The following is a 112,518-nucleotide window of genomic DNA, read 5'->3' as shown; positions in this document are numbered from 1 at the left end:
CTTCGACGGCCGATCCGTAGAATGCAAACGATTCCTATTTGCATTTTTCAGGATTGCCGTGAGCCCAATCGTGATCGTGTTCGCCCCCGTGCGCCGGCCGGCGCGCCGAGGTTTCGCATGAGACCGCTGCTGGTGCGCCTGCACCGCTGGTTCGGTCTTGGCACCGCAGCCTTCCTGTTCCTCGCCGGACTCACCGGCGCGGTGATCGCGTGGGACCACGAGCTCGACGCGCTGCTGAACCCATCGTTCTTCCGCAGCGCGACGCCGGGCACGCCGCTGCCCGCGCTCGAACTCGCGAAGCGTCTCGAGGCCGCGGAACCGCACGCCGTCGTGACCTTCATGCCGCTTGCCGTCGAGCCCGGCCATACCTGGATCGCGCAGGTGGCGCCGCGCCTGAACCCCGTGAGCCGGGCGCCCTATGCGCTCGGGTTCAATCAGGTCGCGCTCGATCCCGTAACGGGCGGGGAGCAAGGCCGCCGCATGTGGGGCAAGGCATCGCTGGCACGCCAGAACCTGATCCCCTTCCTCTACCAGCTCCACTACACGCTGTTCATGCCGACGAAGATGGGCATCGACTTCAGCGTCTGGACGATGGGCGTGGTAGGGATCGTGTGGCTGCTCGACGGCTTCATCGCGATCGTGCTCGCGTTTCCGAGCCTGAAAAGCTGGCGCAAGTCGCTCGCCTTTCGCGTGAAGCGCGGCGGCTATGCGCTCACGTTCGATCTGCACCGCTCGGGCGGCGTGTGGCTCTGGGGACTCCTGATCGTCGTGGCCGTGACGTCGATTTCGATGAACCTCGGCGCGCAGGTCGTGCGCCCCGTGGTGTCGGCGTTTTCGACGCTCGCGCCGGACCCGTTTCGCATCGTCGCGCCGGGCCCCGCGCTCACGCCTGCCGAAGCAACGGCTGCGCGCGTTCGCATCGTGGCCGAAGCCGCCGACATGGGCCGCCGCGAAGGCATCGCGGCGCCGCCCGGCGGACTCTTCGGGGTGCCCACCTCCGGCGTATACGGCGTGGGCTACTACGCGGCGGGCAACGATCACGGCGACGCGGGCCTCGGCAATGCCTGGCTCATCGTGAACGCACGCACGGGCCAGGTGCTCGGCAGGCAGATTCCGGGCCGCGGCAGTGCAGGCGATATCTTCATGCAGGCGCAGTTTCCGTTGCATTCAGGGCGCATCGCCGGGCTGCCGGGGCGCATCGCCATCAGCGTGACCGGCATTGCCGTCGCGATGCTCAGCGTGACCGGCGTGCTGATCTGGCTCAAGAAAGCGCGTGCGCGGCGCAAGCCCGCGAAGCAGGCGAAGGCGGCCAGCACGATCGGCACGCATGAGCGGGCCGCGAACTGATCCGCGGACGGACGCACGAAACAAAACAAAAGGCCTTGCAACGAGCATTCGCTGCAAGGCCTTTTTTCGTGGCCGGGCTCGAAACCGCAAGCCCGTCGTGCTTACGTTCAACGCGTCACTGCATCGAACGCCGCGAGCAAGCGCTCGACATCGGCGGCGTGAATGTCGCCCATCGTCGAAATGCGGAACAGTTCCGCCGACAAGCCGCCCTGCCCGGCGTAGATCACGAAGCCGCGCGCCTTGAGCGCGTCATGCAGCGCCGGATAATCGACGCCCGCGGGCAAGCGGAACGCGCGCAGCACCACCGACGATTCGTCCTTCGGCAGCACGCTCTTCATGCCACGCGCCGCGAGCCCCGCGCGCACCTGCTGGGAAAGCGCAGCATAGCGCGCGTGACGCGCCTGCCAGCCGCCTTCGTCCGCGAGTTCGCGCAGCGCCTCGACGAGCGCGTAATACGCGTGCACGGAAGGCGTGAACGGCGTATTGCGCTGATCCTGCAGCGTGGCGAGACGCTTGAGATCGAGATAGTACGTGCGGCTATGCGCCGGCGCGAGCGCGGCGCGGCGCACCACCACGAAGGCCGCGCCCGGCACGCCGTGCAGGCACTTGTTCGCCGTCGCCGCTACCGCCGCGATGCTCGCGTCGCCGAAATCGATCGCTTCGGCACCGAAGCTGCTCACGCCGTCCACGAGCATCTGCACGCCGCGCCCGCGGCACGCTTCGCCCAGTGCGCGCAGATCGTTCAGGCGGCCCGTGGTCGTTTCGTGATGAATGATCGCGACGTGCGTGACCGACTTGTCGGCGTCGAGCGCGGCCGCGATGCGCGCGAGGTCCGGCGCCTGCATCCAGTCGTGTCCGACGACCTCATGCGCGATGCCATACTGCTTCGCGATCGCGGTGATGCGCTCGCCATACACGCCGTTTTCGACGATCAGCAGCTTGCCGTTCGCGGGCACGAGCGTCGAGATCATGCTTTCGACCGCAGCCGTGCCGGAGCCCGTCATGAGCACGGCCTGCCAAAGCGCCGGGTCGAGATCGTAGACGCCCAAAAGACGCGTGCGCGCTTCTTCCTGCACGTCGAAGAACTCGCTTTCGCGATGGCACAGGTCTTCCTGGAGGAGGCTGCGGCGCACGCGTTCGGTGAGCGTGACCGGGCCGGGATTGAGCAGCAGCATCGGTAGGTCCTTATTCAGCTGACATGTCGACATTGGCGCCGATGTGGCGCATGAGGCGCGCCTTGACATCGGGCGGCGTGATGGTTGGGCGCGGCAGGCCGTCTGGCGTGCCGCGGCGAATCGTCAGGCGTACGAAGCGCGTGCCTTCGACACCCGAAGCGCCCTTCGCGCGTTCGCGCGCGGCGGCGAGCACGCTGTCGAGCACGGCGAGATCGTCGCCTTCCACGGCGTCGGCGTAACCGCACGCGGCCGCGACGTTCGCGAACGACACCTGCCCCGACACGGTGGCCTGGCCACCCGTCGAATCGTGCGCGCCGTTGTCGAGCAGCACGTGCGTGAGGTTCGCGGGGCCATAGGCGCCGAGCGTGGCGAACACGCCCATGCGCATGAGCGCCGCGCCGTCGCCGTCGAGCGCGACCACGTTCAGGTCGGGCCGCGCGAGCGCGAGGCCGAGCGCGAACGGCGTGACGCAGCCCATCGAGCCGACCATGTAAAGCTGGTTCGAGCGGTCGTCCAGCGCGTAGAGTTCGCGGCCGCAGAAGCCAGTCGAGGCGACGACCACCGTCGACTCGGCAGGCGTTGCGGCGATCACGCGCTCGAGCGCCTGCTGGCGCGTAGGCAGTCGATCAGGAGTCCGTCCGGTCCATCTGGCCTGCGCGACAGGCAGCGCGTGCTTCGCCGGCATCGCGCCGCCGTCCTTGAGTTCGTACGGCGCCACGCTGCCCTTCTGCATGACGAGCGCGTACGGGCGGCCCGTTTCGTCCATGTGTTCGATGGCGCGATCGAGCGCCGCCGCGATCTGCCCGGCTTCCGTGGGGAACGTCTCCCACGGAATTTCCATCGTTTCCAGCATCTGCGGCGTGACCGGGCCCATCAGCGCATGCTGCGGCTCGTCGGGCACACCCGGCTGGCCGCGCCACGTCACGATCAGCAGTTGCGGCAGGCGGAACGTCCACGTCAGCGACGTGAGCGGGCTCACGGCGTTGCCGAGGCCCGAATTCTGCATCATCGTGATGCCGCGCTTGCCCGCGAGCGCCACGCCCGCGATGAGCGCGACCGCGTCGCCTTCGTTGGCCGCGCTCACGTAGTGCAGCGAGTCGTCCTGCAGCACGTAGTTGATGAACGGCGTGAGATACGAGCACGGCACGCCTGCATACCACTCGAAACCGCGCGAGCGCGCCGCTTCGACAAACTGCGCGGCTTCGATCATGCCTGGCCCTCCGCGCCCACCGGCGTTTGCGCATGCGTATAGACGCCCTGAGCGAAATCTCCCGCGCGGCGGAAGTCTTCGAGGTCGTTCACGCCGCGCCAGTGGCCGTGCACGTATTGCACTTCGATTTTCTCGCCATCTGCGATCAGCGCGTTGAGCAGCGCCGGCATGTCGAGCGTGTCGAAGTCGGCGCGCGCCTGCAGTTGCGCGAGCTTCTTCGCAAGCTTCGCACGGCCTGCGCCGCGCACGTTCACGAGGCCGATCCAGCGGCCGTGCGGGGCCGCGCCGTTCGCGGCCGGTTCACTTGCCACCCGCGCGAGGAACACCTTGTTGCCGAACAGATCGCGCTCGTCGGCGGCCGAGCACCATGCGAAGTCGCGCGTGCTCTTGTTCTCCGACTCAGGCGACGAATCCACCACCACGCTGAAGTCCGCTTCGCTTTCCACGAGATCGCGCAGGATGTAGCTGCGGAACACCAGGTCGCCGTACGAGATCACCGTGTCGTTGTCGAGCGCGCCAACGGCGCACGCGAGCGATGCGAGTTCGTTCGTCTGCGCGAAGCGCTCGTTGCGCACGAGCTTGATGCCCGCCGTGTCGATGGCGTCGGCCTTGTAGCCGCCCACCACGGTGATGTCGTTGACCGACTGCTGCTTGAACGCATCGACGAGCCAGCGCAGGAGCGGCTTGCCCGCCACCGGCAGCATGACCTTGGGCTTGTCTTCCGTATAGGCGTCGAGGCCCGAGCCGCGGCTCGCGGCCAGCACGATCGCCGAGCCCGCGCCGCGCGACGTAGCGCCAAGGTAGCGGTCTTCGGCTTCCGAGTATTCGTCGGCGTCCTGCAGGCGGAAAATTTCGTTGACCGTAGCAATACGGTCTTCGACATCGACGAGCGTCTGCGTTTCGTAAATCGTCCTGGTCACGGCCTGCATGGCCGAGACGGCCGCGCGGATCTGGTGGTTCGCCCAGATCACCGTGCTGATGCCCGCCTTGCGGAACACCTCGGTCGGCGTGCTGTAGTACTTGGTCGGCACGATCACGAGCGGGCCGCGGCCCGCCCACTCGCGCGCGAACGTGAGGATCTCGTCAGGCTTCGAGAGCTTGCTGTGGATGAGGATCGCATCCGCGCCGGCCTGGCGATACGCCTCGGCGCGCTTGAGCGCTTCGTCCATGCCCCAGCCCGCGATCAGCGCCTCGACGCGCGCGACGATCGAGAAGTGCTCGTCGGTCTGCGAGTCCTTGCCGGCCTTGATCTTGCCGCAGAACTCGTCGATGTCGGCGAGCGGCTGCGCCTCGCCCTTGATGAAGCTGTTGGTCTTCGGGAACTGCTTGTCTTCGATGCACACGCCCGCAATGCCGCGCTGCTCCAGCTTGCGCACGAGACGGCGCACGTTGTTGAAGTTGCCGTAGCCGGTGTCGCCGTCGAGCAGGATGGGCAGGTCGCTCGCGTCGGCCATGAACTCGAGGTTGTCGACCACCTGGGTCCAGCTCGCCTCGTTGTTGTCGCGCACGCCGAACTGCGCGGAGATCGAGAGCCCCGAGCCCCAGATCGCCTTGAAGCCCGCCTCGCGCGCAATGCGTGCGGAAAGGCCGTTGTGCGCTTCCATCAGGAATTCGAGTTCGTTGCTGGTCAGCATCCGGCGCAGCCGCGCGCTGCGCGACGTGGCGACAGCGGCGGGGACCAGGGCGGGTTCGCGTGCGTTCATTCTTGTTGCTCCAGTGGACGTCATGAGGGCGGCGGCGGAAGCGCTCGCCGCGTGCGTCGCATCGTTGGGAAAGGTCCTTCATCCCGGCGTCGTCGCAGGCCTCGAAGTCAGGCCGGCCGGGGGGCAAAGTCGCGACTATATCGGAAATGATTCCTATCCGCAGTCGATCCCCGCAAAGAGTGGCAAATCATGGAGTTACTGTGAAATTTGTGGCTTTTGTCGGCCATTCGCGGGTGTTTCAGCGAAACGTCATATGAGCGAGGTCAAAGCTCCTTGTTTTGTATGAAGAAAAGCTGCCTAAGCAGGGTTCCCCCTGGGTCTCGCGCACGTTTGCGCGGGCCGTAAACACAGTCTGGCGGCAACGCATCGCCAGTCGTACCGCTCCTGCCCTGTGAAATACCCGACCGACCATGCAGACCATGACCCTCAACAAGAAGCTCCGCTCGATGATCGCGATCCTCTGGATCGGCCTGCTGTTGATCGTCGCCTTTGGCGCCTGGCAAAGCCGCGAGTCGATGATCCGCGAACGGCGCGCGCAGCTCACCGCGCTCGTCGACGAAGCGACGAGCATTGCCAGCTACTACTACGGCCTCTCGCAACGCAATGTCATGCCCGAAGCCGACGCGCAGAAGCAGGCGCTCGCCGTGATCGGCTCGATCCGCTACGGCGCCGACGGCTACCTGAGCGTCAACAACTCGCAGTCGGTCATGCTGATGCATCCGATCAAGCCCGAGCTCGACGGCAAGAACCTGAGCGACTTCACCGACCCCGCGGGCACCCATGTCTTCACCGGGCTCGTGAGCGCCGCGAGCGGCCCGAACGGCGGCTTCCTCGACTACCTGTGGGCCAAGCCCGGCCACAGCGAACCCGTACCCAAGCTGAGCTTCGGCCGCCGCTTCGTGGCGTGGGACTGGGTGATCGTGACGGGCATGTACATGGACGACGTGCGCGCCGAGTTCTACGACAGCCTGCTGCGCTGGCTCGGCGTGACGTTCCTGCTGGGCGGCGCCGCCACCGCGGTGATGGTGCTCGTGGTGCGCAGCGTGCGCCGCAGTATCGGCGGCGAGCTGGAAGGCGCGGTGGACGCCGCCAACCGCATCGCCGAGGGCGACCTCACCTTGCACCTGCAGGTGCAGGGCACGAACGAGACCAGCCTGATGCGCGCGCTCGCGACGATGCAGACGGCGCTCGTGCAAACCGTCTCGCGCGTGCGCAGCGGCGCCGAAAACATCAACGTGGGCGCGAACGAGATTGCGGCGGGCAACACGGATCTCTCGCAACGCACCGAGGAACAGGCGGCGGCGCTCGTGCAGACCGCGTCGAGCATGGATCAGATGACGGCGAACGTGCGCCAGAACGCGGATAGCGCCCAGCATGCGGCATCGCTCGCGAGTCAGGCCGCCGACGTCGCGACGCGCGGCAGCGCCGTAGTCGACGACGTGGTGCGCACGATGGGCGACATCACGACGAGCTCGCAGCAGATCGGCGACATCATCGGCGTGATCGACGGCATTGCGTTCCAGACCAACATCCTCGCACTGAACGCGGCCGTCGAAGCGGCGCGCGCGGGCGAACAGGGCCGCGGCTTCGCGGTGGTGGCCGCCGAAGTGCGCAGCCTCGCGCAACGCTCCGCCACCGCCGCCAAGGAAATCAAGGCGCTGATCGAAAAGTCGACCGGCACCGTGACCGAAGGCCAGCATCTCGTGACCAACGCGGGCTCGACGATGACCGAGATCGTGCAGTCGGTGCGGCGCGTCCACGAGATCCTCGAAGAGATCAGCAACGCTTCGCGCGAGCAGAGCGCCGGCATCGAGCAGGTCAACCGCGCCGTGGGCGAGATGGACCAGGTGACGCAGCAGAACGCGGCACTCGTGGAAGAGGCCGCCGCCGCCGCCCATTCGCTCAAGGACCAGGTGAGCGTGCTGCGCGAGGCGATCGCGAGCTTCCGCTTGCCCGCACACGCGTAACGCTGTTGCCACACCGGCTCGACGCCGGTTTGCGCGTCTTCCCGCCGGGCCGCATTCGCGGCCCGGCTCGCTTTGCGCTTCCTTCTCTCCCCTGCGCCGCCCGCGCCGCATGACGGCATGCAACGCGCGCCCAGTTGCGTCGCGGCCGTGCGCACCGATCATTTCAATTCAATTACATCATGTTTACAATGTGACTCTGCCCGCCACCCCGCCTTGCCGATGATCCGTTCCAGGAAACCGCCGCGCGATCCGCACGCAGCCGCGACCCGTCACCCGATGCTTGCGCCGCGCCTGCCCGCGTGGCGCTCGAAGTTCATCGTGTTCATCACCTTCGCGGCTTTTGCGGCGCTGGCCGGGCGCGCGTTCTGGATTCAGGTCGCCAATCACGGCTTTTACGTGAAGCAGGGCCAAAAGCGCTACCAGCGCACGCTGGAACTCGACGCCATGCGCGGGCGCATCGTCGACCGCAACGGCGCGCTGCTGGCCGTGAGCCTCGCGACTTTCGAAGTCTGGGCGAATCCGCGGCTCCTCGACACCGCCGCGCACGCGCCGCTCGCGCGACTGCTCGACATGCCGCTCGCGGAACTCGAACGGCGCGTTGCCGGCGAGCGCTCCTTCGTGCTGCTCAAGCGCCAGGTGGACGCCGAGACCGCCGCGCACATCGACGAGACGGGCATGGGCGGCATCACCCTGATCGCCGACTCGAAGCGCTATTACCCCGAAGGCGAATCGGCCGCGCACGTGGTGGGCTTCACCGACATCGAAGACGCCGGCCAGGAAGGCGTGGAGCTTGCCGCGAACGCGCGCCTGCGCGGCACGCCGGGCCAGCGCGAGGTGATCCGCGACCGGCTCGGGCGTGTCGTTTCCGAGCCGAGCGAGCGCGTGCAGCCGCGCAACGGCGACACCGTGCAGCTCACCATCGACCGCCGCGTGCAGCAGCTCGCGTACACCCAGCTCAAGGCCGCCGTCGCGAAGCATCACGCGCAAGCAGGCAGCGTCGTCGTGCTCGACGCGCAGAATGGCGACATCCTCGCGCTCGCGAACTGGCCGTCGTTCGACCCGAACGACCGCGCGCGGCTCACGGGCAAGCAGTTGCGCAACCGCGCCGTGGTCGACACGTTCGAGCCCGGCTCGACCATCAAGCCCGTGGTCGTTTCACTGGCAATGGACCTGCACAAGGTCAATGCGAACACCCTCATCGACACTGCGCCGGGCACGTACCGCATCGGCCCCGCGACGATCCACGACACCTCGAATCACGGCCGCATGACGGTGGCGGAGGCGATCCAGAAGTCGAGCAACATCGCGCTCGCCAAGCTCGCGCTGAATCTTCCCGCGCAAACGATCTGGGACAAGTATCAGGAGTACGGGCTCGGGCAGCGGCCCGGCGTCACGTTCCCGGGCGCGGCGCCTGGCCGCGTGCGGCCGTGGGCGCGCTGGCGCCCCATCGAGCAGGCGACGATGGCATATGGCTACGGCCTGTCCGCTTCGCTTTTGCAGATGGCGCAGATCTACACGGCCTACGCCGGCGACGGCACGCTGCACCCGGCCACCCTCCTGCGCGATGCGTCGGGCGGCGCGGGCGGTGCCGCCGCGCCGGCGGCGCGCGCGGTCACGACGCCGGCCACCGCCGCCGCCATGCGCAAGATGCTGGAAATGGCGACGAGCGACGGCGGCACGGGGCGCGCCGCCAATGTGGACGGCTATCGGGTGGGCGGCAAGACCGGCACCGCACGCAAGCAGATCGGCGCGGGCTACGCGAAGAACCGCTATCGGGCGCTGTTCGTCGGCATGGCGCCGATGAGCGCGCCGCGCGTGATCGTCGCGGTCATGATCGACGATCCGGCGGGCAAGGCGTTCTACGGCGGCACGGTCGCGGGGCCGGTGTTTTCGGGTGTGACGGCGGGCACGCTCCAGTTGCTCGGCGTGCCGCCCGATGTCGCGGCCGGGCCCGAAAGCGCCAGGGGTGCGAGCGGCACCCAAGCCGGCTCAGGGCGCGGTTAGCGCCGCAATCAATGCTGGCAATCAGCGTGGCGATCAGTGTGGCAATGACCGGGCGGCGGCTCGCTGCCGGACACGGCGGCTGGCGCGCTCGCTTCTGCATTGGGCGCAGGCGGTGCACCGTAGCCCGATTGCGCGATCTGCTCCTGTGCCAGACGCGCTTCGTTGGCGCGCTTTTCGGCAAGCCGGCGCATGGCGCTCTGCACATCTTCCGGATACGTGGCGTCGTTCGCCGAAGCCGGGCGGTAGCCCACCGACTCCAGATCGATCAATTCCTGAAGCACCTGGGCGCGCGTCACCGGGCCGTTATGCGTGCTGCTGGATTGGGCAAACGACAGCGCCGGAACGATCGCCATCATCGCAACCAGTGCTGCGCGCAGCATTGCGTTTTTCACCATGCTCTCCGTATGAATTCGACGAGCAGAGTCTACGCAGCGCGGCCACGCGTAAAAACCGGCTGGCGAGGGAGACAGTCTTCCATTCCTCGCAAGATTGATAACGAGTTCTGCGATCCTCAGATCTGGTCGCGGCCAAACGCGCGCAGCCCGTCGAGATCGACGACATCCACGCGGTTATACGAGAGCGCGACGAGCCCCTGGCTCTCGAGCGTCTGCAGGGCCTGGTTGATCCGTTGACGCGACGCGCCCGCCAGCATGCCGATCTCCTCCTGCGAGATGTCGAGCGCACGCCCCGTCTCGGGGTAAAGATCGGGGTTGAACATCTGCGCGAGCGACTGCGCGACGCGCGCATCGACGCCGAGCAAGCGGCTGTTCTGGATCAACGCGATGAATTCGCCCATGCGGTTGTTGAGCTGGTGGATCACGAAGCGGTTGAACGGCAGGCTGCAGTCCATGAGCCGGTGGAACGTCCCGGTGGCGACGGCCATGACGAGCGAGGGCTGCAGCGCGATCACGTCGTACTTGCGCGGCTCGCGCTTGATCACGCTCCCCTCGCCGAACCAGCCGCCATGCGGCACGCCCGAAAACGTGCAGCCGCGCCCCGAAGCATTGAAGATCGCCAGCTTCACGAGCCCGGAACTCACGCCGAGCCACCAGTCCGAGGGCGCTTCGCGCGCGGCGACGATCGCGCCCGCCGCATAGCCCTGCGCATGCGACGACGCCAGCACCCACTCGCGATGCTCGGGTGCAAGCGCGCGGAACCACGCGCAGCGCTCGAACAGCGCAGCCAGACGCGCGGCGCTCGCGGCGTCGATGCGCTCGCCTTCGCGCCATGAATCGCGGGCGGGCGGGGTTCCGTCCGGGGGCATAATGGATTGCGACATCGCGCTTTCCTGGGTTAGGTCAATCTTCGGGTCGATCTTGCCGGGCGGACCGTGCGGCGCGGCCCGCTCTGTCGCGCCGGCGACAGACTGGCGCGCGCGGCCCTGCTACGTTAGCGCGAATCATATCGACAAACCAATAACCGTTCGGAGACACCGCCATGCTGCACCCCTACGAAGAAGGGCTCGCGCAACGCGAAGCCAATTATGTGCCGCTCACGCCGGTCGATTTCATCGCCCGCGCCGCCGAAGTCTATGGCGACCGCCTGGCCGTCGTCCACGGCGAGGTCCGGCGCAACTGGCGCGAAACCTACGCGCGCACGCGGCGGCTTGCGAGCGCGCTCGCGCAGGCGGGCATCGGCCGCGGCGACACAGTGGCGGCGCTGCTGCCCAACATCCCCGCGATGGTCGAGGCGCACTTCGGCGTACCCATGCTCGGCGCGGTGCTCAACACGCTCAACACGCGACTCGATGTCGCAACCATGCTGTTCATGCTGCGCCACGGCGAAGCGAAGGCGTTGATCGTCGATACCGAATTCGCGGCGCTCGCGCAGCGCGCGGCGCTCGAATTTCCCAATCTCAAGATCATCAGCGTGGCCGACGTCGCGGCCGCCGACCCCGAGTCCTTCCCGCGCGCCACCGACTACGAGGCATTCCTCGAACAAGGCGATCCGGAGTTCACCTGGGAGCCGCCGCGCGACGAATGGGACGCCATCGCGCTGAACTACACCTCGGGCACGACGGGCGACCCCAAGGGCGTGGTCTATCACCATCGCGGCGCGTACCTCAACGCGGTGAGCAACATCCTCGAATGGGACATGCCCAAGCACGCCGTGTACCTCTGGACGCTGCCGCTCTTTCACTGCAACGGCTGGTGTTTTGCCTGGACGGTCGCCGCGCGCGCGGGCGTGAACGTGTGCCTGCGCAAGTTCGACGCGAAGCTCGTGTTCGACCTCATTCGCAGCGAGCGCGTCACGCACTATTGCGGCGCGCCCATCGTGCAGGGCGCGCTCGCCGACGCCCCCGCGGAGTATCGCGAAGGCATCGCTCACACGGTGCACACGATGGTGGCCGGTGCGCCGCCCGCGCCGGCCGTGATCGCGAAGATGAAGGCAATCGGCATCGAACTCACGCATGTCTATGGTCTGACCGAGGTGTACGGTCCCGCTGCCGTGTGTGCGGTGCAGGCGCGCTGGCAGACGCTCCCCGATGAGGAGCAGGCGCGCCTCGCCGCGCGCCAGGGCGTGCGCTACCACCTGCAGAGCGGCGTGAGCGTGCGCCATGCACAGACGATGGAACCCGTGCCTGCCGACGGCGAAACGCTCGGCGAGATCATGTTCCGCGGCAACATCTGCATGAAGGGCTATCTGAAGAACGAGCGTGCCACCGAAGAGGCGTTCCGCGGCGGCTGGTTCCACACGGGCGACCTCGGCGTGATGACGCCCGACGGCTACGTGCGCATTACCGACCGCAGCAAGGACATCATCATCTCGGGCGGCGAGAACATTTCGAGCATCGAGGTGGAAGACACGCTGTATCGCCATCCGGCCGTCGCGCTCGCCGCCGTCGTGGCGATGCCCGACCCGAAGTGGGGCGAAGTGCCTTGCGCGTTCGTCGAACTGCGGCCAGGCGCGAGCGCCACGGCCGAGGACATCATCGCGCACTGCCGCCTCTTTCTTGCGCACTTCAAGGTGCCGCGCGTCGTGCGATTCGGCGAACTGCCGCGCACGGCCACGGGCAAGATCCAGAAATATGAGTTGCGCGCGCAACTAGGTTCGCAAAGCGCGATCGACGTGGCGGGCGCACCGCCCGCACCGAAAACGCCGCGGTAAGAACGACATCGGGACCCGCTGGCCAGTACAAGTGACGCATTCGGGCGGCCCGCGCCGCCCGAGTGTAACGTCAGTTGACAACCCGCCCCCCTATGGCTTGCTGCCGATTGTCAGGTGCGGCACTCATTCCTTTCTGCATCAAGGGCCAACTGTCAGATCGGACGTCCTTGCATGAAGAATCGTATGAAACGAAAGCTTACAAGTGGTCACGTTTTCCTCCGCTTCGGGCCGATAAGCTTTGAACCGTGGTCGCAACACAAAGGCATTCCGATGCCGCGTGACTGACGACGCAACCAAAGAGGAGGTAACTCATGAATTCGAAGAGCTGGAAGACCCCCGCCCGCGCTATCGCCGCGGCACTGATCGCCGGCGGCGCATTGATGGGCGCATCGAGCGCCTTCGCCCAATCCGCACCGTATGGGCTGCGTGCCGAATCGGCGCCGCAATACGGGCAACCGCACATGATGCCGGTGGACGCGCACATCTCGATCGGCTGGCACGAGAACCGTTACTACGACGGCCACCGCTATTGGGACCACGACGAGTGGATGCACCGTCACCCGCACGATCCGGGTCCCCCGCGCTACCGCGACGACGACCGTCGTCCGCCGCCCCCCCGTTATTGATCGAGGCACCTGAAGCGGCACACCGAGGCCGGTCTTCCCCCAATGGAGACCGGCCTCGGCGCATTTCGGCTCCTTACTTCGGCGTGCGCGTGCGGGCGCGCAAATATCGTTCGACATGCGAATCGATTCGGCCGCAATGCCCGCCGCGCGGCGGATCCAGCCTGCCGCGCCACGCGCCGGGCGCGGCCGGAAAGGCAGACGTCAGTAATTGCAGGTAATGCGCAAGTGTTGCCGGCCGCCCGGCCCGCGGGTAACGTTAATGGGCGTTTCGTTCCCCGGAGCGCACGGTGTATTCTCATTGCCCGGCCAGAGATGGCCGGTTTTTTTTTGCGCGGATGGGAACGCGCCCTTCGGGCGGCAGGACGAGGCGCACCAGGTTTTTTTTCCGATTGCGAACGCAATTTTGCGGACGTAAGGTGCAATTGCCTCTTGAGAACAGGCGAGCCTTGTGACCCCCGGTCGTGACACAGTCCGGCCGGGGATTTTTTTGGCTTCTGCGCTTTGGAGAATCGCGTCTGCCGGAGCGGCGCCGCGAGAGAACGAGCTATGACGGATCACCGAATGAGGAGTTCGGCTTCGCTCCAGCCAGAGCTAGATCCGTCATGCCGTGCATTATCCGGGCTCAAGGCCGCAGCGTCACTAGCCGCTCGCGCAAAGATCCATTACATAAACTGGCAAGATTTGGGGACGGACGTCGAAAAGCCGGCCTGTGCGCATCGGTTAACATGGTGGTTTCGCCTGCAGGGCCCGCCCGCTTTTGCCAACCGCTTGTGCCAACTTTTACGCTTGCCCATCCCGTCGCCGCGGAACTCGAGATCCGCAAGAGCCGCTTCATCGCGCACGCCATTCCTGTTGCCGACCGCGAAGCGGCCATGGCCGAAATCCGCCGTCTGCGCGACGAACACCCCACCGCCACGCACGTTTGCTGGGCGCTGCTCGCGGGCGGCCAGTCCGGCATGTCCGATGACGGCGAACCCTCCGGCACCGCCGGGCGCCCGATCCTCGAGGTGCTGCGCCATCACGACCTGGACGGCGTGCTCGCCGCCGTGGTGCGCTACTACGGCGGCGTGAAGCTCGGCGCGGGCGGTCTCGTGCGCGCCTATACCGACGCCATTGCAAGCGCCTTGCAGGGGGCCGGGCGCGTCGAACGCATCGCGCAGGCACGACTCACCGTCGAACTCGGCTATCCCGACGAAACCCGCGTGCGTCACTGGATCGACCAGGCGCAGTTCACGCTCGTGGAGAGCCAGTACGCCATGACGGTCCGTCTCACGATCCAGTTGCCCGCCACCGCCGTGGACGCCGCGCGCAACGCGCTGACCGACCTCACGCAAGGCCGCTCGGGCTTCCCGGAGCACGGTTGAAGCGGGCCACCGGCTGCCGCCGCCCTGCAGGTCGCACACTTTCAAAATCTTTTCATTTCTTTCATAAAGTTTCATGAAAGCTTGCCGTAATGAAGGCACGACCGCGCATTCGCGCGTTCCGTCGGCTCGACGCACCAGAACGAACGGACTTCTTTCATGGCAAGCACGATCACGAACACCACGACCGCCAGCGCGAACAGCGCGCTGAGCGACGCCGCCCAGTCCATCATCAGCGGCGCAACGAACGCCACGCTCGACGTCAACCAGCTCGTCAAGGCGCTCGTCAACGCAAAGATCGCGGGGCCGAGCGCTATCCTCAGCGCGAAGCAGAGCGCCAGCAACACGACGCTCTCGGCCTTGGGCACGCTGAAGTCGGCGCTCGCTTCGCTCCAGAGTGCGCTCGAGCCGTTCAAGGACGGCGCCGCGCTGCAACGCTTCACCGCCACGGCGAGCGAGAAGGACAAGGGCTTGAGCGCAGTGCCCGGCAAGAACGCCGTGGCGGGCAGCTTCACGGTCGAGGTCGATCGCCTCGCGACGGCGCACAAGCTCGCCTCGGATGGCTTCGACACGGGCGAGACGTTCGGGGAAGGCAGCCTCGACCTCTCGATGGGCGGCAAGTCCATGCACCTGACGATCGCCGCGGGCAGCAACAAGCTCACCGACGTCGTCGCGGCGATCAACCGGGCGAAGGACAACCCCGGCGTCACGGCTTCGATCGTCAACGGCGCCGACGGTCAGCACCTCGTGCTGACCGCGAACAAGACCGGCGCGGCCAACGCGATCGACGTACAGGCGGGCCCGGGCGTCGATACCCGCCTCGCTTCCTCGCAGATGCGCGAAGTCGAGCCAGCCGGCGACGCCGAGCTGCGCATCGACGGCACGCGCGTCACGAGCGCGAGCAACACGCTCGAGGGCGTGGTGAGCGACATCACGATCAAGCTCGCAAGCGCTTCGGTGGGCACGCAGCAAACGCTCACCATCGCTCCCGACACCGCAGCGACGAGCACGTCCATCCGCGGCTTCGTGAAGGCGTACAACAGCTACGTGGATGCCCTGAACGGGCTGACCTCCTTCACGGCGGCGACCGGTTCGACGAGCGCGCAGGCTGGCGCGCTGCTCGGCGACTCGATCGCGCGCACCCTCGCGGCGAGTTTGCCGGCGGTCGTTTCGGCGGGCGTGAAGGGCGGCGACGGCGTGACCCATTCGCTGGGCGAGATCGGTATCAAGCTCGACAAGAGCGGCAAGCTGGAAATCGACGACGAGACGTTCAAGAAGGCGCTGCAACCGGGCAGCAGTGCGATTGCGGCGCTGTTCGGCAGCGGCGGCATGACCGCCGGACTCAACAGCGCCATCACACCCTACGTTCAGTCGAGCGGCATCATCGAGCGGCGCAGCACGGCCATCAACAAGGAGCTTGACGACATCAAAAAGCAGTCGTCGATGCTCGATGTGCGCGCAACCCAGCTCACTGCGAAATTCAACCGCCAGTTCACCGCGCTCAATAATCTCATGTCGATCATGAACAACAACCAGCAATATCTGACCCAGCTCTTTGGCGGCGCAAACAGCGCGGGCGCCCTCGCGACGAATCACAAATAAGGCCTGAATGCGCGCGGCTCGACGCCAGGGCAGAAAAAAAAGCCGCCGAGCGAATCGGCGGCCAACAGGGGACGTGAAGAACAACCGCGAATCGAACTATCGAATCGACCCGACCGCTCCATCATGGCGAGCCAAAATTAAGACAAACTTAAACGCCCGCAAAAAAGCGATCGCGAATTCCGGCGCACGAGGCGCGGGCAATTGAAAGAACGCGTAATAATGGGCTGGCTATACTTGATCTGGTCAGGGGCGCCCGCTCATGCGCGCCCGCATGACTGTCTTCTACCCAATCCGGAAGAGCCGCCATGTTTGATCGACTGCATCGGTTTATGGAAGGCGCAGGTCCAGAGCGGCGCCATCGCGTCTGGAGCAAGGTGCGCATTTTCGTGGCTGCAATGGGCACGCTCGGCTCTGCCGCCGGCATCGCCATCGCGGTGGTCGGCCTCATCAACTTCGACCACCAGAAAGTGATTGCCGGCGTGGCCGTCATCATCGTCTGCACGGCTGTCTACGTGTCGATCCTCGTGCGCGACCGCAATCGCGCCGACTAGCCGCGCCGCCCCGGCGTTGCCGCCTCACTGCAGGTTCTGGCCGTCGCGCGTGACGTGCACGGCTGTCGCGCCCACGTAGTCGGCGCGAATGCTGTCGCCCACCTTGATCGACTCGAGCGGCACGTCCGGCGGCGCCACTACCACGACCGTACGGTTCGGTCCGCGCAACGCGACCTTGCGGCTCTTGCGGTCGATCTTCTCCACCGTCGCGATCACCTGCACGCTGCGCGCCGTCGCCGTCATGCCGCCGGAAGCGGGCGTGGTGGCGACCGTATCGACGCGCGAGCGTATGCCCCTCGTGGCAACCTTTTCGGCACGCAGCAGCAGCGCCTCCTTGTAGAGGATGTTCACATGATCGCCAGGCTTGAGCTTGCTCACGTCGCCGACCGCGGGATCGACCGAGACCGTCACGAGGTTGCGGCGCGCGCCGCGCAGCGTGACGGAATTGGTGGCAGCGTCGATGCTCACGACCGTCGCCGTGGTCTGCACCTCGCCGATCTGCAGCGCGGCGTTGGGCGCACTCTCAGGCGCGGCATCGGACGCCGTCTGCGCATGGAGCGGCGGCGAAACACCGAGGGCAAGCACGAGCAAGGCGCCGAGCAGTGGCGCGGAAGAACGATGGCGCGTGGACATGAAGCCTCCTTGTGTGGATCGTGAATGGCAAGAGAGCGGCCTGGCGCCGCGCACGGCACGCATCAAGCGCTGTTCATGCAGGCTTCTTTGGCCGCACAGCGCAGGTAATGGGCATAGACACGCTCGCGTTCCTCCTTCGCGAACTGACGCTTTTCGGCAAGCCGCAGCATGCGATGCCGGTCCGCGCCGAGCGTTGCGTAGTAGCGCTCCGTATGCAAGCGCTTGAAGCGCGTGTAGAAGTCCGGGCCAGGCAGGCCGGAATCGGTCGAGAGCAGCGAAGCATAGTCGGCTTCGCGCGGCTCGCACAACGCGGCCGCGGCCGCCTCGAGCCTGGCGTACCGCACCCGCAACGGCACGTCGCCCGCGAACTGGGCATGAAACGCACTGTACGGCACAAGCGAGCGCCGGCTCGCAGCGCGGCGCAACAAACGAGCTAGCTTTTCATCGAGTTCCCGGTCCATCCGCAGCGGCCAGAAAGCGGGCCGCCGCCCATGCCGCGCATCGATTGACGAAACACGCGGACGCTTTTGGCGGCCCGGCAGGATTCAGGGACCCGTTTCGCCACGCGACACGCCGCGCGGCGAATCCGGCATTCTGCATTCGTTCATTCGAATCCAATCCGCATTGCAATCGGTTCGAAATATCTGCGAAAACATTCTGCACAAAAAAATCGAATCGCTCGCTGAAATTGCCCATAGCCGTCATCGTCCGCGCCGGGCCACGCCAATTTCCACCGCGCGGATCGAAAACGCTAACAAACATTCAGGGTGCGACCGCCGTCATTTAATTCATATTGGATAAGACCGATTCAACTCAATATATGCTGAATACTGAATTGGTCATACAAAACAAGGCGAAGTGTTGCTTTCCAACGTTTGAGCAATTAAGTCAGGTTAACTGGCTGCAATGGGCGCAAACTGCGCATTGCGGGATCGACGCGAAATGGCCGCGTCCATTGTTGACCGGCGCGAACCGGTTGTTTTTTCCCATTAGTTCAGGATTATCGACAAGTCAAGCAGACTATTTTTCCGCTAGCTATACACATTCCCTACAAAAACAATTATTAATATCCGCTGCGGAACACCGAGGCGTTTCGCAACAAGCGCCCTTCACCGGGCGTCGATTTCGCCGTCCGTCATGGCCCCCGCGTCGCCGCACCGGCGCCGGGTCCATGGCAAGCGACAAGACCCGCTTGCAGGAAGGGTTACAGGAGCGGCACATCCGCAATGCCGCGTGTCCGGAATCTTTCGTCGACGAGTGAACACATGCTTACCCGAACCGAGAACCTGCCGAGCGTCGCGAGAAGAATGGCCGCCGGCCAGATGTTGATGGAAGGCGCGACCGTGAATAGCGTCGCCGACTCACTCCACCTTTCCGCCCAGACGGTGAGGCGCTACAAGTCCATCGTCGAAGACGGCGGACTCGCCGCGCTCCAGCAGATGAGCGTGGGTGGCCGTCCTTCGGTGCTCGATCAGGCCGCGCTAGGCTGGATCGCGAGCGCCCTGCACGGCTCCGCTCGAGAGCACGGCTTTGCGAGCGATGCGTGGACCAACAGCCGCGTGCGCGAGCTGATCGGCCGCCAGTTCGGCGTGCACTATTCGCGCGTCTATACCTGGCAGATCGTCTCGAACCTCGGCCTCGGCCACCGGCTGTCGAAATCCGCGCGCTGAACGGCATGGAGGGCGTCGCGCGCGGCACGAAAGCCGGCGCGCCTCAGCCTCGCGTAGCGGGCGCATCGCGGCCTCGGCTTCCGGCTTCGGAATCCACCAGCGGCTGCGCCCCTTCGCCCGTCCATTGCTGCGACCGGACCTGATTTCGGCCCGCTTCCTTGGCTTCGTAGAGCAGGCGGTCGGCGGCGGCCAGCAGCTTCGCGCCGCTGCCGCCCTCCGGCGGATTGCAGCTCGCACACCCCGCGCTCACCGTCACGCACCCCTGGTGCGTACCACTCAGCGTGAGATTGTCCGACTCGATGCGTTTGCGGATCTTCTCCGCCATGCGCGCCGCGGCGTCGAGCCCCGTGCCCGGCAGCACCACCGCGAACTCTTCGCCGCCAAAGCGCGCGGCGAGATCGGTTGCGCGCCGCGATCCCGAAGCGATGCGCCCGGCGACGAACACCAGCACCTCGTCGCCGGCGGCGTGCCCGTAGGTGTCGTTGAAGAGCTTGAAGTGGTCGATGTCGAAAAACAGCACGGCAAGCGGCGTGCGTTCGCGCACCGCGTGATGCCATTCCTCCGCGAGACGGCTGTCGAGCGCGCGGCGGTTCGCGAGACCCGTGAGCGGGTCGGTGACGGCGAGGCGCACGAGCTTGCCCTCGGCCACGACCTTGTCGCGCAGCGCGAATGCGAGTATCCAAGACACCGCGACCCACGCGCCGCCGAACACCGTGGTCATCACGAGGGCGATATCGCTGCGCCGCCGCCAGCCGGCGAGCACGTCCTCCACGGCCGGCGCCACGACGACGATGAACGGCGAGTTGCCCACATGCGCAAAGGTATAGATGCGCTCGACCCCGTCGATGGCCGAGCGCGATGTCTGGGTGCCGGCGGCGCGACGCGACAGGAATGCGAAATTCGGCAGGTCCGCGTAGCTCGAGCCGGCACCGCGCGCCGAGGGCGGCCTGCTCGCGAGCAACGTGCCGTCGCACATCAGGACGAAGAGGCGGCCGCCCGGGCCGAGGTCGATGCGCTCGAGCAGTTGATCGAGATAGTCGAGACGCACCCCGAGCAGCGCGACGCCCGCGAACGAGCCGTCGGGCGCGTTGATGCGGCGCGTGAGGCCGATCGTGAGCGCGCCGCCGCGCAGGCGGGAGTGGAACGGCTTCGAAACGAACAGGCCCACATGCGGGTCGCGCTGCTGCGCGATGAAGTAATCGCGGTCTGCAAACGAAATGCCGGCGGGTGAAGTGTCGAAGGCGTTGCTGCGCGAGGCTTTCATATGGCCCGCGGCGTCGATCACGTAGGCTCCGCCGAGCCTCGACGCCGCCGTGGCCCGGTCGAACAGCACGCGCTGGCGCAGCGCCTCGGGCATGCTCCAGGTCTGCGGCTGCTGCGCCGCCTGGACCACGGCCTGCAGCGACAGGTCATAAATCTCGACGTTGCGGGCAATATCGCTGCTGATGAGCTGCACGAGGTTGCGCGAGTTCTCCTGCGCGTGGCGCAGCTCTTCGGCGCGGCCCTCGTAGAGCGCCGCGTAGGTCAGGATCGCCATGACCGTCGCCACGAGCGTGCCGCAGAGCCCCGCAAAAGACGGATAGCGGCCGATCACGCGCGTCGCCGCCCTTGCCCGCGCGACGGCCCAGCGGTGCACCAGAAGACGCAGTGAAAGAACCCGTTTTGGCATCTGCGCAATCCCCTTGCTGACGGCGCGATTCGCGCTTCGGTTCGCGCTTCGATAGAGCGCCGTTCTATCGGGCATACATCGGGCATGCATCGGGCATGACTGGCACGAATCCGTCATCAAACGGACACCTGGGCGGTTCACGATCGACGGCGAAACCTGTGCCCACTCCCTCCCCCAAGGAGCCCGCCTGCCATGCCAGAATATTCCCTGTCACCGCAACCTGGCACTGCCCCCGCGCGCGGGCGCAACGCCAGCCTGCTCGCGTTCCTCGTCGTCATCGCCGCAGGCGCCGTGTACGTGGGAATGCATCTCGCCGACGACCTCTCGCCGGTGCGCGAAAGCTCGGCGATGCCCTGGATCCTGCTCGGCATCGCGCTCTTGATCGCGCTCGGCTTCGAGTTCGTGAACGGCTTCCACGATACCGCGAATGCGGTCGCGACCGTGATCTATACGCACTCGCTTTCGCCCAATATCGCCGTGATATGGTCCGGCGCGTGGAATTTCCTCGGCGTGCTCACGTCCACCGGCGCGGTGGCCTTCGGCATCCTGCAGCTGCTGCCGGTGGAGCTGATCCTGCAGGTAGGCAGCAGCGCGGGCTTCGCCATGGTGTTCGCACTGCTCATCGCCGCGATCATCTGGAACCTCGGCACGTGGTACTTCGGCCTGCCTTCGTCGAGCTCGCATACGCTGATCGGCTCGATCATCGGCGTAGGCCTCATGAACCAGCTCATGCACGGCGCGAACGGCACGAGCGGCGTGGACTGGAGCCAGGCGCTCGGCGTGGGCAAGTCGCTGCTCTTTTCGCCGATCGTCGGCTTTTTGCTGGCAGGCCTCCTGCTGCTCATCCTGAAGGCCGTCGTGCGCGTGCCCGAACTCTACTCGGAGCCGAAGGGCAAGGAGCCGCCGCCGTTCTGGATCCGCGCGCTGCTCATCCTCACCTGCACGGGCGTGTCGTTCGCGCACGGCTCCAACGACGGCCAGAAGGGCATGGGCCTCATCATGCTGATCCTGATCGGCACGGTGCCCACGGCCTATGCGCTGAACCGCGCCGTCACGGCCGAGCAGACGCAGACCTTCGTCGCCGTCGCGCACGACGCCACGCGCGCACTCGAGCGCTACACGAACGGCGTGGCCGCGCCCGCCGATCCGCGCGCGGAAGTGGAACGCTTCATTGGCCGCCGCACGCTGTCGAGCACGACGGTGCCCGCGCTCGCCGCGCTGTCGAACCAGGTGGCCGAACAGGTGCGCGGCTACGGCTCGCTCGCGGCGGTGCCGCAGTCGGTCGTCGATAACGTGCGCAACAACATGTATGTGGTTTCCGAGGCGATCCGCCTGCTCGACAAGCAGAAGGCGGTGCCCTTCTCAGCCGACGACCTGAAGTCCATCAACAACTTCCGCAGCCAGATCGACCACGCGACGAAATTCATCCCGACGTGGGTGAAGGTGGCCGTGGCGATCGCACTGGGACTCGGCACGATGGTGGGCTGGAAGCGCATCGTGGTGACGGTGGGCGAGCGCATCGGCAAGCAGCACCTGAGCTACGGCCAGGGCGGCTGCGCGGAGGTCGTGGCGATGGTGACGATCGGCGCGGCGGACGTGTACGGTCTGCCGGTTTCGACCACGCACGTGCTCTCCTCGGGCGTGGCGGGCACGATGGCCGCGAACGGCTCGGGCCTGCAATGGAATACGGTGCGCAGCCTCGTGATGGCGTGGGTGCTCACGCTGCCCGCTTCGATCGTGCTGGCGGGCGCGCTCTACTGGGTGTTCAAGCACGTGTTCTGAATACGCACGGCCAGCAACAAGCCGCGCTCCCCAAGGGAGCGCGGCTTTTTAATTGAACGCTGCGAACGGGCCAGCCTCTCAATAAATCTCCGGAATGATCATGTTCTGCGGCACCGGCTGGCGAATGTAATCCGGATGATGCACGCGCGCCGGCAGCGTGACGTGCGGGTGCTCGATCTCGTGATACGGCACCTGGCTCAGCAAGTGGTGAATGCAGTTCAGCCGCGCGCGCTTCTTGTCCACGCCCTGCACGACCCACCACGGCGCCTCGGGTATGTGCGAGCGCTGCAGCATCACTTCCTTCACGTGCGTGTAGGCCTCCCAGCGGCGGCGGCTTTCGAGGTCCATCGGCGAGAGCTTCCACTGCTTGAGCGGATCGTCGATGCGGCTCTGGAAGCGCACTTCCTGCTCGTCGTCGGTGATCGAGAACCAGTATTTGACGATCTGGATGCCGCTCCTCACCAGCATCTTTTCGAACTCGGGCACCGAGCGGAAGAACTCTTCGTATTCGTCGTCGCTGCAGAAGTTCATCACGCGCTCCACGCCCGCGCGGTTGTACCAGCTGCGATCGAACAGCACCATCTCGCCGCCCGCCGGCAAATGCTGCACGTAGCGCTGGAAATACCATTGCGTGCGCTCGCGGTTGTTCGGTGCGGGCAGCGCGGCCACGCGGCACATGCGCGGGTTCAGGCGCTGTGTGATGCGCTTGATGACACCGCCCTTGCCCGCCGCATCGCGTCCTTCGAAGATCACGACGAGCCGGTGCCCCGTGCTCACGATCCAGTCCTGCAGCTTGACGAGTTCGCCCTGCAGGCGGATCAGCTCGCGGAAATAGACGCGGCGCAGCGCACGCGACTCGTCGCTGATCTGCAGGCCGCTTTCCTGCAGCCGGTCGTCGACCTCCATTTCGAGCTCTTCGTCATAGGCGTCGATGAGTTCTTCATCCAGACGGCGGCGGCGATGCAGATCGGCTTCCTGCTGCTGCGCTTCCGGTTGTTCGGCATCCATCGTGCGGTCCAGTTCATTCATGGCGACTCTCTCCTTGGTCGATGTGCTGGCAACTCGCGCCACTATCGGCGCAGCGAGTGTCACGAATATTTCAAATGCATGCCGATGGCTCACGTGAGAGGTTTGGCGAAGCTCAGTTCGTGGCCGTCCGGATCGACGAGATGGAAATAGCGCTCGCCCCACGGCGCGTCGCGCGGCGCGAATTCGGGCGTGGCGCCGGCCGCCAGTGCGTGGGCGTAGAAGGCGTCCACGTCGGCGACGTAGAGAATCACCCGGCCCCAGCCGTTCACCGGGCCGTGCGGCCCTTCCAGCAGGTTCAGATAGCAGACGCCGGCCGCGCCGCCCAGTTCGAACGACGCAAAGCCCGGCACCGCCGGCCCAGACCTCTGCGCGAAGCCGAGCGCTTCGTAAAAGGGCACCGACCGCGCGATGTCGCTGACGGTCAGCGTCACGGCGCTCAATGCTACGATTTGCGCGGCGCGTTCGTTCATCTGTTCCTCCTGCTCGCGGCACGCTGCGCATCGCCACTGGTTGGACCGCTTTCCGGCCAGCCGATCTCCTCTCCCACCCGCGTGCGCACGAAGTCGATGTGCGTCTGCATCGCCGTGCGCGCCTCCTCCGGGCGCCGCGCGACGATCGCTTCGCACAGCGTGCGGTGCTGCAGCAGCAACTGGTCGGGCGCATCTTCGTTCTGCACACGCAGCCCCGTGCCGTTGATCGTGATGTGCTCGCGCAGCACCCCGAGCACGCTCGTGTGCAGATGCAGGAACATCGCGTTATGCGAGGCCTGTGCGATTACTTCGTGCAGCTTCGCGTCGGTGTCGGCTTCGGCGGCCTTGTCGTCCACTTCGCGCGTGCGCTCCAGCTCCTGCATCAGCGCGCGAATGCGCGCGAGATCCTCGTCGCTCGCGCGCAGCGCCGCGAAATACGCCGTCGCGCCTTCCAGCACGCGGCGAAACTCGAGGATGTCTTCGCGCAAGGCGGGATGATCGGCCACGAGTTGCCCCCAGGGCGAAGCAAAGCCCGTGCGCAGCTGGTCGGTGACGAACACGCCCGCGCCCGGCCGGCTCTGCACGAGGCCGCGCGCAGCCAGGCGCTGAATCGCCTCGCGCACCGTGTTGCGCGCCACGTCGTATTCCAGTGCGAGCACGCGCTCGGAAGGCAGCTTCGCCCCCGCGCGCCAGGTGCCGTCGAGCAGCGACGTCTCCATCTGACGCATCACGGTTTCCACGCGCCCGCGCGGGCCTGCCCTGTCCCTCATTGTCATCCCCGCGCCATCCCGAGTCTCGTTGTCGCTTGCGGCGAGTGGTCCAACCAGTTTGAACCATTCGCCCGAAGCAGGAATTATGCGCCCAAACCAGCGCTTGTCCCCAACCTGCCCGGCCCCGGGCCCGCGGGGAAGGAGCAGGAAAGCGCACAAAGACACCGAGCGAGACATGAAGCCACGGCAATACCCCACCGAGCGCCCCACCGACGTCTATCTGTTCGCCACCTGCCTCGTCGACCTGTTCGTGCCGCAAGCCGGCCTCGACGCGGTGAAGCTGCTCGAACGCGAAGGCCTGACGGTCCACTTCCCGCGCGGCCAGAGCTGCTGCGGCCAGCCTGCGTACAGCAGCGGCAACCCGCGCCAGGCGCGCGAGGTCGCGCTCGCGCAACTCGAACTCTTCGACAAGCCATGGCCCGTGATCGTGCCTTCGGGTTCGTGCGCGGGCATGATGCGTCACCACTGGCCCGCGCTGTTCGACGGCGACGCCGCCAACGCCGCGCGCGCCGAGGGACTCTCGGCACGCGTGTACGAGCTCACCGAATTCCTCGTGCGCGTGCTGAACGTCGATTTCAACGCGTACGGCGCGAATGGTTCTGTCCGGCAGCCCGAAGAGCGTGTCGTGCTGCACACCTCCTGCGGCGCGCGGCGCGAGATGGGCACGCGCGTGCACGGCGTCGAAGTCGTCGATGCGCTGCCGGGCGTGACACGCATCGAGCACGAACGCGAACCGGAATGCTGCGGCTTCGGCGGCACCTTTTCGCTCAAGCATCCGGACATTTCCGGCGCGATGGTCGCCGACAAGATCGCTTCCGCCTGCGCCACGGGCTGCGAGCGGCTCGTTTCCGCCGACTGCGGGTGCCTGCTCAACATCGGCCACGCGGCGGCGCACAAGGGCGCGCCGCTCGCCGTGGAACACCTCGCCTCGTTCCTCTGGCGCCGCACCGGCGGGGAGGCCGCATGAACGTCGATACGATGGGCGCGCGTGCGCGCATGCTGCAACGCCTGCGCGGTCATGCACCCGCCGCGCCCTCCACGACGCTCGACGCGCTCGACGCGCGCATCGACGCGCATTTCACCGCGCGCCGGGCACTCGGCCCGCTTGCGCCGAACGAACGCATCGCGCAGTTCCAGCGCATGCTCGAAGCCGCGCACGCCGAAGTGATCTGCGCGAGCGCCGCAACGTGGGCCGCCGATCTCGCCGGACGCCTCGCCGCGGCGGGCGTGCGCAACCTGCTGCTCGACACCGCCTGCGCCGAAGGCCAGGCGCTCAAGGCAGCGCTCGAAGCCGCGCTCCCGGCCGCCGTGCAGGCGCGCGGTTACACGCGGCCGATCGAAGAGTGGAAGGCCGAACTCTTCGACACCATCGACGCGGGCTTCACCGTCGCGCGCTCGGGCCTCGCGGCGACGGGCACGCTCGTGGTCGTGCCCGACGCGAACGCGCCGCGCACGGTCTCGCTCGTGCCGCCGCTGCACGTCGCGCTGATCCACGCGAGCACGCTGCACGCCGACCTGCACGCCGCCGTGGCCGCGGAGCGCTGGCGTGACGGCATGCCCACCAATCTCGTGATGATCTCGGGTCCTTCGAAGACCTCGGATATCCAGCAAACCACCGCCTATGGCGCGCACGGTCCCCGTGCCCTGTGGGTCGTCGTCGTGACCGATGAGGATCGCGGGACGGATGGGCAGCAAGGAGCCGCCGCATGAGCACGACCACGCAGACCGCTCAGGAAAACACACTCCATTTCGTGCCGACCGCGGAATTTCGCCAGCGCGCACGCACGGCGCTCGACGACCCGCAGCTGCGCAAGAGCTTTCGCGGCGCGATGGACTTCCTGCAAGACAAGCGCGCCGCGCAGTTCCCCGCAGCGGACGAACTCGAAGCCCTGCGCGATCTCGGCGAAGCGGTGCGCCAGCACGCGCTCGCGCGCCTGCCCGAACTCCTCGAACAACTGGAAACGAAGCTGCGCGCGAACGGCATCCAGGTGCATTGGGCCGAGACCGCCGACGAGGCGAACCGCATCGTCCACGCCATCGCGCAACGTCACGCGGCCACCCGCGTCATCAAGGGCAAGTCGATGGCGAGCGAGGAAATCGAGCTCAACCATTACCTCGCGCAGCGCGGCGTCGACTGCATCGAATCGGACATGGGCGAGTACATCGTGCAGCTCGCGGGCGAAAAGCCCTCGCACATCGTGATGCCCGCGATCCACAAGACGAAGGGCGACATCGGGCACCTGTTCGAAGCGCACATTCCCGATACGCCCTTTACGGAGGACGTGGACACGCTCATTCAAACGGGCCGCCGCGCGCTGCGCCGCGCCTTCGTAGATGCGCAGATCGGCCTCTCCGGCGTGAACTTCGCCGCCGCCGATACGGGCACGCTCTGGCTCGTGGAAAACGAAGGCAACGGCCGCCTTTCCACCACGGTGCCCGACGTGCATATCGCGATCATGGGCATGGAAAAGGTCGTGGCAAAGCTCGAGCACATCGTGCCGCTTTCGAGCCTGCTCACGCGCTCCGCCACGGGCCAGCCCATCACGACGTATTTCAACCTGATCAGCAGCCCGCGCCGCGCAGGCGAGAAAGACGGCCCGCGCGAGGTCCATCTCGTCCTGCTCGACAATGGCCGCAGCCAGGCCTATGCCGACGAGCAATTGCGCGCCACCCTGCAATGCATCCGCTGCGGCGCGTGCATGAACCACTGCCCGGTGTACACGCGCATCGGCGGCCATGCGTACGGCACGACGTATCCAGGGCCGATCGGCAAGATCATTTCGCCGCATCTGCTCGGGCTCGACGCAACCGCCGAATTGCCCACCGCTTCGAGCCTGTGCGGCGCGTGCGGCGAAGTCTGCCCGGTGCGCATTCCGATTCCGCAGCTGCTCGTGCGCCTGCGCACCGAGGCGAACCGCGACCCCGAGGAAAACGTCGCGCATCCGCTGCGCGGCCAGGGCGCGAATCACAGCAGGAGCGAGCAATTCATCTGGCGCTTCTGGAGCGGCGCGTTCGCCCATCCGCGCGCCTACCGCGCGCTGCGCTGGGCCGTGACGCGCCTGCGCGGCCTCGCGCCTTCGCAGCAAATGGGCTGGACGCAGCATCGCACGCCGCTCAAGCCCGCGCCGCGCAGCCTGCACGACCTGCTGCGCGAACGCGGCCAGCCGCAATAGCGTTCATGTCGTCAGGCATGCGAAATAACTCGCCAATGCGTGCCTGACGACCTCACATCAATTGACTACCCGCATCATCGGAGGAGACCGTCATGCAACCCTGGTATCAGATCTACACACCGCTCGGCAGTTTGTGGCTATCCGCGCTCGTCGCCGCCATTCCCATTCTGTTCTTCTTCGTCGCGCTCGCCGGCCTGCGCATGAAGGGCCATGTCGCTGCCGCGATCACCTTGTTGCTCGCCCTCGCCGTGGCGATTTTCGAGTACGGCATGCCCGTGCGCCAGGCGCTCGTTTCCGCGGGCTTCGGCTTTGCCTACGGCATCTGGCCGATCGCGTGGATCATCGTGACCGCCGTGTTCCTCTACAAGATCGTCGTGAAGACGGGGCAGTTCGAAATCATCCGCGCCTCGGTGCTCTCGATCACCGACGACCAGCGCCTGCAACTGCTGCTGATCGGCTTCTCGTTCGGCGCGTTCCTCGAAGGCGCAGCGGGCTTCGGCGCGCCCGTGGCGATCACCTCGGCGCTGCTCGTCGGCCTCGGTTTCGAGCCGCTCTACGCCGCCGGCCTGTGCCTCATCGCCAATACCGCTCCGGTTGCGTTCGGCGCGATGGGTATTCCCATCATCGTCGCCGGCCAGGTGACGGGCATCGATCCGTTCCTGATCGGCGCGATGGCGGGCCGCCAGTTGCCGCTGCTCTCGCTGTTCGTGCCGTTCTGGCTCGTCTTCATCATGGACGGCAAGCGCGGCGTGAAGGAAACGTGGCCCGCCGCGCTCGTGGCCGGCGGCAGCTTCGCCGTGACGCAGTACTTCACGTCGAACCACATCGGGCCCGAGCTGCCGGACATCACCTCGGCGCTCGTGAGCCTCGTCGCGCTCGCCGCGTTCCTCAATGTGTGGCAGCCGCGCCGGGCCGCGCAAGGCGCGAGCGTGACGGTGAGCGGCGGTGCCGCCGCGCTGGGCGGCTTCGGCGGCGGCGGTTCGCGTGCGGCCGCTTCGAGCCGCAAGGCTTCGCCATACAGCGTCGCGCAAACGGTGCGCGCGTGGTCGCCGTTCATTCTGCTCACCGCCATCGTGACGGTGTGGAGCGTCAAGCCGTTCAAGGCGCTCTTCGCCGCGAAGGGGCCGCTCGCGGGCACGATTCTGAGCCTGCACGTGCCGGGGCTCGACCGGCTCGTGGTGCGCACGGCGCCGATCGTCGCGTCAGCCAAGCCCTATGAGGCCGTGTTCAAGCTCGACTGGCTCTCGGCCGTGGGCACCGCGATCATGATCACCGCGATCCTCTCCGCGCTCCTGCTGCGCATGAAGCCGCGCGCCGCCGTGGCCGCGTTCTTCGAGACGCTCGGCGAACTGCGCCGCCCCGTGCTTTCCATCGGTCTCGTGCTCGCCTTCGCGTTCGTCGCGAACTACTCGGGCATGTCGTCCACGCTCGCGCTCGCGCTTGCGGGCACCGGCGCCGCCTTCCCGTTCTTCTCGCCGTTCCTCGGCTGGCTCGGCGTGTTCCTCACGGGCTCCGATACGTCGTCGAACGCGCTGTTCTGCTCGCTGCAGCACACCACGGCGCACCAGATCAACGTCTCGGACACGCTGCTCGTCGCAGCCAACACCTCGGGCGGCGTGAGCGGCAAGATGATTTCGCCGCAGTCGATCGCGGTGGCCTGCGCGGCAACCGGCCTCGTCGGCAAGGAGTCGTCGCTGTTCCGCTTCACCGTGCGTCACAGCCTGTTCTTCGCGGCTGTCGTGGGCGTGGTGACGCTGGTTCAGGCTTATGTGCTGACCGGCATGATTGCGCAGTGACGGCGTCGCAAGGCCCGTTCATGCTCGTTTCGATTCCGGACGGCCGCTATGTGGTCACCGCGAGCCATGGCGGCAATACGGAGCGGCGCACGGTGGACATCGGCAAAACGACGCGCGCTCACGAAACCTTCGTCTGGCCGATGTGAAGATCGTCGACGAGCCCCCAGGGCCGGAGGACCTGACACACGTTTCTTTCGCATGACACCCCGTGGCCGCCTCGATGCCACATGAATGAACTCCGTCCCCGTTTGCGGCTATGATCGTGAACTGCGGCGCGGCGGCTCGGCGCCCTGCCGGATTCACGGGGAGTGTCGAATGGCAATGGGCTGGCTCGTCGTATTACCGTTCGTCGCCGCGGCGCTCGTCGCGTTCGCGGGGCCGCTCCCTGGCCGCTCCGCCTTCGGCACATGGGTCGCATTCGCGGCCGCGCTCTTCGGCCTGGGACTGCTGGGCAGCGAACGCGTGGGCATGGCCACTCATGGCGTGCTGCACTGGCAAGCCGACTGGATCCCGCAGTTCGGCCTCTCGTTCGCGCTGCGTCTGGACGGTCTTTCGTTCATGTTCGCACTGCTCGTGCTCGCGATCGGCCTGCTGGTTTTTATCTACGCGCGCTACTACCTCGCGGGCAGCGAGTCGCTGCCGCGCCTTTACGCGCTGCTGCTGCTCTTCATGGGCGCGATGCTCGGCGTGGTGCTGTCGGACAACCTGCTGCTGCTCGTGATCTTCTGGGAACTCACGAGCATCGTGTCGTTCCTGCTGATCGGCTTCTGGCCTTCGCGCCCCGAAGCGCGGCGCGGCGCGCGCATGGCGCTCGCCATCACGGGCGCGGGCGGTCTCGCGCTGCTGGCCGCCGTGCTGCTGCTCGGCCATGTCTGCGGCAGCTACGACCTCGATGTCGTGCTCGCGCATGCGGGCCTCGTGCAGCGCGATCCGCTGTATCCCGCGATTCTGCTGCTCGTTCTTTTCGCGGCCTGCACGAAGTCGGCGCAGTTTCCGTTCCACTTCTGGCTGCCGCATGCGATGTCGGCGCCGACGCCCGTTTCCGCGTACCTGCATTCGGCGACCATGGTGAAGGCGGGTATTTTTCTTATCGCGCGCTTTTACCCTGTGCTCGAAGGCACCGACTGGTTCTTCTACGTGACGAGCCTGATCGGCCTCGTCACGCTCACGGGCGGCGCAGCCATGGCGCTCGTGCAGCGCGACCTCAAGGGCCTGCTCGCGTATTCCACCATCAGCCATCTCGGGCTCATCGTGCTGCTGTTCGGCCTCGACACGCAGCTCTCCACTGTCGCCGCGCTCTTTCACACCTTCAACCACGCGGTATTCAAGGCTTCGCTCTTCATGGCGGCGGGCATCATCGACCATGAAACGGGCACGCGCGATCTGGGCCGCCTGCGCGGCCTGCGCCGCTTCATGCCGCATACCGCCGCGCTGGCCGCCGTGGCATCGCTCGCCATGGCGGGCGTGCCGCTGCTCAACGGCTTCCTCTCGAAGGAGATGTTCTTCGGCGAAACGCTTGCACAAGGACTCCTTGGCGACTTCAACTGGATCATTCCCGCGCTCGCCGTCATCGCGGCGGGGCTCTCGGTGGCGTACTCGCTGCGCTTCGTGTGGGGCGTGTTCTTCGACGGCGAGACGCCGCACGACCTTCCGCACTACCCGCCACACGAACCGCCGCGCTTCATGAAGCTGCCCGTCGAGATTCTCGTCGTCATCTGTCTGCTCGTGGGGCTCGTGCCGGAGCGGACCATCGGCAAGATGCTCGAGTCCGCGGCGTGGTTCACGCTGGGCGGCGTCGTGCCCACGTACAGCCTGAGCTTGTGGCACGGCATCAATCTGCCGCTCCTGATGAGCTGCGTGTCGTTCGCGGGCGGCGCGCTGCTGTTCTTCTATCGCCGCGACGCGTTCCGCCACCATCGTTCGATGCTTTCCGAAATGAACGCGAGCGAAGGCTTCGACCGCTTCGTGCAGCAACTCGAAAAAGCCGCGGGCTTCGTGGTGAATCGCTTTGAAACGCGGTCATTGCCCTCCTATCTCGCGTGGATGATCACGGCGATGCTGATCGTGCCCGGCGCAGCGCTGCTCGCCCTGCCGGCGCTGGACGGCGCGTATCGCTCGGCGCCGCTCGACGCAATGACGCTCGTCGGCCTCGTGCTGATGGCGCTGATGGCGGCAGGCGTCGTGCTCGTGCGCGCCAATACGCTCTATGCGCTCGTGATGCTGAGCACCTGCGGGCTGCTCGTCACGCTGGCGTTCGTGCGGTTTTCCGCGCCCGATCTCGCGCTCACGCAGATCTCCGTGGAAGTGGTCACCGTGCTGCTGCTCGTGCTCGCCATCTACTTTCTGCCTGTCGTGCAGCGCGCGCAGCAGCCGCGAGGCGCGCGTGCCCGCAACGCGGTGCTCGCGCTCGCGGGCGGCGCGCTGATCGGCGCCGTGGCATATGCGGTGATGACGCGTGCACCCGTCGATGGCGTCGGTCAGTTCTTTCTCGCCAACGCGCTGCCGGGCAGCGGCGGCCACAATGTGGTGAACGTGATCCTCGTGGACTTCCGCGGCTTCGACACGATGGTCGAGATCAGCGTGCTGGTGGTGGCGGGGCTCGCCGTGAAGGCGCTGCTGCGCGGCCTGCGCCTGAAATCGCCCGATACGGGCCCGGGCGGCCTGCCGTGGTCGTCGCAGTCGCATCCGCTGCTGCTCGCCATTCTCGCGCGCCTCATGCTGCCGCTCACCCTGCTCGTTGCCGTCTTCATCTTTCTGCGCGGCCACAATCTGCCGGGCGGCGGCTTTATCGCCTCGCTCGTGATCTCCATCGCACTGCTGCTGCAATACGTGGCGAGCGGCGTGCTGTGGACCGAGTCGCGCGTCCGTATCAACTACCGCGCGCTCGCGGGCCTCGGCATTCTCGTCGCAGCCGCAACGGGCGTGGGCGCGATCGTGCTCGGCCGGCCCTTCCTCACGAGCGCGTTCGGCCATCTGCACGTGCCGCTGATCGGCGAAATCGAACTGAGCACGGCCATGCTGTTCGACCTCGGCGTGCTTGGCGCCGTGGTCGGCACGACGCTCACGATCGTCTCGCACCTCGGCGTGCGCGACAAGGACATGCAATCCGTGGAGAAAAGCTGATGGAAGCCGCCTTCGCCATTACGCTCGGCGTACTCTGCGCGAGCGGCATCTATCTGCTGCTGAGCGCCCGCGTGCTGCCCGTGATCCTCGGCATCACGCTGTTCTCGTATGCGATCAACCTGTTCCTGCTCGGCATGGGCCGGCTCTCCACCGGCAGGCCGCCCGTGATCGCGGCGCTCGCGCACTATGCCGACCCGGTGCCGCAGGCGCTCGTGCTCACGGCGATCGTGATCGGCTTCGCCATGACGGCCTTCACGGTCGTGCTCGCGCTGCGCGCGCTCGCGATCGACGGCACCGATCATGTGGACGGCGACAACCCGCGGCGCAGCGGCCCGGAGATGCGCGGCGAATGAATCACGCTCTCATCCTCCCCATCCTGATTCCGCTGTTCGCGGCCGGCGCGATCGTTGCGCTGCCGCTGCGCGCGAAGCGCCTGCAGCGCGCGATCAACGTGATTGCCACGCTTGCGCTGCTGCCCATCGCGGTGGCGCTCGCCGAGTTCGCGGCGCAAGGACGGATTGCCGGCTATGCGCTCGGCGCGTGGCCCGCGCCGTTCGGCATCGTGTTGCAGATCGACCGGCTCGGCGCGCTCATGCTCGTGCTGACCGCGCTGCTCGCGTGCTGCTGCCTGCTCGGCACCACGAGCGCCGACGCCCGGCGCGGGCGCTACTACCGCGCGCTCGTGCAGTTCGAACTGATGGGCCTGAACGGCGCGTTTCTCGCCGGCGATCTCTTCAATCTGTTCGTCTTCTTCGAACTGTTGCTGATCGCCTCTTACGCGCTGCTGCTGCATGGCGGCGGACGCCGCCGCGTGCGCAACGGCCTGCACTACATGCTGCTGAACCTCGTGGGCTCGTCGTTCTTCCTGATCGCGCTGGGCGTGCTATACGGCCTCACGGGCACGCTCAACATGGCCGACGCGGGCGAACGGCTCGCGCACCTGGACCCCGCTTCGCTGCCCCTCGCCCAGTTCGCGGGCGCGACGCTCATGCTCGTATTCGGCCTCAAGGCCGCCGTGTTCCCCATGTCGTTCTGGCTGCCGCAGGCGTACCGAAGCGCAATCGGACCGGTGGCTGCGCTGTTCGCGATCGTGACCAAGGTGGGCATCTACGCGATGCTGCGCTGCGACGCGCTCGTGTTCGGCGCGGCGGGCGGCGTGCTCGACGCGTTCCTGCATCAATGGGCGTGGTGGCTCGCCATCGCGACGATCGTCTATGGCGCGCTCGGCGCGCTCGCGGTATCGAGCCTCAAGACCACGACCGGCTTTCTCGTGCTGGTCTCGGTCGGCCTGCTGATTGCGGCCGTCACGCTGCAAACCGTGCTCGCGTGGAGCGCGCTGCTGTACTACCTCATCAGCACGACGCTATGCACGGGCGCACTGTTCATGCTCGCCGATGCACTGGAGCCCGAAGCCAGCGAGCCTGCGGCCGTGCCCGCTGCCCCCGAAACGCGCGAGCCCGCGTCGCTCGAATCGCTCGACGACGCCACCGCACCCGCCATCACGCCCGAAGCGGACAGCGAGCCGATCGCAACGCCGCCCGGGGCTGCGGACCCAGAAAAAACGCCTGCGCCCTGGCCCTCGAACATCGCCGGCGTGCTCTATCTCGCTGCAGCGGTTGGCGCTGTGGGCCTGCCGCCGCTCTCGGGCTTTCTCGGCAAGGCCATGGTGCTCGCCGCCACACCGCTTGCGCAGGCCGTCGTGCTGTGGCCCGCCGTGCTGATCGCGGGCCTGCTGTCGATCGTCGCGCTCAGCCGCACAGGCACGCGCCTGCTGTGGGCGATGCCCGCCGCGCGCGCCTGCGACGGCGCACCCGCCGGCGCGCCGCGCGACAGCCGCGCCAGGCTCGCCGCGTGTGCGCTGCTGCTCGCGGGCGTGGTGGCGGCAACGGTGTTCGCCGGCCCGCTCAAGCAGTATCTCGACGCCACCGCCGCGCAGTTGTTCGACCGCGAAGCCTATGTTCACGCGATCCTGCCCGCGCAGGCCACGCAAACGTCACAAGGCGGAGGAAGCTGACATGAAGAGGCTCTTTCCGCACCCCTGGCTCACCGTCGTGCTGCTCGTGTGCTGGGTCTTGCTGATGAACGACGTGTCGCCGGGCAACCTGCTCCTCGGATTCGTGCTCGGGACCGCCATCGCCTACCGCGTGGGCGAAGGGCTGTGGCTCACGCCCGTGCGCTTCGGCAAGCCGTGGCGGCTCGTACGGCTCCTCGGGCATGTGCTCTACGACATCCTCGTGGCGAATCTCGAAGTCGCGTTGCTCGTGCTTGGCCCGACGCAGCGCCTGCGCCCCGCCTTCATCGACGTGCCGCTCGACAGCACCCACGAAATCGCGCTGGCGGCGCTCATCAGCATCGTCTCGCTGAGCCCCGGCACGCTGTGCGCCGAGCTCTCCGACGACCGCAGACGCCTCGTCGTGCACGTGCTCGACCTCGAAGACGAAGCCGCGCTCGTCGCCTTGATCAAGTCCCGTTACGAAGCCCCGCTCATGGAGATCTTCGCATGCTAGCCATCGTCATTCCGGTGTCGTTCGCGATCCTCGGGCTCGCGTTCCTGCTCACGCTCGTGCGCCTCGTGCGCGGGCCTTCGCTGCCCGACCGGCTCGTTGCGCTCGACACGCTCAATATCAACGCGATCGCGCTCATCGTCGTCTACGGCATCATGCTGCGCTCGACGGTCTTCTTCGAAATCGCGCTGCTCATCGCGGTGATGGGGTTCGTGGCGACCGTCGCGTTCACCAAGTACCTGCAGCGCGGCGACATCATCGAACTGAACTAGGACGCGTGCGTCATGCAAACCGTCATCGAAGCGATTGTCTGCGTGCTGCTCCTGCTCGGCAGCGCGTTCACGCTGATCGGCGCCATAGGACTCGCACGCCTGCCCGACTTCTACATGCGCCTGCACGGACCGACCAAGTCGACCACGCTCGGCGTGGGCGGCGTCGTGCTCGCTTCCGTCGTGTATTTCAGTGCGCACAATAATTTCGCGAGCCTGCACGAAGTGCTGATTCCGGCGTTCCTGTTTCTCACCGCGCCCATCAGCGCGCATATGCTCACCAAGGCCGGGATCCAGCAGCGCGTCGCCGTTTCGTCCGTGACGCGCGGAAGGCCGGACGCGGCCAGTGCCAGTGCCAGTGCAGGCGGCGAGCGTGCGCGAGACGCGAACCGGGACAGCAATGCCGCACAGGACTCTTGAATGCGCGGTGCGTGGTGGCGTGCTGCATGCGCCGCTCACGCATCCGCGCCGCGCCCGGTCTTGCGGGCCTCGCCCAGCACGTAATCGATGAAGGTGGACGCCGCCCGCGTGTGGTGGCGGTTCGGCATATAGAGCATATACATATGCGTGCCGAAAATGCTCAGGCGCCAGGCGTCGAGCGACGTCACGGCCGCGCCCCGGCGAATGTCGTCGTGCATCACGTAGTCGGGCACGATGCCCACGCCGAGTCCCGCGAGAATCGACTGGCGCAAAAACAGGAAGTTTTCCGAAATAATCGAGGGCTCGAGCAGCACCTCGTGCCGGTCCTCGTTCAGATAGCCCGCCAGGCGCAATTGCCGCCCCACCACCGTCGCCGTGATGACGGGCGCGCGCGCCAGATCTTCCAGCGTTTGCGGCATGCCGTGCCTTTCAGCCCATTCCTTGCGCGCGCACGCGATGTACTTCACCGGCCCCATGTCGCGCGCCACGAGATTCTGCGGCGGCTCGTGCATCACGCGCACGGCAATATCGACTTCGTCGCGCAGCAGGTCTTCCACGCGGTTCTCGAACATCACGTCGAGCACGATGCCGGGGTACATCCGCTTGAACTGGATCAGCCAGTCCGACATCACGAGTTGCCCGTAGCCGCTCGGCACCGAAAGCCGCACGCGCCCCTGCAGGCTCTGGCCGAGGGTGGAGACCGATTCGCGCGCGGCGAGCAGCGCGTTCTGGATCGCGCGGCCGTGCTCGTAGAGCTTCAGGCCGATTTCGGTCGGCTCGACACGGCGCGTGGTGCGGCGCACGAGCTGCAGGCCGATCGACTTCTCCAGGTGATTGAGGTGGTAGCTGACGTTCGCGCGGCTCATCTTGAGCCGGCGCGCCGCCTCGCTCAGGTTGCCCGCGTCGAGAATCTCGACGAGCAGGGTCAGCGCATTGACGTCCATGGCACATCCACTGTCAAGGATATTTTGACAGTCTGTCAACGAGCGATGGGATTGTCAATTGCTCCTGGCGCGCCGAGAATCGGCGTGAACATGAAACATTGCCACTCGGGCAATCTCGGGCCGTCAATATGACCCGCCAGTCCGGCCCTCATTATGGAGACAGTATCGCCATGGCAACCCATCCCGTGAACGCCTCCCCCGTCACGCATGAACTGCGCGGCAAGGTGCTGCTCGTCACCGTCGACAATCCGCCCGTCAACGCGCTGGGCGCGGACGTGCGCCGCGGCCTCGCCGCCGCCATCGGGCATGCCGAGGCGAACGACGCCGTGCAGGCCGTGCTGATCGTCGGTGCGGGGCGCAATTTCATTGCCGGCGCGGACATTCGCGAGTTCGGCCAGCCGCCGCAGCCTCCCGCGCTGCCCGACGTATGCAACCGCATCGAGGCCTGCCACAAGCCGGTGATCGCCGCGATTCACGGCGCGGCGCTCGGCGGCGGCCTCGAAGTGGCGCTCGCGGCACACTACCGGCTCGCCGTGGCGGGGGCGAAGCTCGGCCTGCCCGAAGTGCAGCTGGGCCTGCTGCCCGGCGCAGGCGGCACGCAGCGCGCGCCGCGTTTGATCGGCGCAGAGACGGCGCTCTCGCTCATGCTGAGCGGCCGTCATGCAAGCGCGCAGGAGGCGCACAAGCTAGGCCTCGTCGACCGGCTGGGCGCGAGCGACGATATTCTCGCCGAAGGCCTCGCCTACGCGCAGGAACTGCTCGCAGGCCACGCACCGGTGCGCCGCACCCGCGACGCCCAGGCGCTCGCCGACCGCACGCAAGCGCAAGCCGCAATCGACGCCGCGCGCGCCGAGACCGCGAAGAAATCGCGTGGCCTCTTCTCGCCGCTGAAGATCGTCGATTGCGTGCAGGCCGCGCTCGATCTTCCGTTCGACGAGGGCCTGCGCTTCGAGCGCAAGCAGTTCCTCGAATGCCTCGAGAGCCCGCAGCGTGCGGGTCTCGTGCATGCGTTCTTCGCTGAGCGCGAAGTGCAGAAGGCCCCTGAAACGAAGAGCGCGAAGCCGCGCGCGATCGAAACCGTCGGCGTGATCGGCGGCGGCACGATGGGCGCGGGCATTGCCGTGGCCGTGCTCGACGCGGGCCTGCCGGTGACGATGATCGAGCGCGACGACGCCTCGCTCGCGCGCGGCCGCGCCCATGTGGAAAAGGTCTACGACGGCCTCATCGCCAAAGGCCGCATGAAGCCCGAAGCGAAAGCGCAGATTCTCGCGCGCTTGAGCGGCAGCACCTCGTACGATGCGCTTGCGAACGCCGATCTCGTCATCGAAGCCGTATTCGAGGACATGGCCGTGAAGCAGGCCGTGTTCGCCGAACTCGACCGGGTGTGCAAGCCCGGCGCCGTGCTCGCGACCAACACCTCGTATCTCGACATCGACGCCATCGCGGCCAGCATCGAACGCCCGCAGGACGTGGTGGGCCTGCACTTCTTCTCGCCCGCCAACATCATGAAGCTGCTCGAAATCGTGGTGCCGAAGCAGGTGAGCGCCGATGTGGTCGCCACGGCGTTCGAGCTGGCGAAGAAGCTGCGCAAGGTGCCCGTGCGCGCCGGCGTGTGCGACGGCTTCATCGGCAACCGCATTCTCGCGGTGTTTCGCACCGCTGCGGATCATCTGATGGAAGACGGCGCTTCGCCATATCAGATCGACAAGGCCGTGCGCGACTTCGGCTTTCCGATGGGTCCGTACCAGGTGGTCGATCTCGCGGGCGGCGACATCGGCTGGGCCACGCGCAAGCGCCGCGCCGCCACGCGCGATCCGAAGGCGCGCTACGTGCAGATCGCCGACCGCATTTGCGAGCGCGGCTGGTTCGGCCAGAAGACGGGCCGCGGCTTCTATCTGTACCCGGAAGGCGCACGCACGGGCACGCCCGACCCCGAAGTCGAAGCCATCATCGAAGCCGAGCGCGAACGCGCGGGCATCACGCCGCGCGCCTTCACCGACGAAGCAATCATGCGCCGTTACATGGCCGCGATGATCAACGAAGGCGCGAACGTCGTGCATGAAAAGATCGCCCTGCGCCCGCTCGATGTCGATGTCACGCTGCTCTACGGCTACGGCTTCCCGCGCTATCGCGGCGGCCCGATGAAGTACGCCGATACCGTGGGCCTCGCCAACGTGCTCGCCGATATCCGCGAGTATGCGAAGGAAGATCCGCTGTTCTGGCGTCCTTCGCCGCTGCTCGTCGAACTGGTCGAGCGCGGCGAGAATTTCGCGAGCCTCAATCACTCGGCCTGAAAGTGCAATAAGGGTGCAACAAGGAGCTTTTCAGACATGGACCTCAAATTCACCGCCGAAGAAGAGGCGTTTCGCGGCGAAGTGCTAGCGTTCCTGAACGAGCGCCTGCCACAGCGCCTTGCCAGCAAGGTGAGCAATGGCCGGCACCTCACGCGCGAAGACATGGCGCAATGGCACGCCATCCTCCACGAAAAAGGCTGGCTCGCGAATCACTGGCCGCGGGAATACGGCGGCCCCGGCTGGACCGCCGTGCAGAAGTTCATCTTCGAGAACGAATGCGCGATTGCAGGCGCGCCGCGCATCGTGCCGTTCGGCGTGAACATGCTCGGCCCCGTACTCATCAAGTACGGCAGCGAGGCGCAAAAGCGCTACTGGCTGCCGCGCATTCTCGACGGCTCGGACTGGTGGTGCCAGGGCTATTCGGAACCGGGCGCGGGCTCGGACCTCGCCTCGCTGCGTACGGCTGCCGTGCGTGACGGCGGCCACTACGTGGTGAACGGCCAGAAGACGTGGACCACGCTCGGCCACTACGCGAACAGGATCTTCTGCCTCGTGCGCACGGCCACCGACGTGCGCAAGCAGGAAGGCATCAGCTTCCTGCTGATCGACATGAACACGCCGGGCATCGAGGTTCGCCCCATCGTCACACTCGACGGCGAACACGAGGTCAACGAAGTGTTCTTCACCGACGTGCGCGTGCCGGTGGCCAACCTGGTTGGCGAGGAAAACCGGGGCTGGACCTACGCGAAATATCTGCTCACGTACGAGCGCACGAATATCGCGGGCGTGGGCTTTTCGGTGGCAGCGCTCGCGCGCCTGAAGCGCGCCGCGCAGAAGATCACGCGCAACGGCAAGCCGCTCGCGGAAGACCCGCAATTCGCAGCGCGCATCGCAAAGGTCGAGATCGATCTCGAGAACATGAAAACGACGAACCTGCGCGTGATCGCAGCCGTGGCAGGCGGCGGCGTACCCGGCGCCGAAAGCTCGATGCTCAAGATCCGCGGCACCGAGATCCGCCAGGAGATCTCCTCGCTGCTGCGCCGCGCGATGGGACCGTATGCGGCGCCGTTCGTCGAGGAAGCGCTCGAAGAAGGTTACGCGGGCGACGCAATCGGCCCCGACGAAGCCGCCAGTGCCGCCGCGCAATACTTCAACAACCGCAAGCTGTCGATATTCGGCGGCTCCAACGAAATTCAGAAGAACATCATCTCCAAGATGATTCTCGGTCTTTGAGGCACGCCATGGACTTCCAGCACACTGAAGACCGCCGCATGCTTGCGGATACGCTCAATCGCTTTATCACGGAGCAATACGGTTTCCATGCACGCGATACAATCGCGCGCTCCGATGCAGGCTTTAGCGCAGACATGTGGCAGCGCTTCGCCGAACTCGGCGCGATCGGCGCGCTGTTCGCCGAAGCCGATGGCGGCTTCGGCGGCGCGGGCTTCGACGTCGCGGTGGTGTTCGAAGCGCTCGGGCGCGGACTCGTGGTCGAGCCGTTCCTCGATACGCTGATCGTCGGCCGCGCGCTCGCCCACGCGGGCAGCGAGGCGCAGCGCGCGCGCATCGCCTCATTGATCGACGGCTCGCAAATCGCCGCGCTCGCGCACGACGAGCCGGGTTCGCACTACGAGGACGCACGCGTGGCGGCGCGCGCGGAGAAAGGCGGCGATGGCTGGATCCTGCAAGGTGCGAAGGGCGTCGTACAGCACGCGGAACATGCCGATGTGCTGCTCGTTTCGGCACGAACCTCGGGTAACGAATTCGACGAAGCGGGCATCTCCCTCTTCCTCGTGCCGCGCGCTGCAGCGGGCGTGAGCGTGCGCGGCTACCGCAAGATCGACGGCGGCCGCGCCGCGGAAGTGACGCTCGACGGCGTGAGGCTGAATGCCGATGCGCTCGTCGGCACGCAAGGCAGCGGCCTCGCGACGCTCGAACATGCACGCGGATACGGCATCGTCGCGCTTGCATCGGAGGCCGTGGGCGCGATGGATATCGCGCGCGACTTCACGCTCGAGTACCTGCGCACGCGCAAGCAGTTCGGTGCGCCCATCGGCAGCTTCCAGGCGTTGCAGCATCGCATGGCGGACGTGCTGCTCGAAATCGAGCAGGCGCGCTCGGCGGTCATCAACGCGGCAGCGGCGATCGACGCGCCGCGCGCGCCGCGCGAGCGTGCGCTTTCGGCCGCCAAGTACACGATCGGGCGCATTGGCGCGCGCGTGGCCGAAGAAGCGATCCAGCTGCACGGCGGCATCGGCATGACGTGGGAACTGCCGCTCGCGCACTATGCAAAGCGGCTCGTGATGATCGATCATCAGCTCGGCGACGAGGATCATCATCTCGCGCGCTACATCGCATTGGGGCGCGAGGCGGCATGAAACATGAGGGGCGGCTGCATGCAGTTGCCCCGGCAACGAACCAGGAGTACCTGTTGATGCAGACGGACAAAGACATGCCCCTGGCGGGCGTGCGCGTGCTCGACCTTTCGCGCGTGCTGGCCGGGCCGTGGAGCGCGATGGTGCTCGGCGACCTCGGCGCGGAAGTCATCAAGATCGAGCATCCCGAGCGCGGCGACGACACGCGCGACTGGGGTGTGCGAGTCGGCAAGACCGAGACTGCGTATTTCAACAGCGTGAACCGCAACAAGCGCTCGATCACGCTCGATCTGCAAACGCCCGAAGGCCAGCAGATCGTGCGCCAGCTGGCGAAAACCAGCGACATCGTCGTTCAGAACTTCAAGTGCGGCGGAGCGGAAAAGCTCGGGCTCGGCTATGAGCCGTTGAGCGCCGAGAATCCGCGTCTCATTTATTGCTCGATTTCGGGCTACGACCGCACCGGACCCGAAGCGCAACGCCCCGGCTACGACCTCGTCGTGCAGGGCGAAACGGGCCTCATGGCGATGAACGGCGAAGCCCACCAGCCGCCGCTCAAATTCGGTGTGGCGGCCGTGGATCTTTTCACGGGCATGTATTCCGCACAGGCGATGCTCGCCGCGCTCTACGAGCGCGAGCGCACGGGCCGCGGGCGCCACATCGAGATGGCGCTGTTCGACTGCGGCCTCATGATTACCGCTTATTACGGCCTCGAAGCGCTGCTGATCGGCGAGGACCCGCCGCGTTACGGCAATGCGCACCCGTCGATCGTGCCGTATGGCGTGTTCGATGCCGCCGATGGTCCGCTCGTCATCACCGTGGGCAACAACGCGCAGTTCGAACGCTTTTGCCGCGAAGTGATCGAGCGCGCCGACCTCGCCGACGATGCGCGCTACAAGACCAACATCCTGCGCGGGCAGAACCGCGAAACGCTCCTGCCCGAACTCACTCGCGAACTGGGCAGCCGCCCGCGCAAACTGCTGCTCGAACGGCTCGCGCGCGCGGGCATTCCGTGCGGCGAAGTGGCGGGCTTGCGCGAGGCGCTGCTTTCGCCGCGCGCCACGCGCGGCGGGCTCGTCACGCAGCAGCCGCATCCGCATACCGAAAGCGGCACGACGCCGGTGCTTGCGCCGCCCTGGCGCTTCGACGGCGAACGCCTGCCCGTGCGGCACGCGCCTCCGCAACTGGGCGAAGGCACGCAGGAGGTCCTGCAGTCGATGCTCGGTTATTCGGCGGAACAGGTGGCCGCGTTGAAGGAGAAAGGCGTTATCTGAATCCGGTCCCGGCCGTACCCGGCCTCGCGTTGCACGTAGTTGCGCGCGCCCGGTTATATTGCGCGTGATGGTCCCGCACGCCGCTTGCGGCTAGTCGCGCACGGCGAGTCGCGCACGGCGAGTCGCGCACGGCGAGTCGCGCACGGCCGGCTGCGGACAGCCGGCTGCGGGCCGGCAGCCGCTCAATCTCGCGCCCTTCCCGCGAGCCCCAGCAAACGAACCCGCCCCGCTCATGGAGCACGCCTACGATCATCTGCTGCACCTGCTCGCCGCGCACGCGACGTGGACGCTCGCCTTTGTCGTGGTCGCCGCTTTCCTCGAATCGCTCGCGTTCGTCGGCACGTTCATTCCCGGCAGCACGGCGATGTTCATTGCAGGCGCGTTCGCAGCCACCGGCACGATCAACCTCGGCTGGCTCTTCGTCTGCGCCATTGCGGGCGCCGTGGCCGGCGACGGCGTGAGCTTCTGGATCGGCCATCGCTATCGCGGCTCGCTGGCCCAGATGTGGCCGTTCAGCCGCCATCCCGCCATTCTCGAACGCGCGCAGGCCTACTTCGTGAGCCACGGCACGCGCAGCGTGATCCTCGCGCGCTTCATCGCGCCGCTGCGCGCCGTCGTGCCGATCGTCGCGGGCATGGCCGGTATGAAGCCCATGCGCTTCCTCATGATGAACGTGATTTCCGCGCTCGTCTGGGCGCCCGCGCATATCGTGCCGGGCGTGGTGTTCGGCGCCTCGCTCCAGCTCGCGGGCGCCGTGTCGTTCCGGCTGGTGGTCGTCATCGGCATCGTCGCGCTCGCGGTCTGGCTCATCTGGCGTTTCGTGCGCATGCTGCTGCTGCACATCGACAACTGGGCAGGCGCGTCGCGGCGCAGCGCGGCGCAGTGGGCGGCGCAGCATCCCGGGCGCGCCTCGAAGCGCATCGCCCGCCTGCTCGACCCGGCGCAGCCCGCGCTCGGCCCCGTCATCGTGATCACGGGCCTCGTGCCGGTATGCGCCGCCGTGTTTTCCTATGTGCTCGGCAACGTGCTGCGCGGCGCGCCGCTCGTGCAAATCGACCAGTCCGTGCGCCAGTTCCTGCAGTCGATTCGCACCACATGGGCCGACGCGGCCCTCGCGCGCGTCGAAACGCTCGGCAGCACCTGGACGCTGGCGGCGCTCATCGCGACGGCGGGTATATGGATGGTGCTGGAGCGGCGTTGGCGCACTATCGCTTACTGGATGATCGCGGCGGCCGTTTCGCAGTTGCTCATCCTCATCCTGCGCTTCGTGATCCACCATACGTCGCCGGGCGGCGGCCAGGCCGTCGAGGCCTACGTGTTCCCGAGCGACCGCGTGTCGTCGATGGTGATCGTCTACGGCTTCGTGATGTTCCTGCTCGTGCGCCGCGCAAGCATGCTGGAGGCCGCGCTCGTTGCCGCGCTCGGCAACGGGATCGTCGTGGCCGTAGCGTTCGCGGGGCTCTACTTCGACCGCTTCCTGTTCTCGGACGCCATCGGCGGCGCGGCCTTCGCCGCCATCTGGGTGGCGATCGTGGTGCTCACCTCGCTCTGGCGCTACCCGAAGCGGCCGCCGCAACGCGCATACATGCCGCCCATCGTGCTGATCGTGCTGGTCGGCGCCGTTCTGCTGCAAACGTTGCCGGCCGCGCGCACGCCCGCGCCGCCCACCGCCGCTGCGGCGCCGCCTGTCGTCCTTTCGCAGATGCAGTGGAGCGATTCGCTGTGGAGGACGTTTGCGTGCTATCGCTTCGACATGAAAGGCGCGCGCCGAGAGCCGATCACGATCCAGTGGGCCGCGAGCGCCGACGATCTGCGCGCCGCGCTGCGCGACGCGGGCTGGGCCGAAGGTCCGCAGCTCTCGGTGAGGAGCGTGCTATCGCTTGTCGCACCGAACGTGGACGTGATGTCGCTGCCGCTGCTGCCGAAGCTGAACAATGGCCTGCCCTCGCCGCTCGTGTTCGCCCGCGCGCGCCTCGCCGGGAAGCCTGACGACGCGGGCGAGCCGGGCAGCCGCCGCGACGTGCTGCGCTTCTGGCCGTCGGGCTACGCGCTCGCGCCGCGGCATCATGGAAACAGCAATGGAAACGGCAATGGCGACGGCCACGCAGGCGACGGGGAGCCCACGCCGATCTGGGTCGGCTCGCTCGTCCATGAACGGCTGCGGCGCGGGTCGTGGCCGTTCAACGTGGTCACGACCTATCCCGACGACGCCTCCGACCTCAGCGCCCCCGGCCAGCCCGCGGGCTGGCGGACGCTCGCGCTGCCGGGCGAGCTGAGCTGCGAAGGGCGGCCCGTCAAGCTGATCGTGCAGGGCGAGCGCTGAAAGGGCGATTGAAGGCTCAGGCCGGGCTCTCGCCCCAGCTTCCCGTGGCGTGGAAGCGGTCGATGCGCTTGCGCGCGTCCGCGTAGGCGGCGTCGAGCGCGGCGTCGGGGCCCGTGTAGTTGCGCATCATGTCGTGAAAGCGCACGCTGCGCCCTTCGACATGGGCGTCCGCCCCGTGGCGGCAGATGTAGCCGCTGTAGTGGAACAGCGGCTCGGGCGCGCGCGGCCCGAACGCCGGAATCGGCAGCACCCAGATCTCGAAGCCTTCATGCTCGGTGTGGTCCCACATGGTGTGTCTCCCGCTCGCCATGACATCGATTATCGTCGCACGGCACCCCTCTCGCCTGCAAACGGCCGTTTTCCCCGAGTTTGGCTAAACTATGCGGGCGCAGCAGAACCCAAACCCGACTCAGGACCCAGAAGCGATACCCCACATCATGACGCCGGCCTCTCTCACGCAGGAACCGCAGTCCGTCTCCAGCGCCGTCACGCGCAACGCCTTCTTCATCGTGGCGACCGTCAACGAAGACGCCGCGAGCCGCGCCACCGTGCGCGCCTGGTGCGCCGATGTCGCCAACCTCGTGCGCGCGGTCGGCAAGCGCGTACCCGCCGGCAATCTGTCGTGCGTGGTCGGCTTTTCGTCCGACGCATGGGACAAGCTGTTCGGCGAGCCGCGCCCGGCCGGCCTGCACCCGTTCCGCGAATTCGGCACGGGCGAGCGCAAGGCCATTGCCACGCCGGGCGACATCCTGCTGCACATTCGCGCCGACGAAACCGACCTCTGTTTCGAGCTGGCCACCCAGCTCATGACGCGCCTGGAAGGCGCGGTCACGACCGTGGACGAAGTGCACGGCTTTCGCAACTTCGACATGCGCGCGATGATCGGCTTCGTCGACGGCACCGAGAATCCGACGGGCAACGAAGCCGTCCATTTCACGGTGATCGGCGAAACCGAAGATCCCGAATTCTGCGGCGGCAGCTACGTGCTCGTCCAGAAGTACCTGCACGACATGAAAGGCTGGAACGCGCTTTCCGTGGAGGCCCAGGAGCACATCATCGGCCGCACCAAGCTGCAGGACATCGAACTGGACGAAGCGGTGAAGCCGAGCTGGTCGCACAGCTCGCTCACCACGCTCGAAGACGACGCGGGCAACGAGATCAAGATCCTGCGCGACAACATGCCGTTCGGCCGGCCCGGCTCGGCCGAATTCGGCACCTACTTCATCGGCTACGCGCGCTCGCCCGAGCCGATCGAACAGATGCTCGAAAACATGTTCGTCGGCCTGCCGCCCGGCAACTATGACCGTCTGCTCGACTTCAGCCGCGCCGTCACGGGGGGCCTGTTCTTCGTGCCGTCGCAAACGCTGCTCGAAGCACTCGCCGAAGTCGACCCGGGCGCCGCGCCCACCGTCGAGGTGAGCGCCGCCGGTTCATCAGAAACAGAAACCGGGCCTGCCGCCGCGCCGAGCGCGGACGGCTCGCTCGCCATCGGATCCCTTAAAGGAGCACCCCGGCATGAATAACCTCCATCGCGAGCTGGCGCCCATTTCCACGGCCGCGTGGTCGCAAATCGAAGAAGAAGTGGCGCGCACCTTCAAGCGCTCGCTCGCGGGCCGCCGCGTCGTGGACGTCGAGGGCCCCGGCGGCCCGGCGCTCGCGGCAGTCGGCACCGGCCACCAGAACGGCATCGAAGCGCCGCTCGAAGGCATCCGCGCGCGCCAGCGCGAAGTGAAGGCGATCGTGGAATTGCGCGTGCCGTTCGAGCTGTCGCGCGACGCCATCGACGACGTGGAACGCGGCGCCGAAGACTCCGACTGGCAGCCGGCCAAGGACGCGGCCACGCGCCTCGCGTTCGCCGAAGACCGCGCGATTTTCGACGGCTACACGGCCGCGCAGATCACGGGCATCCGCGAGGGCTCGTCGAACCCGATCCTGCCGATGCCGGCCGATATCGCCGACTACCCCACGGTCATCGCCAAGGCGCTCGAGCAGTTGCGCCTGCAAGGCGTGGACGGTCCGTACGCGGTGCTGCTCGGCTCCGATGCGTACACGGCGGTGAGCGAAGCGAGCGACATGGGCTATCCGATTCTCGAGCACATTCGCCGTCTCGTGAACGGCGAGATCATCTGGGCGCCGGCCATCGAGGGCGGCGCGATCCTGAGCACGCGTGGCGGCGATTTCGCGTTCCACCTCGGGCAGGATGTGTCGATCGGGTATTCGTCGCATGACGACAAGAGCGTGAAGCTGTATCTGCAGGAGAGCTTCACGTTCATGATGCTGACTTCCGAGGCTTCGGTGGCGGTGAAGCCGGAGTAAGCCTCGAGCCCGCGCGGATTCTTGCTGCGTAGATCGGGTGCGCGAACGGCGATGCCATGCGCCCGGCGCACCCGAGTGCCGGTATGATGGCGGCCTCGCCGCGGACGACGTGTCGTCCCGGCGCCCGGTTCCATTCACGAAGACAGAGGAAGACCGCCATGACGGCAGCAGCACAATTCGACCAGGTTTCCGTAATCAAACGCGCCAACGTCTACTTCGACGGCAAGTGTGTTTCGCACACCGTGCTGTTCGCCGACGGCTCGCGCAAGACGCTCGGCGTGATCCTGCCGGGCACGCTGAACTTCGGCACCGACGCCGCCGAGCTGATGGAAGTGCAGGCCGGCCGGTGCCGCATCCGCCTGGAAGGCACGGACGAGTGGCAGACCTACAGCGCCGGCGAGTCGTTCTCGGTGCCGGGCAAGAGCCGTTTCGACATCGAAGTGGTCGAGACGCTCGACTACGTTTGCAGCTATCTGTAAGCGTTGCATCGATTCGCATGCCTGTCTTCCCGCCGTGTCATCCCTTACGCCCCAACCCGCGCCGCGCCCTCGCGCCAACGCCGATCGTCCGCCTCCACGCAGCCCGCTCGTCACGCTTGCGATCGTGACCGTACTCACCGGCATCGCAGCAGGCCTCGGCGGCATGCTGCTCGCGCTGCTGCTGCACGCGATCCAGCACGCCGCCTATGGCTACGGCGCGGGGCACATCGTCGGCGCGGAGAGCTTTCTGCAGGGCGTGACCGATACCGCGCCCTGGCGGCGCGTGGCGGTGCTCCTCGCGTGCGGGCTGATCGGCGGCGGCGGATGGTGGGCGCTCTATCGCTACGCGCGTCCGCTCGTGAGCATCAGCGCGGCGATCAAGCCGGGCGGCAAGCGCATGCCCATTTTCGCGACCACCGTGCATGCGCTGCTGCAGATCGTGACCGTCGCGATGGGTTCGCCGCTCGGGCGCGAAGTCGCGCCACGCGAGATCGGCGCCGCGTTCGCGACCTGGCTCGCGAAGCGTACGGGCCTCACCGCCGCAGAGCGCCGCGTCATGATTGCGTGCGGCGCGGGCGCGGGGCTGGCGGCCGTGTACAACGTGCCGCTGGGCGGTGCGATGTTCGTGCTCGAAGTGCTGCTCGGCACGTTCGGCTGGTCGGTGGCGGTGCCGGCGATCGCCACCTCGGCCATTGCGGCGGGAATCGCATGGATCGGTCTCGGCGACGCGCAGCAATACCACGTGCCCGCCTACGGCATCAATGCGCAACTCGTGATGTGGTCGGTGCTCTGCGGACCGCTGTTCGGCGCAGCCGCACACGGCTTCTCGCGCGTGACGAGCCGCGCGCGCGATGCGTCGCCGAAGGACTGGCGGCTGCCGCTCTACACGCTCGTGAATTTCGCGGGCATCGGCGTGCTGGCCATCTGGTTTCCGCAGCTGCTCGGCAACGGCAAGGGCCCGGCTGGCCTGAGCTTCGACGACAACCTCGGCATCGGCCTCGCGGCCACGCTGCTCGCGCTGCGCGTGTTCATCACGACGACCACGTTGCGCGCGGGCGCCAAGGGCGGCCTGCTCACGCCGGGGCTCGCGAACGGCGCGCTGCTTGCCGTCGTGATTGCAGGGCTTGTGAATCACGTGTGGCCCGGTCTTTCGCCGGGTGCCTTCGCGATCGTCGGCGCGGGCGCGTTCCTCGCGTCGTCGATGCAGATGCCGATCACCGCGACCGTGCTGATTCTCGAATTCACGCACGTGAATCACGATCTGGCGATTCCGCTGCTGCTCGCCGTGGCCGGCTCTGTCGCCACGCTGCGGCTGCTGACGCGCACGCAGCGTCCTTCCCACGGCGCACCGGCGGCTGGCGCCGAGCGCGAACTGCGGCTCGCCGCGCTGCGCGAGCCGTCGGCACGCGAGTCCTCGGACTAAAGCGCTATTGGCCGAGGTCCGCCAGCGGATGCGCTTCGGCACGCCACGGCGACGCAAGAAAACGCTGCACGCGTTCGGTCCGCACCTCGACGAGCGTGGCGGGCGCCCAGCGCGGCTTGCGGTCCTTGTCGACGAGATGCGCACGCACGCCTTCGCAGAAGTCGCCCTCCTCGATCGCACGGCCAACGATGCCGAGCTCCATGCGGAAGCACTCGGCGAGCGTCATCTGGCGGCCGCGCAACAGCGCTTCGCGCGTGACTTCGAGCATCGTGGGCGAATAGTGCGTGAGCGCTTCGAGCGTGGCTTCGAGCCACGCGCGTTCGGCTTGCGGGTGTTCGCGTTCGAGGTCGGCGTGCAGCGAGGCGACGATCTGCTCGACACGCAAGCGGCGGTCGAAGTGCCGCACGATGAGCGCCGTGAACTCAGCGAGCGCACCCTCGTTAGCCTCCTGACACGGCGCGACGAATACTTCGCGCAACGAAGCCTGCACATCGCCTGACCATTGCGCGGCCAGCAGACGTGCCTCGTAGCCATCGAGCCATTCGCCCGGCACGCACGCATCCGCGAGGCCGCAATGCAGCGCGTCCGCGCCGCTGAGCATCGCGCCGGTCAAGCCCACGTAAAGCGCCGTCTCCACCGGCATCTTCGCGAGGAAGTGCGTCGCGCCAACATCGGGCAAGAGCCCGATCCGCGTTTCCGGCATCGCGATTTTCGTGCGCGAAGTCGCCACGCGCAGCGCCGCCGCCTGGCCGAGACCCATGCCGCCGCCCATCGTCACGCCGTCGAGCACTGCGACGAGCGGCTTGGAATACGTGTGCAGCGCGTAATCAAGACGGTATTCATCGACGAAGAACTGCTGCCAGCCGTTCGCGCCTGCGCGCGCTTTTTCGCGTGCGAGCCGATAAATCGCGCGCACGTCCCCGCCCGCACAAAAGCCTTTCGGTCCCGCTCCTTCGAGCACGAGCGCGACGATGCCGTCGTCCGTGCGCACGCGCTCCAGCAGCCCGGCCAGTTCGCGCACCATGGCGTGCGAGAGCGCATTGAGCGCAGCCGGCCGGTTGAGCGTGACGATCGCCACACGATTGACCACGCGAAACAGCACATCTTTTTCGGCTTCCGTCGCAGCCTGCGCGCAAGCGGGTGTTGCGTTCATCGCCTAATTCTCCGTTTCAATATGCCAGCGCGGTTTGCGTTTTTCCAGGAACGCGTTGACGCCTTCGCGCTGGTTGGGCGAATCGAACAGATCGACGAAACGCTCACGCTCGACGGCGAGCGCCGCGCCGCGCGGCACGCCATTGCGCGCCTGATGGATCAACGTCTTGCTGAAGGTGACCGCTTGCGGGCTCAGGCCCGCGACACGCGCGGCCATGGCAAGCGCGGCCTCGCGCGCGCCGCCGGTTGCGACGACTTCCTCCACGAGACCGATGCGCAGCGCCGTTTGCGCGTCCACGCGTTCGCCCGTGAGGATGATGCGCTTGGCCCAGCCTTCGCCTACGAGCCAGGGCAAGGTCTGCGTACCGCAGCCGGCGGGCAGCAGCCCCACGGCAGGCTCGGGCAGCGCGAGTTGCGCATGCTCCTCGGCAATGCGGATATCGCATGCGAGCGCGCACTCCAGGCCGCCGCCCATTGCATAGCCGTTGATCGCCGCGATGACCACGGGCCGCGCCTGCTGCAGCGCCTCGAATGCCGCGCCAAACGCGCTCGCCGCCGTGCGCGCGACCTCGCGATCGCCGCCGGCGAAGGCATTGAGGTCGGCGCCCGCGCTGAAAAACTTCGGCCCGCTGCCGGTGATGACGACCGCGCGCACCTGCGGCTCACGGTCGAACGCCTCGACGACCTGCTGGAGCTGACGCAAGCCGTCGACCGTAAAGGCATTCGCAGGCGGCCGCGAAAGCGTGAGCAGTGCCACCGCGCCCTCGTGCGCGTATTCGAATTCGATCATTTCGGACTCCGTGTGGATATCAGCGCAACTCGGGAAAATCCTCTTCCCAATACTCGTCGGGTTGTCGCGGGGACTCGGCGGTGCGCTCCATTTCGCGTCGGCGCAGCTCCACGCGGCGGATCTTGCCCGAGATGGTCTTGGGCAGGTCGCTGAACTGCAGGCGGCGGATGCGCTTGTACGGCGCGAGCTTTTCGCGCGAGAAGCGGAACACCTCGCGTGCGAGTTCGGGGCCCGCCTCGAAGCCCTGGCGCACGATCACGAAGGCCTTCGGCACCGAGAGGCGCAACTCGTCCGGACTCGGCACGACGGCCGCCTCGGCGATCGCCTCGTGCTCGATCAGCACGCTTTCCAGTTCGAACGGGCTCAGGCGGTAGTCGGACGACTTGAACACGTCGTCGGCGCGGCCCACGTAGACGTAATAGCCGTCGTCGCGACGCAGGGCGACATCGGACGTGTGGTAGTAGCCGTTGCGCATGGCGTACTCGCTCGCTTTCGCGTTGTTCGCATAGCCCGTCATCAGGCCGAGCGGACGGTGCGCCGAATCTCGCCCAACCGGCAGCGCGATTTCGCCCTCGCTCGCGGGCCGATCGTCGGCATCGACGAGTTCCACGCGGTAGCCCGGCAGCGGCCGTCCCATCGAGCCCGCCACGACGGGCTGGCCCGGCGGGTTGCCGATCTGGCAGGTCGTTTCGGTCTGGCCGTAACCGTCGCGGATCGTGATGCCCCACGCGTGACGCACGCGCTCGATGATCTCGGGATTGAGCGGCTCGCCCGCGCCCACGATCTCGCGCAGCTTCACCGCATACGTTGCGAGCGGCTCCTGCACGAGCATGCGCCACACCGTGGGCGGCGCGCACAGCGTGGTCACACCGCATTGCACGAGCGCGGCGAGCGTGTCTTTCGGCACGAAGCGCGCGTAGTTGTAGACGAACACGCAGGCCTGCGCGTTCCACGGCGCGAAGAAGCAGCTCCACGCGTGCTTGGCCCAGCCCGGCGAACTGATGTTCCAGTGGACGTCGCCGGGCATGAGGCCGATCCAGTACATCGTCGAAAGGTGGCCTACGGGGTAGCTCTCGTGCGTGTGTTCGACGAGCTTGGGCTTCGAGGTCGTGCCCGAGGTGAAATACAGCAGGAGCGGGTCGGCGGCGCGCGTCGGGCCGTCGGGTTCGAACGCGGGGCTCGCTTCGTACGCGCGCGCAAGATCGATCCAGCCTTCGCACGCATTGGGCGCCGCGCCTGCCGCAATGCGCCTCACGCCCGGGTCGAGCGCAGCGAATTTGCCGAGTTCGGCGGCGTCCACGACGACATAGCGCGCGCCGCCCGTTTCCACGCGCTCGCGCACGTCGTCGGGTGAGAGCTGCGTCGTGGCGGGCAGCACGATGGCGCCCAGCTTCATCGCCGCCAGCATCACGTCCCAGAGTTCGACGCGATTGGGCAGCATCAACAGCAAGCGGTCGCCGCGCGCAACGCCCTGCTCGCGCAGAAAATTCGCCATGCGCGACGAGCGCTCGGACATCTGCGCAAACGAATAGCGCGTGCCGCCGTCCGCCAGGTCGTCGACGATCCAGAGCGCCGGGTTGTCGTTGCCGCGCGCCATCACGTCGAAGTAGTCGAGCGCCCAGTTGAACAGGTCGAGCTTCGGCCACGCGAATGCTTCGTACGCGCGTGCGTAGTCGGTACGGTGACGCAGCAGCAGCTCGCGTGCGTCGATGAAGGCCTGCGCGGAAGGGGTGAACCCGGTCATCGTCGTCTCCTTGTCGGCGTGCTCATGCGCCCGCTTATTGTTGCTTCGTCATCCTCACTCTTTTCAAAGCTGCCGTGCAATCACCATCCTCTGCACTTCGCTCGTGCCTTCATAGATCTGCGTGATGCGTGCGTCGCGGTAGTGGCGCTCCACCGGATAATCGTTCAGGAAGCCGTAGCCGCCATGAATCTGAATCGCGTGGGAGCACACTTCCTCGGCCATTTCGGAAGCATAGAGCTTGGCCTGCGATGCCTCGGAAAGGCACGGCTTGCCAAGCGAGCGCAGCCGCGCCGCGTGATGCACGAGATGGCGCGCGGCGTTGATGCGCGTATGCATATCCGCGAGCAGGTTGGCCACGCTCTGATGCTTGATGATGGGCTCGCCGAACTGCACGCGTTCGTGCGCATAGGCACGCGCCGCATCGAAGGCCGCGCGCGCAATGCCCAGCGCCTGCGCGGCAATGCCGATGCGTCCGCCTTCGAGATTCGCCAGCGCGATCTTCAACCCTTCGCCGCGCTGGCCGAGCAGGTTCGCCTCGGGAATCGCGCAGTCCACAAGCGAGATCGGGCAGGTGTCCGAAGCGCGGATGCCCAGCTTTTTCTCGGGCGGCCCGACGTTGAAGCCCGGCGTATCGGTCGGCACGATGAACGCGGAAATGCCGCGCTTGCCGGCGTCGGGATCGGTCACGGCGAACACGATGGCGATGTTCGCGCGTGAGCCGTTGGTCACGAACTGCTTGTTGCCGTTGAGCACCCACTTGCCGTCGCGCAGTTCGGCGCGCGTGCGCAGGTTGTTCGCCTCGGAGCCTGCCTGCGGCTCGGTCAGGCAAAACGCGCCGATCAGCTCGCCGCTCGCGAGCTTGCCGAGCCAGCGGTCCTTTTGCGCGTCGGTGCCGAACTGCAGGATCGGTCCGCAGCCCACCGAGTTGTGCACGCTCACGAGCGTCGCGCACGAGGCGCAGCCGGCCGCGATCTCCTCCATGGCGAGCGCATAGGCCACGTAATCGGTGTACGTGCCGCCCTGCTCCTGCGGCACGATCATGCCGAGAAAACCCAGTTCGCCCAGTTGCTTGACGACCTCGTCGGGCAGCCTGCCGTCGCGGTCCCATTGCGCTGCATTCGGCGCCAGTTGCCCGCTCGCAAAATCGCGCGCGGCGTCGCGGATCATGCGCTGGTCGTCGGTATAGAACTCGTCCATGTGTGTCCCCTTCCTGTGTCTCTTGCGCTTGCCTTCCACTGTGGCGCGATGCGGCCCCGGCTGCAAGGCTTGCGAAAAGTGTAGGCACGCGAGCGACCGTATTCGATGCCCGCCACGCTCAAAGTCGCTGATCGGATTTACCATATCGGCTGTCATAACCCCTTGGGAGGCGATTCTGTGCGACCGGCGAGAAGCCAGACACTGAGCGAAAAAGGCACGATCTCGATGAGCCTCGTGAACGAGACGCTGGCGCTGGCGCGCGCGGGCGGCCTTGAAACCGCGCCGCTCACGGATGCCGCCGGCATCGCGCCGGCCGTGCTGCTCGCGCCCGGGGCACGCGTGAGCGCGGCGCAATACGGCCAGTTGTGGTCGGGCATCGCGCGCGCGCTCGACGACGAATTCTTCGGCCAGGATTCGCACGCGATGAAAAGCGGCAGCTTCATCGCCATGACGCACGCGGCGCTCGGCGCCGGCACGGGCCGCCAGGCGCTGCAGCGCGCCGTGCACTTCATGCGGCTCGTACTCGACGATCTGTCGGGCGAGATCGACATCGACGCCACGCGCGTGCGCGTCACGCTCTCGCAGCGCGCCGGCAAACCCGCGCCCACCATGTTCGCGTACGCCACCTGGTTCATCCTCGTCTACGGACTCGTGTGCTGGCTCGTGGGACGGCGCATTCCGCTGCTCGCGGCGCGCTTTCGCTGCCCGCAGCCGGTCGCGGCGCACGAATACCAGCTCATGCTCTGCGACGAAATGGCGTTCGATCAGCCGGCCACGTGGTTCGAATTCGCGCCGGGCTTTCTCGAACTGCCCGTGATCCAGACCGCCAACTCGGCGCGGACGTTTCTGCGCAACGCACCCGGCAACTTCGTCGTGAAGTACCGCAATCCGGGCTCGTACGCAGCGCGCGTGCGACGCGCGCTGCGCGCCCTGCCCGTCACCGCGTGGCCCGATGCCGACGCCATCGCGCAGCGCCTGAACATGGCGCCCGCTACGCTGCGCCGGCGGCTGAGCCAGGAAGGCCATAGCTGCCAGTCGATCAAGGACGAATTGCGCCGCGACCTGGCGATCGCGGCGTTGCAGGAACCGGGCCGCTCTGTCGCCGACGTCGCCGCCGCGGTCGGGTTCGCAGAGCCGAGCGCGTTTCATCGGGCGTTCCGCAAATGGACCGGGCAGCGCCCGAGCGACTACCGCACGGCAAATGCCCGCAACGCCTTTTGGCAGCCTCGCGGGTAGTCCTCGATCCCCCTTTGAGTTAGTGAGATAGTGCCTATACTTTTAGGGATATCCCTAATATGAAAGGCCTTGCCATGAACTCCCCTGTGCGTGTAGCGCTCGGTGTCCTCGCCGCAGCGTGCGGCTTCGCTTCGGCTGCGGCGGCGGCCCAGCCGTACGATCCCTCACAACCGCTGACGCGAGCCCAGGTCCGCGCGGATCTCATCGAATGGCGGCAGGCGGGCTACGATCCGCTCGACTGGATCGACTACCCGGAAAACGCGCAACGTGCCGGCGCGATCGTCGCGCAACGGCGTGCGGCGCGCGCCGGATATGGCGCTCCAGCCGGTCAAATGCAGCAGTGATCGCCTGATTGCAGGCCGGCCGCGGTAACCCGGCGCCGGGCGATGCAACGCCTGGTGCCTGCGGGCGGCCGTGCCCATTGCCTCCCGCCAGCGGCGCAACTCGCCGCGCCCTCTCACGCTTGCCGCCGCAACGCGCGCTGTTGTACCCGTTCCACGTTCATGACGGCTTTTCTGCGTTCGCCGGACAATTGTTTACAATCGCGCCCGTAGCCGCGCGCTGCGGCATGCGCGCGCATGGGCGCGTCGAGGACCCGCCGGCGCCGGCTATACGCAAGACACCACACAAACAAGCAGCGAACAACCCGCTCGACTCTCAAGGGCCCGATCTTCATGGACGCCATCAAACGCTATTTCGGTTTCGAAGAAGCAGGCACCAACCTGCGCACCGAACTGCTCGCCGGTATCACGACTTTCCTCACGATGGCTTACATCATCTTCGTGAACCCGGCCATTCTTGGCGACGCCGGCATGCCGAAGGAAAGTGTCTTCGTCGCCACCTGCCTCGTCGCGGCGCTCGCCTCGCTCGTCATGGGCCTTTACGCGAATTACCCCATCGCGCTCGCGCCCGGCATGGGCCTGAACGCGTATTTCGCCTATACGGTCGTGAAGGGCATGGGCTTCACGTGGCAGGCCGCGCTCGGCGCGGTGTTCATCTCCGGGTGCCTGTTCTTCATCGTCACGCTGCTGCGCGTGCGCGAAGCCATCGTCAACGGCATCCCGCACTCGATCCGCGTGTCGATCACAGCGGGTATCGGCCTCTTCCTCGCCATCATCTCGCTCAAGACTTCGGGCGTGGTGGTCGGCAGCCCGGCCACGCTCGTCGAGCTCGGCAACCTGCACGATCCGCACACGATCCTCGCGATCATCGGCTTCTTTGCGATCGTCACGCTCGATGTGCTGAAGGTGCGCGGCGCGATCCTGATCGGCATCGTGGGTGTCACGATCCTGTCGTTCTTCTTCGGCGGCAACCAGTTTCACGGCGTCTTCTCCCCGCCGCCGTCGATCATGCCGACTTTCGCTCAGCTCGACATCAAGGCGGCGCTCTCCACGGGCGTGCTCAACGTCGTGCTCGTATTCTTCCTCGTCGAACTGTTCGATGCGACCGGCACGCTGATGGGCGTGGCCAACCGGGCCGGCCTGCTCGTGCACGGCAAGATGCACCGCCTGAACCGCGCGCTGCTCGCGGACAGCAGCGCGATTCTCGCGGGCTCGATTCTCGGCACCTCGTCGACCACGGCGTATATCGAAAGCGCCTCGGGCGTGCAGGCGGGGGGCCGCACCGGCATGACCGCGCTCACCGTGGCCGTGCTGTTCCTCGCCTGCCTGTTCGTCGCGCCGCTCGCGGGCGTCGTGCCGGGCTACGCCACGGCGCCAGCGCTGCTCTATGTCTCGTGCCTGATGCTGCGCGAACTCGCCGATCTGCCCTGGGACGACGCCACCGAAGTCGTGCCCGCGGCCCTCACGGCGCTTGCCATGCCGTTCACCTACTCGATCGCCAACGGCGTCGCGTTCGGCTTCATCTCGTATGCGGGCCTGAAGCTCCTCACGGGCCGTGTGCGCGACGTGAAACTGATCGTGTGGATCATCGCCGCCGTATTCCTGTTCCGGTTTTTTTATCTCGGCAACGCGTAGAGGCAAAAGGGTGGCTTCGCGCCACCCTTTTTGTTTCGATTCGCCGGCGCCCCGCATCAGTATCAAACTTCGCAGCCGCATGACTGCCCCGCAAGGCGGGTCCTCCTTATCATAGGGAACTATCGTCAGATTCCCCGCAGACAGGAGCCGCCACGTGGCAACCTACACCGCCGCAACGGAACGCTACACGAAGCCCGCCATCTTCTTTCACTGGGTCATTTTCCTGCTCGTCGCGCTCGCCTGGCTGGCGATCGAGGTGCGCGGCCCCAAGGGCACGGACAGCCGCGTGTTCTGGAGCAACGTGCACTTCTGGGCGGGCTCGCTCGTGCTCGTGCTCGCGGTGCTGCGCCTCGCGTGGCGTCTTTGGCGCGGCGCGCCCGCGGAGATCGACTCGAACGCGCTGCTGTCGTTTCTCTCGCGCCTCGTGCATCTCGCGCTCTACCTTTTCATCTTCGTGCAGCCGCTCCTCGGCATTTTGATGATCAACGCCGGCGGCCATCCGGTCACGCTCGCGGGGTTCGACCTGCAGATCGCGCTCATGGGCCCCGACCCGGCCGCGCGCAAGTTCCTCAAGGACGCACACGAACTGATCGGCAATCTGTTCTATTGGGTGGTCGGACTGCACGCGCTCGCGGCGATTGCGCATCATGTCGTATTCCGCGACAACACGCTGCGCCGCATGATCTAGCAGGGCCTGTTCACGCTGATAACAGGCCCTGGCGGCAAGGCGCCACACGCGTAAACGAACGCCGCGCCCCAACGGGCGCGGCAAGAAGATTCAGTTGCACGGAAAGCGCCCGCTTCTGGCGGGCGTTTCCATGTTGACTACGCGTTGGCGTGGGCCTGCACGAAACGCACGTAGCCGCTGCGCAGCACGAGACACTGCGCACGTGTTTCGGAGAGCAAACGGCGCGCGCAAGCCTCGATGCGATCGCGATGATGGTCGAACGCGCTGAGCATGTCTTCGGCGCGCGGCGAAGCCGCCCCGAAGTGATCTTCCAGCGCCGCCGCCGTGATCAGACACTCCACCCGCTCGCCATCGATCATCGCCGGAAACGCCAAGGTCAGGTCTGGGCCCGAGTACTCGGGCACCTCATTCGGAAACATGATCTGCATGGGGGTCGCCTTTGGTGGAGGGTGAACAGGCCGCGTTCATCCGTTCCCGGGCTGCCCCAGGCTGGTGCCTGGGAACACCCCGATCCGGCTCTCGCGGATCAACACCAACCGTTGCGAACGACACGTTCGCGCAGGTTGATTGGATTCACTTTAGACGACTTCCTGCCGCCCGCAAGGTCGACGTTGTCACGCACCTGAAATAGCCAGCGGCGTCCTCGTCTGATCCCTTTTTTGCGCGTGCAGCATGCGCGTGCGCCGTTGCGCGCACAAACACGCTCCTCCCCGGCCCTGCGCCAACGCGCTGCGCCGGTTGCCGCATCGCACCACGCGCGCCGCCCGGGCGCGTCAGGACTCGCGATGCCGGTGCTGATCGAGATCTTCGAGGTCTTTCGGGTGCAGGGTGAGCATCACCACGAACGCGGCGATCCCAAGGGCCACGGTCACCATTCCGGAGAGCACGACGTTGTTCTCGTCGAAGATCAATCCGTCAATCGCATACCCGAGGCCAAAGAGCGCAACGAACGTGGCGAGCACCGATGCCACGATCCTCAATTCGCCGTGCACCATGACGAACTCCCTACTCAGCGGGGGCGCGACGCGAATGCGCCCTCACCTTCATCATGGCATCCGCGCCGGTAAACTCAAGGCGCAGTCGAGGCACCGTCGCGGCCTGAACCCGGCCTGAACCCGGCCTGAACCCGGCCTGAACCCCGCTTCAACCCGAATTGGCAGCCGCCGCGTATCCTGTACCATGAACTGCCCCAAAGGCGCCGCCCGCGCACTTGCCATGCTGCGCCGCAGCGTAGCGCCAAAACGACCGGAGACACGAGTGACCCGACGCCCCGTCACGCCGCACGACGCGGCCCGCGCGGACGCCATCGCGCAGGCTCACGCGCGCTCGCGCGCACTCGGGCTGCGCGCCACCGAAGCGCCGGACTTCGACGCGCTGGCCGCCGCCGACCTGCGCGAGCTGATCGACACGAACCGCACGCTCTATCACCAGGCGCGTCCCGTCATGGACGCGTTGCACGCGCAGATCGTGGATACGCAGAGCATGGTGCTGCTCACCGATCGCAACGGCGTGATCCTCCATAGCTGCGCCGACAGCGACTTCGTCGAGAAAGCGCAGCGCGTCGCGCTGCGCCCGGGCGTTTCGTGGGCCGAGCAGCATCGGGGCACGAATGCGATCGGCACGGCGCTCGTGGACGGCCAGCCAACCACGGTGCATGCGGGCGAGCACTTTTTGCGCGCCAATCACATCCTCACCTGTTCGTGCGCGCCGATCGCGGATCCGTACGGGCGCACGCTCGGCGCACTCGACGTGAGCGGCGAGTCGCGCGATTTTCACAAGCACACGCTCGCGCTCGTGCGCATGTCGGCGCAGATGATCGAGAACCATCTGTTCAACACCGAATTCGCCGATGCCATCCGGCTCCAGTTTCATGCGCGCGCGGAATTCATTGGTACGCTCTACGAAGGATTAGCCGCATTCTCGGCCGACGGCACGCTGCTCTGCGCAAACCGCAGCGCCCTGTTCCAGTTCGGCGCGCCGCTTGCCGAGCTGCAGCAGCGCGAGTTCGCGGCGCTCTTCGGCCAGCCGTTCGCGGCGTTCATGCAACAGCTCATGCGCGCGAGCGGCGAGCCGCTCACGCTCGCGCTGCCAAGCGGCGTGCGCGTGATCGCGCGCGCCACGCCCGGCGCGGCTACGTCGGGCGTCGCTACGTCGGGCGTCGCTACGTTCGCGCGCAGCGCCGTAGCCGAAACGTCCCGCTCGCCGTACACGCCCGCGCCCGTCCAGGCGAAAGGGCCCAACGCCGCCGACACCGCGCCGCAGCCTACGCTCGCCGAACTCGACACCGGCGACGCGCGGCTCGCCGCCGCCCTGCAGCGCGTGGCGCGCGTGCGCGGCCGCGACATCCCCGTGCTCGTGCTCGGCCGCACCGGCACCGGCAAGGAATGGCTCGCGCGGGCGCTGCATCGCGACTCGCCGCGCCGCGACGGGCCGTTCGTCGCACTCAACTGCGCCGCCCTGCCCGACACGCTGATCGAAGCGGAGCTGTTCGGCTACGAGGACGGCGCGTTCACGGGCGCGAAGCGCCGCGGCAGCGCCGGCAAGATCGCGCAGGCGCATGGCGGCACGCTCTTTCTCGACGAAATCGGCGACATGCCGCTCGCACAACAGGTGCGGCTCATGCGCGTGTTGCAGGAACGCGCCGTCGTGCCGCTCGGGGGCACGCGCGCGATGCCGGTGGATTTGCGCATCGTCTGCGCGACGCACCGCGACCTGCGCGCGATGATCGCCGAAGGCACGTTCCGCGAAGATCTCTACTACCGCATCAACGGCCTCGTCGTCACGCTGCCGGCGCTGGCCGAGCGCACCGACCTCGACGCGCTCGTCGCCCGCATGCTCGAGATCGTGCGGCGCGAGGTGCCGGGCGCGCCCGCGCGTCTCACGCCGGCGGTTCGGGCGTGCTTCGCGCGCTGCCGCTGGCCGGGCAATCTGCGTCAGCTCGCCAGCGCGCTGCGCACGGCGGCGATCATGGCCGAAGGCGAAGACGCCATCGACATGGACCATCTGCCCGAAGACCTCATGCACGATTGCGGCCCCGCGAGCGACTGCGCGGAGCCGCTCGCCGATGCGACGGCTGAAGACCAGACGAGCGACACGGAACGCGAACCCGCGCGCCTCGCCGTCTGGCAAACGCGGCTCATCGAAGAGACCCTCGCGCGCCACAGCGGCAATGTTTCGGCGGCGGCTCGCGAACTCGGGCTCGCGCGCAACACGGTCTATCGGCATCTGCGTCAGCGCCGCTGAGCGCACCGGCCAGTTGGAGCAAGGCGAGGCTTCTGGCCACAGCGGCACCAGGGTAAGCTTGGCGAATCGCTTCCCGCACCGCGCCCCATGGCCTCCGCTCAGGAAATCAACCGCTTCCGGCGCAATCTCGCCGACGAACTCGACAGCGCCGCCGTCTACGACACGCTATCCGCGGTCGAGAAAGACGACGAGCGCCGCCGCATCTTCGCCGAACTCGCCGCCTCCGAGCGCGAGCACGCGAGCGTCTGGCGCGAGAAGCTCGCGGCCAACGGCGTCACGCCCCGGCCGCATCGGCGCAGCGCAAAAACCCGCCTGCTGCAGGTGCTCACGCGCACGTTCGGCCCTTCGCTCGTGCTGCCCACCGTCGCCGCCGCCGAATACGCCGACCGCGACCGCTACGCGCGCGAACCCGGCGCCGAAAGGCTTTCCGCCCAGGAACAGCAGCATGCCGCCATCGTGCAGGCGATTGCCGCGAACAAGCGCGAGCCCGGACACGGCCACGGCGAAGCAATCGGCGCCGCCGAGTCGTGGCACAAGGGCGTGACGTCGGGCAACGATCTGCGTGCAGCGGTGCTGGGTGCGAACGACGGGCTCGTCTCGAACTTCTGCCTGATCATGGGCGTGGCGGGCGCCGGCAGCGTCAACCGCACGATTTTGCTCACGGGGCTTGCGGGCCTCGTGGCGGGCGCCTGCTCCATGGCGCTCGGCGAATGGCTTTCGGTGACCAACGCGCGCGAGCTTGCGCGCACGCAGCTCGCGAAGGAAGCCGACGAACTCGAGCATACGCCGGACGCCGAGCGCCACGAGCTCGCGCTCATCTATCAGGCGAAGGGCGTCGAGCCCGATGAAGCGCGCAGGGTGGCCGCCCAGATCATGCGCAACAAGGACGAGGCGCTCAATACGCTCGCGCGCGAGGAACTCGGCATCGACCCGAAAGAGCTGGGCGGCAATCCGTGGTCGGCCGCGGCCGTCTCGTTTTGCCTCTTCTCGCTCGGCGCGGCGTTTCCAACCGCCCCGTTCCTGTGGGCGCACGGCGTCACGGCCATCGCGCAGTCGGTGGCGCTGAGCGCGTGCGGGCTCGCCCTCGTCGGCGTGTTCACGTCGCTCTTCAACGGGCGCAGCGCAACGTTCTCGGCGTTCCGGCAGATCGTGATCGGGCTCGCCGCAGCGGCGTTCACGGCGGGCGCGGGGCGGCTGCTCGGGGTGTCGCTTTCATGAGCGACTTGAGCCGCGAGAGCTTGCGGGACGACTCGATGCGCGTGCCCGTCGTGCGCGTGGAGCCGCTCGGGCGCAGCTTCGAAGCGCCGCCCGAGCTGACCTTGCTCGAAGCGGCGGCGTTCGAGGGCATCCGTCTGCCGCGCATGTGCCGCAACGGCACCTGCCGCGCCTGCCTGTGCCGCGTGGTGAGCGGCCAAGTGAGCTTCACGATCGAGTGGCCCGGATTGAGCCGCGAGGAAAAAGCCGAGGGCTATGTGCTGACCTGCGTGGCCGTCGCGCGCACGGACCTCGTGCTCGACGTGCCGGAGGCGCAAGCCATGTAGCGGCAACAAAGCACGGCTCCCAGATGCGAAACGGCCCGCGAATCGACATCGCGGGCCGTTTTTATCCGCTGACTATCTGATGACTACCGACCGCGCTTACTCACCGCCGAAGTACACCGATTGCGGACCAGTGCGAGCCGCTTCCGACACATAGCGGGCGCCCGCAACCGACGTCGAGTTGCTCACGCCGCCAAACGAGCCGTCAGTCCGGGCGACCGGCGCGGCCGTCTGGGTGGCGACTGCAGCCTGATTGCGGCTCGTTTGCTGGAATTCGACGAGTTGCTCGCGCACTTGCTCGCGGGTCAGACCTTGATCGGCCTGAGCGAAAGCGGCCAGCGGAGCAGCCAGGGCGACAGTGAGGGCAACAGCCTTGAGAAGCGACTTCATGATTACAACCTCCGAAATTATTTAGCGTCGATGCGCAACGACGGTGCATACCCTGTCGTGCCCGGCCGGCTCGCTGCGACTCGCCGCATCGGCTGGCTGTGAGTGGATTCTAGGCAAGTGGTCCAGCCGGATACAGACCGATTCGAGCGAATTGGAGTTGCGGATTTTGCAATAATCCCGTGAACTTTCAGGGCCAGACGACTCGCGGGCTTCTCGCCTTATTGCACGCGCCTCGCGCAATACTTCTGGAAATTTCGTACCCGATTGTTGTCGCCAGGAGAACACTGAATTCGCCATCTAAGTATTTACCCTTACCTTCCGCCAGCATACATTGTCGGTATGGGCCACGCCGATGCGATGGCTCCCCACAAAAGATATCGGAGGTTAGTCATGAAATCGCTTCTGAAGGCAGCTGCGCTCGCCGCCATCGTTGCCGTGCCCGCCGCCGCTTTCGCGCAGGCACAACCGCAGCAACAACCCTTGACCCGCGCCGAAGTTCGCGCCGATCTCGCGCAACTGCGCGCCGCCGGCTACGATCCGAGTGACTGGATGCATTACCCGGAAAACATTCAGGCTGCCGAAGCCAAGATCGCAGCGCAACGCGCGACGGCTTACGGCCCGTCGACGAACGGTACGTCGCAGTCGAGCCAGTAAGTTTCGCGGCAACCCCGGCTGTGACGCCGGGTTCTCGCGCAAAGCATCAGGCCCGCCCTCGTATGAGTGGCGGGCCTGATTCGTTTTGAAACGGATTTGCGGCCCGGCGCGGACCGTCGAGCGCCAGGGAACCGCGCCGGTGTGCGCGGCAAGCCCGCATCAACGGCCGCCGCCCGGCCCACCGTGACCGCCACCGCCGTGGCCTCCGCCGCCATGCCCGCCGCCGGGGCCGCCCCCATGACTGCCGCCCGGCGGCCCCCAACGTCCGCCGTGATCGCCGCCATGACCGCCCGGACCGCCGCCATGCCAGCCATCGCCGCCGTGCCAGCCATCGCCGCCATGCCAGCCATCGCCGCCGTGCCAGCCGCCGCCGTGGTAATCGCGGCCGCCGCCACCGCCCCAGACGCCGATATTCACGCTGCCATACGCCGGCGCATAGCCCGGCGCGTAGCCGCCGTAATAATCGGTGGGGTACGGTTGGCCATAGCCGCCGTAGCCATAATCGTAGCCCGGGGCCACCGCACACCCGGCAAGGAGCGCGATAGCGCCCACCGTGAGAACGAACTTGAACATTGCTGACTCTCCTTTCCATTTGTAAGAAAGGAGAATCAGCGTTAAGTTCTTATTGAATTGTGAGCACGGGTTACCGTTGTAACGCGCAAACCGCCTGCGAGCGGCGCGTAGACGCCCGCTTCGGGTTTTAGCCGCGGCGGCCGAGCGCGTCCTCTATTTTCCGGTCGGTCTTGTACTGGCTGAGCGAATACACGGCCCAGATCGCGGCCGGAATCCAGCCGATCAGCGTGACCTGCAGGATCAGGCAGACGATGCCCGCAATCGGACGCCCGATGGTGAAGAACAGGAGCCAGGGCAGAATCAGCGCAATCAGTAAACGCATTCGGCGAAACCTCTAAAGCGTGGAAAAAGACGAGTGTGAAAAGAATCAGTTGACAGGCGCGAAGCGCGGCACGAGTCCACCTTCATGCTCGACGAGTTCGAAGAACACGGTGGCGGGTCGCGTCCAGATCGTACCGTTCGCCGCGCGATACACGATCATCGTGACGGAAGGATCCGATTCGAGCGTCGCCTCGCAAACCAGTTCGTAAACGCCACCCTTGTAGTGCCTGTAGCGCACCATCGTGTTCCCCTCTTCGAGTGCGCAAGCCGTCCCTGCGCGACTGCGCCAGTGTAACAAGGGAATGCAGCGTGCGGACCCGCGTAGAGGGCGCCGCCAGGCAATGTTCGGCGTGACGTCACTTAGCGCGCCGCCGCGCCGGACGCACATCGGCTGCAGCCGGCGCTTCGCCGCAGATCAGCGCGACGCCCGCCGCCGCCATGGCGCGCAGCGAGGACCGCGAATCGCCGGCCCGCGCGCGTAGCGCCATGCTGTGCAATAGCGCGGAGGCGAGGCGCGCGAGCATCGGCGCGCTGGCATCGGGCGGCAGTTCGCCTTGCGCGAGCGCCGCGCGCAGACGCCGCTCGAACGCCTTGTCGAACGTGCGCAATCCAGCGGCAAGGCGCTCGCGTACCGCCTCGTCGTTGACGGCCTCCACCGCCGCCGTGCCGATCAGCAGGCAGCCGCGCGCCGCGTCGTGCGCTGGCAAGTACCAGCCGAGCGCGCCGTCGAACACACGCATCAGCGCCTCGCGCAGCGGCAGTGCGTTATCCAGTGCAGACTCCATCGCCGCGCGCCCCGCTTCCACGTAACGCTCCATGGTTTGCAGATAGAGCGCATGCTTGTCGCCGAATGCGCCATAGAGGCTCGGCCGGTTCATGCCCGTCGCCTTGCTCAGGTCGTCGAGCGACGTGCCCGCGTAGCCATTGCGCCAGAACGTATCGCGCGCGCGGGCGAGCGCCTCTTGCGGATCGTAGGCGCGCGGACGCCCGCGCGGGCGGCTATCCTTTTTTGTACTGGATTGCATAGAAATATTGGATCGGCGATTTTTGTTCACTATAGTACAAAAATTAGAAAAGCCCGAAAGCCCGCAAAGGAGGGAGACGATGGATCTGTATTTCGCCCCGCTGGCGTGCTCGCTCGCCACGCGCATCGCGCTCTACGAGGCTGGCGCGCAGGCACGCTACATCCAGGTCGATACGCTCACGAAGCAGCTCGCCGAAGGCGGCGACTTCTTCGCCGTCAACGCACTCGGCCAGGTGCCGGTGCTGCGCGAGGACGACGGCTGGACGCTCACCGAAAACTCGGCGGTGCTTCCGTGGGTGGCCGACCGTTTTCCCGAAGCGCGGCTCGCGCCGCCAGCGGGCACGCGCGAGCGCGCGCACCTGCAGCAATGGCTAGGCTTCATCGGCACCGAGTTGCACAAGGCCGTGTTCGTGCCGCTGCTCGGCAAGAACGTGGACGACGCCGTCAAGGACTATGCGCGCGGCAAGATCCCGCGCCGCTTCGACTTGCTCGCGCATCATCTCGAATCGCGCACCTTCCTGCTCGAAGCGTTCAGCGTAGCGGACGCCTATCTCGTCACCGTACTGAACTGGGCGCCGTACGTGGGCATCGATGTGTCGCAATGGGAAGCCGTCGCGATCTACGCGCAACGCGTGCGGGAGCGGCCGGCCGTTGCGAGAGCCTTCGCCGAAGAGTACGAGATCTTCAAGCGCACGCCGCACTGAGGCGCGCTTTGCCGGGTATTTTTTCTCGCCCGGCAAACGCTTTTTTGTCGTGCGATAACGTTGCGGTCGCCACATTCGCCGGAGCCGCACAATGGCCACCCTCGAAGCCTTGCGCATCGTCCTCGACGACCCGCATACGCCCGAAATCATCCGCAATCACGTTATCGACTCATTGCAGTATGCGCTGCGCAATCATGGCCAGGTGTTCGCCGCGAAAGAGATCGAATGGCTCGCCACGTGGGACGATGCGCGCATTCCGCTCGCGGCTTCGAAGGAATTGCGCCGGCGCGTGGATCAGGGCTGACGTTTGCCCCTTGCGTTCAGCCGTTCGCGAGATCCTCGAACACCGCCTTGAGATCGCGCCCGGCGCGCGCACGCACCTGCTGCACTACCCGCCTCTCCAACTCGCCCAGATGCGCACGCATGGTGGCGAGCGCCGCCGCGAGGTCCCCGGCCTCGAGCGCCTCAATGATCTGCGCGTGCTCGTCGGGCGCGCACATCGACGCCTTCGACGGATCGAACAAGGCCTTGTAAAGCTCCGTTTTCGCGACCAGTTGCGCCAGCGCTTCCACGAGCGCTGCGCCGCCCGCCTGCTCGGTCAGCAGCAGGTGGAACTGCCCCGCGAGGCGCACCGCTTCGTCCACGCGCGCCTCGCGCAACGCCTTCTTCTCGGTGCGCACATGGGCCGCCAGCTTGCGCCGCATCGCGGCGTCCAGCGTGCCGCACAGACTCACCATCACGCCCGCTTCGGCCACCTGGCGCGCGCGGTACACGGCGCGGATGTCGTCCTCCGAGGGTGACGGCACGAATGCGCCGCGATTGGGTTCGAGCACGAGCTTGCCCTCGAAGCCGAGGCGCGCGAGCACCTTGCGCAGCGCACCGCGCGTGCAGCCGAACGCCGCCGCCAGTTCGCGCTCCACCAGTTGCTGGCCCGGCGCGAGCTTGCCTTCAAGCAGCGCGGATGAAATCGACGTGTAGACATGCGCTTCGACATCGGACGGTTCTTCGGTGCCGCGGGGTGGAGCGAGGCGGGAGGATTGGGCCATGGGCAGGCGCGCTAGCTGGGTCAGGTCGGTGGGTCAGGTCGCATTGTAGCGAGCGTCATGGCGAGGCGATATAGACCCGCGCCCATACTCGATCGCTCATGCCGGACATAGCGGGCATCGCCAGATTGTTGACAATAAATCCGTATAATGGTCAACCAAATTGGGTAAAAAGGTTGACCGGATTGAACCCTCAAAACCGCTTCATGCGTTCCCGGACGCCCTCCGGCGAGTCGGCCAGCGAGCTTGCGTGGTATGCCGCGATCGTCGCGATCGGCCTGAATCTGCGGCCGCTGCTCACGTCGATCAGCCCGCTCATGACAACCATTCGCAACGACACCGGCCTGAGCTTCTATGGCGCTTCGCTGCTCACGAGCCTGCCCGTCGTCGCGATGGGGTTCGGCGCGTTCGGCACCGGCCTGCTCGCGCGCCGGCTCGGCGAGACGCGCGGCGTCGCGCTCGGGCTCGTGGCGATTGCCGCTGCATGCGCGGCCCGCGCGTTCGCCGCCAGCGGCGGCGCGCTCATGCTCACGGCGGCTGCGGCCGGCGCGGGCGTCGCGGCCATCCAGGCGCTGCTGCCCGCCGTCATGAAGCAGCGCTTCGCCGCGCGGGTTCCGCTCGCGATGGGGCTGTTCTCGGCGTCGATCATGGGCGGCGGCGGCCTCGGCGCGAGCCTGGGCCCGCTCGTCGCGCGCCTCAGCGGTTCGTGGCATGCGGGGCTCGCCGTCTGGGCATTGCCCGCGCTGGCCGCGCTCGCGATCTGGGGGGTGTTGAACGGCAGGTTCGGCGCAGGGCAGCGCGTACAGCAGTCCGCCACTGCTCCTTCACAGAACCATGTCGACGCCGCAACGGCGCCGCTCTGGCGCAAGCGCCGGGCGTGGACGCTCGGCCTGCATTTCGGGCTCGTCAACGGCGGCTATACGAGTCTCGTCGCGTGGCTGCCCGTCTACTATCAGCAGCACGGCGCGAGCGTCGAAGCGAGCGGCTCGCTGCTCGCCGCGATGACCGTGTTCCAGGCCGCCAGCGCGCTGCTCCTGCCGCTCGCCGCGGCGGCGCTCACGGACCGGCGTCCGTGGCTCGTTCTGGGTCTGTCCGGCCAGCTCGTCGGCGTGATCGGCCTCGCCGCGTGGCCCGAGGCCGCGCCGCTGCTGTGGGTCGCCGCGGCAGGCGCAGGGCTCGGCGGCACGTTCTCTGTCACGCTCGTCACCGCGCTCGACCATTGCGCGGACCACCGCCTGGCCGCGCGCCTCGTCGCCTTCGTCCAGGGTCTGGGCTTCGTGATCGCCGCGCTCGCCCCCATCGTGGCCGGCCGCGTGCGCGACCTCACGGGCGGCTTTACGGGCGCGTGGATCATGCTCGCTGTATCGATCAGCGCAATGATCGTGCTCACGCTCGCGTTCTCGCCGCGCAGCTATCGGCGCTGGCTCGGCGCCCACGGCCCGGACGCAGACGGCGCGATCGCGCAAAGCCGCGCAACGCTCGACGCCTGAGCCTCCCGCACACGCCAGATCAGGCTGCGGCGCAAGCCCCCGCAAGGCCGCGGCGCGCCCATGCAACACATCGCCTACGGCCCGCCGTGAAACGTTTGCATAAGCGCCTGTATGAATGTACAGTGCGTGCAGCCGACCGTTCGTGCCGCCCGGTCGCCGTACCGGGCGGGCTACGCCGCCCCATCGCGCGCCGGTGCATGGCGCGGCCCCGGCCTGTACATCGAAAACGGAGAACACGACGTGCGATTCTTCATCACGGGGACCTTGCTGGGCGTCCTGGCGTCCACCGCAATCGCCGGGGAACACTACATCGAGATCTGGAATCCGCCGGAAGCGCGCACGCCCTCGGCGCATACGGGCAATGCCGGCAAGAAAGCGCATCACGGCACGAAGCACAAGCTTGCCTCTGCCGACAAGCTCACCACCCGCAAGGTCGCCGAACCGGCCATGCGCGCTCCTGCGCCCACGCTGCCGGCCACGCCGGGCGCCCCCGTGCGTACCGCGCCCGGCAACGGAGCCCTGCCGGAAATTCCGCCGCAAATCGGCCCCGACGGCAACGTGCTGACGGTGTGAGCCAGCGCGTCGAAGCACGACACCGGGCACGACGCACTACGCACAACACGGCACGACGCTGCCGCGATCACGGCCTCGAAGACCTCGAAGCGCCGCCCATTCCCGTCTCCAGAAAAAAACAGCCCCGTCACCTGTGAGGTGCGGGGCCGAATCCCATGTCAAGGAGATGTCATGGAGGAGACGGCTTCATCTTAGCCACGGCCGCCCCGCGCGTCCAACCAATGGTTTCGCATATGCATTTCGGGCCGCGTAGCGCAGCGCAACGTAGCGCCGCCGGCATATGGATAGAACAAAAAGTCGTTTCGCGCCGCGCGGCGCGCTCTCTAAGATGACGTTTTCCAGCCTTCCAGGCCTCGCGGCTGCGTTGCCCGATCGAGCACGAGCCAGGTCTCATTGCATTTCAGGGAGTCCCCCTTGAGTATTTCCGATTCGCAACGCCGCCCGCTCGTGGTGGGAATCGGCGGCACGACACGCGCCGCCTCGTCGACCGAGCGCGCGCTCGCTTTCGCGCTGCGCGGCGCCGAAGACGCCGGCGCGCGCACGCAATGGCTCGGCGGCACGTTCCTGCACACGCTGCCGCACTACGCGCCCGAAGACCCCGTCCGCACCGACGCCCAGCTCGAACTGATCGAAGCCGTGCGCGCCGCCGACGCCGTCATCATCGCAACGCCCGGCTATCACGGCGGCGTGTCCGGGCTCGTGAAGAACGCGCTCGACACGCTCGAGGAACTGCGGGCCGACAAGCGCCCGTACCTGGACGGCCGCGCGGTGGGCTGCATCGTCACGGCCTATGGCTGGCAGGCTGCGGGCTCGGTGCTGACCTCGTTGCGCTCGATCGTGCACGCGCTGCGCGGCTGGCCAACGCCATTCGGCGCGGGCATCAACACGCTGGAGACGCGCTTCGAGAGCGCGCAGCAGTGCTCCGACGCCAAGGTCGCCGAACAGCTCGCAACGGTCGGCCGCCAGGCGGCGCAGTTCGCGCTCGCGTTCGGCGGCCAGGAACACTACGCGGCGCCGCTGGCGAGCGCCTCGAACAGCGCCGGCGCCGCGCAAGCCGCCAACGCGCCGCGCACCGAAAAACGCCTGAGCCTCGCTGTCTGACACGCTGCCCGATTCTCTCCTCGTCGCCCACCCGCACGCCCTTGAGCGCGCGGGGCGCGAAACAAACGTTCCCCAACCCACATTGCCGGCGTCGCGCGGCGCGCTTCGCGTGCGCCATCCCACAGACGCTGCATTTCGTCCGGTCCACATTGAAGCCGGATTCACCCCTCGCCTCATCCGGATCATTCTGCTGACCGTTCCAGGCCACACGTGATTTGCTTGCGACGAATGATTGGTTCCATCGACAAACGGCGGCCCGTACGCTGGTCCGTATCGGCGCCGTGAGTGAGCTGCAAAGCACACGCGCCGCCCAGAACGAGAACCCGGGCAAATCAGCAGAAGATCAGCAGGAAGCGCGGCCATGAACACACCATTACGCTACAAAGGCTACGTCGTCGCCCCCAGCGCGCGGCAGCTCCCGAACGGCCTCTTCGCCGCCAATCTCACCATTGGCACGCAGCCGGGCGCGCAGCATTCGTTCGACGAACTCGATTACTTCTTCGAAGAAAGGCACGCGCTCGCCTACGCCTGCCGCTGGGCGCGCATGTGGATCGACCAGCAGCGCCGCTGCGCGTGACGGCGCATGGTTCCTTACCGTTGTGACAGAATAGGAGTCATACCCCCTTCACGCTAGATGCTCATGTCCGACACCCTGACGCATCCGGACGAAGGCGCAGCCTTCATCTCCGAACAGGACGCCGCGCTGCGGCACTGGACTCACGGCACGCCAGGGCCCATCGAGATCGGATCGGACGAACACCGCAAGATGTTCTGCCGGATGCTGCTCGACACCCACGATCCGTACCGCCCCGCCGTGCTCGACTGGCCAAAGCTCGAGCCTGACGTGCTCAGCCGCCTCACGTCGCTGCCGATCTGGGACATCGCGGTGCAGACCGAAGGCCGCGCCTCGATCCGCGTGCTGACTTACGCGCAAACCCTCAGTGACCCGCTGCTGCGCAAAGCGATCGAGATGGACGCCGCCGAGGAAGCGCGCCACAAGGTCGTGCTTTCGCATCTCGTGCAGGCCTACGGCATCGAACTTGCGCCTGAACCCGCATACCCGCCGCCCAAAAGGGCGGAATGGGCGTGGATGTTCACCGGCTACAGCGAGTGCATCGACAGCTTCTTCGCGTTCGGCCTGTTTCGCTCGGCGCAGCGCTCGGGCTTTTTCCCGCCAGATCTCGTCGAAACCTTCGAACCGGTGATCCAGGAAGAGGCGCGCCACATCCTCTTCTTCGTCAACTGGGTCGCGTGGTACCGCAAGAACATGCCCTGGTGGCGCAGGCCGTGGCACGCCGTGCGCGTCGCCGCCATCTGGTTCATGCTGGTGTGGGAGCGGCTCGCGATCGCGCGAGGCATCGACGCCGACGGCAACGCGCGCGATTCGAACTTCCTGCCCGCGAACCGCGAGGTGCTCGGCGACTCGCTCGATCCGCGCGAGTTGATCGAACTCTGCCTCGAAGAAAACGACGCGCGCATGAGCGGCTACGATGCGCGCCTCTTGCGGCCGACGCTCGTGCCCACGCTCGCACGCTTCGCGCTGCGCCTCTTGAAGAAGTAGCGCCACAACGTAAAACGCACGCGTTGCTGGCATGGCTCTATCGCCGTACGAGGAGAACGCTGCATGACCTGGACTGTCGACCAGCAACTGGAACTGAGCGCAACGCAAGCCGTCGAGGCCATCCAGGCCGGGCAACTGAAGGCCGCCGACTATGTCGCCACGCTGCTGGCGCGCGCGCAGGCGCTCTCCAACCTCAACGCGCTAACCGTGCTCGACGTGGAAGGCGCGCTCGCGGCCGCGCAGCGCATCGACGCGCTCGGCGCAAACGAACGTGCGCGTCTGCCGCTCGCCGGGCTGCCCGTGGTCGTGAAGGACAACATCAATACGCGCGGCCTGCAAACCTCCGCGGCCACGCCCGCGCTCGAGGGCTTCGTGCCCGCGCGTCACGCGCCTTCGGTGCAGCGCCTCGTCGATGCCGGCGCGATCTTGCTCGGCAAGGCCAACATGCACGAGCTGGCATTCGGCATCACCAGCACGAATCTCGCGCCGCATGCGGGGCCCGTGCGCAACCCCTGGGATCCCGAACGAATTCCAGGCGGCTCGTCCGGCGGCACGGCGGCCGCCGTTGCGGCGCGCATCGTGCCCGCCGGACTCGGCACCGACACCGGCGGCTCCACGCGCATTCCCGCCGCGCTGTGCGGCATTGTCGGCTTGCGCCCGAGTGTGGGCGACGGCGGCACGCAACGCCGCTATCACGACCCGCAGGCCGTCGTGCCCATCAGCCATACGCGCGACACGGTCGGGCCGATGGGGCGCACGGTAGCCGATGTCGCGCTGCTCGACGCCGTGATCACCGGGCACGGCCCGCTCTCGCCGGCCGCCGTGACGAATCTGCGCATCGGCCTGCCCGCGCCGCTGTGGGAAGGTCTCGAAGCGGCACTCGAAGACGTCGCGCGCGCCGCGCTCGCGAAACTCGAAGCCGCGGGCGTCACGCTCGTACCGGTCGAAATGAGCGAGTTGCTCGCGCTGAACGACCGCGTGAGCTACGCCATCGCGCTGCACGAGCCCATCGAAGATCTCGCCGCATGGCTCGTTGCGAACCGCGCACCCGCGCAAACCGTGGCCGAGGTCGCCGCGCGCATTGCGAGCCCCGACGTGCGCGCGGCCTACGACGCCGTGCTCGCCGACGCGCGCGGCGCCGACTATCACGGCGCGATGACGGTGTGGCGGCCGCGCCTGCAGCAGCTCTATGCGCAGACTTTCGCGGCCAGCGGCCTCGACGCACTGCTCTTTCCCACGACGCGGCTCGCCGCCGTGCCGATCGACGAACTGAATGGTTCGTCTCGTGTGTCGATCGACGGCGCGGCGCCGATCGACGAGATGGAGGCGTATCTGCGCAACACCGATCCCGCGAGCAACGCCGGCATTCCGGGCCTCGCGCTGCCGGCAGGTCTTGTCGACGCGCGCTTGCCCGTCGGGCTCGAACTCGACGGACCGGCCGGCGGCGACCGCAGGCTGCTCGCGATCGGTCTTGCGTTCGAAGCGATTCTCGGGACGCTGCCTGCGCCGGAAATTTAAGCGCATAGGACGCCCGATGTGTCACGGGCATTGCGCTACACTGCGCGCTGCACCGCGACGCTGGCTGGCTTCGCACCGCGGCGCGTTTGATCGAATGAACCCAGATACTTCGTGCCGATGCGACCCTTGCGCCTTGCCCCTTTCATGCAGATGTCCCGGCTTGCCGCAGCCACGGCGGCAGTCGTTGCGCTCGCCGCCACCGGCGCCTGTGTGCGCCTCTCCGCGGTCGACTCCAACGGTCTCTGGAAAGTCGTCGGCGGCCAGTGCGTGCCGAACATGCGCGACAAGGGCCAGCCCGGCCCCTGCACCACCGTCGACTTCCAGAAGCGCTATGCCGTGCTCAAGGACATCGCAGGGCGCGCGCAGTACCTCGTGATTCCCACCGACCGCGTGGCCGGCATCGAGAGCCCCGAAATTCTCTATGGCGGCGCGCCCGAATACTGGGTAGGCGCATGGGGCGCGGGACGCTTCGTGGAGGCAAAGCTCGGCACGCCGCTCGCCGGCAATCAGCTTGGCCTCGAGATCAATTCCTCCGAGCGCCGCACGCAGAATCAACTGCATATCCACGTCGATTGCATGCGCACCGACATCACGAAAGCGCTCGCGCCGTATGACGACATCGCGCCGGGCACGTGGCGCTGGACCACGCTCGACGGCTCGCGTTACCGCGTCACGCGCGTGACGAGCCTCTCGGACAGCCATAATCCGTTTCGCGTGGTCGAGCGCGACCTCGGCCCGAAACAGACCATGGCCGTGCAGACGATACTCGTGACGGGCGCAGGCCCCGATGCCGGGCGCGATGGCTGGCTCGTCGTGAACAGCGGGCTCGATGTCGACGGCGGAACCGGCACTGCGGAAGGCCTGCTCGACCATTCGTGCAGCCTCGCGCAAACGCAGAGCGCTTCGCAGTAACGCGCAGTCGCGGGCGACGCGCAATCGCGCCGCCGCGCGCCAGATTCCTTCAATGTGCGAGCCCCGCCGCGCCCGGAGCCGGTTGACTCAGCATCGGACCCGTTGCCCACGCGTCCAGTCGAGTCGCGCCGATGCGCTCGCGCAGCCACGCATCGAAGGTCTTCTGCAATTCCGCATGCCGCAGGGCGAAGTCGACCGTCGCCTGAACATAGCCGAGCTTGGTGCCGCAGTCGTAGCGCTTGCCAACGAATTCGTAGGCCAGCACCTGCTCCTCTTCGCGCATGGAATGTATGGCGGGCGTGAGCTCGATCTCGCCGTTCGCACCGGGTTTCAGCGCACGCAAATGCTCGAAGATGCTCGGCATGAGCACGTAGCGGCCGGCCACGCCGAAGCTGGACGGCGCCAGTTCGGGCGTAGGCTTTTCAATGATGCGGCTCACACTGATCACGCGCTCGTCCCAATGCCGGCCGTCGATCACGCCATGAGTCGTCGACTCGCACGATTCGAATTCTTCCACGGCGAGAACCGAGGAATCGTAATGGCTGAATATATGGACCATTTGTGCCAGAACCGGAGGCTTGCCGTCGAGCAGATCGTCCGCGAGCACGACCGCAAACGGTTCGTCGCCAATCAGCTTTTCCGCGCAAAGCACGGCATGCCCGAGCCCGAGCGGTTCGGCCTGCCGGACATAGACGCACTCGACATTGGCCGGCTTGATGTTCTGCACGAGCTCGACGAGATTCTGCCTGCCGCGCGCCCTCAGCACGTGTTCGACCTCGTAGGACTTGTCGAAATGATCTTCGATGACGCGCTTTCCGCGGCCCGTCACGAAGATCAGTTCGGTAATCCCTGCGCCAATGGCTTCTTCAACGGCATATTGAATGAGCGGTTTGTCGATGACCGGCAGCATTTCCTTTGGGCTCGCCTTCGTTGCCGGCAGAAAGCTCGTATCGATTCCCGCCACCGGGAACACAGCTTTACGAACACCAAGCATGATGACCTCACCTGTCTGGTAAAGAGGCAGTACGGCCATGGCGAAGGGTGCGGGATTTGCATCCGACCCCGGATCTTTTCATGGGGTGAATTATTCGGCGACACGTTCCCGGGTATTCGGCCGGAAAGGTCCGCCAAAAAGCCACGCTCAATCATCGCACTGTTTTTGCGCAAAGTGCGCGCGAGTGAACGCGGGCCACATGCGGCAGACGCAAGGCATGCCATTGCCCGCGGCTCGGAGCGATTACCTGGCATGTAATTGGCGAGCCGCGCATGGGCGCCTATCCTCGAGATACGATCGAGTCCGCACCGACCTGGAAGAACCGATGAGCCCTATGCGCCCCGACCCACACGCGCCGCAAAGCGAACTTGGCACCCTGCTGCGCTATTGGCGGGATGCGCGCGGCGTGAGTCAGCTCGATTTGTCGCTGGACGCCGGGATTTCCCAGCGGCAAATCAGCTTCATTGAAAGCGGACGCAGCGTGCCGGGCCGCGACACGCTGCTGACCCTTGCACAGACGCTGGACGTGCCCCTGCGCGAGCGCAACGCCCTGCTGCTCGCCGCCGGCTACGCGCCCGTCTATTCGGAAGCGCCCTGGAACGCGCAGGAAATGCAGCATGTCGTGCGGGCGCTCGAACGGGTCGTTCGCCAGCACGATCCGTTTCCGGCCATCGTCATGGACCGGCACTGGAACGTGCTGATGACCAACGACGCCGCGCCGCGCTTCTTCGGCCGCTTCGTCGACATGGCCGCGCGCACTGGCCCGCGCAACCTGCTGCGTCTGATGTTCGATCCTCAGGGCATGCGCCCGTTCCTCGCGGACTGGGAGAACGTTTCGCGAAGCCTTCTGCAGCGCGTATACCGCGAAGCGGTCGGCCGCGTAATCGACGACGAAACACGCACGCTGCTCGACGAATTGCTCGCGTACCCCGGCGTGCCAGGCGACTGGAAAACGCACCACGGTTCGGCCGGGACGCCCACCATGCCGGTCATTCCACTGAGTTTCATCGACGACGGCACGGTGCTTCGCTATTTCTCGATGGTGACGAGCGTGGGAACACCGCAAAACATTGCCGCACAGGAATTGCGCCTCGAATGCATGTTCCCCGCCGACGACGCCACCGAAGCGCGGCATCGGGAACTGCTCGCGGCGCATGCGAAGGAACGCTGAGCGTCTCCCAACCGCAGGCGCGATTCAAGCCGCTTCGAGCACGAGCAATTGCGCGCCGTCGGCCACCTGATCGCCTACGCCATACAGGACTTCGGTGACCTTACCCGCTGCAGGTGCGCCGATCGTGTGCTCCATCTTCATCGCCTCCATGACGATGAGCGGCGTGCCCTTCTCAACCACGGCGCCCGGCTCGACCAGCACCGCGATCACCTTGCCCGGCATGGGCGCGGTCAGACGGCCCTCGCCGTGCTCCGCGTCGGCCGCATGCGCGAGCAGGTTCTGCCACTCGAACGCCATCGCCGTGCCGAGGCAGAACACATGAAACACGTCGCCGTCGATGAATACGCGGCCCGTCACGCGCGTTTCGCCAAGGGTCGCGCCGTATTCGTCCGCGCCCTCGCCGCGCCACCACGTGTACCTCCCCACGTGCCCCGCACAGGCGAGGGTTTCCTCGCCGCCGTCATGCGTATGCGCCACAGTGAACGCCGTATCGCTTGCCACATCGCGCCAGGAGAGCGATTGCGCGAAGCCGCTATTCAGGCGCCAATGCGAAAGCGCCTGCCACGGCGACGCCCCATGCGCCGCGCCGCCCTCACGGCCGAGCAGCGCCGCACACGCGAGCGCGAGCGCTTCGCGAACCGGTTTGTGCTGCGGCGAGAACAACGCGTCATGGTTACGCTCGATCAGGCCCGTGTCGAGATCGGCGCCTGCGAATGGCCCACAGGTCACGAGCCGCTGCAGAAATTCGACGTTCGTATGCGGCCCCACCACCTCGCACGCTTCGAGCGCACGCTTCATACGCGCAAGCGCGTCCTCGCGCGTGGCGCCATGCACGATCAGCTTCGCGATCATCGGATCGTAGAACGGCGTAATGGTGTCGCCTTCGCGCACGCCGCTGTCGATGCGCACGCTCGCGCGCTGGCCCGCGTCTCCGAGGCGGAACTCGACGCCCTGGGGCATGCGCAAGTGCTTGAGCGTGCCCGTGGAGGGCAGGAAGCCGCGCGCCGGATTTTCCGCGTAAATGCGCGCCTCGAGTGCGTGGCCCGTGATCGAAAGCTGCGCCTGCCCGAGCGGCAGCGGCTCGCCTGCCGCCACGCGCAACTGCCATTCAACGAGATCGAGACCCGTGACCATCTCCGTTACGGGGTGCTCGACCTGCAGGCGCGTGTTCATCTCCATGAAGTAGAAGTCGGCGCCCGTCATGATGAATTCGACGGTGCCCGCGCCCTCGTAATGCACCGCGCGCGCCGCGGCCACGGCGGCCTCGCCCATCGCGCGGCGCACCTCGTCTTCGAGGCCCGGCGCGGGCGCTTCTTCGAGCACTTTCTGGTGACGGCGCTGCACCGAGCAGTCGCGGTCGAACAGGTAGACCGCGCCGCCATGCTTGTCGGCGAACACCTGGACTTCGACGTGACGCGGCCGCGTGAGGTACTTCTCGATCAGCACACGGTCGTTGCCAAAGCTGCTGGCCGCCTCGCGCTTGCACGAAGCGAGCGCCGCCGCGAAGTCAGCGCTGCGCTCGACCACGCGCATGCCCTTGCCGCCGCCGCCCGCGCTCGCCTTGAGCAGCACGGGGTAGCCCATTGCATCGGCTTCGCGCTGCAGGAACCCGGGGTCCTGGTCGTCGCCGTGGTAACCCGGCACGAGCGGCACGGCCGCCGCATGCATCAGCGCCTTCGCGGCCGCTTTCGAGCCCATGGCGGCGATTGCGTCGACCGGCGGCCCGATGAAGACGATGCCGGCCGCTTCGCACGCACGGGCAAAGTCTTCGTTCTCCGAAAGAAAGCCGTAGCCGGGGTGGATAGCCTGTGCTCCCGTGGCACGCGCGGCTTCGATGATGCGCTCATAGCGCAAATAGCTCTGCGCTGCCGCCGCTGCGCCGATATGCACGGCTTCGTCGCAGGCTGCGACGTGCTTGGCGTTCGCGTCGGCGTCCGAGTACACGGCCACGCTCTTCACGCCGAGCCGCCTGCACGTAGCCGCAACCCGGCATGCGATTTCGCCGCGGTTGGCAATCAGGATCTTGTTGAACATGTGCTGTCCTCGCTTCGTTTCCTGCTTCTTGCCTTATTGATCGCGCCAGCGCGGCGTGCGCTTCTCGAGGAACGACGACACGCCGTCGCGCCCCTCCTCGCTCGCGCGAATGCGCGCGATGCGAACGGCGGTGTCTTCGATCAAGGCGTTGTCGATCGTCTGGCCCGCGATGTCCTGCACGAGCTGCTTGCACTCGCGCACGGCATTCGGGCTGTTCGCGCAGAGCGTTTCGGTGATGCGTTGCACGGTGGCGTCGAGGGCTTCGGCGTTCACGGCTTCGCTCACGAGGCCGAGCCGCTGCGCGGTGGCGCAGTCGAACGCTTCGGCCGTGACGAAGTAGCGGCGCGAAGCCTGCTCGCCCAGCGCGCGAATCACGTAAGGTGCGATCGTGGCGGGCATGAGACCGAGGCGCGCTTCGGAAAGGCAGAAGTGCGCGGTTTCCGCGGCCACCACGATGTCCGCGGCACACACGAGACCCATGCCGCCAGCGTAGGCGTCGCCATGCACGCGTGCGACAACCGGCTTCGGGCAGCGGTAGACAGCCGCGAGCATCTGCGCGAGACGCATAGCGTCCGCGCGATTCTCTTCGTCGGAGTACCCGGCCATCTTGCGCATCCAGTTCAGGTCCGCGCCTGCGCAAAAGGCCTTGCCGTTGCCGGCGAGCACGATCGCGCGCACGTCGTCGCGCGCGCCCAGTGCGGCGAACGCGGCCGTGACATCCGCGATCATCGCTTCGTTGAATGCATTACGCACTTCAGGACGATTGAGCGTAACAGTGGCCACGTGTCCGGCGACTTCTACGGTGAGCGTTTCGTATTGCATTGTCCGGTCCTCAATGCATCACATGCGGAACACGCCGAAGCGCGTCTCTTCGATCGGCGCGTTCATCGCGGCGGAAAGGCCCAGGCCGAGCACGTCGCGCGTTTGCGCCGGGTCGATCACGCCGTCGTCCCACAGGCGTGCGCTCGCGTAATACGGATGGCCCTGCAGCTCGTATTGATCGCGAATCGGCTGCTTGAACGCATTTTCTTCTTCGGCGCTCCACGTGCCGCCCTTCGCTTCGATGCCGTCGCGGCGCACCGTGGCGAGCACGGATGCGGCCTGCTCGCCGCCCATCACCGAAATGCGCGCGTTCGGCCACATCCACAGGAAGCGCGGCGAATAGGCTCGGCCGCACATGCCGTAGTTGCCCGCGCCGAACGAGCCGCCAATGATGACCGTGAATTTGGGCACCTTTGCCGTGGCCACTGCCGTCACCATCTTCGCGCCATTGCGCGCGATGCCCTCGTTCTCGTACTTGCGGCCCACCATGAAGCCGGTGATGTTCTGCAGGAACACCAGCGGAATCTTGCGCTGGCAGCACAGCTCGATGAAATGCGTGCCCTTGAGCGCCGACTCGGAAAACAGAATGCCGTTGTTCGCGACGATGCCGACCGGGTGGCCCCAGATGTGCGCGAAGCCGGTCACGAGCGTGGTGCCGTAGCGCGCCTTGAATTCGTCGAACGCCGAATCGTCCACGATGCGGGCGATCACCTCGCGCACATCGAAAGGCTTGCGCGTATCCACGGGAATCACGCCGTAAAGGCTTTTCGCGTCGAAACGCGGCGGCAGCGGCTCGCACAGCGCCACGGGCGGCGTTTTCGTGCGGTTCAGATTGCCGACGATCGAACGCGCAATGGCCAGCGCGTGCGCATCGTTCTGCGCGAGATGGTCGACCACGCCGGACAAGCGCGTGTGGACGTCGCCGCCGCCCAGGTCCTCGGCGCTCACTTCCTCGCCCGTCGCCGCTTTCACGAGCGGCGGGCCGCCCAGGAAAATCGTGCCCTGGTTCTTCACGATGATCGACTCGTCGCTCATGGCCGGAACGTACGCGCCGCCCGCCGTGCACGAGCCCATCACCACCGCGATCTGCGGAATGCCCTGCGCAGAGAGATTCGCCTGGTTGTAAAAGATGCGGCCGAAGTGATCGCGGTCCGGAAACACTTCGTCCTGATTCGGCAGGTTCGCGCCGCCCGAATCGACGAGATAGACGCACGGCAGGTTGTTTTCCCCGGCGATTTCCTGCGCGCGCACGTGCTTCTTCACCGTGACCGGATAGTACGTGCCGCCCTTCACCGTGGCGTCATTGCAGACGATCACGCACTCCTGGCCCGCAATGCGGCCAATGCCCGTGATGATGCCGGCGCCCGGCGCGTCGTCGTTGTACATGCCGTAGGCCGCGAGCTGCGAAAGCTCCAGAAACGGCGTGCCCGGATCGAGCAGCTGCGCGATGCGATCGCGCGGCAGCAGCTTGCCGCGCGAGAGGTGCTTGTCGCGCGCGGCCTCGCCGCCGCCAAGCGTTAGCTTCTGGATCTTCTCGCGCAGGTCCGCGACGAGCGCTTCGAGTGCCGCGCTATTGGCCTTGAAGTCTTCCGAACGCGGATTGAGCTTCGATTCGATGACCGGCATCCCATCCTCCGTGAATGGCTCAGGATTACATCGTTTCCGCGAACAGCTCGCGGCCGATCAACATGCGGCGAATCTCGCTCGTGCCCGCGCCGATTTCGTAGAGCTTCGCGTCGCGCCAGAGACGCCCGACCGGATACTCGTTGATATAGCCATTGCCGCCGAGAATCTGAATAGCCTCGCCGGCCATCCACGTGGCCTTTTCCGCAGTGTAGAGAATCACGCCCGCGCAGTCCTTGCGCACCTGGCGCACGTGGTCCTTGCCGAGCGTATCGAGCTGGCGGCCCACCGCGTAGAGATAGGCGCGGCACGCCTGGCAGGTCGTATAGAGGTCCGCGACCTTGCCCTGGATGAGCTGGAATTCGCCGATCGCCTGACCGAACTGCTTGCGGTCGTGGATATACGGCACGACCGCGTCCATGACCGCAGCCATGATGCCGGTGGGGCCGCCCGCGAGCACGGCGCGCTCGTAGTCGAGGCCGCTCATCAGCACTTTCACGCCGCCGTTGAGTTGGCCGAGGATGTTCTCTTCAGGCACTTCCACGTCCTGGAACACCAGTTCGCCCGTGTGCGAACCGCGCATGCCGAGCTTGTCGAGCTTCTGCGCCACCGAAAAGCCTTTCATGCCCTTCTCGACGATGAACGCCGTAATGCCGCGCGAACCCGCTTCAGGCTCGGTCTTCGCGTAGACGACCAGCGTGTCGCAATCCGGGCCGTTGGTGATCCACATCTTCGTGCCGTTGAGCACGTAGCGGTCGCCCTTCTTTTCGGCGCGCAGCTTCATGCTCACGACGTCCGAGCCGGCGTTGGGCTCGCTCATGGCGAGCGCGCCGACGTGCTCGCCGGAAACGAGCTTCGGCAGATATTTGCGCTTTTGCGCCTCGCTGCCGTTGCGGTGGATCTGGTTCACGCACAGGTTCGAATGCGCGCCGTACGAAAGGCCCACCGATGCGGACGCGCGCGAGATTTCCTCCATCGCGACCATGTGCGCCGTGTAGCCCATGTTCGCGCCGCCGTATTCCTCCGAGACCGTCATGCCGAGCACGCCCAGGTCGCCGAACTTGCGCCAGAGGTCCATCGGGAACTGGTCGGTGCGGTCGATTTCGCCCGCGCGCGGCGCGATTTCCTTCGCCGCGAAGCCGGCGATGCTGTCGCGCAGCATTTCGACTTCTTCGCCAAGCGGGAATTGCAAACCGGGTACGTTGCTCATGTGTGTCTCCAGGGAATCTCGAACCGGGCGTAGCTTCGCCCATGGACGCACATTTCACGCCAGATTTACGTTAACGTCAATAGGTATTTCTGAGTGACGCTCAAGTTGTCATATAGATGAAATCTCCTTGTCCAGCCGCGCTTCTTTCATGGATAATGAATTTCACTTTGACGCAAATTGAATCAAGCTCAACATGGAAGCCGTTGCCCGCAAAGCCGTCCTGCCCGCGTCGCGCCGCCAGCCGGCGGGCCGCAAATCGCAGCAGCGCGTGCGCGAGATCCTGCAGGCGGGGCGCGAGGTGTTCTCGGAAAAAGGGTACGCACGCGCCACCACGGCCGAGATCGCCCAGCGCCTCGGCGTGTCCGAGGCGACGGTGTTCAGCTACTTTCGCGGCAAACGGGAGCTGTGCGCGCGCGTGATCGGCGACTGGTATGACGAATCGATCGCCGCGATCGAAGGCGGCCTGCCGCGCGAGGGCACCGTGCGCCAGCAGTTCGCCTTCATCGTGCGCATGCATCTGCAGTTGATGCTGGAGAGCGGCACCGGCATCTGCGAACTGGTGCTCTCGGAAGGCCGCACGCGGCACCACGATCTGAGCGAAGCGCTCATGGAAATGCAGCGCCGCTACACGGCGCCGCTCATGCGCGTGCTCGCGCGCGGCCAGGAAAGCGGACAGATCCGCAACGACCTGCCGCTGCGGCTGCTTCGTTCGCTGGTATTCGGCCCCATGGAGCACGTGCTGTGGGACGCGACGCTCGCCAACCGCCGCACGGACATCGACGCCACGGCCGAGCGCCTCGTGGACGCACTCTGGTCTGCGCTGCAGCCGCCCAACCTCGAACTGGCCGCGCTCGCTCAGTTCAGCCAGGACGTGGGCGAAGCCGTGCGCCGGCTCGAGCGCGCACGCGCCGCACGCTAGCCGGCGCGCCCCGTACGTACGCCGTACGCACTTCGGACGCCCTTTGCGTCCAGCCAGCCCCGCGCCTCTTGTAACAACTCGAAAAATCGCTGCAATTCGCGTAATTGCATTGGTTCCGGCATTGTCTTAGCGTTCGATAACTGGCTGGCGCGCGCCGTTGCTCCGGCCTGCCCGTTTCTGGAGATCGTGTGTGAGAAGGTCGAAACTGTTTCTCGGGGCCGCCGCGGCCGCGCTTGTCGGCGTGTGCGGTACAGCGCAGGCGGCGCGTGTCGGCGTGTATTTCGGCGCCGGCGTGCCGTATTACTATCCGGTCGCGCCCGTGCCCTACTACTACGCGCCGCCACCCGTCATCGTCGCGCCGCCGCCGCAGGCGCCCGACTACATCGAGCAGGGGCAGGCTGGCGCCCCCGCCATGGACCCGCAGCAAGGCCCCGTCAACGCCGCGCCGGGCGATGCAGCGGGCGACCAGCAGTCAAACGCCGACACCTGGTATTACTGCGACGAGTCGAAAACCTACTATCCCTATGTCAAGCAATGTTCGTCGGGCTGGCGCGCGGTTCCCGCCCAGCCGGCGCCTTCGAACTGAACACCCTGAAAATATCGAGCCGCACATGAAATACACGTATCTCGCGCTACTCGCCACGGCGGGGCTGCTGAGCGCATGCGCCGTGACGCCCACGGGGCCGAGCGTGATGGCGCTGCCCGGCACGGGCAAGACCTTCGATCAGTTCCGCGCCGACGACGCGAACTGCCGCCAGTTCGCCTTCCAGCAGGTTGGCGGCGTCACCGCGAACCAGGCGGCAACCGGCGCCGGCGTGGGCAGCGCCGTGGTCGGTACGGCGCTCGGCGCAGCCGCGGGCGCTGCATTTGGCGGCGGCCAGGGCGCGGCCATCGGCGCGGGCGCGGGCCTGCTCGCGGGCAGTGCAGTCGGCATGGGCAACGCACAGGGTTCCGCGTGGGACGTGCAGCGCCGTTACGACTACGCTTATCTGCAATGCATGTACGCCACCGGCAACCGCATACCGGCGCCCGGCAACATGACGATGTCGCAGCCCCGGCAGTTCCAGGCGCCCCAGCAGCCGTTCCAGACAGCGCCGCAACCTCGCTATTTGCCGCCACCCCCGCCAGGGTCGCCGCCTCCGCCGCCCGGCGCATATTGACCGCATAAAAAGGAACGCGAGGCTCACGCATCTGCGCCGGCCTCGCGTTTTGCTCTGGATTCCGAATAACCCGAATCAGTGCTCGTCGAATTCGAGCGCCTTGCCGTTCCACACCACACGGCGCATCTCGCCAGATTGCGGGTCGACGAGTGTCATTTGCTGCGCGGCGTGGACAGGATCGGGTTTCGCATCGCGGTCCGTCGCGGACCTGGATTCGAGCAGCGGCTGCAACACCGGCGCGAGCGACTTCAGCAGTTGCACGGACAACGCACTCGTGAACGTATAGCGCGCCGCATAGGGCTCATGCACCCATGCCGTAAGCGTGCCGTAGAAGCGGTTGCCGATCACGAACACGAAGGTCGCGCTCCGGTTCACCTTGCGCGATTCGATGAGCCGCGCACCCGGGGCGTACACGTTGAAGCGCTGGTCGCCGGTGCCGGTCTTGCCGTACACGGGCAGCGTCTTGCCGTCGGGGAGCGTCATGCCGTCGGCGAGGCGCTTGGCCGTACCGCCCTCCACCACCGACGTCAGCAGTTCGCGCACCACTTGCGAAATTTCGGGCGAAATCAACGCCTGCGGCGGCGTGGACGCATGAACGAAGTGCGTCTCGTACGGCGTGCCGCGCGCGAAGTCGAGCGACTCGAAGCTGTGCGTCGGCAACTTTTCGCCGTTGCTCGAAATCAGGCCGATGAGCTGCGCGAGCGCAGCGGGCCGGTCCCCCGACGCACCGATCGCCGCGCCAAAAGAAGGCGTGATGTTGTCGAACGGATAACCGACCGCGCGCCATGACTTGCCGATCGCGTCATACGCGCGCAGTTCGATCATGCGGCGAATGCGCCGGTTTTGCGTAGCGTGATACTTCGTCTTGAAGAGCCAGCTGTAGGTGTAAAGGCGCGTGTCGCGGCTCTCCTGCTGAACCTGCGCGAGCGTCGCATCCGGGTGCACGCGCAAGTCATTCAGCAGCCACAGTTCGAGCGGATGAATGCCCGCAATGTAGCCGCGGTCGTTGAGATTGAATTTGTCGATGGCGTACTTGTCGTAGTAGCGCGCGAGGTCTTCGTCGTCGAGCCACTGGAACTTCGTGTTCTTGAGTTGCGCGCGCATCTGTGCATCGAACCACGGCAGTTTGCCGTCGGGTTTCACGCTGCGCAGCACGGTAGCAATGCGCGCCGGACCCTTGCGCGTGTGCTGCAGCAGGATCGCCAGCGCTTCGTCGTTGCTCTTGCCCGCGTAGCGCGTGTAGAAGCGCTTCATGTAGACCTGGCTCTCACCATCGGCAAACTGCGTGAGAAAGCGCGTGCGCGTGACAGGGTCGTCGAGCCACTGCGCGGGCGGCCCCGAAGTCTGGATCATCTCGTAGTGGACGATATCGCGCATGAGCCGCACGAACACCAGATTCACCGAATGCTGGAACGCGCGGTGCACGGTGAGAATCTGCGCGTTGTCGCTCGACTCGAAATTGTTGAAGCTCTGCGCGCCGCCGCCGGTGTAGAACGTCTCGCCCGGGCTGGCCGAGTACTTGCGCTCGACGGCCGCTTCCAGCATGGCATGCAGCGAGCGGTCCGACGTCTTCGAAAGATAGTCGATCGCCCAGCGCGTGAGCGCGTCGCTCGGGTCGACTTGCGGCAGCATCGCGCGCAACGACTTCGCGTCGTCGGCCGAGTAGCGCGCGTGCAGCGCGCTTACGATCTGCAGATACGTCACGAGCGTGCGCAGCTTCGCCGTCGACCCCAGATTCAGGCGTGCGCCCGAGTTGATGTCGAACGGCTGGTTCACGCTGTCCGTTTGCACGCGCACGAGGTTCTCGCCGCTGCTGCGCTCGAACAGCGTGAAGCTATACGCGATCTTCGATGGATCGTCGGAGGGGCGCAGCATCTCGAAGCCCACGAGACCCGCCTGGCGCGCGCCGTCCTTCGTGGCGGCGTCGGCGAGGCGGTCGCTCACGGCCTGCTGCACGCTGTCGACGAGCGTGGCCGTGGCGGTGAGATCGAGGCGGTCGAGGTCGTAAAGCGTCTTCAGCCCCAGCGCCTGCATGAGCTGGGTGCGCAGCGTCAGCACCGCCTTGCGCTCCACGAATGAAACCGGCACGCGCTGCGATGGCTTCGAGCGGTCGAGCGTGAGCTGCGTGGCGAGCGCGGCGTCGCGCAGCGCCGGCGTAATCACGCCGCCGGCGCCGAGCAGGCGGATATAGCTGTCGGTCAGCTTCGCGAGCGCCTCGTTGTTCTTTTGCAGGAAGTACGAAGGCGCGCGCTGGGCGATCAGCAGCGAGAGCACCTGACGGAACGCCAGCGCCTGCGCATCGAGCGTCTCGGGCGTAAGCGGCGCGCGCAGGATGCGATTGACATCGCGGAAGTCGCGCCCGTACCAGGCGGCGAGGCCGTCGCCCAGACCGTTGACTTCGCCCACGCCCGGCTTGGCGGAAAGCGGCACCGAATTCAGGTAGTGCACGAGAATCTGCTGGCGCGCGGGCATGGTCTGCGGGCCGTCCAGATACGCGCGCAGCGAAGCGGACGCGATCTGGCGCAGCTTCTCCGGCGGCGTGGAGGTGCGGCCGCCCGTCGAGTGCCTGAACTTCTCGATCTGCGTGGCGAGCGTGCTGCCGCCCGGCGTTTGCTGATGCCGGTTCACGAGACGCGCCCCCTGGTCGACGAGCGCGCGGCTAAAGCGCCCCCAGTCGATGGCGGGGTTGCGGTTCGGCTGGTCCTGGGCCAGCAGGTATTTGTCTTCGATGAAAAGCAGCGAGTCGCGCACCACGGCCGGCACCGCGTCGAAATTCTCGTAGGCGCGCTGCGGATAACGCGTATGAAAGAGCGTCGCACCCGACGCGTCGCGCAACACGATCCCGGCCTGATCCTTTTCTTCGAACGGAAGGAAAAGCCCCTGGTCGGCCACGGCGATCATGCGATCTGAATCGCGCGCCTGCGCGGCGATCGCGAAACCGCGTTCCGCAAGCCGGTTCTCGAAGGTGGGCAGTTGCGCATAACCGAGCCGCACGTCGTACGGCCCGTTTGTGGTGGGAAAGCGGATGCTGTGGCTCGGCCCGTTCTCGACCGTAAAGCCTATGTCGCGCGTGAGTTCGGAGAGGTAGCGCGCCTGCAGGCGCGACGTGTCGATTTCGATCTGAACGATGCGCGCGATGATGACGAGGGCGGCCAGAAACGCGACGACGAATCCCCACTTGACCCACCTGAAGAGTGAGCCGGCGCCAGCGGCGCGAACAGGAAAGCGTACCGATGGGCGGTTCATGCGTATTCTCCTGACGTCACGTCAGATTTCCAGACGGCACCCCTTAAGTAGTCTATCTCGCTCCGTAGGTTCTTGCGCGCCAGTATGTAGGGCTTCGCACGCACGTCGCACTGCCGCAACACCGATGCCCGGCGCGCGACAGTTTTGCGGCAGCGTCGTGGCACGCGACATGCTCCCGATATAATGATTGGCCATTTCGTTGGAAACCGGGAAATATGAAGAAGCTTGCCGTGCCCCTTGCCCTATCCCTCACGCTCGGCGCGTGCGCGTGGTTTCAGAGCGACCCGGACGCTGGCCAGCCGGTTATCGATTCCACAACCAACCGGTCGGTCCAGGACGTGATCTCGTGCCTGACCGTGGAAGCCTCGCGTCACGGCGCCAGCTTTACCACCTCGCCGCTGCCGCAAGGCCAGATGCTGGAGTTCGGCGACTCGAACGTCATCAAGATCCGCACCGACAATGGCGCGACGACCTACCGCTATTACGCCGGCAAACGCCACGCCTCGAACCTGTGGATCGAGGGTGCGAGCAAAACCTGCGCGCCTTGAACTTTTGACGGGCCGTTTTTGCCGGCTCGCCGCCGGGTTTGCGCCGGGTGGCCCTTCCTGTCCTTCTATTACAGCCTTTTTGCGTGGATGCGCGCCGTGTAGCGCGCTGACACATTTTCGCCGGGCGTTTTAAGAATCGCTTAAGTCTTCGTCCGCATCATCGCTCCACCTAGAAGAAACGAACGCTGCAGGAGGTTCCGTGAAACAGCAAGACCCGCAAATCCAGGCGACAAGTCAGGCCGAGGCCGACAGCGAGGCAACGCCCGGCGCGAAGCCTGCCCGCCGCACCTTGTTGCGCCGGTTGCTGAGCCATCACGAGCTGGCGACCCTCCTGTTGCTGCTGCATGCGCCGATCGACGCGCGCGCCAAACCGGAAATTCCGATGCTCCAGGAAGCCGGCCTCGTCGAGCAGGTGCAGGACGACGCCGGTGACCCGCGCATCCGCCTCACGAAGGAAGGCAACGCCGTACTGCAAGGACTCGGCCTCGCACGCTGAGGTTGCCGCGCACCGCCGCACCGGACAAAAGAGACGGCGGCACGCCATGCGTGCCGCCGTCTCTTTTTATCGAACTACAGAATGAGTGAGCTTCACCGTCTGCTCGCAGCGGCGCGCGAGCGTCCTGACGGGCCGCGCGTCTGGCAGCTTGCAGGCTTCCTGTAGAATCGCGCTCTGGCCTGAAGTCGTCGCACGTCCGCCCACCCTCCGGACGCGCTGTTGCCGTGCCCCACCCTTGCGCCCGCCTATCCGACGACCGCCGCCCCGCGCCACGCGCGCACCAGGCAAATTCGGCCATCACGGCGTCCACACGCGCCACATACAACGTCGTACATAACAACACCCTGGTTTTTCGGAAATGCAAGCAACAGAAATTGGCGTGCGCACGCCTGCCGCTGCGCGCGCGCTCACGCGCAGCGACTACAAGACGCTCGGGCTCGCCGCACTCGGCGGCGCCCTCGAGTTCTACGACTTCATCATCTTCGTGTTCTTCGCGCCGGCTATCGGCCAGTTGTTCTTCCCCGCAACGATTCCCGACTGGCTGCGCCAGCTGCAGACTTTCGGCATCTTCGCGGCGGGCTACCTGGCGCGGCCGCTCGGCGGCATCGTCATGGCGCACTTCGGCGACCTGCTGGGCCGCAAGCGCATGTTCACCCTCTCCGTGCTGCTGATGGCGCTGCCCACGCTCGCCATGGGCTGCCTGCCCACCTTTGCTTCGATCGGCGTGCTCGCGCCCGTGCTGCTGCTCGCGCTGCGCGTGCTGCAAGGCGCGGCCGTGGGCGGCGAAGTGCCGGGCGCGTGGGTGTTCGTCTCCGAGCACGTGCCGCGCCGCCACATCGGCTATGCATGCGGCACGCTCACGGCGGGTCTCACGTTCGGCATCCTGCTCGGCTCGCTGATCGCCGCGGCCGTCAATCATCACTACGCCCCGAGCGACATCGCCGCCTATGCCTGGCGCATTCCGTTCCTGATTGGCGGGCTGTTCGGCATGTTCTCGGTGTATCTGCGCCAGTGGCTGCACGAAACGCCCGTGTTCGCGGAGATGAAGGCGCGCAAGTCGCTCGCCGGCGAAATTCCGCTCAAGGCCGTGCTGCGCGACCACGGCCGCGCCGTGATCGTCTCGATGCTGCTCACGTGGATGCTCTCGGCCGCCATCGTCGTCGTGATCCTCATGACGCCGCCGCTGCTGCAGAAGCAGTTCCATCTCGACGCCACCACGTCGCTCCTCGCGAACTGCGTGGCGACGCTCTTCCTCACGGTGGGCTGCGTGAGCGCGGGCGCGCTCGCGGACCGCTTCGGCGCGCGCCGCGTGCTGGCCATTGGCGGCATCGCGCTCGCGATCTCGTACTACACGCTGTTCCGCCAGGTCGCCGTGGACAGCTCGATGCTCATGCCGCTTTATGCGCTCTGCGGGCTGCTGGTCGGCACGATCGGCGCGGTGCCCTATGTGATGGTGAATGCGTTCCCGCCCGCAGTGCGCTTCTCGGGCATCTCGTTCTCGTACAACGTGGCGTACGCCGTGTTCGGCGGCCTCACCCCGATCGTCGTCGCGCTGCTGATGAAGTCCGCGCCGCTCGCGCCCACTTACTATGTGGCCGCGATTTGCGTGCTCGGTGCGATCACGACGCTGTTCTTCAAGGACGCGCACCGGGAGCAGTAAGTGCGCCGCAGTGCGCACGGAATGCGCACAGGACGGCCGCCACTGGTCAGGCACCATTTGCCGCCGGCTTCGACGATTCACCTCGCGCTGAAACGTCGAAGCCGGCGAGCGCCCTACCATGGGCGCATGAATACCTCACACCCCACCCCTGTCCCCCACGCCCATTTCACGCCCGCGCTCACGCGTATCGTCGCGACGGTCAGCGTCGGATTCGTCGTTACGCAGCTCGATGTCACCATCGTCAATATCGCGCTCGCGCGCATCGCATCCGATCTCCATGCGAACGTCGCGGGCCTGCAATGGATCGTCGACGCCTATACGCTCGCCTTCGCCGTGCTGATGCTCTCGGGCGGCGTGCTCGGCGAGCGCTATGGGGCGCGCCGCCTCTACGCCGCCGGGCTCGTGGTGTTCGCCCTCGCCTCGCTGGCCTGCGGGCTCGCGTCCGATACGGTCGTACTGATCGCCGCCCGCACGCTGCAAGGCGCGGGCGCGGCGGCCATGCTGCCCAATTCGCTCGCGCTGCTCAACGAAGCGTGCCGCCACGACCGGGCGCTCAGGGCGCGCGCAGTGGGTTTCTGGACCGCCGCCGGCGCCATCTCGATCGCCGCCGGCCCGGTGGCGGGCGGTCTGCTGATCGCGGCGTTCGGCTGGCGCAGCATTTTCCTCGTGAACCTGCCGCTATGCGCGGCGGGCCTCTGGGCCACGCTCGCCTGGATTCCCGCGCCGCGCCGCCATGCGCACGATTCCAGCGCCGCCGGCGCGCCCTCCGCGCGCAGCCTCGACACGCGCGGCCAGTTGCTCGCCATCGTGACGCTCACGGCCTTTACGGGCACCGTGATCGAATGGCGGCCGCTCGGCCTCACGCACTGGGCCGTGGCGGGCGGCTTTGCGCTCGCGGTCGTGGCGGGATTTGCGTTCGTCTCGCTCGAAGCACGCGCACGCGACCCCATGCTGCCGCTTGCCATGCTGCGCAACCGCACGTTCAGCGCGGCGGTGCTATTCGGCATCTGCGTGAATCTCACCTATTACGGCACGGTGTTCGTGCTCGCGCTCTATCTGCAGCATGCGCGAGACGAAACGCCATTGCAGGCGGGCCTCGCGTTCATCCCGCTCACCGGCGGCTTTCTGCTCTCGAACATCGTGAGCGGCCATGTGGTGGCGCACTACGGCACGCGCCGGCCGATGATCGTCGGCGCGCTCGTCGCGGGTGCGGGCTACGCGTTGCTGATCAGCGTGGACGCCTCGACGCCGCTCGTCTTCGTGCTGCTCGCCTTCCTGCTCATTCCCTCCGGCATGGGTCTGGCCGTACCGGCGATGACCACGGCCGTGCTTTCCTGCGTGGAGCCGGCGCGCGCAGGGACGGCCTCGGCGCTGCTCAATACGGCGCGTCAGGCGGGCGGTGCGGTGGGGGTGGCGGCGTTCGGCGCGCTCGCGGGCGGTGCAGGCGCGGCGCAGGTGGTCGCCGGCCTGCGGGCGGAAACCGCGGTTTCGACGGCGCTCCTGCTCATGGCGGCCGGACTCGCCTGGTTCGTGAGAACCGATGCGGCGCATGCGCCGCCGCGCCGCGCCACGCCGGCGCGCGTGAACGAATCGGAAGCGCGCTGAGGCTACAGCGAACTGGCGTGCCGAACTACAGCGACGCCTCCTGGATTGCCCCGGAGTCGATTGCGCGGGCGATCAAGCCGTCGTCCTGCGCCTTGCGGATGGCGTGAGCGATCAGCTGCTCGGGCTCCTCGAGTTCTGCCTTGAGCGCGCCAATGAGCCCGGAGGCGTCGAGGATCACCAGTGTCTTCGCGGAATCCGCGTAGCTGATGAACACGCGCCGCGTGCCGTCTTCCGCAAGACTCGCGCAGAACTGCCCGGTCTTGCCTGCCACGTTGAAGTCGAAGTTCTGTATCAAGGCCTGCTCCCTCTACTCCCGGTTGCCCGGTGATTGTGATTCGACACTCGCGCCGCCGCGCGAAGGCGTCAGCCTCGCAGGCCGCCGCCGCGCGGCGCACGCAACCCGTCAACGGAAGCACGTCCCGCGCCCGTCACGGTCAGCAGCAGGAAGCCGCCCGCGATCGCCACGTTCTTCCAGAAATGAATGACCGCATCCTGTTGCGCCGCGGCCTGGGTCATGTTCCAGAAGTCATGGCCGAGTATCGCCGTGACGATAGCGTACACGGCCAGCAGGAACGCAACCGCGCGCGTGCGCACGCCCAGCACGATCGCAATGCCGCCGAGCACCTCGATGACGGTCGCCACGATCGCGCCATACGAGGCATACGGCACGCCCTTCGAGTGCAGGTAGCCGACGAACCCCGCGTATCCCAGCAGCTTCATGGCACCGCCCCAGAGAAACAGAATGGCGAGCGCGACGCGGGCGATGAAGATGATGAAGGAATCGGCGGGACGGGTCATGAAGGGCTCCGGTATGCAATATCGGAATGACCGCGAGACGCACGCTCAGTTCCCTCGACGTGAGGCGGCAGTGACAGACGAGGCGGCACGCGCAAAAGGCGCGCCACGCGCGGGAGCGAAATGAACCAACCTGGGAACTAATCCGGGAATTGATTCGGAATGCTATTGAATTTATCTGACGAGCCCTGTCGCGATCCGTTCGCGATGCGTTCAGGCAAACGCGCAAACCGGCGCGGCGCTGGCACGCTCAATGCTTGTGACGCATGCCGTGCGGCCGATGCGCGTCGAGCCAGCGAGTCAGGCGCGCCTCGAGCGTGCCTCTGCTGCGGCGCGACACGGCCCACATGGCCGCGCACACCAGCAACATGACGCCTGGTCCGAGCAGATAAGCAGCAACGGTTTCCCTCATGGCAGTCTCCTCTGCGCGACGCCACAGTCCGTGAGATTTTTCATTCTAGGCGATAGTGCGGCATACGGTAAACGTCGTTCACGAATGCAGCAGAAACATAAACCCGAGGTTTTCATATATCCGTTCCCGGCGGCTTCCTTACCTCAGACGTAATCGCCTTGCCCACGCATTTCGCTAGAATCGCCGGCATGAACACGCTCGCTTCCATCCTGCCCGCCGCGGCATCGGGCGCGGGGCGCCGCAGCATCGGCGAGATGCTGCGCGACTGGCGCATGCGCCGGCGCATGAGCCAGTTGCTGCTCGCAACCGAAGCCGGGATTTCGACTCGGCATTTGAGCTTCGTCGAATCGGGCCGCGCAATGCCGAGCCGCGAGATGGTCATGCATCTGGCCGGGCAGCTCGATGTGCCGCTGCGCGAGCGCAACGCGCTACTCGTGGCGGCGGGCTATGCGCCGCTCTATCGCGAACGCGCGCTCGACGACCCGCAGCTCGCCGCCGCGCGCGAGGCTGTCGATCTCGTGCTGCGCGGTCACGAGCCGTATCCCGCCGTGGCCGTGGACCGCCACTGGAATATCGTCGCCACGAACGGCGCGCTCGCTCCGCTCATCGGCGACGCTTCGTCTGCGCTGCTCGCCGCACCCGTCAATGCGCTGCGGCTTTCGCTGCATCCCGAGGGCATGGCGCCGCGCATCGTCAACTGGCACGCGTGGCGCGCGCACCTGCTCACGCGCCTGCAACGTCAGATCGACGCGAGCGCCGACCCGGCGCTCGCCGCGTTGTACGAGGAACTCGCGGCATATCCCACGCCCCCGGGCGTAGCGAACGTGAGCGCCGAGCCGATCGCGCATCACATTGCCGTGCCGCTGCGCGTGCGCACGGGGTCTGGAGAACTGGCGTTCTACAGCACGACCACCGTGTTCGGCACACCGGTCGACATCACGCTTTCCGAACTCGCAATCGAAGCGTTTTTTCCCGCCGATCCGCAGACCGCTCAGGCATTGCGCGACCACGCGTCCTGATGCGCGCAAGGCGACCGCGCCGGGTGCGCCGGAAATATGTCGGGTGCGAAACGAGCGGGAATCACCATTCCAGATTCATGCACCCACAACGATCGCGCAATTCGGCGCGAAGCAAAATTCAGGATGGCGATAATTTCAATCAATTACAAAAAATTACCTGTCTTTTTACACCTGATTTACGAGTCGTTTCCATCCCCCAGATGCAATCTGGAAAAAGCGATCCGCGCCCAGCCGAGCGATTCACCCATGAAATCACGGGAATTTTCTTCATCGACGAAAAGCTTCAAGATACGAATTGTTTTCAAACATATCCGCAAACAACGTGCATTTCGCATAACCTGCGCTTTACCGCCTGCCCGAAAAATAGTGCGAAAGTCGGTATATCAGAGGAAATACGTCGAAAGTAATGACATTCATACCCTTTACTTCTTCTTGTTCCTACTTTTAAATACGGAGGTCCCCGACGCACATACAAGCTGGAGATGCCATGAGCCATTTTCTGGATCGTCTGCGTTACTTCACGGCGGCACGAACACAATTCGCGGACGGTCACGGTGCCGTCACAGACGAAGACAGAAAATGGGAGGAGGCGTACCGTACACGCTGGCAGCACGACAAGATCGTACGCTCCACGCACGGCGTGAATTGCACGGGCTCATGCTCGTGGAAAATCTATGTGAAGGGCGGCATTGTCGCGTGGGAAACGCAGCAAACCGACTACCCGCGCACGCGCCCTGACATGCCCAATCACGAACCGCGCGGCTGCTCACGCGGCGCATCCTATTCGTGGTATCTCTACAGCGCCAATCGCCTCAAGTATCCGCTCGTGCGCAGCGCGCTCGTGAAGCTGTGGCGCGAAAAGCGCCGCACGCTCGACCCCGTTGCCGCGTGGGCGGCGATTGTCGACGACGATGCCGCGCGCAAAAGCTATCAAACGCGGCGCGGTCTTGGCGGCTTCGTGCGGGCAGACTGGAGCGAAGTGCTCGAAATCGCGGCCGCAGCGAACGTCCACACCGTCAAGCGTCACGGCCCCGACCGCGTGATCGGCTTCTCGCCCATTCCCGCGATGTCGATGGTGTCGTACGCGGCCGGCTCGCGCTATCTCTCGCTCATCGGCGGCGTGTGCCTCTCGTTCTACGACTGGTACTGCGACCTGCCGCCCGCCTCGCCGCAAACGTGGGGCGAGCAGACCGACGTGCCCGAGTCCGCCGACTGGTACAACTCGTCGTTCATCGTGATGTGGGGGTCGAACGTGCCGCAAACGCGCACGCCGGACGCGCACTTCATGGTGGAAGCGCGCTATCGCGGCGCGAAGATCGTTTCGATCTTCCCCGACTACGCCGAAGGCGCGAAGTTCGGCGACATCTGGCTGCATCCCAGGCAAGGCACCGACGCGGCGCTCGCGCTCGCCATGGGCCACGTGATCCTCAAGGAGTATCACCTCGCAGGCAAGAGCGCCTATTTCGCCGACTATTGCAGCCGTTTCACCGACATGTCCTGTCTCGTCACGCTCGTCGAGCGCGGCGGCCAGTACGTGCCCGACCGCTATCTGCGCGCCTGCGACTTCGACGGCGCACTCGCGCAGGACAACAACCCCGAGTGGAAGACCGTGGTGATCGATAGCGCGACCAGCGAGTTCGCGGTGCCGCTCGGCTCGGTGGGTTTTCGCTGGGGCCAGCAGGAAGGCGCCGATCGCGGCAAGTGGAACCTGCGCGAGGAAAGCGTCGATGGCGCGCCGCTCAAGCCCGCGCTCTCGCTCGTGGAAAAGCACGACGATGTGGTGGACGTGCTGTTCCCCTACTTCGGCAACGTCGCGCATCCGCACTTCCCGCACACCTCGCACGCGCCGGTGCTGAGCCGCCGCATCGGCGTGCGGCGCGTGGCGACGCCCGCCGGCGAGCGGCTCGTGGCTACCGTCTACGATCTCTTCGTGGCGAACTACGGCCTCGATCAGGGCCTGGGCGGCAAGGACCTCGCGCATGGCTACGACGACGACGTGCCCTACACGCCCGCGTGGCAGGAAGCGATTACGGGCGTAAAGCGCGCGGACGTCATCAACGTCGCGCGCCAGTTCGCCGAGAACGCCGACAAGACCGAAGGCCGTTCGATGGTGATCATCGGTGCGGGCATCAATCACTGGTTCCACATGGACATGGCGTATCGCGCCATCATCAACATGCTCGTGATGTGCGGCTGCATCGGCAAGTCCGGTGGCGGCTGGTCGCATTACGTGGGCCAGGAAAAATTGCGCCCGCAAACAGGCTGGACCGCGCTCGCGTTCGCGCTCGACTGGAACCGGCCGCCGCGCCAGATGAACGCCACATCGTTCTTCTACGCACACACAGACCAGTGGCGCTACGATCCGATGAATCCCACGGACCTGCTTTCGCCGCTCGCGAACAAGGCCGACTACCACGGCGCGCCGATCGACTACAACGTGCGCGCCGAGCGCATGGGCTGGCTGCCTTCGGCTCCGCAACTCACGAGCAATCCGCTCGCGCTTGGCCGCGCGCTCGAAGACCCCGCGAAGGCCGGTGCCGAAGTCGCGCGCCGCCTGAAAGACGGCAGCCTCAAGCTCGCCTGCGAGGACCCCGACAATCCCGCCGTGTTTCCGCGCAACCTCTTCGTGTGGCGCTCGAACCTGCTCGGTTCGTCGGGCAAGGGACACGAGTATTTCCTCAAGCATCTGCTTGGCACGACGAACGGTGTGCAAGGCGAGGAAGTGGTGAAGGACAGCGTGCCGCGTCCCGAAGAAGTCGTCTGGCATGAGCAGGCGCCCGAGGGTAAGCTCGACTTGCTCTGCACGCTGGACTTCCGCATGTCCACCACCTGCATGTACTCGGACATCGTGCTGCCCACGGCCACGTGGTACGAGAAGGACGACATGAACACGTCCGACATGCACCCGTTCATTCATCCGCTTTCCGCTGCGGTGGACCCCGCATGGCAGGCGCGCAGCGACTGGGAGATCTTCAAGGCCATCGCAAAGCGCTTTTCCGAGCTGAGCGTCGGCCATCTCGGCGTGGAGCGCGACGTGGTGCTCGCGCCCATCGCGCACGACGCCGCGGGCGAACTGGCACAGCCCTTCGGCGTGGACGACTGGAAGCGCGGCGAATGCGAGCCGGTTCCGGGCAAGACCATGCCGGGCGTGGTCACGCTCGAGCGCAACTACCCCGAGACGTATCACCGCTTCACCTCGCTGGGTCCGCTCATGGACAAGCTCGGAAACGGCGGCAAAGGCATTAGCTGGAATACGGAGGACGAGGTCCACGAACTCGGCGCACTGAACTACCGCGATCAGTCCGAGGACGCTGGCGATGCGAAAGGGCGCCCGCGCATCGAGACCGCGCTCGACGCCGCGGAGACGATTCTCTCGCTCGCGCCCGAAACGAACGGCGCGGTCGCCAAAAAGGCGTGGGAAGCGCTTTCGAAGTTCACCGGCATCGAGCACGCCCATCTCGCCGACGCCCGCGCCGACGAGAAGATCCGCTTTCGCGATATCCAGGCGCAACCGCGCAAGATCATTTCGTCGCCAACCTGGAGCGGCATCGAGTCAGAGCACGTGTCGTACAACGCGGGTTATACGAACGTGCACGAACTGATTCCCTGGCGCACGCTCAGCGGCCGCCAGCAGCTCTACCAGGACCATGCGTGGATGCGCGCGTTCGGCGAGGCGCTGTGCGTGTACAAGCCGCCTATCGACACGGGCAGCTACGAGAAAATGACCGGCGCGCGCTCGAACGGCAACCCCGAACTCGCGCTGAACTTCATCACGCCGCACCAGAAGTGGGGCATTCACAGCACTTACACCGACAACCTGCTGATGCTCACGCTCTCGCGCGGCGGCCCGATCGTGTGGATTTCGGAGCAGGACGCGGCGCAGATCGGCGTGGCCGACAACGACTGGATCGAATGCTTCAACGCGAACGGCGCGCTTTGCGCGCGCGCCGTGGTGAGCCAGCGTATTCCGCGCGGCATGGTGATGATGTACCACGCGCAGGAAAAGATCGTGAATACGCCGGGGTCCGAAATAACGGGCACGCGCGGCGGCATTCACAACTCGGTGACGCGCATTTCACTCAAGCCCACGCACATGATCGGCGGCTATGCGCAGCTCGCTTACGGCTTCAACTACTACGGCACGGTCGGCTCGAATCGCGATGAATTCCTCATCGTGCGCAAGATGAAGAACGTCGACTGGCTCGACGCGGAGGAAACGCCGGTTGGTCCCTTGCCTGCCGCGGTCAACCCCGCCGTCAACCCCGCTGTAAATGCGGCCGTTCGCGAAGGAGAGAGCTCATGAAAGTGCGCGCGCAGATCGCGATGGTGCTGAACCTCGACAAGTGCATTGGCTGCCATACGTGTTCGGTCACCTGCAAGAACGTCTGGACGAGCCGCGAGGGGATGGAATACGCGTGGTTCAACAACGTCGAGACGAAGCCCGGCATCGGCTACCCGAAGGAATGGGAGAACCAGGAGCGCTGGCGCGGCGGCTGGGTGCGCAAGGCCGACGGCCAGATCGAGCCGCGGCTGGGCGGCAAGTGGCGCCTGCTTGCCCAAATCTTCGCGAATCCGCATCTGCCGGAGATCGACGACTACTACGAGCCCTTCACGTTCGACTACGCGCATCTGCAGGAAGCGGGCAACACGAACGCCACGCCGGTTGCGCGGCCGCGCTCGCTCGTGAGCGGCGAGCGCATGGAGAAGATCGAGTGGGGCCCGAACTGGGAGGAAATTCTCGGCGGCGAGTTCGAGAAACGTTCGAAGGACTATAACTTCGAGAACGTGCAGAAGGCGATCTACGGCGAGTTCGAGAACACCTTCATGATGTATCTGCCGCGCCTGTGCGAGCACTGCCTGAATCCGGCATGCGTGGCGGCGTGCCCTTCAGGGTCGATCTACAAGCGCGAGGAAGACGGCATCGTGCTGATCGATCAGGACAAGTGCCGCGGCTGGCGCATGTGCGTTTCGGGCTGCCCGTACAAGAAGATTTATTTCAACTGGCAGAGCGGCAAGGCCGAGAAGTGCATCTTCTGCTATCCGCGTATCGAGGCGGGGCAACCCACAGTCTGCTCGGAAACCTGCGTTGGGCGCATTCGCTATCTCGGCGTGCTGCTCTACGACGCCGACCGCATTCGCGAAGCCGCGAGCGTCGCCGACGAAAAGGATCTCTACCAGGCGCAACTCGACGTCTTCCTCGACCCGTTCGATCCCGCCGTGATCGAGCAGGCCGCGCGCGACGGCGTTCCGCAGGCGTGGATCGACGGCGCACAGCGCTCGCCCGTCTACAAGATGGCGATCGACTGGCGCATCGCCTTCCCGCTGCACCCCGAGTACCGTACGCTGCCGATGGTCTGGTACGTGCCGCCGCTCTCGCCCATCAACGCGGCCGCCAATAGCGGCGAACTGGGCATGAACGGCTGGCTGCCCGACGTGCATGCGCTGCGCATTCCGCTGCGCTACCTCGCGAACCTTCTCACCGCCGGCGACGAAAAGCCGGTTCAGATCGCGCTGGAACGTCTGCTCGCCATGCGCGCGTTCATGCGCGCGCGTCATGTCGATCGCGTGGATGCGCCGCAGGTGCTCTCGCAAGCGGGGCTCTCGCTCGCCCAGGTCGAGGAAATGTACCGTTATCTCGCGATCGCGAACTACGAAGACCGCTTCGTGATTCCCACCACGCACCGCGAGTACGCGGAAAACGCCTTCGACTTGCGCTCGTCGTGCGGCTTCACGTTCGGCAACGGCTGCTCGGACGGCAAATCGGAGGCGAGCCTGTTCGCGCCGAAGAACGGGCATCGCAAGATCCCCATTCAGGAGATCTGATCATGTTCGCGGCTCGACCCCAGCCCATGACGTACCGGCTCGTTGCGTCACTACTCGAGTATCCCGATGCGCCGCTCATCGAGGCCGTGCACGAACTGCGCGCGATGGTGCGCAGCGAGCGCGCGTTCGGCGCCGAGGCGCGCGGGAAGCTCGAACGCTTCCTCGACTATCTCGATTCGCGCGATCTGCTCGCACTGCAGGAAAACTACGTCGCGTTGTTCGACCGTGGCCGCGCAACGTCGCTGCATCTGTTCGAGCACGTGCACGGCGAGTCGCGCGATCGCGGCCAGGCGATGATCGACCTCGTCCAGACCTACGAGAAGCACGGCATGCTGTTGCAGCCGGGCCAGTTGCCCGACTATCTGCCCGTGTTCCTCGAATACCTCTCGATTCTGGAGACCAGCGAGGCGCGCGCGCTGCTTGGCGAAACCGTCGCGATCCTGCAGTCGATCACGCAGGAGCTGAGCCGGCGCAACAGCCACTACGCCTACGTGACCGGCGCGCTGCTGCCGCTCGCGGGCGCGGGCGGCACCGATCTGCCCGAGGCCGCGCACGACGACGACGCAGGCAAACCGCACGACAAGGAGCATCTGCGGGCGCTCGACGCGGCATGGGCCGACGAACCTGTGCAATTCATGGGTGCGGAGCGCCCGGCTGCAGTGCCTTCCCTGGCGCCCGTGGCGTTCCACCCGCGGCGAGCATCACGCTGAAAGAAACGCAACACGCCGGCTGGGCACGTTGTTCGCACACCGCAAGCAAGGAGCCGTCATGGGCCAATACCTCCATCAGTTTCTGTTCGGCATCTATCCGTATATCTGTCTGGCCGTCCTGCTGTTCGGCTCGCTCGTGCGCTTCGATCGCGAGCAGTACACGTGGAAGAGCGACTCCTCGCAACTGCTGCGGCGCGGCGCGCTGCGCCTTGGCAGCAACCTGTTCCACTGGGGCGTTCTCGTCGTGGTGTTGGGCCACTTTGTCGGCTTTCTCGCACCGCACTGGCTCACCGCGCCATTCATGTCGGCCACCGTGCACCAGTTGCTCGCGATGGTCGCGGGCGGCATAGCCGGCAGCTTCGCCATTGTCGGGCTCACGATCCTGATCGTGCGGCGGCTCGGCGACACGCGCATCCGCGTGAACAGCAAAGCATCGGACATCCTCATCGTGTTCATGCTATGGGCGCAACTCGCGCTCGGCCTTGCGACCGTGGTGCTCTCGTCGCACCACATGGACGGCGTGATGTTCGAACAGCTCACCGACTACGTGAAAGGCGTAGTGACGTTCCGGCCCAATATCGCCGGACTGCTCGACGGCGTGCCGCTCGTGTATCAAACCCATATCGCGCTCGGCTTCACGATCTTCCTCGTCTCGCCCTTCACGCGCATGGTCCATATCTGGAGCGGAATCGCTTCGGTGTTCTATCTGATCCGTCCATACCAGCTCGTGCGCAAGCGCTAAATCGCAACCACCGGAACCAGGAGCGCTATCGATGATGAATGCGGTCCCCAATCAAGATCCGCCAGGCTTGCCTGCCCGCGTGAACGACGTCGAGATCGGGCTCGCGGCCATCGAGGCCGAGTGCCGCAATCACGCCGACGACCCGGACCCCGCGCTCGCCGCGCGGCGCACGCTCGTCGTGCACGAGCTGCTGCGCCAGCGCGCCGTGGCGCTGGACCTGCTGGCGCCCGGCGCCGAACTCGACGACAGCGCGCTAGACGCGCTGCTGGAACGCGAGCTGCGCGTGCCCGAGCCCACGCGCGAAGACTGCGAGCGCTACTACATGCAGCACGCGAAGCGCTTCGTGCGCAACGAACTCGTGTACGCGAGCCACATTCTCTTCGCGATTACCGACCGCGTGCCGCTCGCGCTGCTGCGCCAGAAGGCCGAAGAAACGCTGCGCGATTTGCAGCAGGCGCCCGACACCTTCGAGGCGCTGGTGCGCCAGTATTCGAACTGTCCTTCGGCGGGCGTGGGCGGCAGCCTCGGCCAGCTCACGCGCGGCGACACGGTGCCCGAATTCGAAGCGGCGCTGTTCGACTGCGCCGACATCGGCGTGCTGCCGCGACTCGTGCGCACGCGCTTCGGCTTTCATCTCGTGCGCGTGGACCAGCGCGTGCCGGGCGATCCGGTGCCCTACGGCGAAGTCTGCGCCGACATCGCGCGCTTTCTCAGCGAGCGCGTACGCCATAAAGCCATACAGCAGTACGTATCGATCCTGGCTTGCGAAGCGACGCTCGAAAATGCGGCGCTGGAAGCCGCGACGAGTCCGCTCGTCCAGTGAAGTCGATGGGCTCCCCCACGCGAAGGAGGCAACATGAATCTGCGTAGCGAACCGGCACGCCCCGCAGCGAGCGCAGCCCAGCCCGGGAAGGTCGGCGCGAGGGCATGGTCAGTCCTGCTCGTGAGCACGCTCGCGTTTCTCGTGTGCTTCGTGGTGTGGATGATGTTCGGCGTGCTGGGCGTGCAGTTGCGCGAGGAGCTCCAGCTCAACAGCACCGAGTTCGGCCTGCTCACCGCGACGCCCGTGCTGACGGGCGCGATCATGCGCCTGCCGCTCGGCGCGTGGACCGACCGCTTTGGCGGGCGCATCGTCATGACCACGCTGCTCGTGGTCTGCGCCGTGCCCGTGTATATCGTCAGTTACGCGAACGAACTGTGGCAGTTCCTGCTCATCGGCCTCTTTCTCGGCTGCGTGGGCGCCTCGTTCGCGGTGGGTACGCCGTACGTGGCGCGCTTTTTCCCGCCCAGCCAGCGCGGCTTCGCCATGGGCTTTTTCGGCGCGGGCACGGTCGGCGCCGCCGTCAACCTGTTCGTCACGCCGCAGCTGGAAAACCTCTACGGCTGGCGCTTCGTGCCGCGCGTCTACGCCGTCGCGCTGATCGTGACCGCCGTGATTTTCTGGCTCGGCTCGGCGCGCGACCCGGGCGCCGGCAAATCGGGCGGCTCGCTGCTCGACTCGTTCAAGGTGCTGGCGGACCCGCGCGTGTGGCGGCTGTGCCAGTACTACTCGATCACCTTCGGCGGTTTCACGGCGCTCTCGCTGTGGATTCCGCAATACCTGAAGGCCGAATACGGCATGTCGCTCGTCATGGCTTCGGCCTTCGCCGCGGGCTTTTCGCTCCCTGGCTCGATCCTGCGCGCCGTGGGCGGCGTGCTCGCAGACAAGCTCGGCGCGCACACCGTCACGTGGTGGGGCCTGTGGGTGGCGTGGATCTGTCTGTTCATTCTCTCGTACCCGCCCACGGACTTCGCGATCCACACCATCGACGGCCAGGCGGCCCTGCATATCAGCATGCCCGTGTTCGGCTTCGTGGCGATCGCCTTCGTGCTCGGCGCGGTGTTCGCGTTCGGCATGGCTTCGACGTTCAAGTACGTGGCCGACGACTTCCCCACCAACATGGGCGTCGTGACCGGCATTGTCGGGCTGGCTGGCGGGCTGGGCGGCTTTCTGCTGCCGATCCTGTTCGGCATCCTGCTCGACTGGCTCAGGATCCGTTCGAGCTGTTTCATGCTGCTCTACGGCATCGTGTGGGTCTCGCTGATCCTGCTTTACATCTCCGAAGTCAAGCGCACGCCGATTCTCGGCCAACCCAGCGCCTGAGGGGCACAGCGGCTAGTCCTGCCGCTCGGGCATTGTGGCGGCGGCTCAGGCCGCCGCCTTCGCGGGCTCCGGATCCGGCGCGGTGACGACCAGCACGCTGCACGACACGCGGTCGAGCAGCAGGCGATCATCGCGCCCATCCCACCAGCGCTTGAACGGCCCGCGCCGGTGGTGGCCCACCACGACGAGATCGGGCTGGAGTTCCGCGCAGTAGCTCGCGATCACATCGATCGGCCGGCCCACCACGAAGTGCCCCGTCGCCACGAGCCCCTTGTCCTGCAGGCACGCCACGCCCTCCCGCAGAATATCGCGCGCCGCTTCTTCCGCGGCTTCGAACGGCACGGCGGACGCGATGTCCGTGCCCCATTGCAGCGGCGCCTGGTCGAGCACGGCCAGCAAATGCGTTTGCGCATGGCATTCGCGCGCAAGGTCGGCACCCTCACGCAAAGCCCGACGGCCTTCGCGCGTTGCGTCGTAACACAGCAGAATCCTGTTGAACGAGGCCATGATCCCTCCCCGATGATTTGCGGCGCCGGGCGGGCGGACGCGCCGTACCCGCGACGCCGCTTTCATTATGCCACTCATATCACATCGTGATATAAATGAAATACTGGGTGCGCTCGTCGGCGCCATACGTCTCGACAAATGGCATCCGCGCATCGACATGCAGCTCGCAAACGTTTCACAAGTGCGATCTTCGCGCAATATCCAGCCTGCATATTTTCCAAAAAACCAACGGCGACGCCCACCGTCTGCACTCGTAACATTTCAGTTACACATTGCCCTGCTATAGGCCGTCAGGGTCGAAACATCTGTTACAACTCAATTGTCATAAGTATTAATCCGCAGAGCCGTATTTTTTACCTGTCAACCCAACTTCTTTCTAAACGTTTATTCCACCGGGTGGCGTTTTTTTGTCCTTCGGCGATTCGTTGCGCATGCATCGACGATCTGGCAGAAATCCCGATAAACCAATGCCATACGGCCTGTTTGTACGCCTCGGCCGGAGTCGCGACGGCTTGCCGCCACCCGGATTTCGAGTTCCAGCAAAACTTACCGAAAGTAATTTACAACAGTACGATTATTTTTGATCCGAGGGATTGATTTCTGAGATAAGCCCTCATACAATTCCCTCCAAGGTTGTTACGAGATGTAACAACCTGTATCAAAGAGTCAGATCGAGCCAACGAGCGAAGATCGACCACAAGACCAGAAAAGATACAACGGCGAAAAAGCCGGGGGGTTAAATTCGGGGCTTCGGAAACTAGAGAAATGGACCGCAGCAGCGAGACGCTGGAATCTATCCGCGAAATTAATTTGTCGTATCTGATGCTCGCACAGCGCATGCTGCGCGAGGACAAGCCAGTCGGCATGTTCCGGCTGGGACTGTCGTCGGAACTGGCCGATCTGCTTGGCGCTCTGTCACTCGCGCAGATCGTCAGGTTGGCCTCTTCCGACCAGCTTCTCTGTTTTTTCCGCTTCGACGATCATGCGATGTTGTCCGCGCTCACGCAGACTTCCCGGCATGCAGACGTGGCGGCTACCCATGCGGCCATCCTGCTTGCGGGACAGCCGGCTGGTCAATTCGCCTGAGGGTGATGTCCATGTCTACGCGGCGCAGCCTCACCGAAGACGCTCAGGAAGTATTCCGCGCGATCGCGCTGATCGAGCTGGGCGCGCGCATGCAGGTGCTCGAAAGCGAACTCACGCTCTCGCGCGACCGCATGATCCGCCTGTACCGCGAGATCCGTGGCGTATCGCCGCCCAAAGGTATGCTGCCGTTCTCGGCGGACTGGTACATGACGTGGCTGGCCAACATCCACGCCTCGCTGTTCTATAACACGTACCTGTTCCTCAGGAACGAAGCGCGTTGCTCGCATCTCGACGCGCTCACCAAGGGGTTCCGGCTGTATCTGGAACACTGCCGCCACAGCGGGGCCGAGCCGGCGCTCGATCTCACGCGTGCGTGGACCCTGGTGCGATTTTTCGATGCCGATATTCTGCAGTTGACGCCTTGCTGCCGTTGCGGCGGCAAGTTCGTCGCGCATCGCCACGACCTTCAGCACAACGTCGTATGCGGCGCATGCCAGCCTCCTTCGCGAGCCGGCAAGACGAAAAAGGCGGCTGCAGCGCGACGGGGCGCCGAGCAGACCGAGAGCGACCTTCCGGCAGTGGTAACGTCGGATGGCATTGCCGAGGCTGCGTAAGCGTAGGAGAGCAGATCCGGATTGACCGGACGCGAGACCAAGACGCGAACCCGTCCGGTGCCTCAGTGCACCGGACGGCGAAGCGCTTTCCATTTGCCGCCTTCGTGGCGCGCGCCTGTTACATCTTTCCCGCTTTTAAGGCCCGTTCACGCTAATCACAGGCCCTAATTTCCGCCGAACGTCTGCCAGACGAGCCACAGGTTCGCCGCCGAGATCACGGCGAACAGGAACCACGCCAGCAGCCGCGTGGGGAGCCGGTTCACGAACTCGCCCATCAGCGCACGGTCGTTCGTCATGCGGATGAGCGGCCAGAGCGCAAACGGCAGTTGCAGACTCAGCACCACCTGGCTTGCCACCAGCAGCTTGCCCACCGCGCCGTTGCCGAGCAGCGCGACGCCCGCGAAGGCGGGGATCAGCGCGAGCACGCGCGTGATGAGCCGACGCTGGTAGCACGGAATCTTCATCTGCAGGAAGCCTTCCATGATGACCTGACCCGCCACGGTGCCCGTGAACGTCGAGCTTTGCCCGGAGGCAAGCAGCGTGATCGCGAACAGCACCGCCGCCGCGCCCGTGCCGACGATCGGCGCGAGCAGCTTGTACGCCTGTTCGATATCGGTGACCTGGGTGTGCCCGTTAGCATGAAACGCCGCCGCGGCCAGAATCAGGATGGCCGCATTGATGAGGAGCGCGATCAGGAGCGAGACGATCGTGTCGAGGCGCGAAAGGCCGATGGCCTGCGTGAGGCTTGCACGGTCGCGCTTGACGGCGCGCGTCTGCACGATCGACGAATGCAGGTAGAGGTTGTGCGGCATGACGGTCGCGCCGAGAATGCCGATCGCCAGATACAGCGGCTCCACCGAGGAGATGGCGTGCCACGACGGCACCGCGCCCGCGAACACCGAGGGCCAGTGCGGCTTCACGAGCGCGAGCTGGATCACATAGCCAAGACCTATTGTGGCGATCAAGCCGGCCATGATCGCCTCGAGCGAGCGGAAGTTCTTGCCCTTCAGGCCGAGCACGATGAGCGTGTCGAACGCCGTGAGCACCACGCCCACCATCAGCGAGACACCAAACAGCAGATGAAACGCGAGCGCGCCGCCCAGCACCTCGGCCAGATCGCAGGCAATGATCGAAAGCTCGGCGAGCACCCACTGGCCGAGCGCCACGGGTCTTGAATAGCGCTCGCGCGAAAGCTCCGCGAGATCGCGTTGCGTGACGATGCCAAGGCGCATGGAAAGGCATTGCAGCGCGATCGCCGCGAGGCTCGAGAGCACGACCACGAACAACAGGCTGTAGCCGAAGCGCGAGCCCGCCTCGATGTCGGTGGCCCAGTTGCCCGGGTCCATGTAGCCGATCGAGACCAGCAGGCCGGGACCCGCGAATTGCCAGAACTTCTTCCAGAACGGCGCGCGCGGCGACACCTCGATGCTGCCCTGCACTTCGGACGGGCAAAACGGCGCCGTTGCCGTGGTCGGTAGTCGGAATTCCAACGCTTCGATCCTCAAGGGTTGACGCGTCGCGGCACGTGACGCGATCGGGCCCTCAAGTGTACAGCGTCGGCTGCGGCACTTCTCTCAAGAGCGTATAGCGGCCCACGTCGCGCAGGCGGTAGTCGAGCGGATCGTGCAGCGTATGCACGCGCGCGTTGCGCCAGAAACGGTCGAGCGCGAGCGCCGCGCCCGTGGCGCGAGCGCCGCACGCCTCGAAAAGTTGCTCGCCGCCCTGTAGCGCGGCGCGATGCGCGACGATCTTCGCCTCGGAAATCGAGAGCGAGACTTCGGCGCGCGTGGCCGTGCTCAACGCTTCGCCTTCGTCCCACGCGGCGTCGAGCAGCGCGCCCGCGCGATCGGCCAGCACCGCCGCCGCGAGCGACTGCACGCGCATTTCGCCAAAGCGCTGCTGCAGGAAGGGGTCGTCGGCCACGTGCTGCACGCCCGAATTGACCCACGGGCGGCCGTTCGCGAGCACGTAGGCGCGCGCTTCCTCTAGCGCGCCTTCGGCAAGACCCACGAAGAGATTCGTCAACACGCCCTGGGAGACCAGCGTGCGCAGCGTGGCGCGCGGGGTGTCGGGCCGCTGCAGCACTTCGGCGGCGTGCACCTTCACATTCTCGAACGATACCGTGCCGCTATCGGTCTGACGCTGGCCTATCGGGTCCCAGTCGTCGTGCACCGTGATCCCGGCGCGCGTGGTGGGCACGACCGCGAACACCGGGCTGCCCGTGGCGGGATCGTGCGCGCTCACGGTCATCATCTGCGACCCGTAGGTACCCGAACAGAATCCCTTCTTGCCATGCAGACGCCAGCCGCCTTCCCTGTCTGGCTGCGCGACGAGCCGCGTGTCGAGGGGATTCACGGCATTGCCCCACCACCAGCGATGCTCGACGGTGCCTTGCAGCCAGTTCGCGCGCTGCGCGGCGCTGCCCCACAATTCGACGCTCGCCACCTGCAGGCACTGGAAGCCAAGCAGATGCGCAAGCGCGCTGTCGACACGCGCGAGCGCGCGGATCGTCGCGTAGATGTCGCGCCAGCGCACGCCGTCCTGGCCGAACTGTCCGCCGAATTCGCGGGGCACTGCGAGCGTAAGCAGCCCGGCGTCGGCAATGCGCTGCTTCTCGGCGGCCGCGTGGCCACCCGCGAGATCGCGTTGCGCGGCGTTCGCGCGCAGCGCTTCGAGCAGCGCGGCGAAACGCGCGTCCTGTTCCCGCCCGTGTGGGCGCCGTGCTTCGTTCATACCCATATTTCCCGAATGTGATGCCCTGAACGCGAAGCGCGCGGCAAGCGGCTGCGCGCCGTCTCGAACGGTTTGTGCCGCTCAGGTTCGCCGCAAAAGACGCCGCACCAGCGCGTCGCCCGTGAACTGGACCGCCGCGACGATCGCGATCAGCAGCACGATCACCGTGACCATGACCGTCGTATCGAAGCGTTGATAGCCGTAGCGTATCGCGAGATCGCCGAGACCACCTGCGCCGACGGCGCCCGCCATCGCCGAGGAGCCGATCATCGCCACCACGGTGATCGTGAAGCCGCCGAGCATGCCGGGCAGCGCCTCGGGCAGCAGCACATGCCACACGATATGGCGGCGCTGCGCGCCCATGGCCTGGGCCGCCTCGATCAAGCCGCGATCGACTTCGCGCAAGCTCACTTCGGCCACGCGGGCGAAGAACGGAATGGCCGCGATGGAGAGCGGCACCACGGCGGCCCACACGCCGATCGTCGTGCCCACGAGGAAGCGCGTGAGCGGCAGCAGCGCGACCAGCAGGATGATGAAAGGCGTGGATCGCAACGCGTTGACGAGCGCGCCCAGCGTGGTGTTGAGCGCGGGCCGCTCCAGAATGCCGCCGCGCGCAGTCGTGACGAGCAGCAGCGCAATGGGAATACCGATCAGGAGTGCGAATACCGCCGATACGCCGACCATCAGCAACGTGTCGCGTATGCCTTCGAGGAGTTCGGTGATCCACACGTCAGACATAGCCCAGCACCTCCACGCGGCTCGCATGGCCGCGCGCGCGCTCGGCGAGCGACGCCGCCTCGGCAGCGTTCAGCACCGGCGCGGAAACGACCAGCCGCCCTTGCGCACGGCCTTGAATCCGCTCGATACCGCCGTGCACGAACCGCACGCCCTGCGCGCCGAACGCCTGCGCGAGCGTGGCGAGGTCGGGCTCTTGCGCCGCTTCGCCGGTGTAACGCACGTCGAACAGCGCGTGCGCGCCCGCTGGCGGCAAAGCGTGAATGCGCGCCGCCAGGTCGTCGGGCAACTCGTGGCCGGGCGTGTGCAAGAGCGCGCGCGTCGCTTCGTGCCGGGGATCGCCGAACACGCGCCACACGGGCCCCTGCTCCACCACCTCGCCGCGCTCGATCACCGCGACCGTGTCGCAAACGTCGCGTATAACCTCCATCTCGTGCGTGATGAGCACGATGGTGACGCCGAGCCGCCGGTTGATATCGCGTAGCAGCGCGAGAATGGCGCGCGTGGTTTCCGGGTCGAGCGCCGACGTCGCCTCGTCGCAAAGCAGGATATCGGGCTCGTGCACGAGTGCGCGCGCAATGCCCACACGCTGCTTCTGGCCGCCGGAAAGGCGCGCGGGCCACGCATCGCGTCGTTCGCTCAAGCCGACGAGATCGAGCAGCACGTTCACGCGCGCCTCGATGTCGCCCTTCGGCACACCCGCGATTTTCAGCGGCAGGGCGATGTTGTCGTGCACGGTCTTGGCGGAAAGCAGGTTGAAGTGCTGAAACACCATGCCGATGCGCCGCCGCAGCGTCACCAGAGCGCGCTCGTCGAGTGCGCCCACGTCCACGCCGTTCACCCGCACATTGCCGCTCGTGGGCTTTTCGAGCCCGTTCACGAGCCGCAGCAGCGTGGACTTGCCCGCGCCGCTGCGCCCGATGATGCCGAACACTTCGCCGCGCGCCACCTGCAGGTCAACGCCCGCGAGCGCCGCCTGCACGCCTGGCGCGTAAGTCTTGCCGACGTTCTCGAACACCACCGCAGGCTGCGACGCATCGGCATCGCCCTGCGCCTGACTCGCCGTCGGCCCCGCCTCGATAAAGCGCGCCGCTCCGAACCATTTCATCTTCGCTGCTCCTCGTGCGTGAATTGCGCGCTACCAGGCGACCGCATAGAGGTTGCCGAAGGCCTTGTCGAGTTCCTTGCGCACGGTCGGCGAATGCTGATAGATGTCGATGAACTTGCGGATGCGCGGATCGTTCACGCTCTCGGGCCGCACGACGAACTGGATCGCAAACGCCTTGTTCTCCACACCGTCGAAGAGCAGCGCGCTATTCGGATCGGTAGTGCCCGCGAGCTTGATGAAGCTCGGGTAGCCTTGCGCGAGATCGACGTCGTCGAGCGAGCGCGCCAGTTGCGAGGCCTCGAGCTGCACGATCTTGAGGTGTTTGGGATTGGACACGATGTCGAGCGTCGTGGCGCGATAGTCCACGCCCGGCTTGAGCTTGATGAGGCCCGCGCGCTGCAGCAGCAGCAGGCCGCGGCCGCCGTTCACGGGATCGTTCGCGATGGCGACCGTCGCACCATCCTTGAGATCCTCGAAGCGCTTCACCTTCTTCGAATACAGGCCGATCTTCATGATCGTGCCCGGCGCGATGGCGACGAACTTGTAGCCGCCCTGCTTCTCTGCGTTTTCCAGAAACGGCGTGTGCTGGAAATAGTTGGCGTCGATATCCTTGTTCGCGAGCGCGGCGTTGGGCGTGTTCCAGTCGGTGAACTCGATGATCTTCACGTCTACGCCCTGCGCCTTCGCCTCGCGCGCCGCTTCCTGGAGCGCGGGCGTTTGCGGCGTGGTGGCAATGCCGATCTTGAGCGTGGCGGTGTCGGCGTGCGCGTCGAGCGCCGCCGCCGCAAGCAACACGGCGATTGCCGTCAGCAGACCGAAGCGCTGGAAAAAGGAAGGGCGCCCCACGGCGCGCACGGCACGGATCATCGCGTTCCTCGACGGAAGTTGGACTTCGTTCAGTGAGGAGCGACGCGATGAGGGCCCATCGCGTTGGCTCCAGATGGGTCCAGACGATGATAGGGGCGCGGCGGGGCCGGGTCTACGAAGCGATTGCGCAAAGGAAATCGCCGCCTGCGATATACACAGGCGGCGAGCGTTGCGGCTGTCTACGCGGGGGGTTTGACGCGCGGATCGACGCGCGGTTCAACGCGCCGCGAGCGGCGCCGGCGGTGGCGGCGTACCTTCGCCTGGCTTCGCGTCGCCCCAGCCGCCGCCCAGCGCACGGATCAGGTTGACGGTCGCAACAGCCTGCGAACCCTGCAGATGGCTGGCCTGCAATTGCGACACGAGCACCGTCCGTTCGCTGTCGATCACGTTCAGGTAGCTGACCTCGCCTTCCTCGTACTGCGTGCGCGAAAGCTGTGCCGACTGTTGCGAAGCGCTCACCGCGTCGTTCTGCTGGCGGATCTGGTCGTCGAGCAGGCGCAGGTCGGAGAGATTGTCCTCGACCTCGCGGAAGGCCACGAGCACCTGCTGGCGGTATTGCGCGACGTCTTCTTCATACTTCGCGCGCGACTGGGCGAGATTCGCCCGGCGCCTGCCGCCGTCGAAGAGCGGCAGCGTGAGTGCCGTACCCGCGAGCGGCCCGAGCAGGAATGCGCGGCTCGACCACATGAAGAGGTCGCCGAGCGTGGCCGACTCGAAGCCAGCCGCACCGGTAATGTTGAGCTGCGGGAAGAACGCCGACTTCGCGAGACCCACGCGTGCGTTCGCGGCCGCCATGGCGCGCTCGGCGGCGGCCACGTCGGGGCGGCGCTCCAGCAGCGTGGAAGGTAAACCCGGAGGCACTTGCACGACCACTGGCGCAAGCGGCGTTTCGGGGAACGTGAAGTCCGCGGGCGCCTTGCC

The 112,518-nt window shown here is 66.4% G+C and carries 107 protein-coding genes (1 of these 107 running past the window's edge); 66 read left to right on the top strand and 41 right to left on the bottom strand.

Annotated elements, in window-relative coordinates:
- The first annotated feature begins 117 nt into the window (after positions 1-117).
- Positions 118-1,347, top strand: coding sequence for a PepSY-associated TM helix domain-containing protein (locus C7411_RS09710; protein ID WP_110383577.1), 1,230 nt, complete (start codon positions 118-120; stop codon positions 1,345-1,347).
- A 107-nt stretch (positions 1,348-1,454) separates the two neighbouring features.
- On the opposite strand, the gene C7411_RS09705 is transcribed toward C7411_RS09710, so the two are convergent.
- The 3 genes from C7411_RS09705 to aepX are packed head-to-tail and all read right to left on the bottom strand — an operon-like array spanning position 1,455 to position 5,435.
- On the bottom strand, positions 1,455-2,522 hold the full coding sequence (locus C7411_RS09705; protein WP_110383576.1) for a 2-aminoethylphosphonate aminotransferase: 1,068 nt from the start codon (positions 2,520-2,522) through the stop codon (positions 1,455-1,457).
- Between the two features lie 10 nt (positions 2,523-2,532).
- Entirely contained in the window at positions 2,533-3,732 is a 1,200-nt protein-coding gene (gene aepY / locus C7411_RS09700) for a phosphonopyruvate decarboxylase (RefSeq protein WP_110383575.1), read from the bottom strand.
- On the bottom strand, positions 3,729-5,435 hold the full coding sequence (gene aepX, locus C7411_RS09695; RefSeq protein WP_110383574.1) for a phosphoenolpyruvate mutase: 1,707 nt from the start codon (positions 5,433-5,435) through the stop codon (positions 3,729-3,731). The genes aepY and aepX overlap by 4 nt, the downstream gene beginning before the upstream one ends.
- Positions 5,436-5,854: 419 nt before the next feature.
- On the opposite strand from aepX, the gene C7411_RS09690 reads away from it, so the two are divergent.
- Positions 5,855-7,402: a methyl-accepting chemotaxis protein gene (locus C7411_RS09690; protein ID WP_110383573.1), complete on the top strand. Its 1,548-nt coding sequence runs from the start codon at positions 5,855-5,857 to the stop codon at positions 7,400-7,402.
- A 219-nt stretch (positions 7,403-7,621) separates the two neighbouring features.
- Positions 7,622-9,406 (top strand): peptidoglycan D,D-transpeptidase FtsI family protein, encoded by a 1,785-nt coding sequence (locus tag C7411_RS09685; protein ID WP_110383572.1) that lies wholly within the window; start codon positions 7,622-7,624, stop codon positions 9,404-9,406.
- Between the two features lie 8 nt (positions 9,407-9,414).
- On the opposite strand, the gene C7411_RS09680 is transcribed toward C7411_RS09685, so the two are convergent.
- Entirely contained in the window at positions 9,415-9,786 is a 372-nt protein-coding gene (locus C7411_RS09680) for a DUF4148 domain-containing protein (protein ID WP_373682570.1), read from the bottom strand.
- A 131-nt stretch (positions 9,787-9,917) separates the two neighbouring features.
- The gene (locus C7411_RS09675; protein ID WP_243413111.1) at positions 9,918-10,670 is read right to left on the bottom strand and encodes a Crp/Fnr family transcriptional regulator; all 753 of its coding nucleotides are present in this window, start codon (positions 10,668-10,670) and stop codon (positions 9,918-9,920) included.
- A gap of 173 nt (positions 10,671-10,843) precedes the next feature.
- Between C7411_RS09675 and C7411_RS09670 the strand changes: the two genes are divergently transcribed.
- The 5 genes from C7411_RS09670 (at position 10,844) to C7411_RS09650 (ending at position 16,654) form a co-directional block, all read left to right on the top strand.
- Positions 10,844-12,514: an acyl-CoA synthetase gene (locus C7411_RS09670; protein WP_110383570.1), complete on the top strand. Its 1,671-nt coding sequence runs from the start codon at positions 10,844-10,846 to the stop codon at positions 12,512-12,514.
- 311 nt (positions 12,515-12,825) lie between these two features.
- Positions 12,826-13,140 carry a hypothetical protein gene (locus C7411_RS09665; protein ID WP_110383569.1) on the top strand — a complete coding sequence of 105 codons (315 nt, stop codon included), beginning with the start codon at positions 12,826-12,828 and terminating at the stop codon, positions 13,138-13,140.
- 725 nt (positions 13,141-13,865) lie between these two features.
- Positions 13,866-14,504, top strand: coding sequence for an IMPACT family protein (locus tag C7411_RS09660; protein ID WP_110383568.1), 639 nt, complete (start codon positions 13,866-13,868; stop codon positions 14,502-14,504).
- 156 nt (positions 14,505-14,660) lie between these two features.
- Complete coding sequence (gene fliD, locus C7411_RS09655; RefSeq protein ID WP_110383567.1) at positions 14,661-16,103, top strand: flagellar filament capping protein FliD; 1,443 nt, start codon at positions 14,661-14,663, stop codon at positions 16,101-16,103.
- Positions 16,104-16,408: 305 nt separating this feature from the next.
- Entirely contained in the window at positions 16,409-16,654 is a 246-nt protein-coding gene (locus C7411_RS09650) for a DUF2964 family protein (protein ID WP_243413099.1), read from the top strand.
- A 24-nt stretch (positions 16,655-16,678) separates the two neighbouring features.
- Here the strand turns inward: C7411_RS09650 and C7411_RS09645 are convergent, their stop codons facing one another.
- Both C7411_RS09645 and C7411_RS09640 read right to left on the bottom strand, forming a co-directional pair.
- Positions 16,679-17,287: a hypothetical protein gene (locus tag C7411_RS09645; RefSeq protein ID WP_110383566.1), complete on the bottom strand. Its 609-nt coding sequence runs from the start codon at positions 17,285-17,287 to the stop codon at positions 16,679-16,681.
- Positions 17,288-17,349: 62 nt separating this feature from the next.
- Entirely contained in the window at positions 17,350-17,748 is a 399-nt protein-coding gene (locus tag C7411_RS09640; RefSeq protein WP_133253629.1) for a hypothetical protein, read from the bottom strand.
- Between the two features lie 359 nt (positions 17,749-18,107).
- Here C7411_RS09640 and C7411_RS36970 point away from each other — a divergent pair, with 359 nt between their 5' ends.
- Both C7411_RS36970 and C7411_RS09635 read left to right on the top strand, forming a co-directional pair.
- Complete coding sequence (locus C7411_RS36970) at positions 18,108-18,548, top strand: hypothetical protein (RefSeq protein WP_133253628.1); 441 nt, start codon at positions 18,108-18,110, stop codon at positions 18,546-18,548.
- A gap of 4 nt (positions 18,549-18,552) precedes the next feature.
- The gene (locus tag C7411_RS09635; RefSeq protein WP_028202557.1) at positions 18,553-18,957 is read left to right on the top strand and encodes a helix-turn-helix domain-containing protein; all 405 of its coding nucleotides are present in this window, start codon (positions 18,553-18,555) and stop codon (positions 18,955-18,957) included.
- A 43-nt stretch (positions 18,958-19,000) separates the two neighbouring features.
- Here C7411_RS09635 and C7411_RS09630 read toward each other — a convergent pair whose 3' ends face one another.
- On the bottom strand, positions 19,001-20,626 hold the full coding sequence (locus tag C7411_RS09630) for a diguanylate cyclase (protein WP_110383641.1): 1,626 nt from the start codon (positions 20,624-20,626) through the stop codon (positions 19,001-19,003).
- 192 nt (positions 20,627-20,818) lie between these two features.
- Between C7411_RS09630 and C7411_RS09625 the strand changes: the two genes are divergently transcribed.
- Complete coding sequence (locus C7411_RS09625; protein WP_110383564.1) at positions 20,819-22,408, top strand: inorganic phosphate transporter; 1,590 nt, start codon at positions 20,819-20,821, stop codon at positions 22,406-22,408.
- Between the two features lie 78 nt (positions 22,409-22,486).
- On the opposite strand, the gene ppk2 is transcribed toward C7411_RS09625, so the two are convergent.
- From ppk2 to C7411_RS09610, 3 genes are all read right to left on the bottom strand, one after another.
- Entirely contained in the window at positions 22,487-23,416 is a 930-nt protein-coding gene (ppk2, locus tag C7411_RS09620; RefSeq protein ID WP_243413110.1) for a polyphosphate kinase 2, read from the bottom strand.
- A gap of 110 nt (positions 23,417-23,526) precedes the next feature.
- Positions 23,527-23,907: a VOC family protein gene (locus C7411_RS09615; protein WP_110383562.1), complete on the bottom strand. Its 381-nt coding sequence runs from the start codon at positions 23,905-23,907 to the stop codon at positions 23,527-23,529.
- Positions 23,904-24,635 carry a FadR/GntR family transcriptional regulator gene (locus C7411_RS09610; RefSeq protein ID WP_110383640.1) on the bottom strand — a complete coding sequence of 244 codons (732 nt, stop codon included), beginning with the start codon at positions 24,633-24,635 and terminating at the stop codon, positions 23,904-23,906. Before C7411_RS09610 ends, C7411_RS09615 begins: the two co-directional genes overlap by 4 nt.
- A gap of 217 nt (positions 24,636-24,852) precedes the next feature.
- Here C7411_RS09610 and C7411_RS09605 point away from each other — a divergent pair, with 217 nt between their 5' ends.
- The 11 genes from C7411_RS09605 to C7411_RS09555 all read left to right on the top strand — a co-directional run bounded on the left by C7411_RS09605 (position 24,853) and on the right by C7411_RS09555 (position 35,962).
- A complete protein-coding gene (locus tag C7411_RS09605; protein ID WP_110383561.1) occupies positions 24,853-25,644 on the top strand; it encodes a (Fe-S)-binding protein in 792 nt (263 codons plus the stop codon).
- A gap of 11 nt (positions 25,645-25,655) precedes the next feature.
- The gene (locus C7411_RS09600; protein WP_110383639.1) at positions 25,656-26,387 is read left to right on the top strand and encodes a LutC/YkgG family protein; all 732 of its coding nucleotides are present in this window, start codon (positions 25,656-25,658) and stop codon (positions 26,385-26,387) included.
- Positions 26,384-27,850, top strand: coding sequence for a LutB/LldF family L-lactate oxidation iron-sulfur protein (locus C7411_RS09595; protein ID WP_110383560.1), 1,467 nt, complete (start codon positions 26,384-26,386; stop codon positions 27,848-27,850). Before C7411_RS09600 ends, C7411_RS09595 begins: the two co-directional genes overlap by 4 nt.
- Positions 27,851-27,942: 92 nt before the next feature.
- On the top strand, positions 27,943-29,646 hold the full coding sequence (locus C7411_RS09590) for a lactate permease LctP family transporter (protein WP_110383559.1): 1,704 nt from the start codon (positions 27,943-27,945) through the stop codon (positions 29,644-29,646).
- Positions 29,643-29,792 carry a hypothetical protein gene (locus C7411_RS09585; RefSeq protein WP_181431312.1) on the top strand — a complete coding sequence of 50 codons (150 nt, stop codon included), beginning with the start codon at positions 29,643-29,645 and terminating at the stop codon, positions 29,790-29,792. Before C7411_RS09590 ends, C7411_RS09585 begins: the two co-directional genes overlap by 4 nt.
- A 169-nt stretch (positions 29,793-29,961) precedes the next feature.
- Positions 29,962-32,769, top strand: coding sequence for a monovalent cation/H+ antiporter subunit A (locus C7411_RS09580; RefSeq protein WP_110383558.1), 2,808 nt, complete (start codon positions 29,962-29,964; stop codon positions 32,767-32,769).
- Positions 32,769-33,122 (top strand): Na+/H+ antiporter subunit C, encoded by a 354-nt coding sequence (locus C7411_RS09575; protein WP_110383557.1) that lies wholly within the window; start codon positions 32,769-32,771, stop codon positions 33,120-33,122. Before C7411_RS09580 ends, C7411_RS09575 begins: the two co-directional genes overlap by 1 nt.
- Positions 33,119-34,783: a monovalent cation/H+ antiporter subunit D gene (locus tag C7411_RS09570; protein ID WP_110383556.1), complete on the top strand. Its 1,665-nt coding sequence runs from the start codon at positions 33,119-33,121 to the stop codon at positions 34,781-34,783. Before C7411_RS09575 ends, C7411_RS09570 begins: the two co-directional genes overlap by 4 nt.
- 1 nt (position 34,784) lies before the next feature.
- Entirely contained in the window at positions 34,785-35,276 is a 492-nt protein-coding gene (locus C7411_RS09565; protein ID WP_110383555.1) for a Na+/H+ antiporter subunit E, read from the top strand.
- Positions 35,270-35,545 (top strand): K+/H+ antiporter subunit F, encoded by a 276-nt coding sequence (locus tag C7411_RS09560; RefSeq protein WP_069261755.1) that lies wholly within the window; start codon positions 35,270-35,272, stop codon positions 35,543-35,545. Before C7411_RS09565 ends, C7411_RS09560 begins: the two co-directional genes overlap by 7 nt.
- Before the next feature lie 12 nt (positions 35,546-35,557).
- Positions 35,558-35,962 carry a Na+/H+ antiporter subunit G gene (locus C7411_RS09555; protein ID WP_110383554.1) on the top strand — a complete coding sequence of 135 codons (405 nt, stop codon included), beginning with the start codon at positions 35,558-35,560 and terminating at the stop codon, positions 35,960-35,962.
- A 35-nt stretch (positions 35,963-35,997) separates the two neighbouring features.
- Here the strand turns inward: C7411_RS09555 and C7411_RS09550 are convergent, their stop codons facing one another.
- The gene (locus C7411_RS09550; protein ID WP_110383553.1) at positions 35,998-36,906 is read right to left on the bottom strand and encodes a LysR family transcriptional regulator; all 909 of its coding nucleotides are present in this window, start codon (positions 36,904-36,906) and stop codon (positions 35,998-36,000) included.
- A gap of 170 nt (positions 36,907-37,076) precedes the next feature.
- Here C7411_RS09550 and C7411_RS09545 point away from each other — a divergent pair, with 170 nt between their 5' ends.
- The 5 genes from C7411_RS09545 to C7411_RS09525 all read left to right on the top strand — a co-directional run bounded on the left by C7411_RS09545 (position 37,077) and on the right by C7411_RS09525 (position 45,169).
- Complete coding sequence (locus C7411_RS09545) at positions 37,077-39,200, top strand: 3-hydroxyacyl-CoA dehydrogenase NAD-binding domain-containing protein (RefSeq protein WP_110383552.1); 2,124 nt, start codon at positions 37,077-37,079, stop codon at positions 39,198-39,200.
- A gap of 36 nt (positions 39,201-39,236) precedes the next feature.
- The gene (locus C7411_RS09540; RefSeq protein ID WP_110383551.1) at positions 39,237-40,433 is read left to right on the top strand and encodes an acyl-CoA dehydrogenase family protein; all 1,197 of its coding nucleotides are present in this window, start codon (positions 39,237-39,239) and stop codon (positions 40,431-40,433) included.
- Positions 40,434-40,441: 8 nt separating this feature from the next.
- Positions 40,442-41,578, top strand: coding sequence for an acyl-CoA dehydrogenase family protein (locus C7411_RS09535; protein ID WP_110383550.1), 1,137 nt, complete (start codon positions 40,442-40,444; stop codon positions 41,576-41,578).
- A gap of 56 nt (positions 41,579-41,634) precedes the next feature.
- The gene (locus C7411_RS09530) at positions 41,635-42,846 is read left to right on the top strand and encodes a CaiB/BaiF CoA transferase family protein (RefSeq protein ID WP_110383549.1); all 1,212 of its coding nucleotides are present in this window, start codon (positions 41,635-41,637) and stop codon (positions 42,844-42,846) included.
- A gap of 232 nt (positions 42,847-43,078) precedes the next feature.
- Positions 43,079-45,169 (top strand): VTT domain-containing protein, encoded by a 2,091-nt coding sequence (locus C7411_RS09525; RefSeq protein ID WP_110383548.1) that lies wholly within the window; start codon positions 43,079-43,081, stop codon positions 45,167-45,169.
- 16 nt (positions 45,170-45,185) lie between these two features.
- On the opposite strand, the gene C7411_RS09520 is transcribed toward C7411_RS09525, so the two are convergent.
- The gene (locus tag C7411_RS09520) at positions 45,186-45,458 is read right to left on the bottom strand and encodes a hypothetical protein (RefSeq protein ID WP_042266579.1); all 273 of its coding nucleotides are present in this window, start codon (positions 45,456-45,458) and stop codon (positions 45,186-45,188) included.
- Positions 45,459-45,606: 148 nt separating this feature from the next.
- Here C7411_RS09520 and C7411_RS09515 point away from each other — a divergent pair, with 148 nt between their 5' ends.
- From C7411_RS09515 to C7411_RS09500, 4 genes are all read left to right on the top strand, one after another.
- Positions 45,607-46,692 carry a Dyp-type peroxidase gene (locus C7411_RS09515; protein ID WP_110383547.1) on the top strand — a complete coding sequence of 362 codons (1,086 nt, stop codon included), beginning with the start codon at positions 45,607-45,609 and terminating at the stop codon, positions 46,690-46,692.
- A complete protein-coding gene (locus C7411_RS09510; RefSeq protein WP_042266583.1) occupies positions 46,685-47,485 on the top strand; it encodes a family 1 encapsulin nanocompartment shell protein in 801 nt (266 codons plus the stop codon). The genes C7411_RS09515 and C7411_RS09510 overlap by 8 nt, the downstream gene beginning before the upstream one ends.
- A gap of 158 nt (positions 47,486-47,643) precedes the next feature.
- The gene (ppnP, locus tag C7411_RS09505) at positions 47,644-47,964 is read left to right on the top strand and encodes a pyrimidine/purine nucleoside phosphorylase (protein WP_110383546.1); all 321 of its coding nucleotides are present in this window, start codon (positions 47,644-47,646) and stop codon (positions 47,962-47,964) included.
- Between the two features lie 124 nt (positions 47,965-48,088).
- On the top strand, positions 48,089-49,387 hold the full coding sequence (locus C7411_RS09500; protein WP_373682568.1) for a chloride channel protein: 1,299 nt from the start codon (positions 48,089-48,091) through the stop codon (positions 49,385-49,387).
- A 4-nt stretch (positions 49,388-49,391) separates the two neighbouring features.
- On the opposite strand, the gene C7411_RS09495 is transcribed toward C7411_RS09500, so the two are convergent.
- The 4 genes from C7411_RS09495 to C7411_RS09480 form a co-directional block, all read right to left on the bottom strand.
- Positions 49,392-50,540 (bottom strand): enoyl-CoA hydratase/isomerase family protein, encoded by a 1,149-nt coding sequence (locus tag C7411_RS09495; RefSeq protein WP_110383545.1) that lies wholly within the window; start codon positions 50,538-50,540, stop codon positions 49,392-49,394.
- A gap of 3 nt (positions 50,541-50,543) precedes the next feature.
- Positions 50,544-51,329 (bottom strand): enoyl-CoA hydratase, encoded by a 786-nt coding sequence (locus tag C7411_RS09490; RefSeq protein ID WP_110383544.1) that lies wholly within the window; start codon positions 51,327-51,329, stop codon positions 50,544-50,546.
- A gap of 19 nt (positions 51,330-51,348) precedes the next feature.
- Positions 51,349-53,073, bottom strand: a complete 1,725-nt coding sequence (locus C7411_RS09485) for an AMP-binding protein (protein ID WP_110383543.1) — start codon at positions 53,071-53,073, stop codon at positions 51,349-51,351.
- A 63-nt stretch (positions 53,074-53,136) separates the two neighbouring features.
- Positions 53,137-54,270, bottom strand: a complete 1,134-nt coding sequence (locus C7411_RS09480) for an acyl-CoA dehydrogenase family protein (protein WP_110383542.1) — start codon at positions 54,268-54,270, stop codon at positions 53,137-53,139.
- Between the two features lie 225 nt (positions 54,271-54,495).
- Between C7411_RS09480 and C7411_RS09475 the strand changes: the two genes are divergently transcribed.
- The 4 genes from C7411_RS09475 (at position 54,496) to C7411_RS09460 (ending at position 58,170) form a co-directional block, all read left to right on the top strand.
- Positions 54,496-55,506, top strand: a complete 1,011-nt coding sequence (locus tag C7411_RS09475) for an AraC family transcriptional regulator (protein ID WP_243413098.1) — start codon at positions 54,496-54,498, stop codon at positions 55,504-55,506.
- A 74-nt stretch (positions 55,507-55,580) separates the two neighbouring features.
- Positions 55,581-55,850 carry a DUF4148 domain-containing protein gene (locus C7411_RS09470; RefSeq protein WP_110383637.1) on the top strand — a complete coding sequence of 90 codons (270 nt, stop codon included), beginning with the start codon at positions 55,581-55,583 and terminating at the stop codon, positions 55,848-55,850.
- 330 nt (positions 55,851-56,180) lie between these two features.
- Positions 56,181-57,482, top strand: coding sequence for an NCS2 family permease (locus C7411_RS09465; protein ID WP_110383540.1), 1,302 nt, complete (start codon positions 56,181-56,183; stop codon positions 57,480-57,482).
- A gap of 154 nt (positions 57,483-57,636) precedes the next feature.
- Positions 57,637-58,170, top strand: a complete 534-nt coding sequence (locus C7411_RS09460; protein ID WP_110383539.1) for a cytochrome b — start codon at positions 57,637-57,639, stop codon at positions 58,168-58,170.
- Positions 58,171-58,307: 137 nt separating this feature from the next.
- On the opposite strand, the gene C7411_RS09455 is transcribed toward C7411_RS09460, so the two are convergent.
- Both C7411_RS09455 and C7411_RS09450 read right to left on the bottom strand, forming a co-directional pair.
- A complete protein-coding gene (locus C7411_RS09455) occupies positions 58,308-58,598 on the bottom strand; it encodes a DUF1488 family protein (protein ID WP_042266602.1) in 291 nt (96 codons plus the stop codon).
- Positions 58,599-58,943: 345 nt separating this feature from the next.
- Positions 58,944-59,165 carry a DUF2964 family protein gene (locus C7411_RS09450; RefSeq protein ID WP_110383538.1) on the bottom strand — a complete coding sequence of 74 codons (222 nt, stop codon included), beginning with the start codon at positions 59,163-59,165 and terminating at the stop codon, positions 58,944-58,946.
- Between the two features lie 262 nt (positions 59,166-59,427).
- On the opposite strand from C7411_RS09450, the gene C7411_RS09445 reads away from it, so the two are divergent.
- From C7411_RS09445 to C7411_RS09435, 3 genes are all read left to right on the top strand, one after another.
- Positions 59,428-61,413, top strand: coding sequence for a sigma-54-dependent Fis family transcriptional regulator (locus C7411_RS09445; RefSeq protein WP_110383537.1), 1,986 nt, complete (start codon positions 59,428-59,430; stop codon positions 61,411-61,413).
- Positions 61,414-61,500: 87 nt separating this feature from the next.
- Positions 61,501-62,631: a VIT1/CCC1 transporter family protein gene (locus C7411_RS09440; protein WP_110383536.1), complete on the top strand. Its 1,131-nt coding sequence runs from the start codon at positions 61,501-61,503 to the stop codon at positions 62,629-62,631.
- Positions 62,628-62,954 carry a 2Fe-2S iron-sulfur cluster-binding protein gene (locus C7411_RS09435; protein ID WP_110383535.1) on the top strand — a complete coding sequence of 109 codons (327 nt, stop codon included), beginning with the start codon at positions 62,628-62,630 and terminating at the stop codon, positions 62,952-62,954. Before C7411_RS09440 ends, C7411_RS09435 begins: the two co-directional genes overlap by 4 nt.
- Before the next feature lie 96 nt (positions 62,955-63,050).
- Here the strand turns inward: C7411_RS09435 and C7411_RS09430 are convergent, their stop codons facing one another.
- Positions 63,051-63,341 (bottom strand): DUF4148 domain-containing protein, encoded by a 291-nt coding sequence (locus C7411_RS09430; protein ID WP_110383534.1) that lies wholly within the window; start codon positions 63,339-63,341, stop codon positions 63,051-63,053.
- A 390-nt stretch (positions 63,342-63,731) separates the two neighbouring features.
- Here C7411_RS09430 and C7411_RS09425 point away from each other — a divergent pair, with 390 nt between their 5' ends.
- Positions 63,732-63,995: a DUF4148 domain-containing protein gene (locus tag C7411_RS09425; protein ID WP_110383533.1), complete on the top strand. Its 264-nt coding sequence runs from the start codon at positions 63,732-63,734 to the stop codon at positions 63,993-63,995.
- Between the two features lie 159 nt (positions 63,996-64,154).
- Here C7411_RS09425 and C7411_RS37390 read toward each other — a convergent pair whose 3' ends face one another.
- From C7411_RS37390 to C7411_RS09400, 4 genes are all read right to left on the bottom strand, one after another.
- Positions 64,155-64,568 carry a hypothetical protein gene (locus tag C7411_RS37390; RefSeq protein WP_165822771.1) on the bottom strand — a complete coding sequence of 138 codons (414 nt, stop codon included), beginning with the start codon at positions 64,566-64,568 and terminating at the stop codon, positions 64,155-64,157.
- Between the two features lie 127 nt (positions 64,569-64,695).
- Positions 64,696-64,890: a YqaE/Pmp3 family membrane protein gene (locus tag C7411_RS09410; protein ID WP_042266618.1), complete on the bottom strand. Its 195-nt coding sequence runs from the start codon at positions 64,888-64,890 to the stop codon at positions 64,696-64,698.
- 45 nt (positions 64,891-64,935) lie between these two features.
- The gene (locus C7411_RS09405) at positions 64,936-65,130 is read right to left on the bottom strand and encodes a DUF1653 domain-containing protein (protein WP_110383531.1); all 195 of its coding nucleotides are present in this window, start codon (positions 65,128-65,130) and stop codon (positions 64,936-64,938) included.
- 115 nt (positions 65,131-65,245) lie between these two features.
- Positions 65,246-65,914, bottom strand: coding sequence for a TetR/AcrR family transcriptional regulator (locus C7411_RS09400; RefSeq protein WP_110383530.1), 669 nt, complete (start codon positions 65,912-65,914; stop codon positions 65,246-65,248).
- Between the two features lie 79 nt (positions 65,915-65,993).
- On the opposite strand from C7411_RS09400, the gene C7411_RS09395 reads away from it, so the two are divergent.
- Both C7411_RS09395 and C7411_RS09390 read left to right on the top strand, forming a co-directional pair.
- Positions 65,994-66,617, top strand: coding sequence for a glutathione binding-like protein (locus tag C7411_RS09395; protein ID WP_110383529.1), 624 nt, complete (start codon positions 65,994-65,996; stop codon positions 66,615-66,617).
- 91 nt (positions 66,618-66,708) lie between these two features.
- A complete protein-coding gene (locus C7411_RS09390) occupies positions 66,709-66,921 on the top strand; it encodes a hypothetical protein (protein WP_069261722.1) in 213 nt (70 codons plus the stop codon).
- Positions 66,922-66,937: 16 nt separating this feature from the next.
- On the opposite strand, the gene C7411_RS09385 is transcribed toward C7411_RS09390, so the two are convergent.
- Positions 66,938-67,663 carry a GntR family transcriptional regulator gene (locus tag C7411_RS09385; RefSeq protein WP_110383528.1) on the bottom strand — a complete coding sequence of 242 codons (726 nt, stop codon included), beginning with the start codon at positions 67,661-67,663 and terminating at the stop codon, positions 66,938-66,940.
- Positions 67,664-67,866: 203 nt separating this feature from the next.
- On the opposite strand from C7411_RS09385, the gene C7411_RS09380 reads away from it, so the two are divergent.
- From C7411_RS09380 to C7411_RS09350, 7 genes are all read left to right on the top strand, one after another.
- Positions 67,867-69,150, top strand: a complete 1,284-nt coding sequence (locus C7411_RS09380; RefSeq protein WP_110383527.1) for a cyanate transporter — start codon at positions 67,867-67,869, stop codon at positions 69,148-69,150.
- A gap of 111 nt (positions 69,151-69,261) precedes the next feature.
- Complete coding sequence (locus tag C7411_RS09375) at positions 69,262-69,723, top strand: hypothetical protein (protein ID WP_243413097.1); 462 nt, start codon at positions 69,262-69,264, stop codon at positions 69,721-69,723.
- Positions 69,724-70,137: 414 nt separating this feature from the next.
- Complete coding sequence (locus C7411_RS09370) at positions 70,138-70,824, top strand: NADPH-dependent FMN reductase (RefSeq protein ID WP_110383526.1); 687 nt, start codon at positions 70,138-70,140, stop codon at positions 70,822-70,824.
- Between the two features lie 361 nt (positions 70,825-71,185).
- The gene (locus tag C7411_RS09365; protein WP_042266627.1) at positions 71,186-71,401 is read left to right on the top strand and encodes a hypothetical protein; all 216 of its coding nucleotides are present in this window, start codon (positions 71,186-71,188) and stop codon (positions 71,399-71,401) included.
- A 63-nt stretch (positions 71,402-71,464) separates the two neighbouring features.
- Entirely contained in the window at positions 71,465-72,385 is a 921-nt protein-coding gene (locus C7411_RS09360; protein ID WP_165822770.1) for a ferritin-like domain-containing protein, read from the top strand.
- Between the two features lie 63 nt (positions 72,386-72,448).
- Positions 72,449-73,903, top strand: coding sequence for an indoleacetamide hydrolase (iaaH, locus tag C7411_RS09355; protein ID WP_110383525.1), 1,455 nt, complete (start codon positions 72,449-72,451; stop codon positions 73,901-73,903).
- A gap of 117 nt (positions 73,904-74,020) precedes the next feature.
- Positions 74,021-74,815, top strand: coding sequence for a CDP-diacylglycerol diphosphatase (locus tag C7411_RS09350; RefSeq protein WP_110383524.1), 795 nt, complete (start codon positions 74,021-74,023; stop codon positions 74,813-74,815).
- A 49-nt stretch (positions 74,816-74,864) separates the two neighbouring features.
- Here C7411_RS09350 and galU read toward each other — a convergent pair whose 3' ends face one another.
- Positions 74,865-75,809, bottom strand: a complete 945-nt coding sequence (galU, locus tag C7411_RS09345) for a UTP--glucose-1-phosphate uridylyltransferase GalU (protein WP_110383634.1) — start codon at positions 75,807-75,809, stop codon at positions 74,865-74,867.
- 325 nt (positions 75,810-76,134) lie between these two features.
- On the opposite strand from galU, the gene C7411_RS09340 reads away from it, so the two are divergent.
- Complete coding sequence (locus C7411_RS09340; protein ID WP_110383523.1) at positions 76,135-76,980, top strand: helix-turn-helix transcriptional regulator; 846 nt, start codon at positions 76,135-76,137, stop codon at positions 76,978-76,980.
- A gap of 24 nt (positions 76,981-77,004) precedes the next feature.
- Here C7411_RS09340 and C7411_RS09335 read toward each other — a convergent pair whose 3' ends face one another.
- From C7411_RS09335 to C7411_RS09320, 4 genes are read right to left on the bottom strand one after another with little or no spacing between them, the layout of a single operon-like run.
- The gene (locus C7411_RS09335; protein WP_110383522.1) at positions 77,005-79,014 is read right to left on the bottom strand and encodes an acetyl/propionyl/methylcrotonyl-CoA carboxylase subunit alpha; all 2,010 of its coding nucleotides are present in this window, start codon (positions 79,012-79,014) and stop codon (positions 77,005-77,007) included.
- Between the two features lie 33 nt (positions 79,015-79,047).
- Positions 79,048-79,836: an enoyl-CoA hydratase/isomerase family protein gene (locus tag C7411_RS09330; RefSeq protein ID WP_110383521.1), complete on the bottom strand. Its 789-nt coding sequence runs from the start codon at positions 79,834-79,836 to the stop codon at positions 79,048-79,050.
- 18 nt (positions 79,837-79,854) lie between these two features.
- Positions 79,855-81,462, bottom strand: a complete 1,608-nt coding sequence (locus tag C7411_RS09325; RefSeq protein ID WP_110383520.1) for a carboxyl transferase domain-containing protein — start codon at positions 81,460-81,462, stop codon at positions 79,855-79,857.
- Between the two features lie 25 nt (positions 81,463-81,487).
- A complete protein-coding gene (locus C7411_RS09320; RefSeq protein WP_110383519.1) occupies positions 81,488-82,669 on the bottom strand; it encodes an isovaleryl-CoA dehydrogenase in 1,182 nt (393 codons plus the stop codon).
- Positions 82,670-82,862: 193 nt separating this feature from the next.
- Here C7411_RS09320 and C7411_RS09315 point away from each other — a divergent pair, with 193 nt between their 5' ends.
- The 3 genes from C7411_RS09315 to C7411_RS09305 all read left to right on the top strand — a co-directional run bounded on the left by C7411_RS09315 (position 82,863) and on the right by C7411_RS09305 (position 84,748).
- Positions 82,863-83,588, top strand: a complete 726-nt coding sequence (locus tag C7411_RS09315; protein ID WP_110383518.1) for a TetR/AcrR family transcriptional regulator — start codon at positions 82,863-82,865, stop codon at positions 83,586-83,588.
- 190 nt (positions 83,589-83,778) lie between these two features.
- Positions 83,779-84,174: a hypothetical protein gene (locus C7411_RS09310; RefSeq protein WP_110383517.1), complete on the top strand. Its 396-nt coding sequence runs from the start codon at positions 83,779-83,781 to the stop codon at positions 84,172-84,174.
- A 25-nt stretch (positions 84,175-84,199) separates the two neighbouring features.
- Positions 84,200-84,748, top strand: a complete 549-nt coding sequence (locus tag C7411_RS09305; protein WP_110383516.1) for a glycine zipper family protein — start codon at positions 84,200-84,202, stop codon at positions 84,746-84,748.
- Between the two features lie 75 nt (positions 84,749-84,823).
- On the opposite strand, the gene C7411_RS09300 is transcribed toward C7411_RS09305, so the two are convergent.
- Complete coding sequence (locus C7411_RS09300; protein ID WP_110383515.1) at positions 84,824-87,994, bottom strand: transglycosylase domain-containing protein; 3,171 nt, start codon at positions 87,992-87,994, stop codon at positions 84,824-84,826.
- 215 nt (positions 87,995-88,209) lie between these two features.
- Between C7411_RS09300 and C7411_RS09295 the strand changes: the two genes are divergently transcribed.
- The 4 genes from C7411_RS09295 (at position 88,210) to C7411_RS09280 (ending at position 92,303) form a co-directional block, all read left to right on the top strand.
- Positions 88,210-88,542, top strand: coding sequence for a hypothetical protein (locus tag C7411_RS09295; RefSeq protein WP_110383514.1), 333 nt, complete (start codon positions 88,210-88,212; stop codon positions 88,540-88,542).
- 220 nt (positions 88,543-88,762) lie between these two features.
- Entirely contained in the window at positions 88,763-89,038 is a 276-nt protein-coding gene (locus C7411_RS09290) for a hypothetical protein (RefSeq protein ID WP_110383633.1), read from the top strand.
- 358 nt (positions 89,039-89,396) lie between these two features.
- Positions 89,397-90,698, top strand: a complete 1,302-nt coding sequence (locus C7411_RS09285) for an MFS transporter (RefSeq protein ID WP_110383513.1) — start codon at positions 89,397-89,399, stop codon at positions 90,696-90,698.
- Positions 90,699-90,824: 126 nt separating this feature from the next.
- The gene (locus tag C7411_RS09280) at positions 90,825-92,303 is read left to right on the top strand and encodes an MFS transporter (RefSeq protein WP_110383512.1); all 1,479 of its coding nucleotides are present in this window, start codon (positions 90,825-90,827) and stop codon (positions 92,301-92,303) included.
- A 25-nt stretch (positions 92,304-92,328) separates the two neighbouring features.
- Here C7411_RS09280 and C7411_RS09275 read toward each other — a convergent pair whose 3' ends face one another.
- The 3 genes from C7411_RS09275 to C7411_RS37385 all read right to left on the bottom strand — a co-directional run bounded on the left by C7411_RS09275 (position 92,329) and on the right by C7411_RS37385 (position 93,510).
- Positions 92,329-92,598, bottom strand: coding sequence for a hypothetical protein (locus tag C7411_RS09275; protein WP_110383511.1), 270 nt, complete (start codon positions 92,596-92,598; stop codon positions 92,329-92,331).
- Between the two features lie 68 nt (positions 92,599-92,666).
- On the bottom strand, positions 92,667-93,101 hold the full coding sequence (locus C7411_RS09270; protein WP_110383510.1) for a DoxX family protein: 435 nt from the start codon (positions 93,099-93,101) through the stop codon (positions 92,667-92,669).
- Between the two features lie 247 nt (positions 93,102-93,348).
- Positions 93,349-93,510, bottom strand: a complete 162-nt coding sequence (locus tag C7411_RS37385; RefSeq protein WP_165822769.1) for a hypothetical protein — start codon at positions 93,508-93,510, stop codon at positions 93,349-93,351.
- Between the two features lie 188 nt (positions 93,511-93,698).
- On the opposite strand from C7411_RS37385, the gene C7411_RS09265 reads away from it, so the two are divergent.
- From C7411_RS09265 to C7411_RS09235, 8 genes are all read left to right on the top strand, one after another.
- Positions 93,699-94,529 (top strand): helix-turn-helix domain-containing protein, encoded by an 831-nt coding sequence (locus C7411_RS09265; protein ID WP_110383509.1) that lies wholly within the window; start codon positions 93,699-93,701, stop codon positions 94,527-94,529.
- Between the two features lie 77 nt (positions 94,530-94,606).
- Positions 94,607-94,936 carry a hypothetical protein gene (locus C7411_RS36965; RefSeq protein WP_133253627.1) on the top strand — a complete coding sequence of 110 codons (330 nt, stop codon included), beginning with the start codon at positions 94,607-94,609 and terminating at the stop codon, positions 94,934-94,936.
- Between the two features lie 80 nt (positions 94,937-95,016).
- On the top strand, positions 95,017-98,832 hold the full coding sequence (locus C7411_RS09260) for a nitrate reductase subunit alpha (protein ID WP_110383508.1): 3,816 nt from the start codon (positions 95,017-95,019) through the stop codon (positions 98,830-98,832).
- Positions 98,829-100,352 carry a nitrate reductase subunit beta gene (narH, locus tag C7411_RS09255; protein WP_110383507.1) on the top strand — a complete coding sequence of 508 codons (1,524 nt, stop codon included), beginning with the start codon at positions 98,829-98,831 and terminating at the stop codon, positions 100,350-100,352. The genes C7411_RS09260 and narH overlap by 4 nt, the downstream gene beginning before the upstream one ends.
- 2 nt (positions 100,353-100,354) lie before the next feature.
- A complete protein-coding gene (gene narJ, locus C7411_RS09250) occupies positions 100,355-101,062 on the top strand; it encodes a nitrate reductase molybdenum cofactor assembly chaperone (protein WP_110383506.1) in 708 nt (235 codons plus the stop codon).
- A gap of 58 nt (positions 101,063-101,120) precedes the next feature.
- Positions 101,121-101,804: a respiratory nitrate reductase subunit gamma gene (gene narI, locus C7411_RS09245; protein ID WP_110383505.1), complete on the top strand. Its 684-nt coding sequence runs from the start codon at positions 101,121-101,123 to the stop codon at positions 101,802-101,804.
- 34 nt (positions 101,805-101,838) lie between these two features.
- Positions 101,839-102,627, top strand: a complete 789-nt coding sequence (locus tag C7411_RS09240; RefSeq protein WP_110383632.1) for a peptidylprolyl isomerase — start codon at positions 101,839-101,841, stop codon at positions 102,625-102,627.
- A gap of 33 nt (positions 102,628-102,660) precedes the next feature.
- A complete protein-coding gene (locus C7411_RS09235; protein WP_110383504.1) occupies positions 102,661-103,947 on the top strand; it encodes an MFS transporter in 1,287 nt (428 codons plus the stop codon).
- Between the two features lie 45 nt (positions 103,948-103,992).
- On the opposite strand, the gene C7411_RS09230 is transcribed toward C7411_RS09235, so the two are convergent.
- Positions 103,993-104,454 carry a universal stress protein gene (locus C7411_RS09230; RefSeq protein ID WP_110383503.1) on the bottom strand — a complete coding sequence of 154 codons (462 nt, stop codon included), beginning with the start codon at positions 104,452-104,454 and terminating at the stop codon, positions 103,993-103,995.
- Between the two features lie 765 nt (positions 104,455-105,219).
- Between C7411_RS09230 and flhD the strand changes: the two genes are divergently transcribed.
- Both flhD and flhC read left to right on the top strand, forming a co-directional pair.
- Positions 105,220-105,540 carry a flagellar transcriptional regulator FlhD gene (flhD, locus tag C7411_RS09225; RefSeq protein WP_042266670.1) on the top strand — a complete coding sequence of 107 codons (321 nt, stop codon included), beginning with the start codon at positions 105,220-105,222 and terminating at the stop codon, positions 105,538-105,540.
- Positions 105,541-105,551: 11 nt separating this feature from the next.
- Positions 105,552-106,154: a flagellar transcriptional regulator FlhC gene (gene flhC, locus C7411_RS09220; protein WP_042266671.1), complete on the top strand. Its 603-nt coding sequence runs from the start codon at positions 105,552-105,554 to the stop codon at positions 106,152-106,154.
- A 164-nt stretch (positions 106,155-106,318) separates the two neighbouring features.
- On the opposite strand, the gene C7411_RS09215 is transcribed toward flhC, so the two are convergent.
- The 6 genes from C7411_RS09215 to C7411_RS09190 all read right to left on the bottom strand — a co-directional run.
- Entirely contained in the window at positions 106,319-107,644 is a 1,326-nt protein-coding gene (locus C7411_RS09215; RefSeq protein WP_110383502.1) for an Nramp family divalent metal transporter, read from the bottom strand.
- A gap of 52 nt (positions 107,645-107,696) precedes the next feature.
- Positions 107,697-108,893, bottom strand: coding sequence for an acyl-CoA dehydrogenase family protein (locus C7411_RS09210; RefSeq protein ID WP_110383501.1), 1,197 nt, complete (start codon positions 108,891-108,893; stop codon positions 107,697-107,699).
- Positions 108,894-108,968: 75 nt separating this feature from the next.
- Positions 108,969-109,625, bottom strand: coding sequence for a methionine ABC transporter permease (locus tag C7411_RS09205; RefSeq protein WP_110383500.1), 657 nt, complete (start codon positions 109,623-109,625; stop codon positions 108,969-108,971).
- On the bottom strand, positions 109,618-110,730 hold the full coding sequence (locus C7411_RS09200) for a methionine ABC transporter ATP-binding protein (protein ID WP_110383499.1): 1,113 nt from the start codon (positions 110,728-110,730) through the stop codon (positions 109,618-109,620). Before C7411_RS09200 ends, C7411_RS09205 begins: the two co-directional genes overlap by 8 nt.
- 30 nt (positions 110,731-110,760) lie before the next feature.
- The gene (locus C7411_RS09195) at positions 110,761-111,597 is read right to left on the bottom strand and encodes a MetQ/NlpA family ABC transporter substrate-binding protein (protein ID WP_110383498.1); all 837 of its coding nucleotides are present in this window, start codon (positions 111,595-111,597) and stop codon (positions 110,761-110,763) included.
- A 216-nt stretch (positions 111,598-111,813) separates the two neighbouring features.
- Positions 111,814-112,518, bottom strand: partial view of an efflux transporter outer membrane subunit gene (locus C7411_RS09190; RefSeq protein ID WP_110383631.1) — the final stretch only. 864 nt of this gene lie beyond the right edge of the window; the window shows 705 of its 1,569 coding nt (coding positions 865-1,569); its start codon lies off the right edge, out of view; it ends in the stop codon at positions 111,814-111,816.

Origin of the sequence: Paraburkholderia silvatlantica (genome assembly GCF_003096715.1) — a bacterium.
Lineage (GTDB): Bacteria > Pseudomonadota > Gammaproteobacteria > Burkholderiales > Burkholderiaceae > Paraburkholderia > Paraburkholderia silvatlantica.
The sequence above is the reverse complement of the archived record's forward strand: the minus strand, read 5'-3'. Positions and strand labels throughout refer to the sequence as shown.

Excerpts from the sequence above, each read along its gene's own strand:
- C7411_RS09710 (WP_110383577.1), top strand. The coding sequence starts at position 118 with ATGAGACCGCTGCTGGTGCGCCTGCACCGCTGGTTCGGTCTTGGCACC.
- C7411_RS09705 (WP_110383576.1), bottom strand. The coding sequence starts at position 2,522 with ATGCTGCTGCTCAATCCCGGCCCGGTCACGCTCACCGAACGCGTGCGC.
- aepY (WP_110383575.1), bottom strand. The coding sequence starts at position 3,732 with ATGATCGAAGCCGCGCAGTTTGTCGAAGCGGCGCGCTCGCGCGGTTTC.
- aepX (WP_110383574.1), bottom strand. The coding sequence starts at position 5,435 with ATGAACGCACGCGAACCCGCCCTGGTCCCCGCCGCTGTCGCCACGTCG.
- C7411_RS09690 (WP_110383573.1), top strand. The coding sequence starts at position 5,855 with ATGACCCTCAACAAGAAGCTCCGCTCGATGATCGCGATCCTCTGGATC.
- C7411_RS09685 (WP_110383572.1), top strand. The coding sequence starts at position 7,622 with ATGATCCGTTCCAGGAAACCGCCGCGCGATCCGCACGCAGCCGCGACC.
- C7411_RS09680 (WP_373682570.1), bottom strand. The coding sequence starts at position 9,786 with ATGCTGCGCGCAGCACTGGTTGCGATGATGGCGATCGTTCCGGCGCTG.
- C7411_RS09675 (WP_243413111.1), bottom strand. The coding sequence starts at position 10,670 with ATGCCCCCGGACGGAACCCCGCCCGCCCGCGATTCATGGCGCGAAGGC.
- C7411_RS09670 (WP_110383570.1), top strand. The coding sequence starts at position 10,844 with ATGCTGCACCCCTACGAAGAAGGGCTCGCGCAACGCGAAGCCAATTAT.
- C7411_RS09665 (WP_110383569.1), top strand. The coding sequence starts at position 12,826 with ATGAATTCGAAGAGCTGGAAGACCCCCGCCCGCGCTATCGCCGCGGCA.
- C7411_RS09660 (WP_110383568.1), top strand. The coding sequence starts at position 13,866 with ATGGTGGTTTCGCCTGCAGGGCCCGCCCGCTTTTGCCAACCGCTTGTG.
- fliD (WP_110383567.1), top strand. The coding sequence starts at position 14,661 with ATGGCAAGCACGATCACGAACACCACGACCGCCAGCGCGAACAGCGCG.
- C7411_RS09650 (WP_243413099.1), top strand. The coding sequence starts at position 16,409 with ATGTTTGATCGACTGCATCGGTTTATGGAAGGCGCAGGTCCAGAGCGG.
- C7411_RS09645 (WP_110383566.1), bottom strand. The coding sequence starts at position 17,287 with ATGTCCACGCGCCATCGTTCTTCCGCGCCACTGCTCGGCGCCTTGCTC.
- C7411_RS09640 (WP_133253629.1), bottom strand. The coding sequence starts at position 17,748 with ATGGACCGGGAACTCGATGAAAAGCTAGCTCGTTTGTTGCGCCGCGCT.
- C7411_RS36970 (WP_133253628.1), top strand. The coding sequence starts at position 18,108 with ATGCTGAATACTGAATTGGTCATACAAAACAAGGCGAAGTGTTGCTTT.
- C7411_RS09635 (WP_028202557.1), top strand. The coding sequence starts at position 18,553 with ATGCTTACCCGAACCGAGAACCTGCCGAGCGTCGCGAGAAGAATGGCC.
- C7411_RS09630 (WP_110383641.1), bottom strand. The coding sequence starts at position 20,626 with ATGCCAAAACGGGTTCTTTCACTGCGTCTTCTGGTGCACCGCTGGGCC.
- C7411_RS09625 (WP_110383564.1), top strand. The coding sequence starts at position 20,819 with ATGCCAGAATATTCCCTGTCACCGCAACCTGGCACTGCCCCCGCGCGC.
- ppk2 (WP_243413110.1), bottom strand. The coding sequence starts at position 23,416 with ATGGATGCCGAACAACCGGAAGCGCAGCAGCAGGAAGCCGATCTGCAT.
- C7411_RS09615 (WP_110383562.1), bottom strand. The coding sequence starts at position 23,907 with ATGAACGAACGCGCCGCGCAAATCGTAGCATTGAGCGCCGTGACGCTG.
- C7411_RS09610 (WP_110383640.1), bottom strand. The coding sequence starts at position 24,635 with ATGCGTCAGATGGAGACGTCGCTGCTCGACGGCACCTGGCGCGCGGGG.
- C7411_RS09605 (WP_110383561.1), top strand. The coding sequence starts at position 24,853 with ATGAAGCCACGGCAATACCCCACCGAGCGCCCCACCGACGTCTATCTG.
- C7411_RS09600 (WP_110383639.1), top strand. The coding sequence starts at position 25,656 with ATGGGCGCGCGTGCGCGCATGCTGCAACGCCTGCGCGGTCATGCACCC.
- C7411_RS09595 (WP_110383560.1), top strand. The coding sequence starts at position 26,384 with ATGAGCACGACCACGCAGACCGCTCAGGAAAACACACTCCATTTCGTG.
- C7411_RS09590 (WP_110383559.1), top strand. The coding sequence starts at position 27,943 with ATGCAACCCTGGTATCAGATCTACACACCGCTCGGCAGTTTGTGGCTA.
- C7411_RS09580 (WP_110383558.1), top strand. The coding sequence starts at position 29,962 with ATGGCAATGGGCTGGCTCGTCGTATTACCGTTCGTCGCCGCGGCGCTC.
- C7411_RS09575 (WP_110383557.1), top strand. The coding sequence starts at position 32,769 with ATGGAAGCCGCCTTCGCCATTACGCTCGGCGTACTCTGCGCGAGCGGC.
- C7411_RS09570 (WP_110383556.1), top strand. The coding sequence starts at position 33,119 with ATGAATCACGCTCTCATCCTCCCCATCCTGATTCCGCTGTTCGCGGCC.
- C7411_RS09565 (WP_110383555.1), top strand. The coding sequence starts at position 34,785 with ATGAAGAGGCTCTTTCCGCACCCCTGGCTCACCGTCGTGCTGCTCGTG.
- C7411_RS09560 (WP_069261755.1), top strand. The coding sequence starts at position 35,270 with ATGCTAGCCATCGTCATTCCGGTGTCGTTCGCGATCCTCGGGCTCGCG.
- C7411_RS09555 (WP_110383554.1), top strand. The coding sequence starts at position 35,558 with ATGCAAACCGTCATCGAAGCGATTGTCTGCGTGCTGCTCCTGCTCGGC.
- C7411_RS09550 (WP_110383553.1), bottom strand. The coding sequence starts at position 36,906 with ATGGACGTCAATGCGCTGACCCTGCTCGTCGAGATTCTCGACGCGGGC.
- C7411_RS09545 (WP_110383552.1), top strand. The coding sequence starts at position 37,077 with ATGGCAACCCATCCCGTGAACGCCTCCCCCGTCACGCATGAACTGCGC.
- C7411_RS09540 (WP_110383551.1), top strand. The coding sequence starts at position 39,237 with ATGGACCTCAAATTCACCGCCGAAGAAGAGGCGTTTCGCGGCGAAGTG.
- C7411_RS09535 (WP_110383550.1), top strand. The coding sequence starts at position 40,442 with ATGGACTTCCAGCACACTGAAGACCGCCGCATGCTTGCGGATACGCTC.
- C7411_RS09530 (WP_110383549.1), top strand. The coding sequence starts at position 41,635 with ATGCAGACGGACAAAGACATGCCCCTGGCGGGCGTGCGCGTGCTCGAC.
- C7411_RS09525 (WP_110383548.1), top strand. The coding sequence starts at position 43,079 with ATGGAGCACGCCTACGATCATCTGCTGCACCTGCTCGCCGCGCACGCG.
- C7411_RS09520 (WP_042266579.1), bottom strand. The coding sequence starts at position 45,458 with ATGTGGGACCACACCGAGCATGAAGGCTTCGAGATCTGGGTGCTGCCG.
- C7411_RS09515 (WP_110383547.1), top strand. The coding sequence starts at position 45,607 with ATGACGCCGGCCTCTCTCACGCAGGAACCGCAGTCCGTCTCCAGCGCC.
- C7411_RS09510 (WP_042266583.1), top strand. The coding sequence starts at position 46,685 with ATGAATAACCTCCATCGCGAGCTGGCGCCCATTTCCACGGCCGCGTGG.
- ppnP (WP_110383546.1), top strand. The coding sequence starts at position 47,644 with ATGACGGCAGCAGCACAATTCGACCAGGTTTCCGTAATCAAACGCGCC.
- C7411_RS09495 (WP_110383545.1), bottom strand. The coding sequence starts at position 50,540 with ATGAACGCAACACCCGCTTGCGCGCAGGCTGCGACGGAAGCCGAAAAA.
- C7411_RS09490 (WP_110383544.1), bottom strand. The coding sequence starts at position 51,329 with ATGATCGAATTCGAATACGCGCACGAGGGCGCGGTGGCACTGCTCACG.
- C7411_RS09485 (WP_110383543.1), bottom strand. The coding sequence starts at position 53,073 with ATGACCGGGTTCACCCCTTCCGCGCAGGCCTTCATCGACGCACGCGAG.
- C7411_RS09480 (WP_110383542.1), bottom strand. The coding sequence starts at position 54,270 with ATGGACGAGTTCTATACCGACGACCAGCGCATGATCCGCGACGCCGCG.
- C7411_RS09475 (WP_243413098.1), top strand. The coding sequence starts at position 54,496 with ATGAGCCTCGTGAACGAGACGCTGGCGCTGGCGCGCGCGGGCGGCCTT.
- C7411_RS09470 (WP_110383637.1), top strand. The coding sequence starts at position 55,581 with ATGAACTCCCCTGTGCGTGTAGCGCTCGGTGTCCTCGCCGCAGCGTGC.
- C7411_RS09465 (WP_110383540.1), top strand. The coding sequence starts at position 56,181 with ATGGACGCCATCAAACGCTATTTCGGTTTCGAAGAAGCAGGCACCAAC.
- C7411_RS09455 (WP_042266602.1), bottom strand. The coding sequence starts at position 58,598 with ATGCAGATCATGTTTCCGAATGAGGTGCCCGAGTACTCGGGCCCAGAC.
- C7411_RS09450 (WP_110383538.1), bottom strand. The coding sequence starts at position 59,165 with ATGGTGCACGGCGAATTGAGGATCGTGGCATCGGTGCTCGCCACGTTC.
- C7411_RS09440 (WP_110383536.1), top strand. The coding sequence starts at position 61,501 with ATGGCCTCCGCTCAGGAAATCAACCGCTTCCGGCGCAATCTCGCCGAC.
- C7411_RS09435 (WP_110383535.1), top strand. The coding sequence starts at position 62,628 with ATGAGCGACTTGAGCCGCGAGAGCTTGCGGGACGACTCGATGCGCGTG.
- C7411_RS09430 (WP_110383534.1), bottom strand. The coding sequence starts at position 63,341 with ATGAAGTCGCTTCTCAAGGCTGTTGCCCTCACTGTCGCCCTGGCTGCT.
- C7411_RS09425 (WP_110383533.1), top strand. The coding sequence starts at position 63,732 with ATGAAATCGCTTCTGAAGGCAGCTGCGCTCGCCGCCATCGTTGCCGTG.
- C7411_RS37390 (WP_165822771.1), bottom strand. The coding sequence starts at position 64,568 with ATGTTCAAGTTCGTTCTCACGGTGGGCGCTATCGCGCTCCTTGCCGGG.
- C7411_RS09410 (WP_042266618.1), bottom strand. The coding sequence starts at position 64,890 with ATGCGTTTACTGATTGCGCTGATTCTGCCCTGGCTCCTGTTCTTCACC.
- C7411_RS09405 (WP_110383531.1), bottom strand. The coding sequence starts at position 65,130 with ATGGTGCGCTACAGGCACTACAAGGGTGGCGTTTACGAACTGGTTTGC.
- C7411_RS09400 (WP_110383530.1), bottom strand. The coding sequence starts at position 65,914 with ATGCAATCCAGTACAAAAAAGGATAGCCGCCCGCGCGGGCGTCCGCGC.
- C7411_RS09395 (WP_110383529.1), top strand. The coding sequence starts at position 65,994 with ATGGATCTGTATTTCGCCCCGCTGGCGTGCTCGCTCGCCACGCGCATC.
- C7411_RS09390 (WP_069261722.1), top strand. The coding sequence starts at position 66,709 with ATGGCCACCCTCGAAGCCTTGCGCATCGTCCTCGACGACCCGCATACG.
- C7411_RS09385 (WP_110383528.1), bottom strand. The coding sequence starts at position 67,663 with ATGGCCCAATCCTCCCGCCTCGCTCCACCCCGCGGCACCGAAGAACCG.
- C7411_RS09380 (WP_110383527.1), top strand. The coding sequence starts at position 67,867 with ATGCGTTCCCGGACGCCCTCCGGCGAGTCGGCCAGCGAGCTTGCGTGG.
- C7411_RS09375 (WP_243413097.1), top strand. The coding sequence starts at position 69,262 with ATGAATGTACAGTGCGTGCAGCCGACCGTTCGTGCCGCCCGGTCGCCG.
- C7411_RS09365 (WP_042266627.1), top strand. The coding sequence starts at position 71,186 with ATGAACACACCATTACGCTACAAAGGCTACGTCGTCGCCCCCAGCGCG.
- C7411_RS09360 (WP_165822770.1), top strand. The coding sequence starts at position 71,465 with ATGTCCGACACCCTGACGCATCCGGACGAAGGCGCAGCCTTCATCTCC.
- iaaH (WP_110383525.1), top strand. The coding sequence starts at position 72,449 with ATGACCTGGACTGTCGACCAGCAACTGGAACTGAGCGCAACGCAAGCC.
- C7411_RS09350 (WP_110383524.1), top strand. The coding sequence starts at position 74,021 with ATGCGACCCTTGCGCCTTGCCCCTTTCATGCAGATGTCCCGGCTTGCC.
- galU (WP_110383634.1), bottom strand. The coding sequence starts at position 75,809 with ATGCTTGGTGTTCGTAAAGCTGTGTTCCCGGTGGCGGGAATCGATACG.
- C7411_RS09340 (WP_110383523.1), top strand. The coding sequence starts at position 76,135 with ATGAGCCCTATGCGCCCCGACCCACACGCGCCGCAAAGCGAACTTGGC.
- C7411_RS09335 (WP_110383522.1), bottom strand. The coding sequence starts at position 79,014 with ATGTTCAACAAGATCCTGATTGCCAACCGCGGCGAAATCGCATGCCGG.
- C7411_RS09330 (WP_110383521.1), bottom strand. The coding sequence starts at position 79,836 with ATGCAATACGAAACGCTCACCGTAGAAGTCGCCGGACACGTGGCCACT.
- C7411_RS09325 (WP_110383520.1), bottom strand. The coding sequence starts at position 81,462 with ATGCCGGTCATCGAATCGAAGCTCAATCCGCGTTCGGAAGACTTCAAG.
- C7411_RS09320 (WP_110383519.1), bottom strand. The coding sequence starts at position 82,669 with ATGAGCAACGTACCCGGTTTGCAATTCCCGCTTGGCGAAGAAGTCGAA.
- C7411_RS09315 (WP_110383518.1), top strand. The coding sequence starts at position 82,863 with ATGGAAGCCGTTGCCCGCAAAGCCGTCCTGCCCGCGTCGCGCCGCCAG.
- C7411_RS09305 (WP_110383516.1), top strand. The coding sequence starts at position 84,200 with ATGAAATACACGTATCTCGCGCTACTCGCCACGGCGGGGCTGCTGAGC.
- C7411_RS09300 (WP_110383515.1), bottom strand. The coding sequence starts at position 87,994 with ATGAACCGCCCATCGGTACGCTTTCCTGTTCGCGCCGCTGGCGCCGGC.
- C7411_RS09295 (WP_110383514.1), top strand. The coding sequence starts at position 88,210 with ATGAAGAAGCTTGCCGTGCCCCTTGCCCTATCCCTCACGCTCGGCGCG.
- C7411_RS09285 (WP_110383513.1), top strand. The coding sequence starts at position 89,397 with ATGCAAGCAACAGAAATTGGCGTGCGCACGCCTGCCGCTGCGCGCGCG.
- C7411_RS09280 (WP_110383512.1), top strand. The coding sequence starts at position 90,825 with ATGAATACCTCACACCCCACCCCTGTCCCCCACGCCCATTTCACGCCC.
- C7411_RS09270 (WP_110383510.1), bottom strand. The coding sequence starts at position 93,101 with ATGACCCGTCCCGCCGATTCCTTCATCATCTTCATCGCCCGCGTCGCG.
- C7411_RS37385 (WP_165822769.1), bottom strand. The coding sequence starts at position 93,510 with ATGAGGGAAACCGTTGCTGCTTATCTGCTCGGACCAGGCGTCATGTTG.
- C7411_RS09265 (WP_110383509.1), top strand. The coding sequence starts at position 93,699 with ATGAACACGCTCGCTTCCATCCTGCCCGCCGCGGCATCGGGCGCGGGG.
- C7411_RS36965 (WP_133253627.1), top strand. The coding sequence starts at position 94,607 with ATGCACCCACAACGATCGCGCAATTCGGCGCGAAGCAAAATTCAGGAT.
- C7411_RS09260 (WP_110383508.1), top strand. The coding sequence starts at position 95,017 with ATGAGCCATTTTCTGGATCGTCTGCGTTACTTCACGGCGGCACGAACA.
- narH (WP_110383507.1), top strand. The coding sequence starts at position 98,829 with ATGAAAGTGCGCGCGCAGATCGCGATGGTGCTGAACCTCGACAAGTGC.
- narJ (WP_110383506.1), top strand. The coding sequence starts at position 100,355 with ATGTTCGCGGCTCGACCCCAGCCCATGACGTACCGGCTCGTTGCGTCA.
- narI (WP_110383505.1), top strand. The coding sequence starts at position 101,121 with ATGGGCCAATACCTCCATCAGTTTCTGTTCGGCATCTATCCGTATATC.
- C7411_RS09240 (WP_110383632.1), top strand. The coding sequence starts at position 101,839 with ATGAATGCGGTCCCCAATCAAGATCCGCCAGGCTTGCCTGCCCGCGTG.
- C7411_RS09235 (WP_110383504.1), top strand. The coding sequence starts at position 102,661 with ATGAATCTGCGTAGCGAACCGGCACGCCCCGCAGCGAGCGCAGCCCAG.
- C7411_RS09230 (WP_110383503.1), bottom strand. The coding sequence starts at position 104,454 with ATGGCCTCGTTCAACAGGATTCTGCTGTGTTACGACGCAACGCGCGAA.
- flhD (WP_042266670.1), top strand. The coding sequence starts at position 105,220 with ATGGACCGCAGCAGCGAGACGCTGGAATCTATCCGCGAAATTAATTTG.
- flhC (WP_042266671.1), top strand. The coding sequence starts at position 105,552 with ATGTCTACGCGGCGCAGCCTCACCGAAGACGCTCAGGAAGTATTCCGC.
- C7411_RS09210 (WP_110383501.1), bottom strand. The coding sequence starts at position 108,893 with ATGGGTATGAACGAAGCACGGCGCCCACACGGGCGGGAACAGGACGCG.
- C7411_RS09205 (WP_110383500.1), bottom strand. The coding sequence starts at position 109,625 with ATGTCTGACGTGTGGATCACCGAACTCCTCGAAGGCATACGCGACACG.
- C7411_RS09200 (WP_110383499.1), bottom strand. The coding sequence starts at position 110,730 with ATGAAATGGTTCGGAGCGGCGCGCTTTATCGAGGCGGGGCCGACGGCG.
- C7411_RS09195 (WP_110383498.1), bottom strand. The coding sequence starts at position 111,597 with ATGATCCGTGCCGTGCGCGCCGTGGGGCGCCCTTCCTTTTTCCAGCGC.